Raw genomic sequence first — 110,228 nt, forward strand, 5'->3', positions numbered from 1 at the left:
CCTCAATTCCTGAGGGAAAGAGGGCTGGTTTTGTAAATTCCCTGCTTTGATACAATTCTGGTTTTTGCTCAAGACCACCTTGCTCCAATTCAATCTTTGCATCCTTTTCCTGCTTTTCCTTACACCCTAATATGAATAGTACTATACATAAGCCACTTATTTGACATTTAATAAAAGAACTTAATCTATATTTCATATGCATTTTAATAAATAATGGCTGCTATTATTAGTTGTTACTCTAGGCCTATAATCTTTTGCCCAAAGGATCAGATCTCTTGCCGGCCGCGATTTAAACAAACCATATAGATCTTAAGAAACTATTTTTAAATATACATATTAAATTTAGATCGTGCTTCACCTTATTTGACTTAAAAAAAGCTTAAGTAATATTTTGGATTTTCTGCTTAAGCCCTACCGCCATATTCAAAAACAGGAAGGTTGATGAGTTTTAAGTTTGTTTATTTGTGCTTATATTGTACCCTAAAGAACTAGTAGTATCCTCCTGGTAATTACGATAAAGATTTCTCAAATTCATAGGCCTAGACCAGTAGTTTTTAAACATCAATTGTGAGCAATGATCCTACGCACATGTGCAATCATTATGGCCAATTAAAAACCAATTATAACCTTAACATCACAAATGACTAACCATTAAATAATGACAAATAAAATACAAATACTGGCTTCCATAGTTATCTTATCCCTTGCAATTGGTTGCAGTAATAAAAAACCTAAAAAGAGTAATGCCCAAAACTTTGATATTGATAGGCAACTTTCTTATTGTGCGCAACAAGCTACCAAGACCTTGACTCTTATACCCAAAGATGGTAAGAGCCTTCCAAGAAACATAGCCCCCGATAGCCAGAAATGGCGATTTATCAATTACAAGGATTGGACCAGTGGATTTTGGCCAGGAATCCTGTGGTATCTCTTTGAAAATACCAATGATCAAAAATGGAAGGAACAAGCCGACGCATACAGTAGGTATCTCACCCCTCTTTCGGTTACACCGGCATTGGATCATGATCTTGGTTTTCAGGTCTTCAACAGTTTTGGAAATGGATATAGACTAACTGGAAATCCTGAATACAAGGAAATCATACTTAAAACCGCGGATACCTTAGCTACATTGTTCAATCCAAATGTAGGTACTATTCTCTCATGGCCACGAGAAGTTCCCAATATGGAATGGCCGCAGCACAATACAATTATGGATAACATGATCAACTTGGAACTTTTGTTCTGGGCTTCAAAAAATGGCGGTAAAAAATCCTTATATGATATTGCCGTAAGCCATGCCGATGTAACCATGAAAAATCATTTTAGACCAGATTATACTTCCTATCATGTAGTGGTCTACAACCGGGAAACCGGGGAAAAAATTAAAGGGGTTACCCATCAAGGATATGCCAACGATAGTATGTGGGCCCGTGGACAGGGTTGGGCCATTTATGGCTATACCATGGTGTACAGGGAAACAGGGGAGGAGCAGTATCTCGACCTTGCCCAAAAGACCGCAAAAGCTTATCTGGACCGCCTACCCAATGACCTGATCCCCTATTGGGATTTTGATGCTCCCAATATCCCCAATGAACCAAGGGATGCCTCGGCAGCGGCCTTGGTTTCATCAGCACTTATAGACCTTTCTACCTTCACCAAAGATTCAATTCTTGCCAAAAATTATTTGGACAAAGCCGAAAAAATGCTTGTAGAACTATCTAACAACTACCAAAGCAAAGATAAAAATTCAGCGTTTTTACTGCATTCCACTGGCCATAAACCCAATGGCAGCGAAATTGATTACTCCATTAACTACGCAGATTACTATTACGTGGAAGCATTGCTAAGGTTAAAAAAGCTTAAGGCCGGAATTCCTTTGACCGCATCCCTTGTAACCAAAACGAAATAAAAAAATTATAATCCAATCCAATAATTATGAATAGAAAACCATTATATACTGCCTTTGTGGTAGCCATGGCCGCGATTCTTATTGTGGGCTGTGCCCCCAAAAAAAACAAGACCCAAAAAAAACCCAACTTCCTCTTCGTATTGGTCGACGATCAATCGCCTTTTGATCTACAGACCTATGATCCCAATTCCATTCTTCAAACCCCAACCATAGTCAAACTGGCAAAGCAAGGGGTGGTCTTTGAAAGTGCCCGCCATATGGGTTCCATGAACGGGGCTGTGTGCACCCCTTCTAGACATATGATCATGACCGGTAGAACCTTATGGCATTTGCCCAAAAGTGCTGGGTACAAAGAAAGTTTGGCTCCCGATAGTTTAGAGCAGCAATCCATAGCTGCAGTTTTTAATAGGGCCGGGTACAAAACCATGCGAACCTGTAAAAAAGGGAACTCCTATGCCGCGGCCAATAAACAGTTTACCGTAGTGCATGATGCTACAAAGCGGGGAGGCACGGAAGAATCCGGGAGTGCCTGGCATGCTGATCAAGTATTAAACTATCTAAGTGATAGGGAACAAGCGCAGGAAAAAGATCCCTTTTTCATCTATTTTGGTTTCTCCCATCCCCATGATATCCGAGATGGTACCCCTGAACTACTTGAAAAATATGGCGCCACCAACCATACCGATCAAAATAGCCTACCTCCTGCCAACCCAAAACAGCCACCACTGCAGGAAAACTACCTAAACGCACATCCTTTTTTTCATGGCCACCCTGAACTTAGGGATGAAGAACGTGTAAGTGGGGTATGGAAAAACAGGGATGAACAAACGGTGCGCAATGAGTTGGGACGTGAATATGCCTGCTCCGAAAATATAGATATTCAATTGAACAAAGTGCTCGCCAAACTGGAGGCATCCGGTGAGTTGGACAATACTTATATTATCTACACTTCAGACCATGGTATGTCTATTGGACGACATGGATTAATGGGAAAGCAAAATTTATACGAGCACACCTGGCGCGTACCCTTGATTGTTAAAGGCCCCGGACTGGAAGCTGGCAAACGCGTTAAAGGAAACATCTATCTTTTGGACCTGCTCCCTACCCTTTGTGAACTGGCAGGGATAGACGCTCCGGAAACAGTTGAAGGAATAAGTTTTGTCCCGGTCCTTAAAGGCGAAAAAGAGGTGGTTAGAGAGGTCATGTACGGGGTTTACGCAGGAGGAACAAAACCTGGTATGCGTACGGTAAAAAAGGGGGACTGGAAACTGATCAAGTACGATGTTATGGATGGGGCCGTTAGGGAAACCCAACTTTTTAACCTTGCTGAAAACCCCCACGAATACTTACCGGAGCATCATAAATCTGAAGAAATGCAAACGAATCTGGCCAACAACCCCAAATACAGTGCTCAATTAAAGGAAATGGAAGCCCTTTTATTGGAACAAATGGTAACCCATGACGATCCCTATAGACTCTGGGATCAAAAAGCTAAATAGAACAATAAGCTTATTATGAGATTTAAAATTGCAGTTATTTTTTTATTACTGGCCAGTCAACTTACAGCCAAAGAAATATTTGTTCCCCCATCTGGGAGCGACCAAGGTAAGGGCTCTCAAGATAGTCCATTTGCAAGTTTTTCAAGGGCGCTGGAAGAGGTACAGAAATTTGCCGGAAAAGAAACGGTTACCGTCACCGCTGTAAGGGACTATTCTTCCAAAGAATTTCTGTTGAAAGTTCCAAAAATTATAAAATAAAAGCAAGAAGAAACCATTTAAAATAAAAACTACAATGAAAATCAATTTCATAAATCATATGAACAGGGAGATTTCCTTTATTAATAAAAGTCTCCTGTTCTCGGTCATTATCCTCTTTGTTTCCGGTTATGCTCTTGCCCAACAAAAAAACGTGCTCATTATCTGTATAGATGACCTTAGGCCAGAGCTTGCTTCATTTGGCGAGACCTACATACACTCACCCAACATCGACAGCCTTGCATCGGTAAGCCGGGCTTTTAGTCGACATTATGTGAATGCCCCTAGCTGCGGACCTTCTAGATATGCCTTTTTAACCGGGCTCTACGGAGTGGAGTACCGGGACAAAAGCAACCAGTCCTTGTTTGAACGTGCATCGGCCATCGAAAAAAAAGATCCCATTGTGCCAAGTATGCCCGAATGGTTTCGGAAAAATGGGTACACCACGGTTTCAGTGGGAAAGGTATCGCATCACCCCGGTGGCAGGGGAGGCGATGATTGGAACGAGGATGGGATACCCGAAATGCCCAACGCCTGGGACAGGCATTTGATGCCCGTTGCCGAATGGCAGCATCCCAGAGGGGCCATGCACGGATTGGCATATGGCAAGATTAGAACCGCTAAAGAACGTGATGTTATGGAAACGGTGGATGATGACGACAAAAGTTATCCGGATGGCCATATCGCTGAAGAAGGATTGCATCAGCTAAATGAATTGGCCAAAGGAAACAAACCTTTTTTCCTAGCCATTGGGCTAATAAAACCGCACCTCCCTTTTGGAATGCCGAAGCGCTATTTGGACCTTTATGAGAATGTAGACATTCCGCCAGTACCACATCCCGAGAAACCCTTGGGCACCACCACTTGGCACGGCTCAGGCGAATTTATGAACTATAACCGCCAAGGCAAGGATCCCAGGAAAGACGAAGCCTATGCACTTGAGCTCAAAAAATATTATGCCGCCTGTGTCAGCTATGCCGACAAGCATGTTGGCGACATCCTGAAAAAACTGAAGGAAACGGGAGCGGACAAGAACACCGTGGTAGTACTATGGGGCGACCACGGTTGGCATCTGGGAGAACATGCCATTTGGGGCAAGCACAGTCTATTTGAAGAATCGTTGCGATCCCCATTGATTATCCAAAACCCAGAAATGGAGCACAAAGGGCAGATGAGCGATGCCGTAGTTGAATCGGTAGATGTTTTTCCCACCCTTTGCGATTTAACCGGACTTCCGATTCCCGATTTTGCACAGGGTACTTCCTTGGCGCCCATTTTGGCAGATCCTCACGCTAAAGGTCACGAAGCCGTCGCCATTAAAAGTCACGCCACTACCATCCGTACCGACCAATATAGATTTACACAACACAGTAGCGGCGAAGTGGAGCTATATGACCACCACTCTTCTGCAAAAGAACAATTGAATATTGCGGAACAACATCCCGAATTGATAGCAGGGCTAAGAAAGAAGATTTTGAACAAAATGGGGGAAATTGCTTTTAAGGCGAACGAGAAATAATTGTAGCAGCCTTGGGCCAAGTACCCAATAATTAAACTACACCACATTAAATAGACAGCAGGTTGTTGGTGGTGAAGAAGAGCGGCACATTATGGCCCCAGCTCGGGTTATGTGCCCTCAAAAATGCAAGAACTGAAAAACAGAATACTTATGGGAAATAAAATCATTTTAACTGCAATAGTGTTGTGCATTGGTACAACCGTATTGGCGCAGGAAGCAAGGGAACGGATCAATGATACGCTGACGGTACAAAAAACCGGGATGTATTGTGATTCTTTTAAGGACGGACTTCAGAATTGGGTGGTTGAGCAGATGCCGGGCGGTACTGCAGAAACTGTGGACGGAAAATTGGAAATTACCGATGTTGCCGGCTGTACCATTTGGTTTAATAAAGAATTGGAAGGCCCCAATATGATCCAATATGATGCCTATGTCATAGATCAAGGGGGACCCCAAGACCGGGTTTCCGATCTCAATTGCTTTTGGATGGCAAAAGACCCCGAAAATCCGGATGATCTATTTGCCAATTCTGAAAAGCGCGGAGGTAAGTTCAGCAACTATGACAGCCTACGGCTTTACTATATGGGTGTTGGCGGACATGACAATAGCAAAACACGCTTTAGAAGATACCTGGGCAAAGGTGACCGGCCCTTGCTGCCAGAACATGACCTTTCGGAACCCGAATACCTCCTAAAACCGAATAAGGTCATAAAGATCAAGATCATAGCCTTTAACGGCATAATTCAATATTACCGCGATGGCCAATGTATCATCGATTTTTATGACCCCGAACCTTATAACAGCGGATATTTTGGTTTTAGAACGGTAAACAACCATATGACAGTGGATAATTTTCAGGTATACCGATTAACGACCAGGGAATAGTTCTTATTTTCCTGTACCAATGCTATTTCTCGCAATTGAAAAACTATTTTCAGGTGGTGCAACAGGTAGGGTTTCTTGAAAAGCCTGAAGCTTATAAGTTAATTCCTTAAGCTTTTCAGGGTTTTCAGCAGCCAAGTCCTTCTGTTCTGCCCAATCGTTAGCAATATTGTATAGTTCGGCCCTTCCCAATTTATCATTGGTCAAAAGTTTCCAATTGCCCTCCTGTACGGCGGCACTAGGCCAAAAATCGGGTCGGTCGTTGGAAAAACGCCAATCCCAATAGATGGGCTTTTGTCTATCAAAGGCTTTGCCCCTAATGGCAGACGCAATGCTTACTCCATCGGCTTGGTAATTCTCTGGTAAGGTTGCCCCAGCAAATTCCATAAATGTTGGCAGCAAATCTACAGTGGCCAATTCAGTAGTTTTATCAACCAGTCCAGCGGGCACAGTGCCAGGCCAACGAACCAAGAAAGGTATACGCACACCACCTGCAAAAAGGGCACGCTTACGACCTTTGAGTCCACCTGTTTCCCCTACCGAATAATAGGTTCCCAAACCTGGGCCGGTAGAATTATCCTCTGTTATTTTATTTTTTCCTGTTATTTCCGGCCCATTATCGGATGAGAAGACCACCAAGGTATTCCCATCGATCCCTAAATCTTTTAGAGTTGCAAACAATTCTCCAATACGGGCATCATATTCCGCCACTACGGCGGCATATACCTGTTCCTGTTCGTTTAAATTGGAAAATTGCTGCATGTATTCCTCCTTTGGATAATGCGGGGTATGGGTAGCGTGGATCCATGCATTAACAAAAAAGGGTTTGTCCTTATGGCGCTTTACAAAATCTATAGTTTTATACAAGGTAGAATCTACATGCATTTGATGTAATCTACTCGGTAAATTAAATGCCCCGTACTCATCATATCCATATTCCAAGGGTGAAGGGGCGTCCTCCACATGGGTGTTGGAAAGATGCCATTTACCAAAGTGGGCCGTAGAATATCCAGCCTCCCTTAACATTTTGGGAAGCAAGGGGGCCTGGGGGTTCAACCAATCTGGCATATTTCTTTGCATATGCGATTCTACGGAAGCAAAATGCCCGTGTACACTTTGCCGCGCCGGGTATTGCCCTGTCATTACCGCTGCCCTACTTGGGGAACAAACAGGATTGACAACTGAGAAGTTTTGAAAATCGATCCCCTCTGCAGCCATTTTGTCCAGATTGGGCGTTTTACAAAAAGTACTTCCATGAACGCCCAAATCGCCATATCCCCAATCATCGGCAAATACAAATATGATGTTCGGTTTGGATTTTTCCTGGGCTATAGCTTCCTTTTTAGATTCTTGCTTACCACCGCATGATAGCACAAGCAAGGTGCACAAGTAAAGCACTGTAGATCTTAGTTTCATTTTTTAAAAATTATTTTAAGGTATCCGTTTCAAAATCAGATCAGGAAATAGGTCTTTGCAGGTGCCAAAACCGCTCCCTGGACAAACCTAAGGCCAAAGCTCAAAATAGGATTTCTCATTTTGATCTTTTTCTTGCTTATTTCGATCAAGATAGAGAGAAGTCGAAATGTTTAGGATTTCACCCATGAGGGCAAATCCCAATTCTCCTTGACATATTCCTGAGGTATGCCGGGTGTTGTTCTTCCGTCCTTAATAATCTTGGTTATTTTTTTGGTAAGCCTTTTCACCACCTCGGGCTGTGCAAAATAGAGGTTGGTAGTTTCACTTGGATCTACATCCATATTATAAAGTTCAAATACGGCTTCCCCTTCTTTGAGCTGAATGAATCTTGGTTCCAAGGATCCCCCTGAACCACGGAGCATATTCAATTTCCATTTTCCATCACGAATGGCAAAATGACCCGTTACGGAATGATGGATTACCGGTCCCCTAACCGCTTTATCATAATCTTTTCCTTGTAAAATAGGCAGCAGACTGTAACTGTCCTCCCCGGCATTATCCGGAAGTCTAACTCCAATAATTTCTGCAATGGTCGCCAGATAATCGGTTTGGCAGACCGGCACATTGGTTTGCGAACCTGCTTGTATCAGTGCGGGCCAGCGCATTAGGAAAGGTACACGGTGACCGCCTTCGTATATGTCCCGTTTTCCGCCCTTAAAATTTAAACTGCTGTAGTGCCCATATACATCGCGTTGATATACGTAATTGGTCTCGGCACCATTATCTGAGGAAAAAATTACTAAAGTGTTATCATCAATGCCATTGGCTTTTAGGGCATCCAGCACCTGCCCCACCCTATAGTCGGTTTCTTCCATAAAATCCCCGTAATTGCCACAATTGCTACGGCCTTGAAAATCCGGATGCGTACAATGTGGTAAATGCGGACTGTTCAATGGTAGGTACAAAAAGAAAGGCTTGCCATTTTTTGCCTCCTGGGCAGATTCACCTATATACTCCACTGCCTTGTTGGCCAAGGTTTCGAGGACCAGTTCATCGTTGAAGGAGGGAGCCACCTCTACCCAACCAGTTCCGCCTTCCTTTTCATAAGGAGGGGTCATTCTATAGGGCTGAGGATTAATACTATCGCTATACGTTCTTGGGTTGGGATCCGCTTTCTTTTTTGTCCATAACACCGGAGGATCCAAAACCCTATCATTTTCCAAATAGGTAAGAATACCATAGTTCATAGAGGCGGGAATACCGAAAAAATAGTCGAACCCTTTTTCAATTGGGCCATCACTAAAGGGTTTGGACCAGTCACGATCCTTGCCCAAACTGCCTTCGAACTCCATTTGTAGATGCCACTTGCCGACCATGGCAGTTTTATAGCCATTATCCCTTAACAAAGAGGCAATTGACATCCTATCCTTCTCTATCAAACAGGGGCCATCGGCTACAAGAACTCCTTTTTTTAGGGAAGTCCTCCAACTATATCGCCCAGTCAACAAGGAGTATCTAGAAGGGGTACATACGGCATCACTACTATGTCCGTCCGTAAAAATTATACCCTCATTGGCCAATTTATCCATATTGGGAGTTCTAAATTGAGCATCAGGGTTTAGTGCGGCCACATCCCCATAACCTTGGTCATCGGTATAAATGATAACAATATTTGGTTTTTGAATACTCTGAGCTACTGTAGCTATTGAAAATAACAGCAATAAAACTCTAAGATTCAGTTTGAATAAATTCATGATCTCTTTTTAGATTAATTCTTATAATATTTATTCATCGGTAGGAATTTCATTATCCGTTCTAAAGGGATAGGCAGGCAAGTCCGCAGCATTGACCAAATTTACGTCGGGTTTTCCGGCAAAGGCATATCTAACATATACAGGATTCTTAATAGCATCATTGGACAGCACTACCGTTTCCCCAACAATTTTTGATTCTGCCTTATGCCATTGCATAGACTCGTCCGCAATCCAAAAACCTCTAGGGTCTTTTTGATCAATAGTCTTTAGACCTTGGGCATTATTAAAATGAATTACCAGCTCATTATCTTCTGCTTTTACCTGATCTAAAACTGGCCCTTCTGCAACAATGTCCTTATCAAGGGTATGTTTTTGGGCAAGTAATGCCAATCTTTTGCCAATGGGAAGTTTGTCCTTGGGGTGCACGTCTGTTTCATCACCAAGATCAATGGTATTGACAACACTGGTGTAAGGAAGGTCCAGCACTTTTTGTTGCGACTCCCGCATCCAAGCCCAAGACATAGCAGTAGGACTCTTGGAATCGATATCCGGGTTATTATTGGTTCCTTTTCCATAACCAGGAAGCATTACTACGGAGAAATGCATCTTCTTGTTTTTCCATTCCTTTCTATACCGCTTTACCCAAGATTGAAGCACATCGCCATATTCTTTCATCCCTATCACCCTATGGTACCAATTGTCCTCGTTTACCATAGGCACTCCGGAATAGTAACGTGTATTTCGTTCCCCTTGGTACCAAACCAAGCCTCTACACGCATAAGGAGCCAAAGGCTTCATCATGGCATTATAAAGTATATTGGGCTGCCTACGCATAAAAATATCCTCTTTCGTTGTCCTCTCTTCGCCACTGGAAAGGGCCTTGTTGATTCTATTGCGAGTTTCGGTATCCGCATCCAAGTCATTCATAATATCCTTAAAATAAGGAAACTCTTCGGCCATATCACGTGGCATCCAAGCTTCAAGGGAAGAACTGCCCCAGGAAGCATGTATTATTCCAATAGGAATGTCTTCTGCCTTTTCAAGGAAGTACGCAAAACCAAATGCCACCGCACTGCTCGGAGGTATATCTACCCATTTTCCGCTTACATTGTCTTCCTCCTTAAAGGAAACGGTCCTTTTTACTTCAAAACTTTTAATGTTTTTGGCGGAGGATAACAGCGCGTCAACTTCCGGTGCATTGGATACGGCAAATTGCATATTGGATTGTCCGGAGCATATCCATACTTCACCAACTACTACATTGGATAATACTATTTCCGTATTTCCGGTAATTGTCATTTCCCTGGGTGTTTTCGACGCCTCCAATGGTGCTAATACAACCATCCATTTACCATCTTTCCCAGTTCTTGTTGTGACACTTTGGCCAGCAAATTTCACCCTTATTTTTTCCTTAGGGGATGCAACTCCCCAAACAGGGACTTCCGTGCCACGTTGCAATACCATATTATCGCAGAATAAATTGGATAGCTTTAGTTCTTGGGAATATGTAATTGCTGCACAAAAAAATAGAAAAATAAATAGTAGGGCGATGCATGGCTTTTTCGTCATTCCGCTAAATTATTGGTTTTATTCCATACTTCCTTTTGGGGTCAATCGTATTTCTTTAAGGCTTGCACTTTTCCTATTTCCGTCTTCCAAAGTAACTGTTATGGTATGCTCTCCCGCTGTTTCAAATTTCAAAAGCCCCATTTCATAATAATTATAGACCTCTGAGGAGTTCTGCTGGTTCTGTACAAGGTTCCCTTCGTCTGAAGTAATTCTCCAAACCAAGCGGCCAGATCCCGTATAATTCAGTTCTGTTTGATAATAACCGGGCTCCTTAACCATTACCTTCCAGGTCACCTCTCCCTTGTCTGTCCAATCCTGGGCCTGTTCAATGTGTTTCCACTCCCCGAATTTTTCCATCCATCTTTTTTCGTTGATGGCTGCACCTTCCGCCGTGGCAAAATCCACTGGAAGTTCTGTAGCAAAAACAGGGTCCAAACTAAGTCTGGTGTCTACCTCAGGACTGCCCTCTACCTTAAGCTCGATTACAGAAATCAACTTTTCTGGACGTTTGGCCGGAAGGCTTAACACGGCCCAATCCCCATCCTCGGCTGTCTCCAGTGTTAAAGCTTGCCCATTTACCCAAAGCTTTGCGAAGATAATATTATTTTTTAGGCCTGGAAGCCACAATTTGCCATCCAAAGGCCATTCATAAACACAGAGGTTCAACTTGCCATCGGAGGCTATGGTGACATCTCCCCATGGCAACTTTCGGCCCCATGGCGAAGAACCGGTCTTATATACTACCTGCGGGTATTTGTTGATCCATTCCCCTGAAGCCCGTAAGGATTCCTGCGCCTCCGTTGGAATACTGCCATCCGGTGCCGGCCCAACATTCAACATATAGGTGCCTCCCCTGGCCACCGTAGAAATTATACTCTTCAATATCCGTTTGGGGCTCTTCCAATTCTGATCGTACCAGGCATAGCCCCAAGAGTCGTTGGTAACATCTACCGTTTCCCATAGCCCCCCTATATTGGCTACGGGAATATTCATATCGCCCAAGGATTTATAATCTCCCAATCCGTGGCCTGCCCTTCCTGAAATCATGGCGTCGGGTTGATGCTTACGGACCACATCTACCAATTCAGCTACATATTTCTTCTCCATATTCCCGGGAGTATCAAACCAGACCATGGCAATATCCCCATATTCTGTTACAATCTCCTTTACCTGAGGAAGACATTTTTTCCTAAAATAATAATCAAAGTCTACTTCTTTACCTTTTTCATTGACCTTGGGTCCGCCATTGCCCCCCGGAAAGGTCCAGTCCTGATTGTGGGAATAGTAAAATCCAAATCCCAGCCCTAGTTCTTTACAGGCCTTTGACAGTTCTTTCATAGGATCTCTGGCAAAGGGAGTGGCCTTTACAATATTGAAATCATTGCTTTTGGAATTGTACATGGCAAAACCGTCATGGTGCTTGCTGGTAACAACAACATATTTCATCCCGGCATCTTTTGCCAGTTGCGCAATGGCCTTGGCATCAAAATTTACCGGATTGAAATTTTTTGCCTCCGCCATATATTCATCTGCCGGAATATTGGCCCTCCTAGGATTCATGATCCACTCGCTAATGCCATAATAGGTACTGTCTTTCCATTTATTACCAATATTGGAGTAAATACCCCAATGGATGAACATGGCATAATTGCCATCATCAAATAGGGCAGTCCTTGAAGCGGGGGCATCTGCTCCCAGAGTGTTCTGTTCGCCCCACATTTCGTCCATTGACTTACCGTTTTGCTTTTCTTGTCCCAAAATAGTACCAACTTGCAATACCACTGCCGTCAATAGCAATATGAATTGCTTCTTCCCGATTTTTAAATTCATTGTTTGTTATTATTATATGTTTATTTAATTAGGTCCATTCTCTAATATATTCAAACTGGCTAATGGCTATTTTTCTTGACCATTCGCATAGGAGAACTATACATTAGCCCTTCGGAATCGATGATATTGACAAAATAGGCCTGTGTATTTTCCGGCAATTTTCCCGAAATTATTTTCTTGGAATCGGAAAAATGCATGGTGGTCTGCTCCCATGTATAATTATCCCTGCCCCAATCTGCTGTATCGGTAGTATAATAAAGAAAAGCTTCTGTTACTTTTCCATTGTAGCCATATACCAATTCGTTATTTCTCTTTAACTTCTGGAACTTAGGTATTAAGGGCCGCCTAGCCTTTTTCACAACATAATCTGCAAAGGCGTAAATTTCCTCGGGCTCCCAACCAGGGCTATGCCCGTGCTTCATATTATGTTCAACATAGAGATACTTTTCGTTTTTGGAAGTTTCAGACGTTTTTGTGAAGCTGTTCATAGTGAAATGAAAATCATTGGTACCATTCACGAACAAGGTAGGTTGCTCCTGCAGGGGGATGTACAAGGAAGGTTCCCAATTTTGAAGATAGAATTGTCGTTGTTCTTTGTTCAAATGGGTTAGGAGGCTACTATAATGTGGAGTTTCATGCAAAAATCCACAACCATATACCGGAATTGCGAAGGCATAGCGATCATCAATGCCCGTAATCACATTTGTAAGAATACCACCCCAAGAAATTCCACTGATACCGATGCTATTAACGTCCACTTCCGGAAAACTTTTTAACAAACTGGTGGCGAGCATCACGTCTGAAACGGCGTGATAAAACCATTGATCCTGCAGCTCTTTAGTAACAACATCCTCAAAAAATCCTATTCTTCGCGGACCGGAAAAACCATGATCTGGCCAGAGTTTTTCCCCATTGCTATGTTCAACTTTTTCTCCAGGAACCTGGCCTTCCAAAGCTACTGAAATAGCGATATATCCCCTATCTGTCCATTCTTTGACCCATTCCGGAAAAACGGTACCGCCACCCCCATGAACCAAAACCACAGCAGGCCTTTTTTCTCCTTGTGAAAGTCCATTGGGAACCCCATACCAACAAAACACCTTGGTCTGTTTTCCGTTGTAATCCAACCCATTAAAAAACAAGCCTTTTATATTTGAAAACTCTTGGTATGCCTCAAAATCATTGGTAAAACTAAAATCTGGTGTTTTCAACACCCCTGCTTTTACAAGTTCACCATTAACCCACCTTGGTCCGCTCGTCTCTTGAAGATTTATACTTGATTTATTTAAAGTATTTGTTTGGCCTTCTGCATTGCTGCAAATGGCCAAAAAAAATACAAGGAACAAATAATTTAAATATTGCATTATCGATCTAAAAGCTTTTGAAAACCGTGATCCAATAGATTTGGGATACGGTTCTTTATTAGGTCAAATTTAATTAGGGAAGTGGGAGAAAGCCTTCTCTTTTCGACCAATCCTTTGCTTATATCAACCAATCCACTTGAATTGGAAAGCCAGGATAATCCCATAACAAAAAGCAACCATTAAAAACTAGGTTATAGTTATAAATTATTGACGGCAATCATTTAATAGGGCCTTCAATTGGTTTTGGTAAATTCGGAAGGAGAAACCCCGTGGAGTTTCTTAAAAGCTGTGGAAAAATAGGAATTGGATTCGATACCAATTTGATACATCACCTCGGCCACATTAAAGCCTTCATTATGGCCCAAGAGTTCCGCTGCCCTTTGCAATCTAAAATTTCTTAAATAGACATTGGGGGCCTGACCGGTCAACTGTTTAAGTCGTCGGTAAAAGTGGGAGGTACTAAGTCCAATTTCTCGGGCGAGCGCTTCGACCCCAAAATTGGAATTGGTAATGTTTTTTTCCATTATGGCAATGGTATTGCTCAAAAATTCCTTGTCCCGGGTCGAAATACCGACGGCATTCTTGGGAAGCTTGCTATTCTTTGAAAAATATTCCCTTAAACGTTCTCTGGTCTCGATCAATTTTTCAATCCTTAATTCGAGGTGTCTCAAGGAAAAAGGTTTGCCTATGTACTCATCGGCACCAAATTCGAGCCCCTTGATCATATCTTCGTTCTCGTTCAATGCCGTTAAGAGTAAAACGTGGATATGGCTGAGATCTGGATCCGATTTTATTTTCTCGCACATTTCAAATCCGTCCATCCCCGGCATCATTACATCGCTAATGACCAGGTCCGGTTCTTTACTTTTTATTTTTTCCAGTCCTTCAATTCCATTGTTTGCGACTTCAATATTATATTTTTCGGACAAAGTACCCTTTAAAAAGGTCTGTACGTCCACTTCGTTTTCAACCAACAAAATTGAATACTTCTTTTTGGTACCATTATCCTTTGCCAAGGCTGTATTTCCATCAGTAATTTTGGAGGACAGGGGAATCCAATCATCCACAAAAGACTTTTGGGAAGAATCAATTTCGTCCTCCCTGTATTCCGCTAGGGATTTGGAAGGCAATACCACCGAAAAGCGGGTTTCTACACCAGGATTGCTCTTGGCAGAAATTGCGCCATCCAGTAAATTGACCAGGGATTTACAAAATGACAGGCCGATGCCACCACCACTTACCTTATCGGTCCTATTTCCCAATTGATAGAACCGTTCGAAGATATTTTCCAAATCCTCTTCTGGAATTCCCTTACCGCTGTCTACCACATCTATATATATCATTTTCTGCCCTGAGGTATAGTCGATTTTTGATTCGATACCAATAGTGCCAAAGGGAGGTGTATTCTTAAAGGAGTTGGAAAGTAGGTTAAAGATAATACGTTCGGTCTTTTCTACATCGATAATAATTTCTTCGTCAGGGGAATTAATTTTATAAGTAAAATTGATGTCCTTCTCAATAGCGTAATTTTCGAATGCCTCAATGGTAGGGTTAATAAAGGCACCTAGGGTCCCTTTCCTTAAATTTAATTTAAGTCTTCCTTGTTCCGCTTGTTGAAACGTAATCAATTGGTCTGCCAAGCTTAAAAGTCTTTTGGTATTTTTCTGGATTATAGCTAAATATTTGTTGTTTTCAGGATCTGCATTTCGGGTGAGCAAGCGCTCCAAAGGACCCGCAATCAATGTCAAGGGCGTTCTAAATTCATGGGACATATTGGTGAAATACTGAAATTTGCCCTGATTGATGGTATGCACTCGTTCCTTGTCCAGTTCTTCAAACTTTAACCGTTGTTTTAATTTCTCATGTTGCGAAAAATAGACGACTATTCCGATGCCAATTCCCACGGTGAGCAAGGTAAACAACAAATAGCTCCACCATGTCCGGTACCAAGGGGGCAATATTTTAAGGTTCAAGGACTTGGTATCCATAGTCCAGATACCGTCGCCATTGGCAGCCCTTACCTTGAATACATAACTCCTGGCGGGCAAATTGGTGTAAGTAACGGTAGTCTTGCCTTCGTTGACGGTTACCCAATCCTCATTAAAACCTTCCAATTTATAGGCTACCTTATTTTTGGAAGGTGTTGAAGTATGCTCCACGGCCAGATCAAAAGCAATAAATTGTTCTTTTTGACTTACGGCTATATCTGTAGTCTCTGAAATAGACCGCTCCAATATTACCCTGTTATTAAGTTTTTCCCCAATTCTTACACGCTCGTTGTTTACCAGGAGGTCGGTAATCAAAACCTTGGGAGGTTGATCATTAAGTTGAATATCCTCTGGCCTAAACATGGTTAGCCCATTTAAACCGCCAAAATAAAAATACCCGGACCTGCCCTTAAAAAAAGCCCCTTGCCTAAAGTTGTTCTGGGCTAGGCCATCACGCACATCAAATACATCTATAGTGTTGTCCTTTAAATGAAATCTCAATAGTCCCATATCGGAACTTAACCATAAATAGTTGTCCCCTTCCGGCAGAATACCGTAGATAGCGTCGTCCGGTAACACATCATTTTTCCGGAAGTACTCTATGTTGGAAGGTTCCCCCGAACTATCAATGGTCACTTTGTTCAGTCCTCCCCCAAAGGTCCCTACCCAGATATTCCCTGAACTATCATCATATAGGGAGAAAACATTCTCATAGCTTAATCTTATTTTGTCATTCTTGTTGTCCGAGTATTTATGAAGAATCTTAATTTCCTTACCATTATACGTTGCATGTATCAAGCCTTTTCTGGTACCGATCCAGAATGAACCATCCCTGGTCCTTAAGAAGGTATGGCCAATTTCATTTTCCAAGGAAATAGTGGCCTTAACCTTCAGTTCTGGGTCTTTATTATTGTCAAATACTGTCCATGGATTATGCACTACCGTGAGCTGGCTCCCCAATAGTAGAATGTCATTTTCCGAAATCTGGGAAATACTTCGAATTCCTTTATTGTAAATTTGAATTCCATCCTTGGTAAAGCTTAGCTTTTTAAATTGATCCTTTGAAGGGTTGTACACCACTACTGAATTGTCTGTGCCGAACCATAAATATCCTTTATCATCCTCATAAATACTGCGCACATAATCCATATCGGAAATCGGAAATCTTTTTTCCAGATTCTCAAACTGCAGCGAATTGGAAGCATTGGCATTGACGGTAGTGGTACCTCTAAAAAGTGGGGTGTTATACCCAGACAACCACAGTCTTCCATTGCTGTCTTCGAGTATAGCCGTCAATAGATTATCGGTCAAGGACTGCTTGTCATAGGGGTTGTTGGTATAACTAATAAAATGTTTCTGACTAAGGTCCAACTTATTTATACCTCCTTGGGCCGTACCCACCCACAACACATTAAAATCATCCTGAAAAAGGGCGTTTATATTTTGACTGCTTATACCAAAAGAATTTCGGGGGTCGAAAGCAAAGTGTTGAAAACTGTCCTCTTCTTCCGTATATCTGAAGAGACCGTTATCTGTTGTGCCGACCCAAACACTGCCGGAATGGTCTTCAAAAATAACGTCTACCATTATGGTAGAGCTCGTGGGATTTATGATTTTATCCTTACTAAAATTAGTGATAATATGTGCCTTATCCCCTTCCAGAGATACCTTGTACAAGCCTCTTTCAGTGCCGATCCAAAAGATATTATTCCTATTGATAAGGGTGGTAACAACCTCATTTTCCATAGCCTTAAATTGGGCCAAGGCCTTAATTTCCATATCCCCATCGGAGACCCCTGTTCCTAGGACTAAATTCCACAAGCCTTTGGAGGTAGCCAGGACCAAGGAATTTTTATCCCTAAAACTGAAATCGTTTAGGTAAGGAACTTCAGGATGTGGTTCAAGGACATTTTGGGAAACCTGGAATACGCCCTTGTGCACATCCGTAAGTTGGCAAACATATAATCTATTTTCACCGGAAAACCAGATTCTGCCATCCGGTCCGGAACCGATCCTGCTAATAATAAGCCTGCGATCAAGGGGAACCGTCAGGAATTTTTCGAGTGACGGAATATAAACGTTAAGCCCCAAGGTGGTACCGATCCATAATAATCCCTCACTATCAGTATATAATTGTTTAATATCGTTGCTAAGAATATTTCCGTTGCTATTGGATTGGGTAGTATAGGTTTTAAATTCGTAACCATCGTGCCTAATGAGCCCGTTAGGGGTGCCAAACCATAAAAATCCATACCGGTCCTGTACTATGGAATTAATGGTATTCTGGTTAAATCCCTGCTCGTTGGAAAACCTTTCAAACTTTTGGGAATATAGGGAGTATGGGGCGATAAGCGCAAAAATTGCGATTGCCCAGAAAAACAGTAAAGTAACATGCTTATAATATCTTCCCATTCCCATGCTTAAATCTTTGTAGCAGACTAGCCTACAATATCTTTTAGCAACTGATATAAGCAAATATAAATGTGTTGGGTCATTCCGCCTAATATATTCACAAGACCCGTATTTCAAATTCCAAGAAGTATTGATCCCTATTTGGCAATCAATGCCGAGTTTTAAGTCCAACTCCTTACAGTCTACCTGGATATTCCGCATTGCCCTTAATGTTTGTCTTATATAACTCAAATCGGGAATAATTGAAATTCTAATTTAAATGATTCCGATTCTTGATTCACTTCCAATTAGGAACTGACCACACCGTCAATTTAAATACAGGATTACCTATAATCCATAATTTATCGATACACAGGCATAAATTTTAACAGAAGCATTTTTTTAAGCTGCTTTTTAAAAAATGTATAGGTTTAAAAAAAGCTTGAAATATATTTTATTTCAAAGTGTCAAAAATTTTTCTTATCAAAATATTACTTGAATCTTAAAAACAATAAAGCAAATCTTATCATTTACCTATTCATCAGTTTGATCTTAAACGTCACAGTTTCTGAAATCAATAAAGTACCATCATATGATTCAGATGAAGTCGAAATTACAAATAGTGACAAACTGATCTATATATTGCTTGGGCCGTCTAGCCATACCTGAAAATCAAGTCATTTTAGATCACATTATATAATATACTTACTCCTCTCCATTTAGTTAAATTTATAATCTTCCAAGTATACAACATTACCCAATGTTAGTCCTTTCGATAATCATATGACAGAAAGTAAACTAATAGTGGTCCATTAAAACCTCCCTTGAATTTTTTTTAAATTATGCCATTTTACAATAGGCTTTCTTCTCTCTTGCTCATTGAAGGAGTTAATTAGTATAGAATCAATCTAAATAATAACACTTAGATAACATGCTTAACCTTGCTTTTTCCCAAGCACAATATTGATATAACCTTGTGTTAAAGACCCCTGGGTATCTTTAACCAAATTATTAACCTAAATAATTAATCATGAGAACATTAAAAAATGTATTACTTGGTAGCCTTTTGGTGGCATCTGCTTCCTCATGCTCTAAACTTGACGATTTTGTTGGTGGCCACGGAGGTGGTGACGACAATAAAAAGGAAGTAGCCCTTAAAAATCATTCTGATGTACCTGCCTATTTCAAATTGGATCCTGCGTTCAGTAGCGTGAAAGTTTATTCTCTATTGAGTTCTGGAGATGTACTTATGGGTTCTCCTGAGTTTGTATATGGTTCAATGGCCGATGGTGCCGGACTTATCAAAGAGGACGACGGAACCTTTACCTTAATCAATAACTTGGAGGCAGATTACTCGATTGCTCGAATCACCTTTGACGAAACCTTTAAACCAATGAAAGGGGAGTATATATTGAATGCAATTGCAACAGCCAGTACTGCTCAGTGTTCAGGAAGTTTGATTACTCCCGAGGAGCATGGTTTTGGGCCAATGTACCTGTCAGGCGGTGAATGGGGTGGGGCATCAAAAGGTGTATTCTCCACCGACCCGTATAAAAGTGTATCCAATGCAGCTGTTGCCACAATGCTGCCTGCGTTCGGACAATGGTCTACCGAAAATGCCGTTGTAATCGGAAAGGATGCCTTTCCAGGCAAAACAGTTGCCTTTATTGGCGATGACCATTCTGACGATGAAGTTCCCTCTGGTCAGTTGGGCATGTACGTTGGAAATCACGGAGATCTTAACGGGGGTAAATTATATACCTTAAAAGTAAGTGATGCTACGATTGCCTATGAAATGGATATGGAGGAAGGCGAAACTTACGAGGTTGAGTTTGTAGAGATGCAAGAAAGAACCATAGACCTATTGGATGCTGAGGCCAAGGAAAAGGGTGCGATGGGCTTCTCCAGATTAGAGGATATAGATTGGAGAAGAGGCATACCTGCCAACCAACGTGAAGTTTACATGGCCGTTACCGGAAGAAAGAAAGATGGTCTAGTTGGTAAAGGATCGCTTTATGGAAGAGTTTATAAACTTGTACTTAGTGAAAATGACCCCACTAAAGGTACTATTACCTGTGTGCTGGACGGCGATATGCTTGACGGTAAGGCAAAGGCATTCCACAGCCCTGATAACATTGTGGTAACTGAGAATTATGCTTACATTCAAGAGGATCCAAACGGATATCCTGACACCCCAGATAAGGCTCACTACGCACAACTTTATCAATATAACCTTAACAATGGTGAATTGAAGACCGTGTTGGAGTGTGATCAAGACGCTGCAGCTGCCAATGGTATCGGAACCACAGATAATAATTGGGAAATTACCGGAATGATCGATGTTTCAAAAGAACTAGGTATCGACAACACCTTTATAATGATCACCCAAAACCACGGTTGGGTACCAGCTGACGGGTCAGGTTTTACCGATCCTATGGCTAATTCTTCGGCAGATGCAACAAAAGAAGGTAGCCAATTATTCGTTCTTAAAGGATTGCCGAACTAAAGCTTATGAGATTCTTCAAAGAACAATTGAGTAACAAAGGGGTTTATGCTATCATAAGCCTCTTTGCTTTATATTATTCCTGTAAGACGGAGAACTCCAGAATTGGTGATTTAGGATCGGCTACTTCGAATATGGCATTGGAGGAGGATTATGTAGATAAGCTTGAATTGTGTGGAAAATACCTTGATAGCCTTACAAAGACGAATACCAGGGATGAGCTTGAGAAATTCTATTTGAAATCACGGGAAGTATTCAAAAGACTAGAGCCTCTTTTGGCATTTCAGGATTTGGAAAATTACAAGTTCTTTAATGCCCCGAATATTCTCAAGGTAGAAGAAGAGGATGCCACTGACATTAAGATTAGGCAACCCAGGAGTTTTCAAGTACTTGAAGAGTCAATTTTCACGGATACTTTGGATGTCGCCAGTATTCATATAACGGGAGATCTGTTAAAAAATAGGCTGGCACTTTTGGCAAAGAACACCGATTTTGGGTACTTAAGAGACCATCACTTACTGTGGATATTGCGAAACGGATTTTTAAGGGTCGCCCTTACGGGAATCACAGGGTTCGACTCTCCGGTTTTGGAGAATTCACTTTCCGAATCGGTAATGGTTTATGAAACATTGGCAGATATTTTACAAGTCAACAAATCTAAATTCGAAAAAACTGAACTTTATGAGGAATGGAGCACTGAAATCAGTACTTCCATCTCCACCCTATCCCAAGGGGATTTTAAAAATTTTGACCGATACGATTTCATTAAAGAACATACACAAAAACAATTGCGTCTTTTTAACAGAACAGTTGAAGATTGGGGAGTCTCCTTTCCTTTTTCCATGGCGATTACAAATGATGCGACATCGTTGTTTTCCGATGGCACATTCAATCAGGATTATTTTTCCGACAGGGGTTCAGCAACCATGACCGCAGAGCGGATAGGTTTGGGAAAAGAACTTTTTAATGACACTAGACTGTCCAGATCGGGAAAAATTAGTTGTGCCTCCTGCCATAATTCAGATTTAGCATTTACGGATAGGAAAAAAATATCTGACGGACAAATCCGTAATAGCCCCACCTTAACTTATTCCAGCCTACAGCAAAGCTTTTTTTACGATAGACGTGCTGGAAGCCTGGAGGGTCAAATTGTTTCTGTGGTTGAAAATGAATCCGAATTTCATTCAGACCTTGAAAATTTGACGGAAATGGTCAAGGCTAGGTCGGATTATAGCGATAAATTTCAAGAATTATACACCAAGGGAACTACTGACTACAATATTCGCAACGCAATTGCACAGTATATTCGTAGTCTCTCTTCTTTCGATTCAAAATTCGATAACAATATCAATGGTTACGAAAACTCCCTGACCCAAAGTGAAAAGAATGGTTTCAACCTGTTTATGGGGAAGGCAAAATGTGCTACCTGTCATTTCGCGCCTCTATTTAACGGCACCGTTCCCCCAAACTTTGCCGAAACTGAAATAGAGCTGCTTGGGGTACCGATGGCGAATGATACCTTAAATGCAACTATAGATGGTGACTTGGGGGCCTATAATCTCTTTGGTACCGAGCAGCGCAAGTTCTTCTTTAAGACGCCCACAATTCGTAATATAGAAAAAACGGCGCCGTATATGCATAATGGGGTCTACAACACCTTGGAAGAAGTAGTGGATTTCTACAATAGGGGCGGAGGAACCGGTATAGGAATAGATGCTGAGTATCAGACCTTGCCACCAGAACCTCTGGAACTTACCGAACAGGAACAACAAGAATTGATCGATTTTATGAAAACCTTGACCGATTTCCCAAAATCAGACAATATCGAAAAAGAAATTGCCCAATCGGCCATATAAGAGTCGATGGGCCAGTTGTTTAGGCCGGTAATAAAAGGGATATTCAACCAAGATCATTGGGATCTTGTTTTGTCAACTCTATCTTCCCTCATTTTGCGTGCAAATGAAAAAAGTATGGCCAATACCAATTCAAACCATAGTCCAAGATACATGGGATAATGGTCGATAAGCGACATAAAATTGATGACGGCCGACACAAGAAGTATGAATAGGATATATACGGAAACTAGAAAAAAGATCAGGTTCCTCCTATTGCCACCGATCCGATCGTTCAAAAAATCATTGGTGGCGTTCCGTACCCTGGCAAGTGCCCTACCGGCATTTTGGATGAATTTTTCCATTGAGATCCAATCTTCCTACCAATAAATATAATCAAAAGTGAAGAAATGGAACGGAAAATAAATGTTGTACCAATTTTTACCCAATGCCAACAAAAAAGCCCTCCCATCTGGGAAGGCTTGATTTTACTTGTGGTCCCACCTGGGCTCGAACCAGGGACCACCTGATTATGAGTCAGCCTAAACATGGTCTCTTATAACTTAATATGGCTTGAAATGCCCATTTTACGGGTATTTTTCATATCTTCAATATCACATTAAACCATCTGAAATCAAAAAAAGCACGCCGAAAGCACGCCGAAAAAAACACTCACTTTTTATGGCCACTATTAAGATAGCCCTTGATAAACGGGCAGACCACACTACCAAAGATAATAAACACCCGTTGGTTTTACGCATAGGGCACGCCGGAAAAACACGAGATATTCAATTCAATGTACACTTAAAAGAAAATCAATACAATTTTAACACTGGAAAAATAACAGGTATATTGAATGCCGTGCGCCATACCAAGCGAACCCATAAAATCTATTCGGATGTGGATTTATGGGTCCATGAAAACCAGGGCGAAATCAAGAAATGGGAAATGGATCGTTTAAAATCAGAAATTGAACAGCGCTTTTTTAATATTTCCCCATCTAGAACCATCTTAAACCATGGGGGGAAATATCTTTCTCGCTTGCGTCTGGAACAACGCTTTTCCACCGCCAGTTCTTACGAGGATGCATTAAAGTCCTTGATTAAATTTAGGAGACATTTAAAAGGAATGGCGGACACTAATATAAAAACTCTTTATGAAATCAAGGAAGACGAAATGGTGCCTCTTGATGAATTCAAGAATCTAGATATGGAAATAAAGGCCATAGACTATGGTTTTGCGAAGGACTTTAAAGCCTATTTAAGTAATCGCTATAAATCAAAAAATACGCCGGCAATATTCCTAAGAAGTTTACAGGCTATTATGAACGATGCAGGAAAGACATTTGAGGATCTAAGAGGCCATAAGCCATTATCGAACATCAAAAAGAAGAGCCATGCGAATGCTCCTGCCCCACTTGATTTGGAAGATATCCGTAAAATTAGAATGTTAGAATTAGAGCCTAAAACCCCGATTTGGGACAATCGCAATTATCTATTGTTCATGTTCAATAATATGGGAATGAATTTTTTTGATATGGCAATATTGAAACGTTTCCAGTTTGAGGATAATCGAATCAAGTATTTTCGAAAAAAAACTCATTATGAAGGGGATTATTTTAGTGTACTGCAAAGTGATGAATCATTAAAAATCATAAATCATTATTTAAACGGTCAAAAAGATAACGAATACCTATTTCCTATCATACCTGAAAATACTTCACCAGAACGCTTGCATAAAGTAAACAAAGCAAAAGCAAAAATTTTCAATGAGTATGCAGCGAGAATTGCCGCCTTGTTGGGAATAGAAAAAAAGATTACTACATACACGCTTCGGGACACCTGGACTAATATTGGTCTTGACATGGGAATAGACATCCGTAAAATATCTTCCGGACTTGGTCATTCGAGTGTTCAAGTGACCGAGAAGCACTATGGCAAAAGCGTTACGGCAAAAATACTCGATGAAATTAATGCCAAGATTACTGGAGCATAAAAAGCAATTTTATAATGACAGGTATTTGAGTCCTCTACGTCTACAATTCAATTTTGGAAAGCCAAGTAATAAACAAGTTAAAACTTAAGCATTCATCCAAAGTCCATAAATGAACCATCATCGAACAATGCCCCTGTTTTAATTCAAAAAATATAATTTGCGCCCATATTTCATCTTACGCACTCGAATTTTTTATATATTGCGCCTAAATTCTACTTTTTATGTCTTCTAGCCCTCATTTTTCAACTCATGCACCCATTTTTCAAGGAAGAAAAGTTCCTGAAGAAGGAGTCATTGTCGGATATGCTGCCATTATTCAAAAATTAGGGTTAAAAGTACCTATGCCAAATCAAATCGCATTGGTCTGCCAGCAAAACAAAAAATATCAATCCGAAGATTGGAACGTTTTACCAAAAAGTTACTTGCCGGATGACAATGCAAATCTCACAGAAATAGAAGCGCTTTACAAACACTTGGTATTTTCGTTAAAATATGAAGGCATCAATCTTTTGTTTTTTAGCTTTCTGGCCAAACACTATTACGAGGAACAACTATCAATTTTGGTAAGCATAGAACCAACCGGGCAGTACAGCAGACGTATTTGGTTCTTGCTAGAATGGATTATGCAGAAACCTTTGGCAGGAAAAGAAGATCTGACCAAGAAAAGTTATGTGCCATTATTGGATGAAAATCTGCAATACGCTATAGAAGGTATAAGGTCATCTCGGCATTTAATTATCAACAATCTACCAGGCACACCTGATTTCTGTCCTCTCATATTCAAGACTGAAAAGTTAGAGAATTACATTTCCTCTAAACTTTCAGAACGAGAAAACGAGTACTTAAAAGGAATCCGCAAAGACATTCTGCAACGTGCCGCGGCATTTCTACTATTGAAGGATTCCAAAGCATCGTTCACAATCGAAGGGGAGAGTCCTCGAAGTAAAAGGGCTGCCCGCTGGGGACAAGCCATAGGCCAAGCTGGCTATAGTGATCTTAGTAAAGAGGAATTCATCCGTCTTCAACAAATTGTAATAGAGAATCCAAGGTTTATAGATATTGGTTTTCGAAAAAAGGGAGGATTTGTGGGAGAGCATGACCGCACAACTGGGGAACCAATTCCAGATCATTTCTCTGCACGCTGGCAGGATATAGAAAAATTGATCAACGGTCTTTTGGAAACCAATCGACTGCTGTTGAGTACCAATATGGATGCGGTATTGATTGCAGCTTCGATTGCCTTTGGTTTTGTTTTTATCCACCCTTTACAGGATGGCAATGGCCGGATACACCGCTACCTTATTCATCATATCTTGGCAAAAAAACAATTTTCGCAACAAGGCATCATATTTCCAATATCCGCTTCTATTTTGGATCATATCACCGATTACAGAAAAGTACTGGAGGCCTATTCCCATCCGCTGTTGGATTTTATTGAATGGAAAGAGACACCTGACCATAATGTAGAGGTTATCAATGAAACTCTAGATTACTATCGTTACTATAATGCCACCAAACAGGCCGAGTTATTGTTTGATTGTGTGAACGACACCATAGAGAACGTTATTCCCAAGGAAGTGGTCTATTTAAGAAAGTTTGACGCCTACAAAAGGTTCTTGGAAGATGAATATGAAATGCCAGATAAGATGATAGCAATATTGGTTCGCTTTTTGGAACAAAACGAGGGCCAGCTTTCCCAAAGAGCACGGAAAAAAGAGTTTAATCAGCTAAAAGATGAAGAAATCCATCGTATTGAAAAAAAGTTCAATGAAATCTTCAAATAATTATTCGACAGTTATGTTTTGGATGTCGCTATTGACTTGTTACTGCTATAAGATGCTGTTGATCAATGATTATTCTTAAACAAATTCCTTATTGATAAAATTAAGTTGGAAACCTTTATAATATCCCTGATTGATCGATTTCCCTGCTTTAAATTCTTTCATTTTTTTACTTTACCTAAATCATCCTTAATTAACAAAATTATTGCTTTTCTTAAATACCTATATTCTTATTTAAGATTTCTGTATAAAAGCTTAAATATCCGGCTTCTTGTTTAAGCCTTTGAGGAAACATCGCCCCAACACCTAACTATCGTATCTCCAACAATTGAATTTCATTAACGTTTAGATAGATAGAACCCAATGGGACATCCAAAGTATTTTGACCACTTTATCCTCTTCCCCCTAACCACTAATAAAGCACCCATAGTGTGCAAATTCCAATAACGGAAATGTTTTTTTGAAGTCTACATCGAAAGCCCCCTGCCCTTGTACTTGGAATAATCCGTCAGCTCATCCTTAAAGCCGTTGAAAACTTCATCCTCTTTAAGACTTTTGCCTCCCAAAAGACTGCCCAGGGTATACATGCCCTGTCGCAGGAGACTGGCCCGTTTGGCAGCGATCCGTTGTTTGGAAACGGCAAACAGGGCTTCCTTCAGGCCATTTTCCATATGGTGTTCCAATATATCAATGGGGAGGTTTGGCCTTACCCCTTCCAACACGTACAAATAGGCTACTTTATTATATTGCCCTCTCTCCATCAGATACCCGGACCAGAGGTTTTTTAGATTATCTCGCCCGTTGGCTCCAATATCTTCCAAGATTTTTGTTTGACCCTCCAAGATATTGTCCAAGTTAATCGATGATTCCAGATAAGCTTGTGTTTTTGGTGCTATAGAAACTTTTACCGGGTACTTGGAATATATAGAACCGATGCATATTTTCTCTCCCCGTTTCTCAAAATAAAAGCCTTTGGCATTGAAAAACTGGATATAGTCGTTCGGGGATTTTTCAAAAGATACTTGTGTGCGCTCTGCATATTTGTAATAAGTCCTTAGGCTCAAGTTTTCAAATTTTTTCCTGTACGGCGAGGCCATGGCGCCGTAGAAGTTAGGGAATATCAACGGAAGGAATATCGCGGTCGGGCTAGGTTTGATTTCCTTTTCCGTTCTGTCGTTCAGTAATCCGTCCAATACCTTTTCGTTCTCCCCTATAAAGCCAGGGGAGGCATAAAATTCGATCTGGTCCGGTATTGTGACATCGGCCAGATCTAGCTTGACCTTATGTCGATCGGAGTTGACATAGGTCAGGTTGCCGTTGTCATATTTGGTGCCCAGGCTGCGAATAAATTCAAAAAGGACTTCCCTTTGCTTGGGTGGTTCAAACAGTTGTTTGTCGATTGCCTGTTTTATCAGTCCCGCTTTTGTTTGCAATGCCCGTTCCTCCCTTACCGATTCCGTACCATAAAGCTTGTCCTTTACAATTCCGAATTGCGCTTGTATCAGATCGCCCAGGTTTCGGTTGTCTGTATGCAGATATTTCCTGAGAAACCTGAAGCGTTCCGATTTGGCCATTTCCGTTACTATGGACTTTAGGGGCATCCTATCGATATGTTCCGAGAAAAGGGCCCTGCTCCTTGAATCTTGATAGGTGTTCCGATAGGCTTCCTTGATGCACCGCTGGAGCTCCAATTGCAGCTGACCGCTTTCCGCATACATCTGGGTATATTCACTTTCGAACAGTCCCGGGTTTTCTGGAATTCCTATATCCTTCTCCATTTCTTTGCTATTGAGGACATATCCCGATTTGTCATATATCGAGAAATCCACTGCTTTTCCCTGTCCGTCATAGTTTAGCCTACAATCCAATTTTTGATGGGATCTCAGGATATCGGGAAGGTGTTCGGGGCCGATGGTCCTGAAAAGTCCAAAAGTGGTACGCAGTTGTTTTTCCAGCCGTTTTTTGACCATGGGCAATAACTTGGATTTTTGGTTGAGCTCAAAGACCTTTTGCAGTTTTGGACCGCTCAATTGTGGGTGGACGGTATAACCGTTGATAAATCTCGACCTGTAGCCGTCCTTTACTTCGATGCCGAACGATACGCCTATCCTACCATTGTGATTTACGGTCCTTAGCTGAATGTGGTGGGGCCTCAGAAATTCGGAAAGTTCCTTAAAGCTTCGCACCTTGTACTTCTGCAAGGTGTTGTTTATAATATCTTGCATATAGAACCTTACTCCGCTGATGTCCTCGTTCTTGAATTGGGGCATTCCATATATCGGAAGTTCCTTTTCTTGCCGCATATCAGGAGATGGGGAGAGCCCGAACTGCTTTTCCAGGTATTTCTGGGTGGCCACGTTCCTTCTGAAATCGTTGTTAAGATTTATCTGCAGACAATCCTCCTTTATGGTGGTCGAAACGATATGGACATGTTCGTGCTTGGTATCACAGTGGCGTACTACAATAAAGGGCTGTTCCCCATAGCCCATATGTTCCATGTAAGCTTTGGAAAGTTCAAAAAAGTCCTTGTCGTCCAATTGTTCGCCACGGGGAAGATTGATAGTGGCATGTACATACCGTTTTTCTGAATCGTGCCGGTTGCCGAGATAGTAGAGGACCCTTCCAAAAAACTCCGTATTGGTGTCTGTATCAGAATAAGTGTTCTGGAAGCCGAGTATGGTGTTATCTGCCTTACCCAGGACATAGTTCAATACTCCCTGCACATTGTTCCGATAAAGTATCCTTGCTATCATATTTAATCCTTTGTATTGATGGTTTCTATCAGTTCGAGCATCAGTTCGTTGGCCTTTTGCATCTCCCCATCTAGGTTCGCATTTGGGCTCCGCCTGTTCTTGTAGTTGGCCACCTTGACCAGTTGATTGATGTTGGTGCCTATCTTGTTCAATTGGTAACTGAGGTTCGAAATACTATCGGGAACCCGTTTCCCCTTTATGGTTTCCCTGTTAAGGATAAGCTTTCTTAGGAAAGGGCCAACAGTTCCCCTTTTCCGAAAATCGAGGTTATAAGACTGCAGGATGGCCTTTACCTTTTCCAGTTCCCTGCCATTGAACCGAAGCGTTATGGCATGCTCCCGTTTCCTGTCTCCCAACTGTTTTCTGCCGCCTTTGTTTCCAACCATTTTTTAAATCGATTTTATCGTTTATCACTTCGTAAGAAGTAGGCGTTTTAAGATGCTTAAAACATAACTTGCTATCCGTCTACACGGATAAATATAAACAATCATATTTAAATATAACTACCTTATAGTCAATATATTAACTCATAAAATTATATCAATACATATGAGTTCAAATGGGTACAATTCATAGATTAGTCTGGTCTAATATGGTGTTGAAATAATGGATAGAAATACGGAAATGTTCAAATTTTTTGTGGGCAGGGGGAGAAAAGGGCTAGCGGCATTTCCGCCGCTTGTGCTTTTGAGAGGCTCCGAGGGTGTCGTGCAAAACTGAAACGGAAAGACTTCCCGAGCGGACCGGCAAAAGCGTGTCCGCATGGGGAGGATTGTAGTGGAAGGGTTGTGTGACTTCCGCAGGGGCTTTGGCATGTATGTCGAAAAATGATTTATTAAAAAAGGCATACATTCAATATGATTGTTTTAATACTCATTACAAGAGATATTGAAAAACTTGTCTATTTTAGTAAACTGAAAGAAATCATTCAATAAAATGAACAGGATTAAGGCTGTTTTAGAAGAAAAGGGCATCAAACAGAAGTGGTTGGCAGAGCAGATGGGAAAGAGCTACAACATGGTCAACTCCTATGCCCAAAACAGAAGGCAGCCAAGTATAGAAGATTTATACCGTATTGCAGAAATTTTAGATATTGAAGCCAAAGAGCTATTGGTTACCACTAAAGACAAGAAAGAATAAATGGCAAAAAAAACAACCACCAAAGAAAAGTCAATTGAAGAAAGCCTATGGGATGCCGCAAACAAACTTCGCGGATCCATTGAACCTTCCGAATATAAGCACGTAGTATTGGGTCTTATTTTCCTGAAATTTGCTAGCGACAAATTTGAAGATCGCCGAAAGGAACTGATTGCCGAAGGCAAAGAAAAGTATATAGAGATGATGGAATTCTATAACATGAAGAATGTCTTCTTCCTTGCCGAGACTTCCCGATGGAGCTATATAATTAAAAAAGCAAAACAGGATGATATTGCTTTACAGATAGATACCGCGCTCAACCAAATAGAAAAGAACAATCCTTCCCTTAAAGGAGCTTTGCCCGACAATTATTTCTCACGGTTAGGATTGGACAAAAGTAAACTGGCCTCCTTGTTGGATACCATTAATAAGATTGATACCCAAAAAGACAAAGCCCAGGATATCGTGGGCCGTGTCTATGAATATTTCCTGTCAAAATTCGCCTTGGCGGAAGGAAAAGGAAAAGGTGAATTCTATACCCCCAAGAGCATTGTCAACTTAATTGCGGAGATGATAGAACCTTACAAGGGCATTATCTATGACCCTGCCTGTGGTTCTGGCGGTATGTTCGTACAGTCCATCAAGTTTATAGAAAACCATCACGGCAATAAACAGGAGATTTCCATTTATGGACAGGAATATACCAATACCACCTATAAACTGGCTAAAATGAATTTGGCCATCCGTGGCATTTCAGCCAATTTGGGTGAAAGGGCAGCGGACACTTTTGGTAATGACCAGCACAAAGATTTAAAGGCCGATTATATCATGGCCAACCCGCCCTTTAACCAAAAGGACTGGCGGGGCGAAAATGAATTAGTGGACGACCCCCGTTGGCGCGGTTACGAGGTGCCGCCCAAAAGCAACGCCAATTACGGTTGGATCCTAAATATGGTGTCGAAACTTTCGGACGATGGCGTAGCAGGATTTATCTTGGCCAATGGTGCGCTTTCAGGTGGAGGGGAAGAGTATAAAATTAGAAGGAAGTTAGTAGAGAACAATTTGGTAGAGGCCATTGTGATTCTTCCCCAAAACATGTTTTATACCACAAACATTAGTGTTACTATCTGGATTCTCAATAAGAACAAGAAAACGCATACCCGAACCATAGGGGACGAAAAACGAAACTATCGCGATCGGGAAGAAGAAGTGTTGTTTTTAGATTTACGACAAATCGGCGAACCTTTCGAGAAAAAGTTTATCCAATTCGGCCCACAACATATTAGGGATATTGCAAAAACCTACCACGATTGGCAACAAACGGATTGCGATTATAAAGATGTACCGGAATATTGTTACAGTGCCACCAAGGCGGATATTGAAAAAAGAGATTTTTCGTTGGTCCCCAGCAAATATATCGAGTTTGTAAACCGGGATGAAAATATTGATTTTGACACCAAAATGACGGCCTTGCAAAGCGAACTTTCAGAACTGCTAAGAGCCGAGGAACAATCAAAAAAAGAACTGTTAGAGGTATTTAAAGACTTGGGCTATGAGATCGAATTATAGGCCCATAGGAGATTATATCCAACTTGTAGATGAACGCAATGTTGATCTAGGAATCAAAACCCTTTTGGGGCTGAGCATATCCAAACAATTCATCCCTTCGGTTGCCAATACTGTTGGTACCAATATGCGCACCTATAAAATTATTCGTAAAAACCAATTTGCATGTAGTACCATGCAAGTGCGTAGAGACCGGAAAATGCCGGTGGCCTTATTACAAGATTTTGAAGAGGCCATCATTTCACAAGCCTACCCAGTTTTTGAAATCAGTGACGAAAAAAAATTGCTTCCTGAATATTTAATGATGTGGTTTTCTCGGGAAGAATTCGATAGACAGGCGGAGTTTTTAGCCGTTGGTGGTGTACGGGGCACCTTGGAATGGGAAGATTTTTTAGAAATGGAGCTCCCTATCCCCTCCCTTGAAAAACAACAAGAGATTGTCAATGAATACAACATCATTGCCAATCGCATCAAGTTGAACGACCAACTGAACCAAAAGCTGGAGGAAACCGCACAGGCAATTTATAAACATTGGTTTGTTGATTTTGAGTTTCCGGCGCATTTAAGCGGTACCCTGAGTGGACACGAAGGGTACAAATCATCTGGGGGTGCTATGTTGTATAATGACGAGTTGGATAAGGAGATTCCGGCGGGATGGGAGGTTAAGAGTTATGAGGAAGTGTTTAATTTTAAAACGGGAAAGTTAAATTCAAATGCAGCAATTCCGAATGGTAAATATCCCTTTTTTACATGTTCATCAGAAACATTCTTAACCAATTCATTTTCATTTGATTGTGAGGCTTTATTACTTGCAGGAAATAATGCTAGTGCAGTTTATCCCTTTAAATATTATAAAGGAAAATTCGATGCTTATCAAAGGACTTATGTTATAACACCAAAATCCAAAGAAGTAAGTATCTTTCAGGGATATTATGAAGTATTGGGTCAACTTGAAGGCTTTAAGGGAACTTCTTCGGGAACTGCAACTAAGTTCTTAACGATGAAAATACTTAACCCATTACTATTAATAGTTCCACACATTAATATTTCCAATTACTTTAGAGATTTATGTTCTCCCCTATTTCTAAAAAAACTACAAATCGACGAGACGAATGAGAAAATTGTAGAAATGAAAACCCTTCTCCTATCCAAAATGGCAACGGTGGAAGCCGAAAAAGAAATCGAAATATGGAATTAATTTTAAACCGCCTTCAATATAAATGTGCATTTAATGATGTTAAAATCATTGTTTCTAAAGAAAGTGATGCTTTAACGTATTCCATTCAATGGAAATACTTCGTAGATGAATTCACTGAAAAGAGCCAACTACTTGCTTGGGCAAAACAGAATGAAGTAGATTCGGAAAGCAGAATTTCTTATGAATTTAGCAAAGAGGAGAGTACTCCTTACTTTTCTTTACCACTCATAACCAAGTTTAAATGGCGATATACCTTTTTTAAAATTGGGCAAAGTTTACTAAGCCAGGGAATGATTGTCGATTTTCACCCGAAAGCGCTTACACTTTCTTGTTATCTTAAAAAAGAAGAGTTTGACGAAGTATGGGGTATATATAAGCGCATAGATTTCATTCTAAATTACAATGAGAACAATGACATTGGCGAAGCTGTTTTTAATATTGGAAGCCATCAAACATTTATCAGTAATGCCGAAATTGAAATTTTAGATGAATACCAAAATGTAAAATGTGTAACGGATGGAAATAGGATCACTAGGTCCAGTAATTTAGAACAGAAAACATCGCGACTGATAGCAAATAGAGAAATATTAGATAAATACAATTTGCAGTCAGCACGACATCCAATAAATTATAGTCGACGATATAAAGAACTTCTAAATTTCTTTAATCATCATATTAAGGCAAAAGAATTTGATACTTTAAAATTCATTTCTACGGGGTTTGATAGCCGAAAGGCCCAAAATGTGTCATTCGATCGGAATAGAATGGTCTTTAAAAACGAAAACAAAGACATCAATCCAATAACCGGAATGCGAAATTATGGGGTTTACAAAGCGGCACCAAATGCTTCTGAAACTAAGTTTATATTTATTTTCCAACATAATGATGATGCAAATACGCTGTACAAGTACCTGAAAAATGGCTACAAAGGTTTTCCTGGTTTGGAACGTTACGTGGGTATTCCAATCGTACTTGCAGATTCGCTTACAGAGGGACATCAATATAAGCAACTGCAATTCAAATCATTGGAAACCCTGTTCGAGGAATATCAAGATTTTGAAAATATCGAATTATCTGATGATTATTATGAAAACCATTTTGCCATCGTTATTGGAGGCTTCAGCAAAGATGAGCCACAACAGGTATATTACGATCTTAAATTGGCACTCTTGGCTAAAGGAATTCCATCTCAATTTATCAATCAGTTGAACATTCGAAAATCATCCGTTTTTAATTACCACTTGCCAAATATTGCCATTGGCATACACGCAAAGCTTGGAGGCATCCCCTGGCGAATTGATTCAAATTTAAAAAAGGAACTGATCATTGGGTTTAATCAAGATTTTAATAGGGACAGAAAACGATATATAGCCGGTTCGGTGTTTTTTGACAACCATGGAAACTTAAAAAGAAACTTCGCCTTTCCAGAAGAAGAATTGTCAACCACAATTATCAAGGAATTAAGAAAGGCAGTAAACGCATTTCTCGAAGAGAACGAGGAAATAGAAAGAATTGTTATTCACTACCATAAAACCCTTTCTAAGAAGGAGAAAAGAAGTATTGAAAGGCTTTTTAGAGAGGAATTTGATATTACTGTTCCTTATGCCGTTGTCGAGATCAACGATACAAAATCGAGAATTGATTTGGCCTTCGACCCTATGCATAACAATCAAATGCCTGTTAGTGGTTCGTTCGTGAGGTTATCCCAGAAAGAATATCTCTTATTTAATAACAATAGGTTTAAGGCGGAAGCACCTGTAGGTGTTAAAGATGAATTGCCCTTGAAGATTAAAGTTCATTTTGCCGATGAATCTGGATTCTCGCATAAGGAGTTAATAGAGCAGGTTTATGAATTTTCCCGATTAATCTGGAAAGGGCTAAAGCAAAGAAGCCAGCCTGCAACGTGCTTTTATGCGCACGAAATTGCACGTTTTAGAGCTCATGTGAACGGGCCAATCCCTGAAAATGAAATTACACAAACAACTCCTTGGGTTATATAGGCATGGAACCAATAGACTTAAATACGGCGATACAAAAATCTGTTTTCCTTTTAGGAGCTGGTGCTTCCTATGGTACAAAAAAAACACGAACCGGCTGCAAAATGTCTGGGGAAATGTTCGATGCATTACAAAATTTACTCAACAAGCCTGAAAAAAATGAAATCACAGATGTTGAGGCAGAAGCGTTTCGGTTTTTGATTTCTACCTTACATTACCAAAATAATTGGCGTAGTCTGGAAAAGAATTCAAAATTTGAATTTAAGCCAAATATAGAAGAGTTGGCACTAGTAATCAGACGGATAAAGAATCGAGAAAATTATCTACCTTATCCGATTACAGGAAATTGGGCCGATAAACTTATTCAGTTAGAAAGCAAATTCAATAGTGAAAATAATGATGCCGATTCGTTATTTGAATCCCTTGAAAATAAGCTCAAAAGAAAATTATTGCTAAGTTGGCTTCAAATTAATCCTGATTCTTTGAGTTATTTGGAACCGTTGGCACAACTTATGAGTGCTCAATCTCTAGAATCCCCGATTGAATGCTTTTCGCTTAACTATGACCAAACCATAGAAATTTTTCTTAAGAACAAACACGAGGTTCACCCATATTGTGGTTTTGTATCGGGAGAATGGAAAGGGCCAAAAACAAAAGATATTGAAGGGTTTGATAGATTAAACTTGTATAAACTTCACGGGTCGCTTGATTGGGTTCGCTTGATGGATTCGGGAACCATTAAAATACGTGAAAATCTACAAGACGAAGAAGAAAAAGACATAGATCAGCGTCACGACCCATATCTAATTTTTGGTCACGGTTTGAAAACCTTTTCTTTTGAACCTTTTTCAAGTTTAATGTATCATTTTAAAGAATCACTATCAAAACGTCCTTATATTTTTGCCATAGGGTATAGTTTCTTTGACCCATACATCAACAATCTTATCATTGAAGCCCTAAATTATAATGAATTCAGCAAACTGATAATAGTAAATCCTGTTTTTGGACCAGAAGATATAAAAGATGATGAAAGTCGGGTTTTGTCGGAATACATAGAAGAAATTCAAAAAAATACATTTTATAGTGAAATGCCAGAATTTAATATGCAAAAAATTAAGGGTACTGATCGAATTCGGTATATTAATGTTGGGTTTGATACGTTTCTGTCAGAACATTTTTTAAATAATGGCAAAGGGTTAATTGACCTAATAAATGAATATGAAATCGATAGAGGAATGGAAGAAAATCCTTTTTAGTTAAAAACAATAGATCTGAAAATAAATAATTTAAAAAGCCAACATTCAAAATTCATAGTTATCAACTTAACATTAGCCATTAAAGACAATGCCAGAAACCAACCGCATAGAATTTAAATCAGAACTGACCAAAGACTTGGATTTGGAAAAAGAGGTGGTGGCCTTTTTAAACTATCACGAGGGCGGTCTGATTTATATCGGTATTGATAAAACGGAGACCATCCTTGGTGTGGCAGACCCAGATGGCGATATGCTAAAAATAAAAGACCGTATCAAACATAATATTTCGCCATCGGCCATGGGCTTGTTCGATGTGGTTTCGGAAGATAAAGACGGTAAAACTATCATTAAAATCATTGTAGCAAGTGGTAGTGAAAAACCGTACTTCAAGAAAAAATACGGGATGACCGAGAAAGGGTGTTACATACGTATTGGTACGGCTGCCGAGCCGATGCCCCAAAAAATAATCGAAACATTATTTGCTACCCGTACCCGCAATTCCATTGGCAAAATAAAATCCAATCGGCAGGATCTAAGCTTTGAACAGTTGCTTATTTATTATCAGGAGAAACGAAAACCACTGAATAAACAGTTTCAAAAAAACCTAGAACTCATCACCCCACAAGGTGATTTAAATTATGCAGCCTACCTCCTAGCCGATGTAAACAACATTTCGGTAAAAGTAGCCAAATACAAAGGGGATACGCGCGTAGATTTAACTGAGAGCAATGAGTATGGTTATGTTTCCTTGATCAAGGCTACTAAAAGTGTACTGGATAAAATTGATATTGAGAACCGTACAGGCACCCAAATAACCGCTAAGGAACGTAAGGAAAAACGCCTTTGGAACGCCATTGCCATTAGGGAAGCGATTATCAACGCTTTTGTGCACAACGACTACACTCGGGAAATAGCACCAAAGTTCGAAATTTTTAATGACCGAATCGAAATTACTTCTGCAGGTTCCTTGCCCGAAGGCCTGAGCGAAAGCGAATTCTTTGAAGGCTTTTCCATTCCGCGGAACAAAGAACTCATGCGTATTTTCAAAGATCTGGATCTGGTAGAACAACTGGGTTCGGGCATTCCAAGAATACTGGAATCGTACAGTAAATCATGTTTTCATTTCTCCGATAATTTCCTCAGAATGGTATTCCCTTCGGCAGTGCCTGTTTATGAAGAACCCGCACAAGAGAAGCCAAAAGATGGGTTGGTAGATGGGTTGGTAAAAGAGTTGGTAAAAGAGTTGGTAAAAGAACTTCCAGATACGCAGATAAAGATACTGAATCTGGTAAGTGAAGATAAACACATTACCATAAGTGCTATGGCAAAAAAGTTAGGAACCAGTACGACTACTATAGATAACCATATTGAGATATTAAAAAACAAAAATGTATTGAAACGTGTGGGTGGTAGAAAAACCGGATATTGGCAAATCGTTGAACAAGAATGAAAAAGTTTACCGAAGCACAATTAGAAACCGTATTTGCGACCCAACTGGAACAGGAAGGGTATCCGCACCATTTGGGCAATGCCATAACAAGGGACGAGGACGAAGTACTGATCGAGGAAGACCTGCGCCATTTCCTGCTACAACAGTATCATGAAGAAGGGATAACCGAGATGGAGGTGCAATCCATCATCCTTCGATTAAAAACCCTTCCATCTTCGGATCTTTATGAAAGCAACAAAACGTTTATGCGATGGCTTTCAGACGGTTTCTCTCTAAAGCGGGAAGATCATAAGCAAAAGGATATTTGGATTTACTTAATCGATTATTCCCCTAAAAATCAGAACACCTATAAATTTGTTAATCAACTGGAAATAATAGGTAATCAAAAACGAATTCCAGATGGAATCATCTATATCAATGGTATCCCTGTAGTTGTTTTTGAGTTTAAAACGGCCATTCAGGAAAACACGACCATCCACAATGCCTACGTTCAATTAACTGTACGCTATGAACGGGACATTCCCGAACTTTTTAAATACAACGCTTTTTGTGTTGTTAGCGATGGTGTAAACACCAAAGCAGGTTCATTATTTGCCCCTTATGAATTCTTTTATGCCTGGAGGCGCATTGCAGGATTGGCCAAAGATGTCGACGGTATAGACAGTATGTTTACCCTAATACAAGGGATGTTGCATCACAAAAGAATCCAGGACATAATCCGCAATTTTATCTTCTTACCGGATAGTTCCAAAAAGGATGAAAAAATAGTGTGTAGGTATCCACAGTACTACGCAGCCCGGGCTTTGTATGATAATATTATAAAAGCCCAAAAACCACAGGGAGACGGGAAGGGAGGCACCTATTTTGGCGCAACCGGCTGCGGTAAAAGCTTTACAATGTTGTTTCTTACCCGTTTATTGATGAAGAGCGAGCATTTTGAAAGTCCTACGATCATCTTAATTACAGACCGTACCGATTTGGACGATCAGCTTAGCGGGCAATTTACCAATGCCAAAACCTATGTTGGTGATAATACCATTGTAAGTGTAGAAAGCCGTGCAGATTTGAGGGACCGCATTCAGGGAAGAGAAAGTGGTGGCGTTTTTTTAACCACCATCCACAAATTCACGGAAGATACAGAGCTCCTTACTGAAAGAACCAATGTAATCTGTATCTCGGACGAGGCCCATCGTAGTCAAACCAACCTCGATCAAAAAATAAGAATTACAGAGAAAGGCGTTGAAAAATCCTTTGGCTTTGCCAAATACTTGCACGATTCCCTACCCAATGCCACCTATGTCGGCTTTACCGGAACACCCATAGACGCTACGCTTGATGTTTTTGGAAGAGTGGTAGATGAATATACGATGACCGAATCGGTCAAGGATGAAATCACGGTACGAATTGTTTACGAGGGTCGTGCAGCAAAAGTAGCACTACAAAATAGTGAGCTGCAAAAAATAGAGGAATATTACAAAGTGGCCGAAGAAGATGGTGCCAATGAATATCAAGTTCAGGAAAGTAAAAATCAATCGGCCAATATGAATGCCATACTTGGTGACCCTGACCGCCTCCAAGCCATTGCCGAAGATTTTGTGAAGCATTATGAAAAACGCGTCGATGAAGGAGCCACAGTTGAAGGTAAGGCAATGCTGGTATGCAGTAGCCGTGAAATAGCCTATGACATTTATAAAAACATTATAGCCCTTAGACCAGAATGGGCCGTTGTGAAAAAAGCAGCCTTAGGGACAAAACTTACGGATAGGGAAAAGCGTGAAATAAAACCTATTGAACGGATTAAATTGATAATGACTCGTGGAAAGGATGACCCTAAAGCGATGTATGACCTTTTGGGCACCAAGGAATATCGAAAAGAACTGGATCGGCAATTTAAAAGTGGAAAGTCCAACTTTAAAATCGCAATCGTGGTCGATATGTGGCTCACGGGCTTTGATGTGCCTTTTCTAGATAGCATTTATATAGATAAGCCCATACAACAGCACAACCTTATCCAGACCATATCCCGTGTCAACAGAAAATTTGCTGGCAAGAATAAAGGTCTGGTGATTGATTATATAGGCATAAAAAAACAAATGAACTTGGCCTTGGCCAAATACAACAAGGGCGATCAGCAGAATTTTGAAGACATTAGGGAATCATTGGTTGTGGTTAGGAACCATCTGGATCTTTTAGGTAAAATTCTTCATAAGTTTGACAGTACCCCCTATTTTGATGGCACTGCTTTACAACAACTCAACACTTTAAATCAAGCATCGGAATACGTGCAAACAACTAAAGAAACAGAGACCCGGTTTATGGGCTTGGTGAAGCGGTTGAAGGCTGCCTACGATATTTGTGCGGGAAGTGAAAAATTGACTCAGATAGAACGAGACTACACCCATTTTTATCTTGCGGTACGTTCCATCGTTTTTAAATTGACCAAAGGAAACGCTCCTGATACCGCACAAATGAACGCGAGGGTACGAGAGATGATAAAGGATGCTCTTGCCAGTGAAGGGGTTGAAGAGATATTTAAGATGGGAAATGAAGAGGAAAGCGAACAGGATATTTTTGATGAAGCTTACATGGCCAAGATCGATAAGATTAAATTACCCAACACCAAAATAAAATTACTTCAACAGTTGCTTGCCAAAGCCATTGGTGAAATGAGAAAAGTCAATAAAGTAAAGGGGGTTGATTTTTCAAAGAAAATGGAATCCCTGGTTGCCCGTTATAACGAACGCAAGGAAAATGATGTCCTACGCAGTGAAGTTTATGAGGAGATGGCGGAAGAATTGACCAAACTCATTTGGGAGGTACAAAAGGAATTTAAAGCTGGGGACGTTTTAGGAATCGATTTTGAGGAAAAGGCATTTTATGATATACTAAAGGAATTATGCAATAAGTATGATTTTAGATATCCCGAAGAAAAATTGATAGAGCTTGCCAAAGCAGTTAAGGATCTTGTGGATGGACAGGCAAAATTTCCTGATTGGAGTAAGCGAAACGACATTAAATCTGCCCTCAAAGTGGGCCTTATCTTATTACTGGATGAATACGGCTATCCACCAGTAGAAAGAGACGAAGTATATACTGAAATTTTTGAACAGGCCGAGAATTTTAAGAAGAACAGAGAGGTTTAACCAAAGAATAGGTCTATTTGCTCATTCAATTGCTCCCTCAATTGCTCCATCATTTGCTCCTACATCTGTTTCATCAGCGCCTCCAAGAATAGATCTAGGAATAATAGTCTTAAAAGTAGCTCCTTCAATAAATTGGACGTTATCTGGTACTGATGGTGGAATTGGCATAAAAATGAGAGCTATTAGAGCACTTTACAACCTAGCATTTGAACGCAACCTTGTTAAGGAAGAGTTCTACCCATTCAAAACATATAAGGTTTCCAAATTGAAGGGTAAGAGTCCTAAAAAGGCATTGACTATGGAGCAAGTCAAGAAAATAGTTGACCTTGACTTGAAGAAATATCCTTCTTTGGCCAATACCAGAAATTATTTTGTCTTTAGCTTATATACAAGAGGAATGAACTTTACCGACATGATGAAGCTGGAATGGAGTACAATTGATGACAACAAAATTTTCTATACCCGTTCAAAAACCAAAGGAAATTTTATGATCAAGATATTACCTCCTGTTCGGGAAATTTTAGATTATTATCAAGAATATTCCTTGGGAACGAAATATGTATTCCCCATTCTGTTAAAGGATGAATTAACCCCATTACAACTCGAAAATAGAAAGCACAAAACTCTTCAACGTTACAATAAGGAATTAAAAGAAACTGCAAAAATCTGTGGAATAGATAAACCTTTGAGCAGTTACGTTGCACGACATAGTTATGCCAACTGCTTAAAGCAAAAAGGAGTTGCTACCGATGTTATCAGTGAATCTATGGGGCATCAAAATTTGGCAGTTACACAGGCCTATTTAAAAGAATTGGATAGCGCTGTTTTGGATGAGGCGAGTGAGCTTCTTTTGTAGACATTCCAAACCAAGTATAATTTGCTAATTCTAGAATTTTCAAGTGTCATTCACCTGTCCTTACGAATCCTTTTGGTTCTCACGTTGATTTAATAAATATAATTTAAAAAGCCTCCTGTAATTTTATCATCATAATTAGTATAGTTGTCATATTTTTTAAGGGATTGAAGACTGAGATATACACTTTATCTTTTAGCATAAATACTTCAATTCAGCTTAGGTATTTTTTTTAATATACTAACTCGCCAAATTAAGCCACCTCTTTATTGGCTAAAATCGATAATAATTATTACGTCATTAACTAAAATTACACAGCATAAAAAGATCTACATACTTGGCATTGACCGACATCACTAAAAATAATAGTCAAACCATCTCCTAAAAAAAGCTCTTCAACTAAAATTTCTTTATTACAATTGCATAACGGGCCCAACCAAAATTTGATGGGCCCTTTATGCAATTCTACTGCGTACTTATTTGTAAAAGACTATAAGGGCAATTCCTTTTTTTTGAACAACTATATTCTAATCGAGGCCCCCACGGTTAGATAGGCTACGCCATAGCCTAGCTCTGCAAAGACTGCAAGGTTTTTGGAAAAATACCACCGCCCACCGGCGAAGGCCGTTGCACTTAAACCTCCACCATAACTCCCCGCGCCACTATAGGACAGAAAATTATACGTAGCCATAAGGCCGCCATAGACATCAAGATTGTCTACATTCAAGCCCGTATAGTGATAAGCCCCCCGAACCCCAATAATGGTGTAGGACCATTTGTCATTCCCCCCCAAATAATTGTACTTATAGGTTTTAGTACCTACATAGCCTCCTAAACTCACGACCCCAGGCCCTGGGACATCCCAAATACCTCTTTCATAACTGATGCTGAACCCCGGGCTTTGGGATGAGGTTGTGTAGTTTCCATAGCTACCTCCAAAACCAATACCCCCATTTACAACATTGGTGCCAACATTAAATTCTTGGGCCATGACCATTGGACCAGCCAATAAAGCGATGGCGATATATATAATTGATTTTCTCATTGTGGTTGTTTTTTTGTTTAAAGCTCTCATCTTATTTTTTTTTTAAATTGTTATTTGTTATTGTACTGTAATCTGCATCATAGATGCCCCGTGGCTTACTATTGAATTTAATTCCCCTGAATTTTCAACCTTTTCAGAAAAGTAATCGGAATCGTAAACAATCCTTCCCGTATTGTTCCCTATAAACACCCCTCCTTCATTTCCCTTATTATCCAGCATTACAAATGCCATTTGGACATTTTCAATTCCGCCCTCCACTATTCTTCCCGATAGGGAGATAGCAGAATCGGCCGTAAAGGAGCCAATGTCCGAGGTTGTTATCAGGAATACCGAAAATTTATCGTTCTCCCCGGATATAAATGAACCATAGCCTTCATCAATTTCTACGCCTTGATCCCCAAAATAATCAATGGTCAATTTTCCATTATCCTGATTGGAAAACGTAAGCTCGTAGTTATTAAATTGGGAGCCTACAACATCGCCTGGCACTGTGCTGGACTTAAGGAGCATAGGCTTTACATGATATGTCCCTTCTATTTTTGGCGGCTTATTGCCTAGGTTCATTTGGAACCCCAAAGAATCCAAAGCCCTTACCAATTCCGGTGTATAAAAATCTTCAATAGAGCTTAAAGATCCATCGAAACCCATATTCCCCAAATCGTCTTCCTTGGAGCAACTAACAAAAGCAAGAATTGCAGTGACGGCAACTAGCCTTAAAAAATTCGTTTTCATTGTTCTCTTCCTTTAATTATTACAAATTGATTTAATCTTCACAACTGGCTATAATTACATCTATGGCCTCTTGTATATCCCCATCTTCATCACCACAGGATTTCTTAAGACCCTGTAATGCCGACACCAATTCCGAACAGCTTAAATCATCTTCGTTTTCACTTAACTTGAGTAATTTGTTTAGACACTCCAAACTGTTAAAAGTCTCTGCTGAATCCCGTACCGTATCAGGTGTACAACTTGTAAATACCATTGTGGCCACCAGGGCCATAAATACCATTGATTTTTTCATAATTAATGTTTTAAATGTTATTGATAATCCAATATTATGTCTGTTTAAAGGAAAGGGCGGTTATTACTGTATGAAACAGGCATTTTGTTATAGGAAAGGGTCCCTCCTAAAAAAAGTAGGGGCCCTTTTACCCTTGTGCTTATTGCAGCCACTATCGTTTGCTTAAACATTCTTAAATAACAAAGCCCAACACTATTGATTTATAGTGTTGGGCCCATCCTGTTCCCTTGTTTTTTTAGTTTCCAATTGGCCAAACATAGTGGCCAAAGGTCATCCTCCGTTATTTAAAGAGAAATAATTTTTTTACAAAAGTTAATACGCTACTGGTTGTAGAAATATACCACTGCAAGGATAATTAAAATAACAAAGATCAGTTTATAGGTAATTCTTAAAATGAAACCTGAAATTAGGGCTGTTACCCCTATGGCAATCCAATTAGAGGTATACTGATAGGCCACAATCCCTCCAATAATAAATCCAAGCAGCATAAAAAAATCGTTCATGCTAAAATCGTTCCCGGATGTTTTTTTGGCGCTCGATGTCTTTGTGGAATTCGGTTTTACTGGAGCCGCCTTTGCAACCGATTTTTTTGCTACCTCCCGGTCCGGGCTATAGTCGTATATGACCCCGGCGCCCGAGCATACAATACATGGCCTATCGCCATAGGTAAAGCTATTTTTAGTTGACTCAATCCGTGTGTTATAATCGGTTTCTACCCCTCTTCCTTGACAGTTTGTACATGTTCTAGTTCTCATAATTAATTAGGTTTTAATTGTGAAATAAAGGTAGCTAGGCAAGCCAAGTCCAAAGAAAACCAATATATGAAAGCGCGGTTTTGATTCATAAAACCCTAATGAAGGTCTTTGGTTTGGTCAATTAAACTCATGTAGCCTGACGGCTCTTTTATAGGCAGATTCCAATTTCAAACCAATCTGGGAATCATCACCAGGCTTTACAATATCACATGAACCCTCCGGATCCCCTACAAAAGACGGGCTCGTTTTGATTATTTCCTTTAGCCTTAGCAAGCCAAGTTCTTTCTTTTGTGTACTTACCAAAATGTTATTCAATGGACTCTCAAAGGAGTGTTCGAGCTTCATAATGAAGTTATCGACATCTTTGGCCATACTTTCTTTGACAGTATGGGTCACCTCCCTAAATCCGCCCAGTTTATTACTTACTTCCTCTAGTACTTTAGTTAGATCGTTAGATCTTTTCCGATCCTCTTTAGGAATCAAGGCACTGGAAGGCAGCAGGGTGAAAAAATTATAGTATTGAATGCTCTCTACCATCATATCGTCCGGTTTTACGGTTTTCGGACCTGTGACCAATTTGGCCAATTCATATGATGCATTCACGCCATTCTGAAGTGTTAATTGCAGTTCATTGGTCAAATTTCTTGTCTCCATTGAATAAGGTTGTATTTTTAAGCTTTGCCTATAAATTTTTGCTAGCGTCTTGCCTAATTCCTTATAGTTCCCAACTGGCCTATCCAAGCGATAAAAACTCTCGGTATTCATTAAAAAAGTCAAGTCCTTTTTTGAGGTACAAGTAAATTGGAGCCATTGTTCGTAAAATCTAAATTCCGATTCATGGCTGTTTTGGAAAATGGCCAGTTGCCTTTCTATTAGATTGCTTTGTTTATAGGCTCCAAAACCAATTATTAGCAAACAGGTTCCCATAAGTATTAGAAATGGAATCTTCAATAGTATGTCTTTCATATTTACCATAATTTAAATGACCCTGGCCTAGTTTATAATTTATAGGATATCCCCATCAAAAAATCATCCAGATTCTCCCTGGGGCCCTATTAATTTTCTAGTATTACCTTGGGGCTATCGCTTTCTACCGGACAACTGTGTACCTTACGTCCAAATACCCTATACCATACCTGCTAAGTGAACGAATGATCCTTTTTTTAAAAAAGACTGGCATAAACAGGTGCCTCGCTAAAATTTGTTTGGCCAAGTTGCTGATAGATCTCCAAACCTACTTTGTCCTGTACCACGAAAAAGGGCAAGGCACCTTTAAGACTTTCCTTTTCTTGAAACGAGGCCAAAAGCTCATCTTCAGGATCCAATAAGAAATGTGAGGTATTGGTCTTGAGGTGTTCTTTGTAAAAATCAAAGGCGAATTGTCTACTTTGATGCTTTTTGGCCTTGCCAATGGTCCAACCGTCTATAAATATCAACTGATATTTTTTATCCAATTCGCGAAGATGGGGTTTCATATTTGCAATCTGCTCCAAACAGGGACCACAATTTTGCGAGCTATAGAAAAGTATCATTTTTGGTTTCTCTGTGGCCAGGGTTACCTTGCCAAAGGTGGTTTCCTCAACACCGTCTACCAAAACCGTAGAATTAAAAAAAGTACTCTTTGTTTTGTTCCCGGATATTGTTATTAATAGGATGCCGATAATGTAGATAAGTGATTTCATTTTGTCTGTATTTAGTGGTTTATGTTTTATTTCTGAGGTAAAAATACCTGGGATTTCCTATTTGGATTCCATTCACTGTATGAAACCTCGCTTTTGTTATATGAAGACCTGCAACCCGTATTGGAATTGCCGGGGATGATCGGAATAGCATCTTTCATTACAATGTTCATTATTTTAAAATCCAAATCATAAATCGCAGAGAATACCTGCCCTTCTATATTGACCAAGGCTTGTATTCTGGCCATATGCCCATCTTTGTAGATCACTCTTGGGACACTTACATTATTAGTTGAACAAGACGAGTTGAGATTATCATTTGAGAATAGTACATGTATTGGATCGTTGTCCAATTCTGCCATATGGGTCAGCATAGCCCAATATTCCAGCAGACCCTTATCGGTGCTAAGGTCTGGTTGGTTTTTTAAAAGGAATCCAGCAATCCTTTCGGAATCTGTTAGCAGTACCGATTGCATATTCGCATTAAGTACATATATCTTTTTTTGTGTTCCTCGGTCAAGAACGGAAAACTCATATAGCCACCCGTAGTCGTAAAATTCCAGATTGTGCCTTCTAAGCCCCGTAATTTCATAATCCTCGTTGACCTTTATACCGTAATTGTTCCATAACACCTTTTTAAAAGAATTTGAATAGTCATTCTCTACAATAGACCAACCGTTGGTAAAAAAGGATTCCGAATCGCTTTCCGAGCAGCCACAAGGCTTTGGACTTGCCCATACAATTTGGGCTATAAAAAAAATTGCTGTGGTGATGTTTTTAAAATACATGGTTTTGGTTTTTTAGATTTAAACCAAATGTATTTCCAATGGTCAGGAGAAAAAGTATTTAGTGTATGGAATAGGGATTTTGATATATTAAATGGATTTCAAAATGGTATCAACGCCCATTTGACCAAGGTGGCGAACATTATGAACTTCCTTTAATCCAAGAAAGGGGAACGACCAAAAAGTATCTTGAAAATCATTGCCCAACCTTTCTGCCGTTCTAATTGTATCCTTCCCTATTGACCCTTCAGATATTTCAAATAATTATCCAATAATCCCCTAATTTGCTCGGCAGCCACCGGATTTGCAGAGTGCACGTGATACCTTAATCCCCTTAAATCCAATCCAGATTCATAAACCAACCATTTTGAAGCGGCATAACCATCAGGAGCTACTTGACCTTCTTGGTCCAGCCCTAAATCATTATCAAAACTAATGAAAGGGGGTAGTCCGTTTCTTGTAATATAGGTCACAAAATCTTGGTAGTTCCGAACAATGTCCCAATCAGATTCTAAGTCATTTGGGTAAACCATCGATAAAGTTCTTACATCATCAAGAAATAATTTTTTCATTTTATTCTTTGTTATAGGTTGAGTACTAGTTTCACAATTATATTCGCCCCTTTTATGTATTAAACCAAGTTTGGATTACATCTCCTCCAATTAGTTGCACCAGGGTTTCTCAGATCCCGCACTTAGCGCTGCGTTAACAAACATTTTCAAGTGCCAACTTATTAAGTCTTAGCCACGCTTTCTTAGTCTCAGATTCTGGGTGATCCTTGCTCATCAGACTTCTGCAAAAAACTTCGTGTTCTTTTTGGTACATTTCAAAAAGCCTTTTATTGTATTCCTTGCTTTGTTGCATATTGGCAATCCTATCACAAATTTTTACAACGGTTGCTTTCCAGTTGCCTTGTATTTTAGGGTAAGTCTTGGCTTTTCTTTCTTCTCTATTTCTCCCAAGTTCGTCAGTAACACAAAAAACTATTTCGGCAACTTCTTCGCCAAAGGCCTTTTTCAAGTCATTGTATGAAAGTTCAGTATCTTCTAAAGTATCGTGCAAGGCAGAAGCTACTATAATACTTTCATCATATCCAAGTTCTTCCGCTATTTTCACCACTTGCCTAATGTGGTAACCATAGGGATAAATGTCATACGTTTGGCTAGCGTGTGCTTTGTCCGCAACCAATAAGGCTCTTTCTTTATTTGTCATAATTAACTTTTATAAATAATACATTTACCAAGCAATAGGATGGCTTCATATTCACCATGTGTAACCGTAAAGATTACTTTATTAGTTTTTACATTTAGTTCAACAAAGACCATGCACCATTATTTTAATTATTTCATGTTAAGACATCTAGTGTCCAAAAAATCCGTTTACTCAGCGAGATGTCCAATATTCTGAACCAAACTTAATTTCTTTTTTAAATAGAAAGGATTTAATTTCCTCAAAGGGGTCTTCCAATCGGTTTAAAAACAATTTCTTTAAACAAAGAATCATATTATCATTGATTTTATCATCTGTTAGATTTTCAGGAAACTTTAGTCCAAATCTTCTAGTTATAAAACCAAGAAAGTAGGTTTTTTTATTATTGATCCATGCCTCAAACAAAATAAAAAAAAAATCTTGCTTTTCCTCCTTAGGCACCCTAAGAAGATATGTTCCCGCCAGTTCCTCATTGCAAATTAAAACTTGGCCCGATTCAAAAAATTGGACCGAAGTAGTTGTGGAAGAATCTGAATATAGAATAATTGATTTCATTTAAATACAGGTTTGGGTTTTAATGGAAAACAAGGAATTGAATCTTAAATATTTAATTGCTCTATTCTGGTTCTTGTAGCAACCATGTTCTTCTTCAAAGCAATCAACTTCCTCTCTTTGTCGCCAAGAGCATACTTGGTGTTCTTAATTAACGCATCTACTTTTCCAATCTCCTTCTTTATGTTTTTTACATGGCTATCTGCCTGAACCAAAACGTCGGCTACCTCTGAAACCTCGGAGTAGTTTAAGATGGCGTAAATGGCACTGATCGCCGTTACCGCACCTGCTACATTCTTCACCTCCCTGGAGAACTCATTGGTGGTATCAAAAGAAACAGTGGCACCTCCCAAACCCCCAACTATACAGGCCACCGCCATTTTATGATCCATTAGGTAGGCCATAACCCTATTTTCGTAATCCGCTAACTTGGATTCCAATTGAAATTTAGAGCGACTATGGTCTGTTAATTTTGCCTGTTGATTGATCAACTCCGAATCCAATAAATTGCGATAAGATTGGTAATCCATAAGTTTGGATTGCAATATTCCTATTTCATAATTCTTTTGCCTGGCCAATTCTTTCTGCTTCTTGTTATCACAGCTAACGAATAGGATCGTAAATACTAATAAAAGGGCCAATGGGTTTTTAAAATTTTTCATGGTTTCAAGTTTTGGAATGTTGTTAATATTATTTGATGGCTCAAATATATTTTCAGTTGGCGCCTCCATACTTTTTTGTTGTATAAAACCAAGTATTTAGTATAGGAAACAAAAAAGAGCCCATAAATGTGGACTCTTTCTTTAAACCTGAGTTCGGTCTAAGTTTTTAATAAAATAAGGTCAGTTGTGATGTATTTTCTGTTTCAAATTTGATTCCTGGCTTCTTTTCTTGAAAGGAGTAGGCGATAAGGCTGGCCACCAAGTTGGTCAAGAAGTTTCCAAAGCTGGGGTGGCGTGAATGTTCAGCCTGGCATATATTCTTTAGCTGGTCGTTTATCGTTTCAATGACAGACCTTTTTCGCAGGAGGATCTTGTCCCTCATGTCCATCAGCATGTTTTTCATATTGTTCCTGATGCCGGTGACCAGGTGCAGGCCTTGGTCGAAGAGCATTTCCAGGAGGTCCTTCGAGATATACCCCTTGTCGGCATATAAACTGCCGAAGATTTTTTTGAGCACCTTGCCCTCCTTCAGCGGTGCCCTATCGTCCTCGTTTGCCTGGGTAATCACAAAGTCCAGCAGTTCCCCCTTATCGTTGATCACGATGTGCAGTTTAAAGCCGTAGAACCATCCCATTGTCGATCTGCCCACATTGGCGATACCCTTGAACACTTTGTTGGCATTGATGCGTTTGTTCTTGCATACCCGAAGTGGCGTGGAGTCCACAAAGGATATCCCCGTGCACTTGCCAAGGCAACATGTCTTCATATAGAGCACCAAGGGCAACATGTTGGACTGCATCAGTTCGGTGAACCGGTTATAGGAGACCGTAACAGGGAACTCGCTCCTTAGATGCTCCTTGACAAAGTGAAGATAAAAATGTTTGAAGGTCCGGTAACCGCTCATATGGAAAAGCACGGTAATGGTCAGGATTTCGCTCTGTGACATCTTAAAAGCACTGTTCCTTTGCTTTTTCCCATCGGAAATGAGCTTCTTCTGGAAGGCGGGCTCAAAAACTTTGCAAAATTCATCTATGGAACAGAAAATTTCAGTAATTTTATACTTGGAAATCATAAGCGGAAAGTTGGTTAAATATTTGAATTTCAGATACTTAAATATACTTAATTTTCCGCTATTTCTATTGTGAAAACATTACTTTCTTACGTCGAATTCAGGTTTTAAGGTATTCGATTAAGGTTGGGCTATTGTTCTACTGTAAAAAAGCACCCTTTTGCGCTTCTTATAGAATATATATGGCAATCTAAATAGTGTTATTCTTTATTTTTAAGAGTATTGCTTCTTTTTTCTCCCCCTCCAGTTGTAGTTCATAGCTTTTCGCTAAAATTATTCCAAATTCTTTGGATGGTCTTAACCCAAGCACGATCAAATCTTTTCCTTGGACCAAAGGTGCGATTTCCTCTTCACCAAATTTCTGAAACAATTGGAAACACATCTCAGAAGTTTCATGCTTATCACTTAATACGTTCCTACCTGTTCTTCCGGCAGAATCTGCCTTACTCTGCCACCCCAAAACATCAAGTCTACATTTGTTATGTAATCTTTTCCAAGCTGGTTCTTTAGCACCTGAATTGAATAATTGCCCCGGCCTCATATGAAGCCCAACAATAGTGATTACTTTTTTTATTAAACTTTTATTATTGGTCATGCGCTTCATAAAAGCCTCAGCAATTGGAACTCCTGCAGCATCGTGCCCGTATGCCCTTAAATCTGGAGTAGTTGTAGATGGTTTTCCCACATCGTGCAATAATGCCCCGAACATAAAAGCGAGACGCCAATCACTATTGGGCAATTGGTCCCTTAGTTTAGCTGCTTGGTCAATTACCATACAAGTATGTACCCATACATCTCCCTCCGGGTGCCAAATTGGATTTTGAGGGCATCCTATTAAATCATTGAGCTCCGGAAAGTGTTTTAACCAACCACAATCTCTCAAAAATTGCAATCCCATTGAAGGTTTATCCGCTTTCAACAATAATTTTTCCCACTCCGAAAATACGCGTTCTGCAGGAAGTTCATAAAATTCATCAGTCATTTTCTGGCACAACGCAATGGTCTCCTTTTCAACGCTAGTGCCTTTTCTGGGTAATAATTGCATTATTCGCAAAACGCGCAATGGATCTTCTACAAACGTATTATAATCTGTTGCCCTAAGTATACCGTTCTGCAGGTCATCCAAGCCATTAAATGGGTCTACCAATTCTCCATTATGCATGTTTAAGTACATACTATTTATAGTGAGATCCCTACGTCTACCTGCTTCTAGTGGGGTCATAGCCATATCCAATTCTACCTCAAAACCCTTATGCCCTATACCTACCTTATTTTCACGTCTGGGCACGGACAAATCTATTTCTATATCTTGAATCACTGTTTTTAAAACGCCAAAAGCCTTACCAACTATATTTGAAGATAAATTTAGCTGTGCCAGCAGCTTGTGGATTTCTTCGTACTGCAGGCCGTAAACCTCAATATCTACATCCTTAATTTCAATTTTATTAATACCATCTATTACAGCTCCACCTATGAGCATTGCCGTTCCATTATTTTGTTTTATAAGATCCAACAGAGGAATAAATGCTTCGTAATGTGCGATTATGTGTTTTAATTCTATTTTCACTAGTTCTATTTTAATTTAATTCCTGAAGTTTTTTTATTACAATAGCCGATTCCCTATGGCCTTTTTGTTCCGCCATGGTAAGATATTTATAACCAAGAGCCAGATCTTGTTCTATTCCCTGACCTTTGCACAACATTATCCCGGTATTATATAATGCTTCTATATGACCTTGCTCGGCAGCCTTTTTAAATAATTTAAAGGCACTTTTATAATCTGGCCGTCCTTTTTTAGGGTTATAGTTCTTTAGTCCCATATTATAATTCCATTCCGGAATATCATTTAGGTTTTTCCTGTCCGTAGTATCGTCCCCCAAGTTTTTAAAAAAGAGCAACAATCTCCAAAAAAGTAACGGTAAAATTAACCATCCCGAATAGCCAAAAGCATATTCCTTCCAAGGAATATCATACGCCGGCATTGGATTTGGCAATTGCCCTGCTTCTTGAAGTTGCGCAATACGTGTGGTATCCAGTGGATAATATGAATTATACTGGCCCCTTATACCAAGAACATAACCATGATCTTTAAAATAAAGACCTGCTATAAAAAACCTTCTAGAAGTTCTGTAAGCCAAATAAAGGTCTTCTCCCTTTGGGCCAGACACATCCAATTCCTGAATTTCCTCAATGGATTCCATTTTCCCAAAAACACCTTTTCTTGCCCAAATACTGTTCATGGCAATCATTGTTATCACCATGGTGATCAATACTGTTCTCATCATTTTTAAGTTTTATTTAATTGATTATTCATTAAAACTAAATCCACACAATCAATTAGCTTTTTAATTATATTTGAAATGGTTATTTTAGTATATATAAACATTCACAAACCCTTATTGTAATACAGAAGCATGAAGAACCTTCCTATTGAACTTTTAATTATCGTTGGTGCACTTATAGTCATTTTAGTGTATACCATGAAAAGAATATTGCATAAAAAAGGATATCATGTATATTGGTACAGAGGTAACCATTTAAAGGATTTTTCCAATTTTTCCAAACTACTTTCCCAAGAAGAAATCCAATCGAAAAAAATCAAATTTCAACTACTGTTTTTTACGCTAATTTTGCTAATACTAGCCTATATAAGCACTCTAGTTTATTTATTTACAAAGTCCTAAGCTACCGATGGGCCTGTCTGGCGGACAGGTAGTGCGAAGGCGGGAGACTTCACACTGCGCTTTACTGACTTTAATTAGTTTATAAAACCTAACTTTTGGTGTCAAAAAAAAGAACCAAAAAGGTTCTTTTTTTTAAAATTGAGATAACCTATCAATTACAATCTACTCCAATACCCAGATCACAAAGCTGTTCCTTATCGTCTTTTTGGGCCACCTCCCTTTGTGCCTTTTTAAGTACCGTTTCTTTTCGTTTCTCTAATTTAACTTCGGCATCTTGGTTCTTCTCAGAATTTTCACTGTTTTTATTCGTTTCAATTCCTTTCATTAGGCTTTGCGCTTCGGAATAGCAGCTAGAATTTTTACTAATTTGCTCCAGTAGCCCTCGGGCATAATCCAACTCACTTTTATTAATGGCAGTCTTGGCCTCCGTGATCAATGTTTTACACTTAAGGTCGCTGTAAACTACATAGGCTTCCACCAGCTTGGACTGGATCTTAGCATAGCAATCGCCGGATAGGCTATTGGGGACGGTCAATAACAGATTAATGGCATCTGCAACCAATCCATGGTTCAGCATAGCATCGGCTTCATTATATATTCTATTGCAATTGGACTGGTAGTAATCCATAATTTTTTGTTTTATAACCCCCATAAATTTTTCAATATCCTGTCCCCTGGTCTTTATTCGGCCTATACTTTTTGTAATGGCATCATCCCTGCTTCTTCTGGATTCTCCCTTAAGTTTTAAAGGAAAAGCCGCCGCCAGTAAGCTCTTTGTTTTTGCATCGACCACCAAAAGGGTCAGTTCTGCCTCTATGGAATGGATATCCCCGTACGTTCCGGGAATGATGTCCTGGGCATAAATTTCAAACTTGGGATAAATTACAAAGTCGTTGATATAGTCGGTCCCGGACATCCCAGAATTGGAGACCATACTTTGAATCTTGGTCTGAATTTTGGAAACATGGCTTAAGGTTAAATCTTCCAGTAGAAAATCAGGGGTTACTACAGCCAGTTTAATTTGGCCTAAATCATCGTTTTGGGAATATATTGTTGGCCCCAAAAACAATAAAGCCAAAACTATAAATTTCTTCATATCCATTTATTTAATACAGTTCCACATAAATGCTATTCCTACTTGTCTTCATCTTAAATTCCAATTCCAATTCATCCAAAAATCTAGAAAGTTGTCTTGCAACCTTACTTGGTCTAGAATTGCATTCATACTTGTAAACTTCCACAATTAGCTGGTTTTCACTATCGCTCTTTAATTTATAGTATCCATTTTTGGAAGTTTCCTCTACCCAATCTTCCAAGACGTACTTTAACCTAGTGTTATCCGCCTGCGGCAGTTTGCAATCCATATTACAATCCGAATCTTCATTTACAGTAAATCTAATGTCTGCAATAGCACCATCTTCTCTACATTTTTCCAAAGAATTAACTATTTCCTGCATAAAATTTTCTATATACGACATATCATTACCCTCCTTATCTTCATAAGCAATTTGATTAATGGCAGACTTTGTCAAGGCGGTAACATCTGTGGTATAATAGGGATTTGATTCACAAACCTCACTTGCCCAAAATAAAGATGATGAAAAATGGAATGCTTCTACGATTACTGACACTTTATTACCTCCTGGGGTTTCTACGTACTCTAGCTCCAATTCTACCAAAACATCGGCCACCGCATCTTCAAATAACATTTCTGTTCGGTCGCATTGACTACATTCATCCAACTTACCGTCTCTCATGAGTTTGTTGAATGCCGCTTCAAAGTCTTTAGTATCAAAACCGAAGTTTTTAAAAGCATCATTTACAGTAGCCATTCCCGCCTTTAAATTAAAGGGTATTTTGTTATCGATAATATTCTTATAGGCCTTCTCTCCTGGAGCAATCATTATACTTGGTAGCACCAATCGCTCATTGGGTTCTTGCGCCCGTACTACAAGAACAACCAATAATACTATAATGGTAAATTTGATCCTCATTATATTTTAAAATTATTAAAACATATTTTACATTCTATTTCTTCACAACTAAGCTCCACATTTGGATCATTGATCAATTGATCCAACTCGTCTACCATATTCTTTTTGATACCACCAACTGAAATACCCCCTTGGACTTCGTCTATGGAAAACTTAATGATTTCTTGTTTACGGGTAAGCCCTGCAATACTGGAAACCTTATAAATAGCAAACCTGTTTCCTTTTTCAACACCTTCATCAACTCCTACATTGATAAGAATATTGGCCCCTTTTTTGGTTTTTTCCAATTGAATTATCTCTACGGAAAATGGGGTGTTGGCAATAATGAAATTCCCTATTTTATTTCTTAAGAGGTTTATTTGGGTCGACATAGCGCTAATTTCGTCTATGCCATCCGCTGAAATGGCTATTGGCCCCGGGGTAAATGTTTCTGAAGCCATTAACTCACCTGTCTCAACACTGGAGATATTGATGCTAAAACTAAGCTTACAATCAATACCGTTTTTCATGTCCGCATATTCAACAGCCGTTAATTTACCGCCAATTAAATACTTTGCTCCCTTTTGTAGTCCTTGTTTGGCCACTACTCCATTGATAAAACTAACATTCTTTTGAACCTCTATTTCCTTATACTTGGCCGTTTCGGCATAGGTGGTCCTGTCTAGGGGAATATATCTTTTAGATTCTACAAAAAGTTCCTTTACCGTTTCTGTAAGCAGTTCTGCCTCCCTATAATTTTTTTCGTCCAATGCCTCAAAAGTGGTAAGACCAATGGTTGTTTTCTTATTTTTTAAATTTTGGGATATCCCAGGGGAAATACACAATATTAAAATAAGTAAAAGTACGGTATGCTGCATTTTTAAAATTTGTAATTTCATTTTCATTTGGTATTTTAATTTATGTTGCAATAATTTATCCAATTCAATTTACGAGTTCAAAATCCTCTACACGGTCATAGTTTTGCTCTATTATTTGTTTGTTATTTTTGTCTATATAAGTCCATTTGGAATTTAATTTTACCGGTGCAATCCCATTAACAAATTTCCCAGTATTTTCATACATAAAGTCAATTATTAGCTTTCCTTTTTTGTCAACAAACCCCCATTTATTTCCTTTTTTTACCGCTGCCATACCCTCCGAAAAAATTCCCACTTGTTCGAAAGTATCATTAAAAGCTAGGTTTTCAAATTTGTCAATAAATTGCCATTTTTTCTCGCCTATTAATACCCCCATTAATCCTTCAGAATAATTTTCTACCCCTAAGTAATTAAAATTAATTACTTGTTCTCCAGTTAAATCGATAAAGCCCCATTTTCCCTGTTTATTTACTCCTGCCAAACCATTGGAAAAAGAATGTACATTGTCATATATACCAGAAAATGCCCTCTTTCCATCTTGGCCCATAAAACCCCAACCTTCACTTATTCTTATGGGAGCAAGTCCATCACCAAAAAGCTTGGCAGCTTGATAAAATTGATCAAAGGCGTTATTTCCATTCTTATCAATAAAAAACCACCCTTCGTTATTTTTCACAAGTGCCAACCCATCGGAAAAGGGAGTAGCCAGATCAAAATCGCCCTTCACCGCAATATTTCCGTCAATGTCAATAAAATTCCACCCTTCTTCGGTAGCAATAGGGGCAACACCTTCCCTGAAGTTTAATCCCCCATTATAAGTTGGCTCAATTATTGAATTGCCTTGGGAATCAATATATCCTGTTTTGCCGTTCAATTGCACCATCGCGGAAAATTCAGGTTCCGTACTTCCTCCCAAAAACCGTGAAATCAGGAAGGCCGATAAACCGATACAAACCAAAACAATAGCTGCCAAGACCATCGGTTTCTTGGTCTTGTTTCCGGTGTTCCCAACGGGTTTGGGGCTTTCCTGTATGGGCCCCTCAGGGACTTCCTGATTTTTAAGGTTAACGACCGTTGGCATGTCATCATCCGCTACCTCATTTTTTAAAATTGTGGTACGCTCATCACCATTGTCCATAGGGCTATGTAATTCCTTCCTAGTGGATTTCAATGCGCTTTCTGCCCTTAGAAAGGAATCTCGCTCTAAGGAAAAGAATTTTTTCGGTAATTTTTTCAACAGTTCCCTACCGGTAGAAGGTCTTTTTTCCGGATCCCTTTCCAAGCAAAGCCTGGCAATGGGTTGCCAATCTTCCGGAAGCAATTTCAAATCTTCAAGTAAATCTTTCTTAAATATTTGTTGCATAATTGCACCTTGCTTCCCGGCACTCCTGGCACCAAATCCGTCTACCTCAAAAAGTGTGCGTCCGGTAAAAACCTCAAATATGATAATGCCAAAACTCCATAAATCCGTATTGAATTTTAGGGGGAGTCCCTTAAGTTGCTCAGGGGAGCTATACTCCACAGTACCCCCTGCAAAACTGTTCTGAAATTGTGAATAATCGTCCTGGATATCCGCTAGCTTACTCAGCCCAAAATCAGTTATTTTGGGAATTATTCCTACCTCAGGCCGGTTCACAACCAGGATATTTCCTGGTTTAATATCCCTATGTACCACCCTATTGTGATGTAGGTAAGCTATCCCTTGTAAAATCTGAACCAAAATTTTATTCCTTTCCCCCTTATCTATCTTATTGTTTTTTAAATAAGTTGAAAGGTTCCCCAAGGGATAAAACTGCATAATGGCATAATCATAAAGGCCCGGACCGTCCGCATACCTATATACACTTTCATAATTGGCAATATTTGGATGATCTTCCAATGCCTTTATGGAATCGTACTCCATCTGTAGGGAGAACTCTTTGCCCTCAATTTCCTGTATCTCCTGTACCTTTATAGCCACCTCCCTGTCCAAAGTGCAATCATACGCTTTATACACCGTACCAAAAGCGCCACCACCAATTTTATGGTCCTTGTTATTATATTTATATCTAATATGGAACTCTTGTCTGGTCACTTAACTGGTTATTAGTTGGTTATACTTGATTGGAAAGGAAACGTTGCGCTAATCCAATGGCGTCTTAAAAGAATCACTTACCGCTCTACTTTTTCCTCCTCCAATTCTAACGAAAAGACATTTGGATTTTTTATACGTTTCTTGTACGATAATTTAAACGATTTATCTGCGTTCATCACAATTGTTTTGGCCATACTTTCCCCCAAAATCGTAGATTTTTTACCATCCTTGGAAACTTTCGAATATGTAACAACCGTAATTTTGTGCGCTCCAGGGGTTAATCTTACCTTATTATTATATTTGACATTTTTTTTATTCATACCGTATTTATAAACCTTTTTACCGCTATCTATAAATAAGCCAAGGATTTGATAATCTTGGATTGATCCCAAAACACTTGATATGTTTAAAGTATACTTATCAGCTTCCGTAAATTTTGGCAACTGATAACTTTCATCCAACCGTGTAACATCTACCCATGAAAATCGTTTAAGGTCCTGTTTACCATATTTTACCCAGCCATAGCCCTCATGCCCCCATTTTATTCCCCAAGAGTTTTTTATGAGCCAAGCTTGTTTGGCATCGTCCCAGCCCGCCAGGACCACGGCATGACTCACCTTTCCTGTATTTTTATCCTGTAATATTCCAGATTTACTATTGTAGGACTGAAAAGCGGTACTACCGGCGTTTAAAGCTGCTATGACAGCCCCGTGTTTTACAATAGCCCTCTTAATTTCAGTTATGGAAGCATTATCATCCAATTGTCCCCAATTGGAAACTTTTACAGGTGAATTTTGGGCAATTGCACAATACCCTTTTTTATTTTGGTAAGGTATTTCCTTTTCACTTACTACTCCTTTATCACTTTTTAGTAGCTCTTGTAATGCCATTTCAGGGTAACCACCATTACAACCTTTGCTTTGTCCTATGCAATTGACCAATTGCTGTTCACTTAGATCTATTTGTTTTTGATTAATTAGCAGGTTGCTCGATTCCATTGCTGCCAAGGTGGAAAAAGCCCAGCAAGACCCACATTCGAATTGATCCTTAACTTCGGATATTCCGTTCACCGACCGCAAGTCAAAACGTTCTTGATTCTCATCCCCGTAGGAACTTGATAATTTGTCGTACAACAAATCCCCTGCTCCAATAAATTCACTGTGCACCTCCTGGATTTTTAACATTTCCTCAGGGGTCAAGGGAATTAAGCCAGTACCTTTGTTTTGGGATACTACAATTTGAAAGAACATTAAACTAAGTAAACCAATAATTACTTTTTTCATTTTATCTATTTCTTAATGTTGACTGTTATTTCTTTTAAGTGACCCTCTAAAATTAAATCGGGATCAAAACTTCTTATTTTTTTAAACTGTAAATTATATGAACCCGATTTAATACTTTTAAACACAAAAACTTTGGAATATTCAGAAAGGCCATTTTCCTTTTCCTTGTCTATTTTAAAAGTTTCGGTCAATACAATTTCCGGGTTTTCTACATATCGCCAAGAAAAGCCTCCATCACCCTCACCCTCCAATACAATTCTAAATTCTTCCCCAACGTCCAATTTCTTTGTGGATGTACATGAAATACAGGCCACCAACCCGCATAAAAAGATGAAGAACAATCTTTTCCAATCCATTGTTCTATGTAATATCTTCTCCATAATTATCTTCTTCCGTGTATGCTTCCCCGTCATTTAAACCCTCTATAATTTCTTCATCCGAACCAATTTCTTCCAGGCTTACTTCTTCATTTTCAAGACTTTTATTTCCGTCATCGCCTTCCTGTTCTTTTTCCTGGTTCCTATTGGGTTCCGGTTCGCTCCCACCGTGATCTGGAACTACGGTCTCTTCATTGGAGTTGTCATTTCCGTTTTCAAAGTCGGTATTCTCCTGGAACATTTTGAAAAATTCCTTTTTATCATCCTCAGAAAAGGAATCCCATTCCTCTTTATTATAGGTATTGTAATGTTGCCCCCTCCAAGTAAAAAAACCTCCTTGTCCCAATTCTTCCCTTGCCGTTTGAAAAGCTTGGTTAAAGGACATTTCATCCGTTACACTTTCCGAAAACTCAACAGAGGTGGGCACTTCATATTCGCATAGGTCATTGGAATCTACTTCAATAACGGCATCCTCAATATCGTCACTTTCGGGAGAATCATCCCTTTCCGCATATCTGGCGTTTGCATACTCAACCCCCTTGACACCTCCTATTCCCCCTAACAATCCTGCCAAGACTATCAAAGGCATTTTACCATTTTTCAATAACTGGGCTCCTTCAGGTGTAACTCTAAAAGTGAGTTTTTTCCGTTGGTTGGGGTTCACCTTTAATTTTATATTTTCTCTACTCATTGACTTATTTTGATTTAAAATTAGTAACACCAATGCTATACCCATTCAAATTTTACACGAAATGGGCTTTTTGATATATCAAAGACTAAAAGTCACTCTTCGAAAAACCTATTAAAGTATTCTGCCCTATTTTTACGATATCCGATATATCAATAAAAACCTGTTCCTGAGCCCCCAAGGTCTGAGGTTTTCCATCCCTCAACAAATGGGTTTTATGCAGGCTGTTTAAATCTTTGATCACAATTTTTGACCTGCCGTTAATAGCGCTGAATTTTAGTTCGAAATGTACTCGAGAGACTGCTGAATCAAATTCGGTAGGTATTATAATAGGCTCAGCGCTTTGATCCATCAATTTTATTTTTTGTACACTTCTGCCCACAATATAGGTCTTGTGGGTATAGATGTCCAATATGGCAAGAGTTGTATTCGTATTCCCATTGGTAATGGAAAGGCGGTAACTTGTATTTGTTTCCTTTTTGGAGGCTATAATAATGGTGCCTTTTGGGGTTTTACCCTTAGCCGTCGAAGCATTTTTTTTATCGACGAATTCCTTTATTTTGAGATTGACCCGATTACCGCATACCTGACATTTTATTCTTTGATCTAGTCCTATCAGGATCCATTCCTCCGGTATTTTAACTCTAGTTCCACAAGATTTACACGTATGCTGCATATCTAAAATTCTAGGTCCTCATTATCATCGTCGTAGGTGTCATCGTCATTATCGTCCATTCCCGCTACATTATCATCATTTATTTCATCATCATAAAGAGAATCTTCAACATCAGCATCCATCTGTACCTCCCCTTCAATCTCTTCGTCCAAATAACTATAGTCCAATTCAATGAAATTGTTTTCACTTACATGAAGCTCCTCAATAATAGAAGGTTCATCAACTTCTATTTCATAGATAAGATCTTTCATAATTACGATTTAATTTGCCAAGTGGCATTACATTGTTTATTTCTACAAGCTTTTTTCTCTTTCCAAAAAATACCTTCCTTGCCCGATAACTCGGAACCGCATTTAGGGCATACAAAATTTAGTTGAAACTCGGTTTTCAGTTCGTCCAAAAGTTCTTCTTTTTTTCTTTCTGAAATGCCCAAGGTTGAAATGGTACTTCCTAAAAATGTTGCGCCAATCATCAGTGGATACCTCAATTCCGATTTTATATTGGGGAAAAAGTAAATTACCACTACCACCAAAACCGTTATGACCAATCTTGGCAACATGGCAATGAGCCTATAATTTTTATTAAGGCTCCTTCGTTTGTTCTTATAGGCAGCTTCTATCTTAAGGAGCTGGCCAAACTCCTGGGTAAAATCCGTTCTTTGGGATTTTATATATTTTGTTAACTGATCGAATAAGTTCCCCTGGTCTGTTCTATGGCTGCCAAACCGGATTACATCCTTTGCCGTGATCTTTTTGGATACAATCTCTATTTCGTTAACGTAGGTACCATTTGTTGATTCAAGATCCACCAGGGTAAAGGTTTCAAAATCATCGGAAACAAGAATTTCAGCATGATCGCCACTTACAGTATCATTGTCAACTATATAATTGTTATCAGCATTTCTTCCTATAGTAAATTTCATATTAGTACCAATAAACAAATTTTCGGATTCTTTTTATATACTCCGGCCCTAGACTTACTATACGTGAAGGACAACCGTGGTTTGCCGTAAACCATACTTTTTCTGCATCGACCTTTAAAATTCTATTTCTATTGATCATATATGACCTACCAACTTTTTGAATACATGAAACATTGTTCAATCTTTTTTCAATAAACGCAATGGCTTTGCTTTCCAATCTTTTTTTCCCATTGGCCAAATGTATCTCTGTATAGTTTTGTGAAGCAACACAATAACAGATATCAGAAATGAATTCCAGATCAAAACTTCCTTTTGATTTTATTTTCATTTTCTCTATGGGAGCATTTTTATCAAAAGGATAGTACATTAACCTATTTACCAATTTCTTCATTACATCACTGGCATCTTTATCCAAATTGTAACAAAATGAAATATCCTCTTCCCATCCATAAAAGTTATAAAAAAGGGAAGCCTCCCTCACCGTAACTACTATTCTAGCATGATTATGTAAGTTTTTCTGTTTGTTAAGCTCCCTTTCATTATTTCTGTAATAACTTAAAAAACCCCTCAATTTAATCCTATCTTCCAACTGGTTATCTTCAAGATAAAAAAAGACCAGTTTTTCGCCATTATCCACAAAAGCATTTTTATTTAATGCCCATTGTCTTTTTATACTTTCTTCGGATTTTAAATCAGGAAAATTTTCAAATTCTAATATTGTTTCCTTGTTAACCACACCTAATAATTATTTTGCTAAGCAAAATAAAAAAAAATGGTTTTATAACTTAACTTGTGGCTAGATAATCTATTAAAGACCAATTTGTTGGATAATGAGAAAAAAAGTTTATGTCTTTTTTTTCAAATAATGCAATTATAGCCGAATGATTATCCCTGCTCTCCTTTTTGCACCTTTGCTGTATATGTACCAGTTTTTGATTCAAATTCAACTTTTCTTCGCTTAATAAACTTAAGAGCTCATAGTCAGAAAATGCCTCTAGTACCCCATCGGAGCATATAAAACAAATATCCCCTTCCTCAATATCTGAAATAAGATGAATCTCTGGTTCAATGGTGCTGTTTTCTGAGTTCCCAATAAATGCTCTATTAATTTGATTATTTAACGGATGTTTTCTAGCTTGTTCACGTGTAATTTCACCATTTTTAACCAAGGAAGACACTATAGAATGATCCCAGGTTTGCCAAAATTTTTTCTTTTTAGATTTTACAAAAAACACTCGACTATCACCGGCGTGCATTGTAAAAAGTCCTGTTTTTGTCAAAAAAATTGCCGCTATGGTTGTCGCCATACCTTCCAAACTAGGTTCCTTGGATACTAAGTTATTCAATCGACTTTGGGCCTTCCGGGCCAATGCTATCAACCTCAGTTCATTTAAGGGCTCATGGTCAAAGTTTTGAAGAATATAATTCGAAACTTCCTTACTTGCCAATTCCCCTTTTACTCCCCCTCCAACACCATCACATACCAAAAGGCACCATTTATTATATCGCAGAGCATCCTCATTATTGTTTTTTTTTCCAATATGGCTATAACTGTATACTATCACTATTTTGTTTTTAAGTATCTAATAAAATGTTAATAAATCTTTTAATACTAAAATAGAACTAATTAAAACCTATGCCTTCTCTTTTTGTACGAAATCGTGATTTTAATATATATAAAGGACTAGAATAATTGTTATTAATCGAAATTTCACTTTGTCATTAGAACAGTAAGTGAATCCGTTTAAAGGTTCAATATTCCCATTTTTACACTAACAAATATTATCCGAAATATCTATTACTAAAAAGGTTCAAATTTATATTTAAACCTAGATATTTTTTCAACATTTATTTTTCATTCTTAACATTAACCGATTGCCTATAATCAACCCTTTATTTCAATGGAGATCCTATTAACCACAAATCCTTACCTGCAAACTTTGCGCATGGATCCTAATTCGATTTTATAGTGTTCGGGAAGATAAGCGTAAAATAAAATCGGATTAGGGCGCACTTTCTTATGTCATTTTTTTATTTCGAATTTCATCCAAAGTAAATGACCGTGCGCTGGCGAAGATAAAAGCATGGGGCATTTTTTCTATGACCCATGTTTTCATGAGCGGTCTTGAGGAGGTTGAAAAACACTAAGGTTTTTCAACTTCCGCAGGGCTTGGACAACAATGGGCTCGCAGAACGTGTCAAAATGTACCTGTTTCACATCAGGGGAAAAATTTATCATTCTTTCTTACCACTAACCATAGTTAGCTTTATTGTATTTGCATTCATTAAAAAGGCCAAAACAGTTTTCTCTACTTCTTTGCCTGTGAAATCTTCAAACATAAAGGTTCTTGTGTTCACGATATTTTGAATATCAAGGTAGCTTAAAGCTTAAGTTTGTCATTTAAAACCTCTGTAAGATAGTACCCCCCTGTTTGAGGAGCATCTCCTCTAAATTCAATTAGACCAGCAGAACGTAATTGAGCATATATCTTTCTATTGAACTTTCGGCAAGTTTGGTCTTTTCTCTATAATCAGTAACTCTTTTGCCTTCATCATCGGCTATAGCGGTAAGAAGAATTACTAGTTTTTCTTTTACTACCTCAATTGCTCCTTCAATTGCTCCGTCATTTGCTCCGACGATTAACAATTTAAGGAATTGCAATTATAAAGGTAGCTTCTTTAAAGAGTAGAGCATTATTCTGGATCAATCCCAAAAGTTGGGTCTGAAGAGAAAAATAATTTTCTTTGTGCTTTAAATTACATTGATGAATAAAGGCACTGAGTTATCCTTGTTAAGTTTAATATTACCAGAAGGAATATTAGAGTATTTTGATATTGTTGGATTCGATAAGAAGCCTATAAAGCATGTTTTGTACGAGAACCGTCTAACGATATATTTGGAGGAGAAAAAACAAATACCATCCAAGTACAAGGATTGCAAGTATAAAGCCAGTGGCTTCATGGAGCCCCGAATAATCGAGGATTATCCCGTTCGAGACAATCTACTGTCCTTAAATCTTAAACGAAGGCGTTGGGACGTTCTACTTGATGAAAAGTGGATTAAAGTAAGTCGTGAATGGGATGAATTTATTGCACAGGGGACTCGAATATCAAAAGAGTTTGCTGCTTTTTTAAAAGAAATCGACGGATAATACTGCTCTGAGCAGCCAACAACTTGGGCACCAGTATGGTATGTCCGGGAAAAGGCTTCAAAGACATTATAAGGATCACTTAAGTGATTTTAAGCAATGGGAGCATAAGAGCCATGCCAAAGAGTGGCTTATATTCCCAGAGAATATAGGACCCTATCTGTCCATTGACGAAACGGCACTCTCCAAGGGGGAGCTCTATACCATCATTACCAATAAGAAGGCCAAAGGAAAGAAAGGGGCTTTGGTCGGGATATTCCACGGAACTAAAGTGGAGCCTATTATCGAACAACTCTTGAAGATCCCGGCAAAGAGGCGTGCTAAAGTGAAAGAGATCACCTTGGACATGGCAAACTCTATGAAAACGATCTCCACCAAATGTTTCCCGAAAGCCATCCAGGTAACGGACAGGTTCCATGTACAGAAGCTCGCTATAGAGGCGCTCCAAGATCTTCGTATCAAATACCGATGGGAAGCTTTGGATCAAGAAAATGAACGGATAAAGCTATCCAGAGCAGACGACAAAGAATTTAAACCTGTGACTTTTTCCAATGGCGATAGCTCAAAACAACTCCTGGCCAGGAGTAGATATCTACTGTATAAATCCCCGGATAAATGGACTCCAAATCAGAAAGAGAGGGGACGGATATTGTTTGACGAATACCCGGAATTAAAGAAAGCCTATGGACTTGTTCAAGGCTTGAGGAATATTTTCAACCAAGCCATAGATATTAAAATAGCTTACACCAAATTAGCCCACTGGTACAAAGATGTAGAGGAGTCGGGATTTAAGAGCTTCCAAACGGTAGCCAATAGTATTGCTTTAAATTACCGCTCCGTACTCAACTATTTTTTAAACAGAAGTACAAATGCTTCAGCAGAATCCTTTAATGCAAAAGTAAAGGCTTTTAGATCACAATTTAGGGGAGTCAGGAATACCGAATACTTCTTATATCGCTTGATTAAATTATATTCTTAAAATGGGAAAAACCCAGATTTTTGACTTGATCCATTATTCTTTAGGGAATGTGTTTTAATATACTTGCTTATGTTAAGTACGGGAGAAATGGTTTCCAAAAAAGCACGCCGAAAGCACGCCGAAAAACAAAAAAGACAGTTACAAATTTATGTAACTGTCTGATTTCTATGTGGTCCCACCTGGGCTCGAACCAGGGACCACCTGATTATGAGTCAGGTGCTCTAACCAACTGAGCTATAGGACCGTTTCCTTTTTTACTTCTTGTATCAAATACGCTTATTTGAAAAAGCAATCGGGAACCGCAAATTGCGGATGCAATATTACTACTTATTTTCCAACACTGCAAACAAAATTGGAAGCTTAATAATGCGTATTTATTCAATTGATTGCAAATATCATTCCTTCTTGCTTTCAAGTTTTGATAAAGGGTCTTCCTGACAGAGCTCTATCAACACCCCATTGGTCCCTTTGGGATGTAAAAAAGCCACCAATTTATTGTCCGCACCCCTTTTGGGAATTTTATTCAAGACCGTAAACCCTTCTTGGGTCAAACGCTCCATTTCGGCCACTATATCATCCACCGCAAAGGCAACATGATGTACCCCCTCTCCCCTCTTCGCCAAAAATTTGGCAACAGGGCTATTGTCATCCAAAGCCTGCAATAACTCAATCTTGTTGGGGCCTGCCTTAAAAAAGGAGGTCTTTACCCCTTCTGAAGTCACTTCCTCGATCTTATAATGGGGTACTCCCAAGATTTTTGCAAACAAGGTGTTAGAAGCCTCCAAATCATGTACCGCTATTCCCAGATGTTCAATTTTCTTCATATTTACCATATTAGGTCCAAGTCAATTTCCTTGTGTCCATCTTGTCCCAGCCACCACCCATCAAATAATTTGATTCCATAAAGGACTTAGCAACCCTTTCTTTCAAAAATACTACATTCCGAATAATCTGATGCTAATCCGTACCCAATCATAGAATCTATATAAATATATCGTATTTTTGTGCCATGGAGACACAAAGACAGAAGAAAATAGGCGGGGTCATACAAAAAGATATCGCGGATATTTTACAACGTGCTGCAACCGACGGTGGACTGAAAGGTACGCTAATTTCGGTATCCAAAGTGTCGGTCACCACAGACCTTTCCATCGCCAAGATCTATGTAAGCATTTTTCCTGCTACCAAGGGAAAGGAATTATTGGACGGAATTAAATCCAATCAGCCGCTGATAAAGCACGAACTAGCCCAGCGCACCAAAAATCAGCTAAGACGGGTACCTGAACTATTGTTCTTCTTGGACGATTCCTTGGAATATATAGACGGCATTGAAAAATCGCTTAAGGGCGAAGAAAACCCTGTTAAGAATCCTGATCTACTGGAAAAAAGGAAAAAATCATAAGATTGAACTTCCCTTTATACATAGCAAAGCGGTACTTGCGTTCCAAGAGTAGCCAAAATGCGGTAAACATTATCAATTTTATTACTTTTCTGGTCATCGTTATTGGATCGGCAGCGCTCTTTATTGTGCTTTCCGGTTTTGCGGGACTAAAAACCTTTAGCCTTGCCTATACGAATATGGTAGACCCTGACCTAAAGGCCTTACCGCTAACGGGGAAATTCTTTAGCGTATCGGAATCCCAGGACCAAGCACTTCAACAACTACAAGACGTAGTGGCCTATTCCAAGGAAATTGAAGAAAAAGTATACCTGACCCATGACCAAAAAGCCCATATTGCCTACATAAAAGGAATCGATTCTACCTTTATAAAAACTACACCTATTGATAGTAGCCTTTATTTTTATGGCGATTGGGCCATAAACGGCCTACAAGGGGTTGCTGGACAGGGAATTGTAAATCTATTGGGATTGAGCATCAACAATTTTAGAAGTCCGTTAATTATCCGAGTCCCTAAACCGGGCAAAGGCCTCTTGGGCCAACGGCTATTAAAGGACAGCTATAATGAGACCTCCTTGGTCATTAGTGGTATTTACCAAATTGAGGAGGAGTTGGACAGAAAATATATTTTTGCCGATCTACCCATGGTACAAGCCATGCTGGAGAAAGACAGTACCCAGATATCTGGTATAAATTTTAAATTGACGCAAGATGTCAATGTTCCTCAACTTAGGAACAAAATTGAAACTATTTTTCCGGGTCAGGTCGTTTTAAAGGACCGTAGAGAATTGAACAGTACCCTGTACCGAATGTTGAATACGGAAAACCTGGCCACCTATCTTATTTTTACCCTAGTGCTTATCATTGCCCTTTTTAATGTAGTTGGTGCCATTATCATGATGATCCTGGACAAACAGCAGAATTCCAAAACCTTGTTTAATTTGGGTACGACCATTAAGGCACTTCGAAAAATTTACTTTGTCCAAGGGATATTGGTCACGGGAATGGGCGGCTTGATCGGCGTATTTTTGGGCTCCTTGTTAATATGGTCCCAATTGGCCTTTGGATGGCTAAAAATAACTCCTAGCCTGTCCTATCCTGTAGAATACAGTTTGATCAACGTTTTGATAGTATTGGCCACCATCATTGTGCTGGGCATAATTGCCTCCTTCATTGCCAGCAGTAGGATCAACAAAAAATTAATAGCGCATTAGCCCACAAATTCGAAATCCCCGAATTTTTCCATTACCTCATCAAAAGCATCAAACACATCTGTAGAATGGTCACTGGTGACCATCTTCATTCTATACTCCTTAAAATTGGGTATTCCCTTGAAATAATTGGTATAGTGCCTCCGGGTTTCAAAAACGCCCAACTGCTCCCCTTTCCAGTCTATGGCCATTTGTAAATGACGGCGGGCAGCATCAACACGCTCCTCCATGGTAGGTGGTGTGGCATGGGTCCCTGTTTTAAAAAAGTGCTTCACTTCCTTAAAGAACCAAGGATAGCCTATACTGGCCCTGCCTATCATGGCTCCGTCCAAGCCATATTCGGCCCTCATTTTCATAGCCATTTCAGGGGAATCTACATCACCATTTCCAAAAATAGGAATATGCATCCGCTGGTTGTTCTTTACCTCCGCTATAGGTCTCCAATCGGCTTCCCCCTTGTACATCTGTACCCGTGTTCTCCCGTGAATGGAAATTGCCTTGCATCCAACATCTTGAAGGCGCTCCGCAACCTCAACAATTTTAATGGAATCGGAATCCCATCCCAGGCGGGTCTTTACCGTAACGGGTAGTTTGGTATGCTCTACCATGGCCTTGGTCAAAGAAACCATTAAGTCTATATCCTTAAGGATTCCGGCACCTGCACCTTTACTTACTACTTTTTTAACCGGACAACCAAAGTTGATATCAATAATATCGGGCCCGGACTTTTCCACTATCTCCACAGATTGAAGCATGGAGTCCAAGTTGGCACCAAAAATCTGTATCCCCACAGGACGTTCCTTTTCGTAAATATCCAACTTCATGACGCTTTTGGCGGCATCGCGAATTAGTCCTTCCGAGGAAATAAATTCAGTGTACACCACATCTGCTCCCTGCTCCTTGCACAAGGCGCGGAAGGGCGGGTCACTAACATCTTCCATTGGTGCAAGCAACAATGGGAAATCCGGTAATTGAATGTCTCCTATTTTAGGCACAACTGATATCCTTTAAATTTTGGGACTGCAAAATTACTGAAAAATTCTATAATCCTAAATTCCAAGGGATAAGAATAGTATAACAGCTAAACGAAACCAATAACAAAATTCAATTTTAGATATATTTCGATCTTAATATTGCATTGGGAAATTTAATTATAAAGTACATTAGCCCCTATGTTATCTCTTATCTCTCTGCCATACGAGCCAATTTTGTTCGGCATAAAAGTCAATGTGCATTTAGTGCTGGAATATTTGGCCTTTTTTCTAGGGTTTCGTTATTATCTCTATTTAAGAAAACGAACAACGGACACCATCTCTACCAATAACCGTTTGTCCATCATTATTGGAGCAGTTTTTGGTGCCCTTTTTTTTTCCCGATTAATTGCCTTTTTAGAAAATCCGCCCTTACATTACTCCCAAGGCATAATATCCCTCCTTAACAACAAAACTATTATGGGCGGACTCTTTGGCGGATTATTGGGTGTGGAGTTGGTAAAAAAAGTAATTGGGGAAAAGCAGTCTTCCGGAGATCTGTTCACCCTGCCCATAATTCTAGGAATCGCAATAGGTAGGATGGGTTGCTTTTTGGCTGGAACAAAGGAATTTACCTACGGAAAAGAAACTACTTTTTATTTTGGTATGGACTTAGGCGACGGACTTTCCAGGCATCCCATCGCTCTTTATGAAATATTTTTTTTAATAGGCCTGTTCTTCCTGATCCAACAACTTCAGAAATCCGCACAGCCCTTTAAAAATGGCAGCTATTTCAAAATTTTTATGATAAGTTACTTTTCATTTAGGTTTATACTGGAATTTTTAAAGCCGAATACCTATTTCCTAATTGGCCTGAGCAGCATTCAATATTTATGCTTACTTTGTTTGTTGTATTATTATAAATCCGTCGGAGAAGCCATTAAATATGCCTACAAGAAATTATACCTACTATGATTTTACCCTAAGTCTTTGCCCAGAATGCCTAAGACGGATAGATGCCAAGATCGTCTTTGAAGATGAAAAGGTCTATATGCTCAAAAATTGCAGGGAGCACGGAAAATCAAAAGTAATTATTGCCGACGATATTGCGTATTACAAAAATATACGCAATTACAACAAGGCTTCCGAATACCCTAAGACCTTTAACACCAAAACCCATTATGGCTGCCCATATGATTGTGGACTGTGTCCTGATCATGAGCAACACTCCTGCCTTACGGTGGTGGAAGTTACTGACCGCTGCAACCTTAGCTGCCCTACCTGTTATGCTTCCTCTTCTCCCCACAATGGTAGACATAGAACCCTGGAAGAAATAAAAAAGATGTTGGATGTAATCGTAAAAAACGAAGGCGAGCCGGATGTAGTCCAGATCAGTGGTGGTGAACCTACCATACATCCACAATTTTTTGAAATATTGGATTATGCCAAATCGTTGCCCATTAGGCACCTAATGGTAAATACCAACGGCATTCAAATTGCCAAGGATTTTGCCTTTGCGGAAAGACTGGCCACTTACGCCCCCGATTTTGAAATTTATCTACAGTTCGACTCCCTGGATGAACAGGTTTCACGCACACTGCGAGGTGCAGATTTAAAACAAACAAGGTTAAAGGCCTTAGAACATCTTAATACCTTAAACCTTTCCACAACTTTGGTAGTTACCTTGCAAAAAGGTCTTAACGACCATGAAATGGGCTCCACCATTGATTTTGCCCTTAAACAAAAATGCGTTCGGGGAGTTACTTTTCAGCCCACCCAAATTGCAGGAAGGCTTGAGAATTTTCAGGTTGACGAAAATAGGATTACCCTAACCGAGGTTAGACGTAAAATTTTGGAACAATCCCCAATTTTTGAACCGGACGATCTTATTCCCGTTCCCTGCAATCCTGATGCACTGGTCATGGGATATGCCTTAAAAATGGGGAACGAAGTAACACCATTAACTCGGTATATAAATCCCGACGACCTGCTTAATAGTGGTAAGAATACCATTATCTACGAGCAGGACGAACAACTACATGAAAAAATGATACAGCTTTTCAGCACGGGAAAATCGGTTGAAAAAGCTTCCGAAAATTTAAAATCCATCATGTGCTGCCTTCCGGAAATCGATGCTCCCAATATGGGCTACGACAATTTGTTCAGAATCATAATTATGCAATTTATTGATGCCTATAATTTTGACGTTCGGGCCATTAAGAAGTCCTGTGTTCACATCGTAAACAAGGATTATAAAATTATACCCTTCGAAACTATGAACCTCTTCTACCGGGACGATAAAATAAAACGTCTGAACGAACTAAAGGGGGAAGTGGAACACAACTAAGATCTGTCTTGTCATTTGAGCTTAAAACATTAAAAGCACATTGTATATTATGGTATATTTAATCTTCAATTTAGCTATGTACAATTTACACCTTCCTTTAGAAGTAGGCAACTTGGATGGCCTTTTCGTGATCTTGTTATTGATCATGTTTGGACCTGCAATCTTATTGATGGTGATAGGCTTTATATTGAGGTCCAAGCAAAAGAGAAAGGCCGGTAAGGTGTTGTTTATACTGGCAGGGGTGTATATGCTGATAAGCCTAGGGGTTTGTGGGGCCTTGTTGGGCGGTTTTTAGAGTCGGTCCCTTTCGTCCGTATCTTTGGATTTATAGTTGTCGCGAATCTTCATATTGCCAAAATTATATCTAAATCCAACTGAAAATATCCTCCCATTAGGCCTGTAAATAGATATATTATCCTGATTGCCGTACTTACGGGTATTTTTTAATTTAAACTGCTTAAAAATATCCGTCAAACCCATAGTAACGCTCGCTTTTTTTCCCCAAATATTCTTTTTAATGGAAATCCCCCATTCATTGTAATATTCCTGTCTCGAATTCCCAAGAACGATAGGGGATACATAGGTATAATTTAGGCTGGCCGTTAGCGATTTGTCTTCCAGCATGGTAAAATTATTATTGAATTGTAACAAGAGTGTCCACAATCCCTGGTCCAAGGTTTGCTGTGATAAAATATCTGTAAAACGCTCCGTCCCATAATAATAGGAAGAAAGGAAATAGGTGTCCCAGAAATTGGCGATGTCCTTCCTGTAAATAAAATCCAATCCATAGGCCAATTCACGATCTATATTATCCGATATAAATCTTAAAAATTTACTTTCATTGTCCTGAAAGGTCAACAACCTTATAATATTCCTATGATATCTATAAAAAAGCTCAAAGGTGTAATCTTTATTGTAGGTGTATGATAGGATTACCGAATTCTTAAAGGAAGGCTGAAGATTTACATTGCCCTCCACCACGGAATTATTACTTTGAAAAACTTGAAAAGGATTAATCTTATTATAACTTGGCCTTATGATACTTCTTTTATAGCTAGCCCCGAATCTATGTTTTCTATTAGGGTTATATTGGAAAAATAAGGTAGGGAACAATTCTAAATACCGATTTTTAATCTTGTCCGTACTATTACTAAAATCCCCCTTGGTTTCTGTATACTCAGCCCTAAGCCCAGATTTCATTGTCCAATTGTTCCATTTGGCATCAAAGCTGGCATAGCCCGAATAAATTTCTTCATCGTAAAAAAATGTACCATCTTCCGTTGGCTCAATGCCTTCCTGGTTTCGGTCAAAACCTTCTTGGGCTATATAACTTTCAGAATCTATTAGGGCATACTTTATTCCCGATTCAAAATTGGCATTATTCCCAAGAGGTGTAGAATAATCAGCTTGAACACTGTATAAATGGGTATGCTGTTTATTATAAGTGTTAAAATCGTTCTCTCCTACGGTAACCCCGTTCCCGTCATAAAAATCCGTTTCCAATGCCTGATTTTTATCATAGGCATAATGAGTATAATGCGAATTCAAGCCCAGTCTAGACCCCGAATCATTGAATTTGTGCACATAATCCAAATAAAACGCCGAGTTGACAGATTTAAACTTGGCATTGTTCTCTGTATAAAACCCAGAGGTTTCACTGCTATTGGCATCCTGTATTTTTGTATCAGAAAAATCCCTAGTTAAATAAGATGGTGTAAAGGTGGCAATTGATGAAAAACTAAGGGTATTATTGTCATTTATGACATAATCCAAAAAAGCGCTAGTATTGTGTTTCTTACTTCTATAAATAACCTCCAAATCGGAAGTCCAGATATCGATAATTTGGGAATCCTCAATAAAATTGGTGATATCTGTATAGGTAGTTAAGAATTTGTTCTGTGTAAAACTATAATTAAATGAGGCCTCCAACCGCCTCCCTTTAAAATAGTGACTGGTACCCAACATTTGCCGGGGAAAAACACCCTGACTATATCTGTTGTATATGGCGCCGTTATACCCGGCAATTAAATTCTTTTTCATTTTAATATTGATCAAGGTCCCACCTTCGGCATCATATTTCGCTGGGGGTGTTGTTATCACCTCGATAGACTGTACCCCTTTTGCCGAAGTACCACTTAATAGATTAAGAATATCTTCTGGCGGAAGGTTCACTTTCTTATCGTTGATCATTATTTGAACCCCGCTCTCCCCTTTCACCTTAATCTCATCGTTCATAACAAATACGGTTGGAGTACTCTTGAGAACATCCCATAAGTCCGAATCTGAAAGCGCCGTGTTCTCAATATTAAAGACCAAGCGATCTACCTTTTGTTCCAATGTTGGTTTTTGGGAGACTACGACCACCTCATTCAATTCCTGGCCTTTATCATCTATAAAGAGGGGCCCTATATCCAAATCGGAATTTACCTCTACCAATTTATAGTTGGAATAGCTTCCTATATAACTGGCACGCACTAAATATTGGTTGCCGATTATATTATCAAAAGAAAAAAAGCCTTTTTCATCGGATGCAGCACCTTTAAAAAAACTGGTATCGGATACTTTATAAAGTAGTATATTTGCAAAAGCTAACTCGGCACCATCTGTTTGCTTAACATGGCCTGAAACCTTGTATTCCTGCCCCACCAACGGGATGCAAACTAGGAGAAAGAATAGGGTCGAAACCTTTAACATTGTCACAAACAGTGGCATATCCGTTATAAAAATTTTTAAAGTTAACTTTTTCTTAACTACTAGCAATATTTTCTTTGCTTTTTGTAGTAAAAAACCGCAATTTTAACTTCTGCCCAATTTAAATACCACCATTAATTTTAATTTTTGTAATATACTTTTGGATGGAATAGGCCCAAGAGATTTTTACATTAATAATCGTGGATAAAGCCTATCTTTGCATTTGGTTTGATTTGCATTAGCATTAAATAGAATGCCGATCATGGGAAAAGGAATACTGAAGCGCCTTGGTGTGGAACAAATACTCCTAGGTTAAACTCAGTACACGTAAATCTAAGCATAGATGAATAACATAAGGAATTTCTGCATTATAGCACATATTGATCACGGCAAGAGTACTTTGGCCGATAGGTTGTTGGACTTTACCGGTTCGGTAACGGAAAGGGAAAAGCAGGACCAGCTATTGGACAGTATGGATCTTGAACGCGAGCGTGGTATCACCATTAAGAGCCATGCCATACAAATGGATTATGAGCATGAGGGCGAAAAATATGTACTCAATCTTATAGATACTCCGGGACACGTAGATTTTTCCTATGAAGTATCCCGTTCCATAGCGGCCTGTGAGGGTGCCTTATTGGTCGTGGATGCGGCACAAAGCATACAGGCGCAAACCATTTCAAACCTTTATTTGGCTTTGGAGAACGATCTGGAGATAATTCCCGTATTAAACAAGGTAGACTTACCCAGTGCGAACCCAGAAGAGGTTACCGATGATATAGTTGACTTATTGGGTTGTAAGCCAGAGGATGTTATTCCGGCGAGCGCCAAATCGGGTCTTGGCATCCAGGAAATTTTGACTGCCATTATAGAACGTATACCAGCCCCCAAGGGCAATCCGGATGAATCCCTCCAGGCCTTGGTATTTGATTCGGTATATAATCCGTTCAGAGGGGTAGAAACCTATTTTAGGGTTATTAATGGGGAAATAAAGAAAGGTCAAAAAATTAAATTTGTAGCCACTGACAAAAACTATTTCGCTGATGAGGTGGGTACCCTAAAGCTGGTACAGCACCCCAAACAAAGTATAAAGGCCGGGGATGTAGGTTATCTAATTACCGGAATAAAAGATGCCCGGGAAGTAAAAGTAGGGGATACCATTACAGACGCTGCCAATCCTACCAAAAACCCAATTGGTGGTTTTGAAGATGTTAAACCTATGGTATTTGCCGGTATTTATCCGGTTGATACGGAAGATTATGAAGAACTGCGCTCCTCTATGGAGAAGTTACAGTTAAACGATGCTTCCTTGGTATTTACACCAGAAAGCAGTGCTGCCCTTGGCTTTGGGTTTCGTTGCGGTTTCTTGGGAATGCTTCACATGGAGATTATCCAAGAACGTTTGGAGCGCGAATTCGACATGACGGTAATCACCACCGTGCCCAACGTAAGCTACCATGCCTTTACGCGTAAGAATCCAGAGGTACCCATTATAGTTAATAATCCATCGGATCTGCCAGACCCATCAACTTTGGATCACGTAGAGGAACCATATATTAAGGCTACGATTATTACCAAAGCCGATTTTGTGGGTAATGTTATGTCTTTATGTATCGACAAAAGAGGGCAGATTACCAACCAAACCTATTTGACCACAGAAAGGGTAGAATTAAATTTTGATATGCCATTGGCAGAAATTGTATTCGACTTTTACGACAGGCTAAAAACCGTTTCCAAAGGATATGCCTCCTTCGATTATGCACCTATAGGCATGCGCACCTCTAAGTTGGTAAGGGTAGATATTCTGCTCAATGCACAACCTGTAGATGCCTTGTCCGCCCTAATACATGCGGACAATGCGGCCAATATCGGAAAAAAAATGTGCGAAAAGCTTCGCGAACTGATTCCAAGGCAACAATTTGATATTCCCATACAAGCCGCAATCGGGGCCAAAATTATTTCCAGGGAAACCATTAAAGCTCTAAGAAAGGATGTAACCGCCAAATGTTATGGAGGTGATATCTCGCGAAAGCGAAAATTGCTGGAAAAACAAAAAAAGGGTAAAAAACGTATGCGCCAGGTGGGTAATGTAGAAATACCACAGCAGGCCTTTATGGCGGTACTTAAGCTCAACGATTAAAGAAAGTAAACTACCTCGGGGCAAGACTGCCCGACCGACATAGGCTGGCCCGAGTAGCATTGAAAGAACCCTTATTTTAAATTTCGACGCCCGCCTGAATGGATACGGGCAAGCAGGTTTTAAACTAGATTATCAAGTAAAACCCTATGACGACTTAACGGTTTCCCCTTTTCGCTTTACCAATAACAACCCTAAAATAGTGAGTCCGGCATTGACCGCTATATTGATAAAGCCAAAGTCGAAATTAAAGTTTTGCGCAAAGTAGATACTCAGTACATAGGTAAGTACCGGAGCCAATACACAAATAAGAGGCACCCATTTATCCTTAACGGCAATCTTGGTAAACATACCCAACATATATAGGCCCAACAGTGGACCGTAGGTATAACCTGCAACCATGAAAATAAGGGATACCACATCTCCCCTACTATTGGCAAATAACATAATTATTAGAAACAGTACACCCGAAAAGCCAAGTAAAACCCAGTTCTTAAGTCTTTTTTTATTAGCACTGGATTTATGTGAAATATCCAGAAAATCATAGGTAAAAGAGGTGGTTAGCGCGGTAAGGGAGGAATCGACACTGGAGAATGATGCAGCAATGATTCCCAATAAAAAACTAATCCCAGCAAAAATGCCAAGGTGGTTCAACGCTAAATCCGGAAACAGATTATCCGTGTCCAATAAGGCCCCATTTTCTCCCACTGCCAAAGTTATTCCATTATTCTCCGCATAGCTATATAACAAAATCCCCAGTCCCAAAAACAAGAATTGGGTCAAAGCCAAAATTAGGCTATAGGTCAAGGTGTTCTTTTGTGCATCCCATTGATTCTTACAGGTCAACGTTTTTTGCATCATATTCTGATCCAGCCCGATCATGGCAATGGCCACAAGAATACCCGCAATAAACTGTTTGAAAAAATTATTACTGGATTTGCTTTCCCAATTGAAAACCTCAAAATACGTATGCTCCGTAACATGCTTAATGGCCCCTGAAAACGACAGATTTAAGGAGGTGGTAATAGTATAGATGGTAATTATGGCGCCCAAAACAAGAAAGGTCGTCTGTAAAGTATCTGTCCAAACAATGGTCTTTATACCCGATTTATTGGTATACAACCAAACCAAAACCAAAATGATGATTACCGTAATGGGAAAGGGGATATTAAGCTTATCAAAAAGGGCGAATTGTAGAATTTTTGAGGCCAATAATAGCCTAAGTGCAGCACCAAATGATTGTGATACCAAAAAAAACAATGATCCTGTCTTATAGGTCTTAACACCATACCTTTGATCTAAGTATCCATAAATGGACACTAACCTTAATCTATAGTATAACGGGATCAAGACAAAGGTTATGAACAAATAGCCCACTACATTCCCAAGAATAAATTGGTAGAAATAGAAATTGTTATTGCCTACCATTCCGGGCAGGGAAACAAAAGTTACTCCAGAAAGTCCGGCGCCCACCATTCCAAAGGCAACCAAAAACCAAGGAGATTGCCGGTCTCCAGTAAAATAGGACTCATCACTTCTATTTCTTGAGGTGAAATAAGAAATGGTCATCAACAGGACGAAATAAATGGAAATGATGGCTAAAACTAAAAGTGGATTCAAGGCAGATATATTTTATTTTAACTTTAAGTACTGGGTCTATTGATACTATTTTAGGCCAATATTTAGATAGGCTTCAACATAATGCTCATACAATTGTCGACTGGGAAAACCTTTATTTAGTTTTTTTATTAGGCCTATCCGCCTCCAACAACTTTCCAAGATACACCAACTTACAACCTTCTTTAATATCTTCAAAATTCTTGCTAAATGATGAAATTATTTTTAGATCTCCATCCATAGTCTTTACAAAAATGGGAACAATATCCTTATCAGCCTTGGTAATTTCTATGAGTGCCTCATAGTGTTCTTTGCTCTTTAAATCTATTTCATGAATAACAGGATTATTTCTGGCAGCTTCGGTAAGTGTAATAAAATCGTCAGTATGAGAAAAAAGACCTTCCTGCGGACTATTGTTCGGGTCGTTCATCTCCTCAGAATTAACAAGTCGAAATGAACCCTGTTCGCCAAATTGTTTCTTGAAGGTATCAATTGCGTATTCGTTAATATCGGAGTTGCCCGTCAATGCCATTAGGTAACCAACGTCGTTAAGTTCTATATTGTCCGTAAGGGTGTCAGAATATATATTGGCAACAAAGGCCTCCAGACCAAGGTTTTTGGCCTTTTCAATATTGTTTTGGTTATTGTCTATCAAAACTACGTGCCTATTGTTCTTTTTTAAATAACTGGCAATTAGTCTAGGCACCTTTGAAGCCCCCACAATTAGAATGCCTTCGGACTTTTCCAAGAACACCCCAAGTAATTTAGCCATAAACCTGGCGGTAGATGCGTTGAGTAGCACTGTCCCCAAAACAATCATAAAAACCAAAGGTGTAATATACTCTGCTCCCGGTTCTCCTCTTAAAATTAATTTGGAACCAAAAAGTGAAGCGATACCAGCGGCAACTATACCCCTTGGCCCTACCCAACTAATAAATAATTTTTCCCTAAAGTTAAGATTGGAGCGCATGGTACTCAAAAACACCCCCAAGGGTCTTACCACAAAAACTACTATGGCAAAAAGTATTAATGTATTGGGACTGTAAAGCAATTCCAGTTCCGGTATATTCATACTTGCCGCAAGTAAAATGAAAAGCATAGAAATTAAAAGTATGCTAAGGGACTCTTTAAAGTAGAGCAACTCCTTTATATTGGGCAACTGGGTATTTCCCATGACCATACCCATTACCACCACGGCCAATAAACCCGATTCATGGGCAAAAAGTTCGGAGATGACAAAAACCGAAAGTACTACCGACAAGGATACCACATTTAATAAATAATGTGGCACATAATTTCTTTTTATTGCCTGAGTCAAAGCATGGGCAAAGCTAAAACCAAAAGTAAAACCCAACAACAAGACCTTTACAAACTCCAAGAGTCCAGTTTGGGTATACCCCTGTCCTTCCCCTATACTTATGAACTCAAAAACCAATACCGCTACAAGTGCACCAATAGGATCTATCAATATACCCTCCCATTTCAATACCGCCGATAAATCTTTTTTCAAGGGAATATTCCTAAGAATAGGGGTAATAACCGTTGGCCCTGTCACGATGATGAGAGCTGAAAACAAAAAGGAAATTTGCCAGGATAGTCCAAAAATAAAATGTGCTGCAGCACCCGCTAAAAAAAAGGTAACTGCACTGCCCACGGTAATCAATTTGGTAATTACAGGACCTACTCTAGTTACTTCGGAACGTTTCAAGGTAAGTCCACCTTCAAATAGGATGACACCAATGGCCAAGGAAACAAAATGGTAAAGGCTTTCCCCTAAAAATAAGCCCTCTTTCTCATTCCAGATAGGTCTTATCAATTTAGTGCCGTCTTCTGTCAACAATGTGGATATAGGTCCTACCAATAGTCCTATAAGGATCAGGGGCAAAATGGCTGGTAATTTAAAGCGCCACGCCACCCACTGTGCAATGATCCCAAGAACGATTATTCCCGCTAGTTCTACCATAAAAAAATTTGAAGCAAGATAACTTTTAATATAGAAAAAAGCCATCTATCACAAAAAAACCTCGGACTCGGCTTAAAAAATTTTATATTTTGTCCATTGCCCACAAATTTAATTAATCACACTATTCATAGGCTACCCTAGGTTTTTATGTTGCAAAATATTTATAGGTCCCTCTTGCCGCATATCGAATAATTAGGTAATTTCTCATCATATTTCGAACCCACAATTTAATCCTATGGTAGAATTGAATATAGTTAACTTGTTGCTGGTAATGGCCGCTGCTTGGCTTGGGGGGGTTTTGGCCAAACGCATGGGCTTTCCCGCCATTTTAGGCGAGCTTTTGATTGGAATAATTTTGGGTCCTGCTTTATTGGCCGTACTGGAAAATTCAGACGACCTACACATTTTGGCGGAAGTAGGTATACTATTCCTAATGGCCTATATTGGCATGGAAATCAACTTTAAGGATTTGGGCAAAGCCTCGTGGGCAGGCCTACTTGCCGCCATAGGGGGATTCGTAGTGCCTTTTGCCCTTGGTTATTATACCATACTGCATTTTGGGGGTACCCATATAGCCGGATTATTCGTGGGTATTGCCGTTGGGGTAACTTCCTTGGCCACAAAGAGTAGAATTCTTGTAGACCTTAAACTTCTTGATACCCGAATAGCCTATGTACTAATGGCCGGAGCACTAATATCCGACACCTTGGCGCTTATTATTTTTGCTGGAATTATTGGCTATGTAGAAGCTGGAAGTATTGATACGGCAGGGCTCGTCTGGGTCGCAGGGAAAGCAATTCTATTTTTCTCCTTTGCACTGCTAATCGGCATTTATCTATTTCCTCTTTTGGGAAAATTACTAACAAAGGCCAAGCTAACAAGCCGGACACTGCTCTTTACCATTTTGATAATAATGGTGCTTGGTTTTTCAGAATTGGCCGAACTTGCCGGATTACATGGTATTTTGGGAAGCTTTTTGGCCGGACTTTTTATAAAGGATAACGTGTTTTCCAGACAAATACTCAAAGATATTTCAGCGGTCTTTCACGATATCTCCATCGGTTTTCTAGCCCCCATTTTTTTTGTTACCGCCGGCTTTCATGTTACTTTGGATATCTTTCAAACAGACCTGGCCCTTTTGATATGTGTCATTACAGGTGCCGTGGTAGGAAAAATACTAGGAACCACACTCTTCTACTTGCCCAGTGGTAACGGTTGGCGAGAAGGGTTCACGATTGGCACTGGTATGAACGGAAGAGGAGCCGTAGAGATAATTATCGCAGGAATAGGCCTTCAGATGAACATTATTTCACAGGAAATTTTTTCAATCTTGGTATTTATGGCCATTTCTACCACCCTTACGGTGCCCGTGTTCCTAACGTGGACCACCAATTGGCTCAAAAAGCGCGGGGAACTGGTAAAACAAGACGCTCGAAATGGTTACCTTATACTTGGTGCAAACCCATTGGGGCTGTACATCGCCAAACAACTGGCCGAACAAAACGAAGTAATACTTATTGACTACAATAAGGACTTAGTGAACGAAGCCAATGCGCAAGGAGTAAAAGCAATCTATGGGAACGGACTGAGGGAAGACGCGTTTGAAGCGGCGAACGCCATAAATAAAAATACCTTTATAGCACTAACGGGCAATAGTGAAATTAATCTTCTTTCAGCACAATTGGCCTACAACTCATTCTATATCCCCAACAGGATAGTTCTTGTTTCCCCAGTTGAAAATGGGGTAGGTCTAAACCTATTGGAGCATATGGATGCCTCTTCCTTGTTTGCAAACAAAACCGATATGGTACCATGGTCTTACAAAATTACCACCAATAATTTTGAGCAACGGACAGAAAAAATAGCTAAGGAAATTTCCACCAGAAATTGGTTTAAAAACAATGCCAAAAATAAGGACATACTACCCATATTAATTCTAGATGAAAATGGCCAAAAGCGACCATTTCATTATAAGGACATCATAAATCCTAAAGAAAGTGTTGTATACCTTGAATAGTAAACTACCTCGAGGCAAGCCTGTCTGCCATCAAAGGCAGGCCCACGGGGCCTTGAAAGGAAATTTAAGTTTGATTCCGACGCCCGCCTGAATGGATACTGACAGGCAGGTTTTAATCTCGATTATCGAATAAAATTATTGACAAAGTGTTAAAAAACCTCTAATAAACAAGGGTTTCAAGAAATAAACTTAGTGCTTTTGTTAATTTGCACCTTCTTTACACTAGGCTATCTATGAAATTATACCCTATTGAATCTGGAAATTTTAAATTGGATGGAGGGGCCATGTTCGGTGTGGTACCAAAATCGATATGGAACAGGACCAATCCTGCAGATTCGAATAATATGATCGATATGGCGGCCAGATGTCTCCTGGTAGAAAATGGCGATCGGCTTACCCTAATAGATACTGGGATGGGCAATAAACAATCCGATAAATTCTTTGGGTATTATTACAGATGGGGAGACCATTCATTGGACAAATCATTAAAAAAATACGGCTTTCACAGAGATGATATTACAGATGTTTTCCTGACCCATTTACATTTTGACCACTGCGGAGGAAGCATACAATGGAACAAAGATAGAACCGGTTATGAACCAGCTTTTAAAAATGCCGTTTTTTGGACCAATGAGGCCCATTGGAAATGGGCTACGGAACCCAATCCAAGGGAAAAGGCTTCCTTTCTAACGGAAAACTTATTGCCCATGCAAGAAAGTGGTCAGTTGCGATTTATTACCAGAAATGGCGGATCATTCTTGGACAAAACAGAATTGGACTTTGGAATTTTGTTTGTGGACGGACATACCGAAAAACAAATGATACCCCATATTCGATATAAAGACAAAACCCTTGTCTTTGCTGCAGACCTACTCCCCACTGCTGGGCATATTCCACTGCCATATGTTATGGGCTATGATACCAGGCCATTATTAACACTTTCAGAAAAAGCCCTGTTCTTGGAAATGGCCGTAAAAGACAATTACTATCTATTTTTGGAACACGATGCCCACAACCAAATCTGTACCCTACAAACAACGGAAAAGGGAATACGTTTAAAAGAAATACATACCTTTGCCCAGCTTTTTGAATAATATGATCAATAGTAGACTCCTTTACATGGCAGACCAAGGCTGCATAAAAAGCTTTTTAGCTAAATATCCACTTAATAAGACATTCTAATTAAACACTATAAATAAATGACACTAACATTGAATAGAACTATTTTGGCCGTATCGGCCTCTATTTTACTTTATGGCTGTGGTAGCACTGCCCTAGTTTCCACACCCATTGAAAATATTGATACCCTACCTCTAAAAATATCGGAATTAACCGAAGCGGAAAAAAAGAATTGGGGACATACAGACCTACTTACCGATACTATTCCAGGGATGAGCGTAGATAAGGCATACGCCGAAATAATCGGGAATAAAAAAGGGGAAAAGGTAATAGTCGCTGTGCTGGATTCAGGGATGGACCTTACCCATGAGGATTTGGTAGATGTCCTTTGGGTAAATAAGGCAGAAATTGCAGGAAACAATAAGGACGATGACAATAATGGCTATGTAGACGACATACACGGCTACAACTTTCTGGGTGAGTCCTACAACGAACAATTGGAAATGGCCAGAATTGTGGGCAAAAAATTAGGGGATGCAACCCTTCAGGCCAAGGCCAAAAGCGACCTGGACAAGGATTATCAAAAAGCCCTTCAAAACAAAGGGCAGTACGAACAAATACTGCAAGCAGTACAAAATGCGGATGAAGAGGTAAAAGAGCTTCTTGGAAAGGATAGCTATACCAAAAAAGACTTGACAGAAATTAAATCTGAAGACGAGACCATGCAGAGAAACGTTAGTATTTTAATGCAAATGTTGAGCATAAAGGATACTATTCCAGAGGTACTTTCAGAACTTAAAGATGGCATTAAACATTTTACCGATCAGCTAAACTATAATCTCAATGTAGATTTTGATGGTAGAAAAATGGTAGGGGATGATCCTTATAATTATGACGATAGGGGCTACGGCAACGGAAATCCCAAAAACAGGGTTGATGATGAAAGTCATGGAACCCACGTTGCCGGTATTATTGCAGCAAAAAGAAATAATGGCCTTGGTGCCAACGGGGTGGCGAACAATGTTGAAATTATGAGTATCAGGGCCGTTCCCAATGGTGATGAATACGATAAGGATATTGCTTTGGGAATACGTTATGCCGTGGATAACGGAGCCAAAATTATTAACGGAAGTTTTGGAAAAGCCTATTCCCCAAATGCTGAATGGGTATATGACGCCATAAAATACGCAGCTGACAATGATGTCCTTTTTGTACATGCGGCAGGAAATTCAGGCGACGATCTTGATGACCCAAATAACCCAAATTTCCCCAACGACCAAATCAATAACGGACCTGAAATGGCAGATAATGTGATTACTGTAGGTGCTTTAACAAGCAAATATGGTTCAGAAATGGTAGCCACATTTTCTAATTATGGCATTATAAACGTAGATGTCTTTGCCCCTGGTGATGATATATATTCTACCATGCCCAACGATGAATACGATTTTCAGGGAGGTACTTCAATGGCCGCACCAGCGGTTGCAGGAGTTGCTGCCCTGGTTAGATCTTATTATCCAAAATTAACAGCATCCCAAGTAAAGGCAATTTTGCTAAATTCAGGACTTACAACAAAATCCAAAGTAGTGGTTTCAGGAGATACCTCCATGGCCATGGATTTTCAAAAAATCTCCAAATCAGGTAAAATGGTCAACGCATACAATGCCTTAATAATGGCAGATGCGGTGTCTAGAGGGAAAGTAAAACTTTAATGGATAAATGATATTTAAGGGACAGCTTAAAACCATTGGCCGTCTTTGACCCATTACAAACTATATAGATTGAATGTATGAGACATAACAAAGGACTTTTTATTGGTTTAGTTGTTGCCGTTCTATGGGTAACAGCAACCCTTGAGGCACAAAACAATACCTCCTATTGGCAACAAAATGTAGATTATTCCATGGATGTAAACGTGGACGTTGAAAATTATCAATATAAAGGAACCCAAAAATTGGTCTATACCAATAACTCTCCCGATGCGCTAAGCCGGGTGTATTATCACCTTTTTTTCAATGCCTTTCAACCTGGCAGCGAAATGGACATGCGTTTACAAAGTATTGCTGATCCAGATGGTAGAATGATGACAGACGGAAAAAGCAGAATTGCAAGCCTTAGCCCAGAAGAAATTGGCTTTCTCCGTGTTACTTCCCTGAAACAGGACAACCAAGCGGTTTCCTATGTGGAAGAAGGTACAATATTAGTTGTTGAGTTAAATAAGCCTATTCCTGCTGGTGGACAAACTACTTTTGAAATGACCTTCAACGGGCAAATACCTTTGCAAATAAGGCGGAGTGGTAGAAACAGTAGTGAAGGCGTGGCGTTGTCCATGAGCCAATGGTACCCAAAAATAGCAGAATACGATTTTGAAGGCTGGCATGCAGATCCCTATATAGCCCGTGAATTTCATGGGGTATGGGGCAATTTTGATGTAAAGCTTACCTTGGATAAAAAATATGTGGTAGGGGGTACCGGTTATTTACAAAACCCTGAAGAAATAGGGCATGGTTATGAAACTCCGGGATCAAAAATAAAAAAGACCAAGGGCAAAACACTTACTTGGCATTTTAAGGCCCCCATGGTGCACGATTTTATGTGGGCCGCAGATCCAGACTATATACACGATACCCTTCAAGTGGAAAATGGTCCAATGCTACATTTTTTCTATAGGAACGATAAGGAAATTATAGAAAATTGGAAAAAACTTCAGCCAAAAACAGCGGAGGCCATGCAGTTCTTCAATAAAAATATTGGGGAGTATCCCTATGAACAATATTCGGTGATACATGGAGGTGATGGTGGCATGGAATACGCCATGAGTACCCTTATCACCGGAGGTCGAAATTTTGGAAGCCTGGTAGGTGTTATGGTGCATGAAATGGCCCATTCCTGGTTTCAACACCTTTTGGCCACCAATGAATCCAAACACGAATGGATGGATGAAGGTTTTACCACCTTTATTTCGAGTTTATGTATGGACCAAATCATGAACCAAAAAAAGGATAATCCCTTTGCAAGTTCCTATCAAGGATATTATAATTTGGTGGCATCCGGCAAGGAACAACCCCAAACGACACATGCCGATAGATACGCATTAAATTTTGCCTACGGGGTTGCTGCCTACAGTAAAGGAGCTATCTTCTTATCGCAATTGGGCTATATCATAGGCCAGGATAAACTTATGGAAACCTTGAGAAAATATTATCAAGACTTTAAATTTAAACACCCCACCCCAAACGATATAAAAAGAACCGCCGAAAAGGTCTCCGGAATGGAGTTGGACTGGTACCTGACAGATTGGACCCAAACGACCAACACCATAGATTATGGCATTAAGGCGGTGGAGGCAGATGGACAAAAAACCAAGGTTAGCATGGAGCGTATAGGCCTTATGCCCATGCCCATAGACATTTTGGTATTGTACAATGATGGTACGCAAGAAACATTTTATGCCCCCTTGCGTATGATGTATGGAGAAAAAGAGAATCCATACCCCAATTTAAAACGAACCCTTTTACCAGATTGGCCCTGGGCATATTCCAACTACGACTTTATTGTGGATAAACAGCTTAGCAACGTAAAGGCTATCGTATTGGATCCATCCCAGTTAATGGCGGATGTGAATGAAGAAAACAATGTTTGGCAAGCCCAAGAGTAAGAAATAGAAAATTATTAAATCCGTTTAAGATGGCATTTAAAATCCATTTTCAACGGATTTTTTATTTCGATACCACCACTTTCCACTATACATGGCGTTCTTAGCTGTAGCTTCCCTACTGGTCATTAAAATTTCACTTTTATTAATTACCCTATTACGATAACCCAACAGGTGGAAAAGAGGTTTTGCCATAAATCTGGCAGTCCTTTCATTCACCAATAAGGTGCCTTTTTTCTTGTCTGCCCAGGAAACCCCCGGTAAAAGGGGTAACAAAGCGGGCATTCTTATTTTTCGCAATCCGGCAGATAACCATAAGGCAAGTGTAGGTATCTTCCTTATCAGAAAAAACCCATCCTCTCCCTGACTTTGGTACAATGGCATAAAAATCCCGGATTCTTGTAGTGCCAATACCGCTTTTTTGTTGTGCTCTGCCAATACTTTTCCTTTAGGTACAGTTTCAAAACTCTGGAATCCGGGCAACATATGAAATTCATCCCCGGAACCGAGGGGATGTCTGTAAATTATCTCAAAAAAGCTGGCATTCTTCATGGCCGAATTTTGTAGTTGAAGGTAATATTCTTCAAAACCATTAATATCCGATCTTTTAATTGCCTCACCATAAACCAGCGCCAACCACATAAAAGCTATACTATTGTCGATCGCTTCCTGAGCCGTGTGCTGACCAGATTCAAAACCAACGGACAAGTAGCCCTGTTGATTGATATAGCTTAGTAGAGGGCCCTCTAAATACTCTTCTATCCCCAAAATGATAGGCACAGGAAAAAGCTTGGAAAACTTCCGATTGATCATGGCATCATTAATGGTAATAAATGGCAGGGTCTTACTGGAGGTGGTATGGAAATCAATAAAATAAAATGGCCCCGATTCTGTGTCAAGAATAACCGACAGGACCTTATGGATGGATAACAACTCCTTGTCCTCATTAAGGAGTTTATCTTTGGCTTTGCTATTAATTTTCTCTATTTTTTCGTCGGTCCATAATCTGTTAAGGTCAAGATCCAAAAATCTTTTCCCAGCCAATAATGCAGAAACGTTACCGCGTATGCCATAAATACTACCATTTACAGAAATCCCTTCTTCCTTTATCCTAATAAAAACCTCTTGTATTGCCTTCTCCCCTGAAGGCTCGTTGCCATGAATACCCCCAAAGAATATCATGGTAGGTCCTTCTTCACTACCTTTTACATGACCAATGATACGACTATTGCCTAGATGCTGGTCCATTCCAATCATAAGTCCTTAGTTGTAATAATCCCGATCAATTTTTTGCCGTTTACCACAGGCAGGCAATTTATACCTTTAGATTCCATTAGGGTCTTTGCCCTGTTCATGCTTTCCTCCTCGGTTATAGTAATAAGTTCTGTTTTCATAAAATCCTTTATAGGCCCTTCAAATTTGTCCGGATGCTTCAAATACTCTTGAAGGTCGGTCCAAGTCAACAATCCAACCAAATTTAAATCATCATTTAGAATAGGTACGTGGTGAATATTTTTCCACTGCATCATTTTCAACACCAATTCCGAACTATCACTATCCTGTGCCGTAATGGTTCGTACGTTCATAATCTGGTATACTTTCCTTTCCTTTTTGTTTATTGTAAATTCATCCCCTCTTGGCAATTGCCAAGCATCCACGGAATATCCCTTTTGTTGGCCTTGGTACATTTTCGCCGTTAATACGCTCAGGGCGTCCGGAACCTTAAATGCCTTTCTAAGTTTTCTATAGCTATTAATCGTCCATCTAGAACCATTGGAAGTCGCAATCCTATTTTCTATAATTTTTAAATAATGCTCGGCATCTTTAGGGGCCACACCCATACTGTAAAGTCCCTTATATGCCATTGGCAAAAAGTGATCCAGCAGTAACTGCTGACTGGAAAGCAGTTGTCCATCCCAATAAAATTGGGCGGCCATACCATATCTGGCGGCATTGAAAAAATTACTTTTTGCATCCTTAAAATCCATCTTGGTATGAATGGCATTAAATTTCCTGGGCCTTCCCATCATTACTCCTACCCATAGCATCATATTCGCAATTTCGTCCTCTGTAGTAGGTCCGGATGGGATATACCTGTTCTCAATTCTAATATGGGGTCTGTCATTGGAAAGACCATAGCAGACACGATTCCAGGTATATACTGTTCCGTTATGCAGTGAAAGTGCCTTCAATTTTGGTATTTTTCCCTGTTTCAATTCGTTCAAACTATCCACAACGGCATTGGAAGTTAGTAGACTTCTAAAGCCAGTAATGGATTCTTTAAAATAATCCACAACCGTTCCCTTTGCCCAGTTATTTCCAAAGTTAACCCTGGGCTCACTTTCATTCAATAAAAAGTTACTGGCCCTGGTATCCACACTTTGCGTAAATAGGGCAATTCTAGTCTCCTCCCACAATTCCCGCCCAAAGAGCATAGGGGAGTTGGTACAAATGGACAGGATGGGCCCGGCTATGGCCTGGGACCAATTATAGGTATCCTCAAAATCATATGGATCAATTTGAAGATGCAATTGAAAACTGGTATTACACCCTTCGTACAATACGGAATCGTGGCGAATATTCAACTCATCAACTCCCTTTATATGAATTTCTATATCATTATTTCTTATTTCCTTTATTACCTCGTTCAAAATCTTATATCGTGGTATAGGAGTCAAATATTCAATATTCAGATGCTTATTGGAAATAGTGGGTAAAATTCCGCACAGAATAATTTTGTTGGCATATTCCTCGGCCACCTTATTCGCTTTTGCCAATAAATGGTCTAACTGTAAGTGCATTTCCGAAAAGCAGTTCCCCGATAATGGAATTGGATCTAAATTAATTTCGAGGTTATATAATGCCAATTCGGTGGTGAAATGGGGATCATCTATTTTTCCCAGAACTTCCAATGCCTTATTGGACGGTTGCCATGATTCATCTACCAAACAAAATTCCTGTTCTGCCCCAATCCTAATCGGACTGAGCTCGAACATCTTATTATCAAGAATTTGCCCCAAGGCTTCTATATCCGCCAACAACTGTTTAATATATTTTGCCTTGTGCGGGTTGTTCCTCAATTTATCAACATGCAATTCTCCCATAAATCCCTTATTAATAGTTTTGTAAAAAATATGACCTAAGATAAGGTCTAAGTGGATTTTGAACTATGATGATTGTCATATCCGATAACTGTGGTTTTTATTTTACATTTACGCCAGCATGTCATTTAGGTTCCCAAAAAAAGAAAAACTAAAGAGCAAAAAACTAATTGAACAGTTGTTTGCAGAAGGAATTGGTATTACCAGTTACCCTATTAAACTTGTTTATCTTAAAACCAGACATGAAGATGATTCCAAATGCAAGGTTGGGGTAACCGCGTCCAAAAGAAATTTTAAAAGTGCCGTAAAAAGAAATCGTATCAAAAGACTGTTGCGGGAAAGCTATAGGTTAAACAAACACTTAATTTTTAACAACATAGAGGGCGAGTTTGCGTTTATGTTTTTATACCTTGGTAAGGAGATGCCCTCGCAATCCAGAATAACAGATGCCATGATTCCTTTGATGCGGAAATTTGTAAATGAAATTGCAAAGGGTAGCAAATAACTTATGAACTGATGAAAGAGATATTAAAAAAGCGGGTACTTATTCCCATTATAGCTATAGCCTTATTGATTGCAGGTAGTAGTTTTAAGGGCGATTTTTTTGAGATTGCCAAACAGATCGAAATTTTTACAACCCTGTTCAAAGAATTGAACATGAACTACGTGGATGAAACCAATCCTGCGGAATTAATGGATACGGCCATAAAGAATATGTTGGAAGATCTGGATCCCTATACCAAGTTCCTCAACGAGCAAGACGTAGAGTCGTTTAAAATAAACAATGCAGGCGAATATTCCGGTATAGGGGCCGTAGTACGAAGTTACAAAGATAAAGTAGTTATTATTGAACCTTACAAAGGTTATCCAGCAGACAAGGCAGGGTTAAAGGCCGGGGATGAAATCATTAAGATAGGTGATATTGCCATAGCCGACATTAAGGATGACGCCGACGAGCTTTTAAAAGGAGCCAACAACACCAGTGTAGGCATCACCTACCTTAGGCAGGGAGAAACCAAGTCTACCACCGTGAACAGGGAATCTATAGAAGTAGATGCGGTACCCTATTATAAGATGATTAAGGAAAACACTGGTTATATTGTTTTGTCAAAATTTAATAAAAAGGCTTCAGAACAAACAAAGGAAGCTCTTCTTAACCTAAAAAACGATGGTGCCCAAAAAATTATTCTGGACCTTAGGGATAATCCTGGGGGCCTTTTGACTGAAGCCATTAATGTAACCAATCTTTTTATTCCAAAAGGCGAACTTGTAGTAACCACCAAATCCAAGGTCAAGAAATTCAATAGGGAGTACAAAACTACAAACCAACCCGTGGATACAGAAATACCATTGGTTGTCTTGGTCAATGGCAGAAGTGCCTCGGCCAGTGAAATTGTCTCCGGAAGTCTACAGGATTTGGACCGTGCCGTTATAGTAGGTGCAAGAAGTTTTGGCAAAGGATTGGTACAACGCCCTTTAAAACTTACTTATGGTACACAGCTAAAGGTAACCATCTCTAGATATTACACGGCATCCGGCAGATGTATTCAGTCTTTGGATTATTGGAATAGGGATGAGAAAGGAAATGCGGTGAAAAACACCCAGTTTAGGGATTTCAAAACCAAAAATGGGCGAAAAGTCCAAGATGGGGGCGGTGTTTTGCCAGATATAGAAATTGCCGCAGCCAAAACAAATACCCTAACCCAAGCCCTACTATCCGGCAATGTTATTTTCGACTACGCTACGGATTTCTATTATAGCAACAAGGTGGAAAATGTATTGGACTTCAGTTATAAGGATAGTGATTTTGAGTCTTTTAAAAATTATGTTTCCAAAAGTAATTTTGATTTTGAAACCAAGGCCGAAAAGGCCCTGAAAGAGGCCATGTCCGGCGAGGAAAGCGCCTTATTTGGCAATGGGGTTACGGAACAGTATAAGGCACTGTTATTGGAGATGGATAAAAGCAAACTAATGGCATTGGATAAATACAAAGAGGAAATCCAAAAGAATTTGGAAGATGAAATTCTTAAACGCTATTTCTACAGGGAAGGTCTTTATGACTACCATTTACAAAATGACGAGGCTATTATGACCGCTACCGTCCTATTAAATGACAATGGCAAATACATGAATATTCTAAAATAAGAAGATCTATGTCCAATAATACCAAGGATATTGAACCTTTAAATCTTAAAGTAAACCTTCTTTTGATCCAAAAAGTAGGTGATATACCAAAACATAAAGAGGACAAACAAGGAATTTATTACCAATATTAAACCTTCCTCCACGCCCATGGGAGCCAATATTCCTTCGGTAAAAATAAGCCCAAAACTCCTAAACCACTGAGCCCCTACGGTTTCAGCGAACAAATAAATAAATATGGAGTTGGTCCCTACCACAGAAAAAATCTTCAGCCATTTGTTCTTATGGTCCTTAATGTCTATCCACCAATAAAACAAGGCCAAGGCCAACAAGGCCCAACCCCCGGAAGCCAAGGTAAAAGAGGTGGTGGCTATTCTTTTAATAATGGGCGTTATTCCCAACAGATCCATCCCGTAGCCCAATAAAAGTAAAGCCGATCCCCACATTAATAAAGGATTTAATTTCTCCTTGGCAGATTTATTGAAAAGTAACAATTGACCACAAATTACCCCCATTACCGTATGGACCGCAGTAGGTAAAAAGTTTATGAAAACCCAGCCCCCGCCGTTAATTTTTCCCATCACCAACATATCTACCCAAGACCCAAAACTCTGCCCTTGATTGTATGGGTCCTGTGGATTATAGACGCGATATAGAATTTCGGTAAGTACCAAAATTCCAAGGCATATAAAAATCTGGGTTCGGTGCGGAAGATTCATGATTGCGTAAGCTATAAGAATAGTAAAGGCCAATTGCACCAAAACGTTCCATAATTCCCAAACCAATGCATGACTATACACACAGTGCAACAATACCCCAAAACCAAAAAGTAAAAAACATCTTCTCAAAATATGTTGGGTAGCGGCCTTACGGGTTCCGCTGGCCAGACGCTTTCTTAGTGAAAATGGCATAGCCACACCCACAATAAACATAAAAAAAGGCTGAATAAGATCCCAAAACCGCAAACCGTTCCAAGGATGGTGGTGCAACTGTTCCGCCAACGGGTGCAAAACGGCATTATTCTCCGTATAGTCCCCAAAGCTCCCATGAAACCCAGCAGCTTCTGCAATTAGTAAAAACATGGTTAATCCGCGAAATACGTCCAGGGAAAATAACCTCTTGGAAAGGTTGGTCGATTCGATTGTCATTTTGTATGTGGTTGATTATTTGGCAACAACAATGTAGTGATTTTCTATTGACATTCATAAAATATTATTAATATGCTACAAATTCAACCGTTTATTTCCATTAAATTGAAGAAAAAAAGCAGTAGGAAAAATTACTATCGCCCAACAATTAAATCCACGCTGTGTCTATCAAAAATTACAAAAAGCTTTATTTGTATAAAACGTAAACTACCTCGGGGCAAGCCTGCCTTTATCGGCAGGCAGGCCTGCCAAGCATTGAAAAAACCCTTATTGTAGATTTCGAAACGCACCTGAATGGATTCGGGCAGGCAGGTTTTAATCCCGATTATCGAGTATAAGTTTTGGCTTTCTCCGACAGCATGAATGCCCTATCTGGATTTTTTAATTACTTTTCGTTTTAAAAAGAATAAAAGCATGAAAAACAAGTTTTTACTCCTATTGTCCATTAGTATTTTTCTGTGTCTGGGATACCAACCAAAAGAGCCTAAAATATTGATCATAGGCGACTCCATTTCCATCGGTTATTTCTCAAAGGTTAAGGAAGCACTGGCCACAAAGGCAATTGTAGTGCACAATCCGGGAAATGCCCAACATACTGGAACCGGGCTGGAGAAAATAAAAGATTGGATAGGTCAGGAAGAATGGGATATAATACAATTTAATTGGGGATTATGGGATTTGTGTTACCGCCACCCAGATTCCAAAGTGTATGGAAATCGGGATAAAATTAAGGGTAGCGTAACCCACGATCTACAAACCTATGGACAAAACTTGGAAAAGTTGGTCGGTTTCCTTAAATCCAATACCTCAGCTAAATTGATATTTGTAACAACAACTTATGTTCCAGATAATGAATCAGGTAGATTTTCCGATGATGTGGTCAAGTACAATGCAGTCGCGAAATCGGTAATGAAAAAAAATGGCGTTATTATCAATGATATCTACAAAAAATCCATCGCCATACATCGTAAAAATGGTTTGGGTGATAATGATGTTCATTATAACAAAGAAGGATATAAAGATCTTAGTGAACTAATAGTTCCTTTGCTCAACAAAAACATAAAGAAATTATAGTCTACGAAAAAACCAGAAGCCATCCCATGAGGAATCGGGAGGATCTACTGACAACATTTCGATGCCCGGCTACCCCTTCCGTTCAGTCAAGCGTAAGAACATTTAAATTATCGAAACAAGCTTATAAGGTTTAGACCTATTTATCCCGATTTTCCGCGGGAATAGCTATACAAACTTGTTTAAATTCGTTGCAAAGCAACTTTTTAAAATATAGTTTCACTATTAAAGTATTTGGTAGATTAAAGAAATAATATCAATGTTCTTTAAAAATTAATTAATTTAAGCGATAAAACCACCACCTATGTCGCTTAGTATCGCCAAACATTTGTTGCTCTTGACCACAGCGGCAATTTGTTCAATAAGTTGCCTGGATGAAACTACCTCACAAACCGATTCCAAAAAGTATACTAAATGGGCCTCCTATTTAGGTGGACCAGATCGCAACCATTATTCCACCCTGTCACAAATTAACTTGGACAATGTAACCCAGCTTAAAGTGGCGTGGTCCTACTCGGCTCCCGATAGTGGTCAAATGCAAATGAACCCTATTGTAATCGACACCATTTTGTACGGGGTTACAGCGGCACTAAGGGTAGTGGCATTAGATGCTCGGAACGGAACGGAATTATGGCGTTTTGGGGATTCCTTAAACCTTAAGAATGCTACCAGCCGAGGAGTGGCCTATTGGGAAAAGGATGATGATAAACGTATTCTATTTACCCAAGGAACACATCTTTTTGCCTTGAACGCCATAACAGGTGAGGCTATTTCATCCTTTGGGGAAAATGGTAAAATTGACCTTCACTCAGGATTACCCTCCAGCGCAAAAGATAAGTATGTAGGTTCCAACACACCTGGAACGGTTTATAAGGATTTAATTGTAATGCCGATTCGGCTCTCTGAAGGTCGCGGAGCGGCTCCAGGAGATATTATGGCATTTAATGTTTTGACGGGCCAATTGGAATGGTCCTTCCATACCATACCACATCCCGGTGAGCCTGGTAACGAAACATGGGAAGACCCGGACAGTTATAAGAGCGATATTGTAGGCGCCGCTAACAATTGGGCCGGTATGGCCTTGGATGAAGAAACTGGAATCCTATACGTACCAACAGGATCCGCAGCTCCCGATTTTTATGGTGGCGATAGAAAAGGTAGTAACCTTTATGCCAATAGTTTATTGGCTCTGAACGCACAAACAGGAAAACTCCTTTGGCATTATCAATTCACCCACCATGACCTTTGGGATAGAGATCCACCTGCTCCCCCCAACCTTTTAACCATAAATAGAGCTGGGCAAAAAATTCCTGCAGTAGCTCAAGTAACCAAGCAGGGATATGTATTTCTTTTCAACAGGGATAAAGGAGAGCCTTTGTTCCAAATTGAAGAGATATCGGTACCGCAATCAACCTTGGAAGGAGAAAAAACATGGGCAACCCAACCCTTTCCCTCTAAACCGAAACCTTTTGCAAGGCAATCAAATTTATTGACCGAAAAAGACCTTAGTCCGTACGCCGAAAACAAAGAAGAATTATTGGCCCAGTTCAATAATGCGGACAAAAGAATCTATGCCCCACCTAGTTTAGATCCAGTACTTCTTCTACCTGGATATGACGGTGCTGCAGAATGGGGCGGGGCTGCCGCCGATCCACAAGAAGGCATTTTGTACGTGAATTCCAATGAAATGGCCTGGTTCCTTCAAATGAAAAAAGATACCCTGGATACCAGCATGCCTTTAGGGAAATATACCTATAACAAATATTGTGTTGTATGCCATCAAAAAAATCGTAAAGGCAATGTGGCAAGTGGATATCCATCCCTTGTAAACTTAAAATCGACCCATGGGAAGGAAGCCGTTGCGCTGACCATAAAAATGGGCAAAGGAATGATGACCGGTTTTCCACAAATTAAAGAAGCCGAAATGGACGCTTTGCTGAAGTTTTTGTACGGAGAAGAGCCGTTAGAAGATCACAATAAAAATGAGGCAAAATCAATTGAAACTTCTTTTAAACACACCGGATATAAGAAATTCTTGGACAGCAACGGACTACCTGCCATATCCCCACCATGGGGTACATTACATGCTATAGACCTAAATTCAGGAGATTACCTTTGGTCCATTCCGTTTGGGGAAACTATGACCCTGAAAGAAAAGGGATTTCCACAGACAGGTTCGGAAAATTACGGAGGAGCCATAGTTACCGAAAATGGACTTTTATTTATAGGTGCCACAAAAGATGGCTATTTTAGAGCGTTTAATAAAAAGAATGGGAAATTACTTTGGCAATACCAACTCCCTGCCGCGGCCTTTGCCACTCCCGCCATGTATGAAGTAGAAGGCAAACAGTATATTACCATTGCCTGTGGTGGGGAGAAATTAGGAACCGATAAAGGAAACAAGATTATCGCCTTTTCACTTGAATAAACAATAAAGAAACCTTATAAACTAGGAAAATGAACAAACTAAAAACCCTTGTCGTAGGCTGTGGAAATATGGGTGTTTCCCATGCCAGAGCCTATCATCAACTTCCCGAATTTGAAATAGTTGGACTGGTAAGCCGTAAACCTGAAAGTAGGGAAAAGTTATCCAATGAATTGGGAGGATTAACTACCTATGATAATTTTGATACCGCCCTTAAGGAATCAAAACCAGACGTAGTATCCATAAACACTTATCCGGACACCCATGCCGATTATATTAGAAAAAGTTTAAACGCGGGAGCACATGTATTCGTGGAAAAACCCCTTGCCCTAACCGTAAAGGAAGCTGAGGAACTAGTGGCCATGGCCATGGCAAAAAACAAAAAAATGGTAGTCGGATATATCCTAAGGGTACATCCTTCTTGGACAAAGTTTGTAGAGGTTGCCCGTACCCTTGGCAAGCCCTTGGTAATGAGAATGAACCTAAACCAACAAAGTTCTGGTGATAAATGGTATACCCATAAGCAACTAATGAATTCCATGTCCCCTATAGTAGATTGCGGTGTTCATTATGTGGATATTATGTGTTTAATGACCCAATCTACCCCAATTAGTGTCAGTGCCATTGGCGCTAATTTGTCCAATGAAATTGATGCCAAAATGTACAATTATGGGCAATTACAAGTGCGTTTTAAGGATGGGTCCATTGGCTGGTACGAGGCCGGTTGGGGACCTATGATGAGCGAAACCGCTGTATTTATTAAGGATGTTATAGGCCCAAAAGGAGCTGTTTCCATTTCGGACAAAGCTAAAGATAGTTCACAGGATATAGAGGGACATACAAAAACGGGCAGTTTACAACTTCATCACAGCGAATTAAACAAAGAAGGGAATTTTGTAAAAAAGGACGACTTTATAATAACCGAAGATGAGCCCGATCACGACGGACTTTGTCTACTGGAACAAGAGTTTTTGTTGAATGCAATTATAAATGACCATGATCTTTCATCCCATTTAACGGATGCCATCAACAGTCTAAAAATTGTTCTTGCTGCCGATGAATCCGTACGAACTGGACAAACTGTTATTCTTTAGTATTAAATGTTTAAAAATTTCAAAATTCCATATATTCATAACATTTAGTTATATTTATTTCCTTAAGGTCAGTCCCTAGGGAAAAGACTTTGATCAATCTTAATACCAACCAAAAGAAAAAATATTTTGAATACCCTGTATTGGACCAAAGAATTTTTAAAAGCATTATGAAGGAACAACTTATTATTGAAAAAATTGAACTTTTTAAAGTCCCACCAAGGTGGCTATTTCTTAAGGTAACCACTAAGGAAGGAATCATTGGCTGGGGCGAACCGGTTGTGGAAGGCAAGGCAGATACGGTGGCCGCCTGCGTGAAAGAACTACAACAGTACATCATTGGAAAGTCGGCCACAAATATTGAAGACATATGGCAAATACTTTATCGTGGAGGGTTTTACCGCGGTGGTCCCATCCTAATGAGTGCCATTTCCGGTATTGATCAGGCTCTTTGGGATATAAAGGGAAAATTTCTTGGTGTTCCTGTCTACGATTTATTGGGAGGTGCAGTGCGCCATAAAATGAAAATGTACTGCTGGATCGGAGGAGATCATCCGGAAGTGTTATTGGAACAGGCCCACGAAAAGGTAAAGGCCGGTTTCCAAGCTGTAAAAATGAACGCTACCGGTGGTATGGACTGGATTTCGACCTTGAAAGATGTAAAACAGGTATCCAACAACATTAGATTGTTAAGAGAGGAATTTGGGACCGATTTAGACATAGGGTTGGATTTTCATGGGCGTGTACACAAAGGCATGGTAAAGCGACTTATAGATGAACTTGCTCCCTTTGAACCCATGTTTATTGAAGAACCGGTCCTTAGCGAAAATAATGATTCCCTAAAACATATCTACCCCTACACCAGTATACCCATCGCCACTGGGGAGCGTATGTTCTCTCGTTGGGATTTTAAGAAAATTTTGGAAGAAGGCGTGGTAGATATTATTCAACCCGATCTTAGTCACGCCGGAGGAATATCCGAGGTAAGGCGAATTGCAACTTTGGCGGAAGCCTATGATGTTGCCTTGGCCCCCCATTGCCCATTAGGGCCCATATCTTTGGCCTCAGCATTACATGTAGATTTTGTTTCCGCCAATGCCTTTATTCAGGAAAATAGTATAGGTATCCATTATAATCAAGGGTATGATCTCTTGGATTACGTGCTGAACCCTGAAATTTTTGATATCAAGGATGGATATATAAAGCTTTTTCAAAAGCCTGGCCTAGGTGTTGACATGAATGAAGAAAAATTAAGGGAAGGTCAAAAAATTGGCCATAACTGGTCCAATCCCATTTGGCGGGGACCCGATGGAAACTTTACCGAATGGTAAGTTTATATGTCTAAAAATTACCAATAACCAACCAAATTTAAATAAAACCAACAACCAAAAAGACCATGAGTTACCTTATCGCTTTAGTACTTTCCCTTGCCCTATTAATTGTAGGTATCATTAAATTTAAAGTACATCCCTTTTTTGTACTCCTTTTTTCAGCCATCACCTACGGGTTTATGACGGGAATGGGCATAGAAGCCATAATTGACTCCATAAACAACGGATTTGGGGATATTATGGGCAAAATAGGGCTAATTATTTTGTTCGGTGTTACCATAGGTAAAGTTTTGGAAAAATCAGGCGGAGCTTTTGTAATAGCCTCCAGAATACTAAAGCTTATTGGAGCGAAATCTATTCATTTGGCTATGCTGTTAACTGGGTATATCCTATCCATACCCGTATTTGCGGATAGCGCCCTGCTCATCATGAACCCTTTGAACAAGGTACTCTCCCATAAAGCTGGGGTATCCTTTGCTGGTACCACCGCGGCCCTGGCATTGGGATTAACCGCCTCACATACCATGGTACCACCAACGCCCGGACCTATTGCAGCGGCAGGTATTTTAGGAGCAGATTTGGGAAGTGTTATGATATGGGGATTATTGATCAGTAGTATTTCCCTTGTTGCCTGTTATTTCTTTGCCACCAAATTGGCATCGCGTATCAATGTCCCTATAACACTCGAAGCCGTGACAACACAACAGGAACAACCCGCACTATGGAAATCCCTATTGGCAATTTTAATACCCATTTTACTCATCATATCCAAATCCGTAATGGATTACCCAGAATTCACCTTTCAACCTTCACCTTTTAAGACAATAATATCCTTTTTGGGTACACCTGTAATTGCCCTTTTGGTTGGGGTACTGCTATCACTCGTTTTACCCAAAAAATTGGACGAAAAGATTTTCTCTTCCACAGGTTGGTTTGGAGAATCGCTAAGGGAGGCGGCCCCTATAATTTTTATAACCGGTGCAGGCGGCATTTTTGGAAAGATGTTGCAAAATTCGGGCATTGCAGATACCATTACCTCAGAATTCACGGGGATGGAATTAGGTCTGTTCCTACCCTTTCTATTAGCAGCCTGTCTTAAAACTACCCAGGGTTCATCAACGGTGGCTTTGGTAACCACAGCCTCCATCATAGCCCCGTTAATGCCCGCATTGGGTCTTAGCGATCCCTTTATGGCTACTATGACCGTTTTGTCTATAGGTGCAGGAGCTTCTGTAGTTTCGCACGTAAACGACAGTTTCTTTTGGGTACTTACCCAACTCACTGGAATGAATGTAAAACAAGGTTATCAGATCCAATCGGCAGGAACGTTTGTACTCGGAGGTACTGCCATGGCCGTCATCACTATTATCGTTAAAATAATGCACTAAAATGAAAAAAATAACATCCATTATAATTGGCTCTGCTCTTCTTCTGGGCGCATGCAGGGAATCAAATAAGAAATCAATCCCAGCTGAAACTATATCTTCTCCCTTGTCCATTGAGATTTTGGATGATGAGGCACTGCAGGTTATTGATCCAAAATCTAAAATTGAAATTCTTGCGAGCGGATTTACTTGGACCGAGGGACCCCTATGGATAAAAGACGGCAATTATTTGTTGTTTTCAGACATCCCCAACAATAGAGTATATAAATTGGATCCCAAAAATAACGATACGCTTACCTACTTGCATCCCTCTGGCTTTTCAGGAACCGACTTTACGGGAGAAGAACCAGGATCCAATGGTCTTTTGCTCAATAAAGAAGGGGAATTGGTACTCATGCAACACGGCAATCGCCAGGTTGCTAAAATGAATACCCCTATTAGCTCGCCCAAAGCTGACTTTACTACCTTGGTTTCTTCCTATTTAGGGAAGAAATTGAACAGTCCCAATGACGGTACCTTTGATAATAACGACAACCTCTATTTTACCGATCCTCCCTATGGATTGCCAAAAAGAATGGATGATGAGACCAAGGAATTGGATTTTCAAGGAATTTATTGCCTTAAGGCTAATGGGGAATTAATAATGCTCGACTCCCTTTCACGCCCTAACGGAATAGGAATATCTCCGGATGGTAATGTCCTTTACGTAGCAAATTCAGATCCGGAACATGCTGCTTGGTACCAGTATAAGATTTCGGAACCTGGAAAGGTAACCGATAAAAAACTTTTTTATGAGGTAACAGAACTAATTGGTAAAGAAGGTCAACAAGGTTTGCCCGATGGCCTAAAAATAAATAGTAAGGGTACCTTATTTGCCACAGGACCAGGCGGGGTATGGATCTTTAATCCCAAAGGAAAAGCCTTGGCCAGAATCCATACGGGACAGGCTACGGCCAATTGTGCATTTGATACCGAAGAAAAAAGGCTATATATCACTGCGGATGACTATATAATGGCTGTGGATCTAAAATAAGCTTTGGTCAGTCCTTAAAAACAGGGGTTTTGGCAAGTTCTATCAATCCGTCCTTAGGTTCCTTAAGGTAGCGATTGGAGCGCAAATATCTATTTAGGTTATACTCATCATAGTTAGGGGCATCTTTGTCCATACTGCTTATATGAACCCGTCCGGCAGAGTGGATAAATTCATTGTTGCCGATCCACATCCCCACATGTATGACTCTTTCCTTAGTGGTATCTGTCGCCGGTTTCCCAAAAAACAACAAATCTCCCGGCTCCAACTTATCAAAATCCTTAACCGCATCTATCTCTTTCCCTGTATGTATTTGCTGGGAAGCATCCCTTGGCAAGACAATCCCATTTAGAAAATAAATGGTTTTAGTAAATCCACTACAGTCTACTCCTTTAGTCGATGTACCGCCCCATAGATAAGGGACGCCCATTAAAGTTTTGGAAGTACTTACCAAAGATTCCTGGCTAGGGTCCAATGCAGCCAACCAAGAGTCATAATCCATTGCCTCAGTTTTGTGGACATAAGCCTTTCTGCCATCGGGAAAGGACACATAATAGAACTCCTTTTCCACCCCTAATCGCTCCAAAACTCCTCCTGCAACCATATCGGAAACGACTTGTGTCCCTTTATTGGAATCAGTATAAGAATGCCCTATAGTATTAGTGTAAATTACCTTTGGAGATGATTTCCACTCCGAATATTCTCCTACCGTCAAAGGCATTATACCTCCCCTATCTACCCAGGATAAATATTTGTCCGGCGTCTGGATCAAATACCAATTATCCTCCTCCTTTAAAATTTTAACAGGGGTACCCAAGGTAGCCTGGGTAACCAATTCTGAGGAATGTGATGGTTTGCTGCGCAAGTTGGCCACAGATATTGTAATGAGACCTTGGGTATAACCATTTAAATTCGATGAAGGCAATAATTGAATACTATCTATATAGTTAATATTTTCTTTTGCCAGTTTTTGCTTAAAACTGGCTACGGCATCAGGAAGGTTCGACTCTCCCTTTATTATGGTTTCATTACCTTCTTTTGCAAATTCCATATTAAAAAGAGCAACCCGCTTATCCGGAGCAAATTCCTGTTTTATATCTTCCACCATCACTTTGATGGTTAGCTCATTTTGGTCAACTTTTTGGTCACAGGAAAGGAATAGAAAAATTCCTGTAATCAATAGAAAAATTATTCCATTTCGGCCGTAATTCATGTCAACTAATTTAGGGTTGTAAAACGAAAATTCATTAGGAATCTGGAAAATTATAAAAATTTAAGGATTGCGAGGTAATCCAATTCCTAAAAAATAATTTATAAGCCAAAATTTTGCCCCATTTTAAGCGAGGTAAGAGTATTATCTACCCGATCCGATGAAACTACAAAATACATCATAATTTAGTCCAACCAAGGGGAGTTATATGCAAAATCACCATATACGTTTAATTGCCATTATGGTCATCTAAATTAGAATAGTTTCCCCAACATCAGTTAATCTGTTAAAATCTATTTAAATAACTGTTAATCAGCGTATTTATTTGCTTTTAATCGAATTTTTTCTTAAATTACGATTATGATAAAAATTGAAAAATCAGCAAACGAGGAGTTCATAAAGAAGTCCATTTCCCACTTGGAAGCGCACGGTTTTGAAAAAATCAAGGCGGATATTGAAGGTTATGATTGTCCAAAATCCTATTTAAAAAGAGGTAGCGACACCAAAATTACCCCGGATATTGTGGCCTTAAAGAATGGCAAAAAATACTATTTCGAGATTAGTTTAAAATCGGATAGGCCATTATTATTGAAATCCAAATGGTTGTTTTTGGATACACTAAGCCGAATGAATTCCAATCGTTTTAAAATAATCACCACTAAAGGTCACTATAAGTTTACCGATAATATGTTGGAGGATATTAATTTAAGTGATAAAACACCTATTAAAATATAAATTGGAACAACAATATCTTATACATTGGGAGCTGTAGTTTACAGCTCTTTTTTTATGGAATGAATTTCAACAAGGCTATTCCCTGATCATACCAACATGGGGAATACCATCCTCCAAATACTCCTCACCAACAATATTAAAACCAAGGGAAGTGTAGAACTTTGTCAAATATTTCTGAGCAGAAATATATATAGGTGTAGGACCAAAATTTATATGTATTGTTTCGATGGAAACCTTCATTATTTCCAATCCATAGCCATACTGACGTTCAGATTTCCGAACCACTACCCTACCAATACTTGCTTCCTTAAAATAATATCCCGGTTTAAATACTCGGGTGTAAGCAACAATTCTTTTTTTCTTATAACCAATTATATGAAGGGCCAGCTGATCTTTATAATCCATATCCTGGTATACACAATCTTGTTCAACTACGAATACTTCGCTTCGCAATTGCAAAATATCATACAATTCCTGTGCATCAAGTTCTTGGAAGTTCTTTATTTCTACGTTCATAATTTAGCCCAGTGCAATAATTAAAATAGTTTTCAACTTGTCAAAATACCACAGACTGGATACTTTTAAAAAATCAAGATTACATAAGAAAGCTACATCAACTGATAAATAAATTATGGTAAACTCCTCGGGGCTAGCCTGTCTGGCCGACATAGGCAGGCCCTCCTGAATGGATACGGGCAGGCAGGTTTTAATCTCGATAATCGAGTAAAAACAGGATCTTATTTGATATTCCCGGAAACCATTGGTTTTTAAGCAATTATTTTATTTACAGGGTATTTTCTCTATTCTTCTTTCATGACGGCCACCTTCAAAAGAAGTATCCAAAAATGTTTTCACCATTTCCAAGGCCTGTGGTAAAGAAATAAATCTGGCTGGTAAACTTAATATGTTGGCATCATTGTGTTCCTTGGCCAGTTGTACAATTTCGGTTGTCCAGCATAAAGCAGCCCTTATTTTTTGATATTTGTTGGCCGTCATTGAAACTCCATTGCCACTCCCACAAATAATAATACCCAAATCCACATTTCCGTACTCTACTTCCTTGGCTACAGGATGAACAAAATCAGCATAATCAACACTATCGGACCCGTCGGTACCATGATTCATTACTTCTATACCCCTAGATTTCAGCAATCCAATAATGGCAAGTTTATATTCTGTACCTGCATGATCATTACCTATAGCTATTTTCATTTTTTAAGGATAATTATTATTGAATAAAATAAATTAAAATTTAATAATCTCAGTAATCGTATTCACACAAATGTACAAATACCAATGGTTTCACCACAGAAACTAGGTTATTAACAACAAAAATTTAATAAAAACAGAAAACCATTGTTATTTAGTCGTTTAATAATAATAACTCATTGTTAACAAACTCCTCATAAAAAGTAAATATTAAATTTTTATTTTCCACCTTAATTTTGCTTTACAAAATGTTATCGTAAATGAATAATTTACTTCTTAGATTCTTATAGAAAGATATTAAATAAATAAGAGTAGTAATTAACATTCCCGTAACATTAACTTTTCAATAATTTTATGTTCATATGGGTTGTAAACAAATATTGATAACCCATTTAAAAGCTTGATTTATAATATTTACTAGCTGTATAAATTGTCAATAAACTTATTTAATGGTTTAAAACAAGTTAAAAGGTAAATTTTTATATCCACTATAAACAAGCCATCATAATCACCATTTTATTTAAAATTTTAGAAAAAAGAAAACATATATATAATATAAATGTTGATAACAAGATTTATTTAAGAAGAAGGAAACTTAAAATTAGAATCAAAGGACAATGGATTATAATTCGTAATTTTCCAAAAATAAAAGTATTAATGTCAAAGAAGAATAAGAGAAACAAAAATCAAAGAAAAAACGAAATAACCAGAGGTATTTTCACCGTTCTTGAAAAGGAACCGGAGAAATCTTTTAATTATAAACAAATTGCTGCCAAGATTGGTGTTGTAGATTCCAATGATAGGAACACCCTAATCAAAAGATTGGTTGAACTAAAGGAAAAAAAACGAATTTTGGAAGAGGAAAGGGGTTCATACAAAGCTGTGGCTTCTACCAAAACGTACCATACAGGAACCGTTGATATAACTGGAAGGGGAAATGCCTATATCGTAGTTGAAGGGTTGGATGATGATGTTTTTGTTCCGTTCAATAAGTTAAAAAAAGCTTTTCATAGAGATGTTGTAGAAGTATATATTTTTCCTAGAAGAAAAGGAAAAAAATTGGAGGGGGAAATTACCAAAGTAGTTTCCAGGGATAAGACATCTTTTGTTGGTATCGTTGATATGCAAAAGGATTTTGCTTTTGTACGCCCAACAGATTATAGAATGTATACAGATATTTTTGTTCCTAAGAATAATATTTCCTCAGCCGAGGATGGTGACAAGGTAATTGTAGAAATAAATGAATGGCCAGATAATGTAGATTCCCCTTTTGGAACCATTACTCAAGTATTGGGGAAACCTGGGGAACATAATACCGAAATTCATTCCATTTTGGCCCAATATGGTTTACCGTACGAGTTTCCGGTGGAGGTAGATATGTTTGCCAATACATTGGATACCAGTATAAAAGAGGATGAAATAGCAAAAAGAAGGGACCTAAGGGAAACTTTGACTTTTACCATAGATCCCAAGGATGCCAAAGATTTCGATGATGCCCTATCTTTTAAGATATTAGAAAATGGCAATTATGAGATAGGAGTCCACATTGCAGATGTATCCCATTATTTAATTCCTGATACCATCTTGGATGATGAGGCCTATGATAGGGCAACTTCTGTTTATTTGGTGGACCGGGTGGTGCCTATGTTACCGGAGGTATTATCAAATAATGCCTGTTCCCTTCGTCCTAATGAAGAAAAATATACCTTTTCTGCAATTTTTGAAATTGATGGGAATGCTGTTATAAAGAATGAATGGTTTGGGCGTACCGTAATTAATTCCGATCAAAGATTTGCCTATGAAGAGGCACAACATATTATAGAGACCGGGAAGGGATCAATTCCTATGGAAATATCCATAAGGGATGGTGCTTATACAGTTGGAAATGAGGTAGTTGATGCTACCTTGACAATGGACCGACTTGCCAAGATTATGCGTAGTCAACGTATGCAAGAAGGGGCAATTTCTTTTGATAAATTAGAGGTTCGTTTTAACCTCAACGAAAAAATGGAACCTGAAGGGGTTTATTTTAAGGAATCCAAGGATGCCAATAAGCTAATAGAGGAATTTATGTTGTTGGCCAATAGAAGGGTTGCCCAGTTTATTGGAAAGCAAAAGCCCGTTAAAACTTTTGTCTATAGGGTCCATGATGAACCTGACGAGGATAAATTAATGGCTCTTAATGGTATTATATCACGATTCGGGCACAAGCTAAATTTTAAGGATAAAAAATCTATAAGTAATTCCTTGAATCAACTTTTGGAAAATGTAAAAGGGAAAAAGGAACAGAACTTGGTAGACACTTTGGCCATAAGAAGTATGAGCAAGGCAATTTATACTGTGGATAATATTGGACATTATGGGTTGGCTTTTGATTACTATACACATTTTACCTCTCCTATTAGAAGGTATCCGGATGTAATGGTACACCGTTTATTACAACATTATCTGGATGGTGGGGATACTCCAAAGACAGAACCCTACGAAGTAAAATGTAAGCATTCCTCGGATATGGAAAGTTTGGCGGCAAATGCTGAGCGCGATTCCATAAAATATATGCAGATCAAATTTATGGAAGATCACCAAGATCAAGAGTTTGTGGGTGTAATTTCTGGGGTTACAGAATGGGGTCTCTATGTAGAGATTATCGAGAATAAGTGCGAAGGAATGGTGAGAATTAGGGATATAAGGGATGATTATTATACCTTTGACGAAAAGGAGTACGCTATAGTGGGTGAAAAAACCAAGAAAACCTATCAATTGGGTGATGAAGTTGTAGTGATGGTAAAGAGTACAGATTTGATTAAGCGCCATTTGGATTTTTCCTTAATCGGAAAAAACAACTAAATTTTTGTTTTGGAACGGAATTTGTTTAATTCAATGGGGTAACTCCATAAAGTTAAAGGAATTGTTGCCATTGCATAAATATGTGTTACGGAATTTGTCCGGAAAAAATGTTTTTTGGTTAATTATAATTAGCCTAAAAACTATAGCTCTAAGATAATGGATCAAAAATTAATAGTGATATTTTTGTTACTGCTTGCCACCCAAACATTAAGGTCGCAAAACGAAAAGGTAACTCAGAATTTACAGCCGTTCAAAGAGATTAAGGCTTTTGATGGATTATCCGTGAACCTGATAAAATCCGATGTCAACAAGGCTATAATTACCGGTGCCAATACTAGCAATGTTGCTATTGTTAATAACGATGGCGTTCTTAAGATTAGAATGGAAGTGACTAAGTTATTTAGTGGCTATAGAACTTTTATAGACCTCCATTACACGGAAAAACTTGTTGTTATAGATACCAATGAGGATGCCAGGATTTCATCCAAAGAGTCTATAAAGCAAGATATTTTGGAATTGAAGGCCCAGGAGGGTGGAGAATTGATTATTAGTGCGCAAGTAGATCAAATGCTTATAAAAAGTGTAACTGGAGGTATTATTTCTGCCTCAGGTACTTCCAACATACAAGATGTTCAAATAAATACCGGAGGCGTTTATAAGGGAAAGGATTTTAAAACTAAATTCAGCACCATCAATGTAAATGCCGGATCTAGGGCAGAGGTGTTTGCAAGTGATTATGTAAAGGCGGCAGTAAAGGCTGGTGGGGAGGTTATGGTTTATGGTAATCCGGCCAAAATGGAGGAAAAAACGGTCTTTGGAGGAAAAATTACGAGAATGTAAGTAATAGAATTTTATGATGGAGGATATACAGGCAGCAATTCCATTGGGCTTTTTATTAAGCTTTATGATAGGGCCTGTTTTTTTTGTACTTCTTGAAACCAGTGCCATTAAAGGGTTTAGAGCTGCACTATGTTTTGATATTGGTGTTATTGTTGCCGATGTTATTTTTATTTCCTTAGCCTATTTTAGTAGTTTTCAGTTGTTGGAAAACCTGAGCAATCATCCAGGCCTCTATGTATTTGGAGGGACCATTTTATTGGTTTATGGGCTCACCAATGTATTTAAGAAAGAGTCCGTTAAACAAGAAAACAAAATAAGGATTACCAAGGGAGATTATTTTAGTTTGTGCGTCAAAGGTTTTTTATTGAATTTTATCAATATTGGTGTTTTGGTTTTTTGGCTGGGTATTATTATTGTCGTAGGACCTAGTTTGGATAATGATTCCAATAGAATAATCCTTTTCTTCTCCGCTATGATCGGGGCCTATTTTGTTACTGATATCTTTAAAATATTATTGGCCAAACAATTGCGCAAAAAATTGACCAAACGACGAATTCTTATGGTTAAAAAAGGCATTGGGATAGTCCTTGTTATTTGTGGATTGGTTCTAATAATAAAAGGTTTTCTCCCTAAAGATCAATTGAATATAGAAAAGGGAATTGAACTTATAAAGTAGTGAAAAAAAAGTATTTAGCAGTAAGATATGAGTATCTAGGGTCTGAAACATAGAAAGTTCCACAATAAATTGGTCCTTTGTATTAGTGCAGATAGCCTATAAAAAATCATAGAAATTTGTTTACATAGACGCTACGTTAAGATAAACTGTTTTTTGTCAAGCAAATGTAAATTGCTCTCATAACCTATAAAAAAAGTTATGAAAATCATGTACTGGCAAATTTTTATAATCTTATTATTACTTGGTATTGTTTATCTCCTTTACCGTGTTTTAATGAAATGGTTTAAGTAACCCAAAGTATTGCTACTTTGTACAGTCCTTTTTTTCTCGATGTTTTGATGCAGTGGGGCTACCATTGACGTCTTTATTAATAGTCTCAATATGAATAATATGAATTGGTAACGATAGTCACTTCGACAGAGTCCCTTTTCGGGACGACGAGAAGTCACACATACTGGCCTAGAGCTGGATGTGCGATTTCTCATATGCATTCGAAATGACGATCTGGAAACCTTCAGTTTATAACTCATACCTTTAACTGTCTCTCTACCTGTATC

General features: G+C 39.2%; 89 protein-coding genes and 1 tRNA gene (1 of these 90 cut by a window edge). 41 read left to right on the top strand and 49 right to left on the bottom strand.

Features of this window, described 5'->3' with window-relative positions:
- Nucleotides 1-196: the 5' end (the start) of an SMP-30/gluconolactonase/LRE family protein gene (locus MWU84_RS06715; protein WP_246899796.1), read on the bottom strand. 770 nt of this gene lie to the left of the window's left edge; only the first 196 of its 966 coding nucleotides appear in the window; the start codon lies at nucleotides 194-196; its stop codon lies beyond the left edge, outside the window.
- Between the two features lie 462 nt (nucleotides 197-658).
- Between MWU84_RS06715 and MWU84_RS06720 the strand changes: the two genes are divergently transcribed.
- The 5 genes from MWU84_RS06720 to MWU84_RS06740 all read left to right on the top strand — a co-directional run bounded on the left by MWU84_RS06720 (nucleotide 659) and on the right by MWU84_RS06740 (nucleotide 6,067).
- Nucleotides 659-1,909, top strand: coding sequence for a glycoside hydrolase family 88 protein (locus tag MWU84_RS06720; protein WP_246899798.1), 1,251 nt, complete (start codon nucleotides 659-661; stop codon nucleotides 1,907-1,909).
- A gap of 26 nt (nucleotides 1,910-1,935) precedes the next feature.
- Nucleotides 1,936-3,408, top strand: coding sequence for a sulfatase-like hydrolase/transferase (locus MWU84_RS06725; protein ID WP_246899800.1), 1,473 nt, complete (start codon nucleotides 1,936-1,938; stop codon nucleotides 3,406-3,408).
- 15 nt (nucleotides 3,409-3,423) lie between these two features.
- A complete protein-coding gene (locus MWU84_RS06730) occupies nucleotides 3,424-3,666 on the top strand; it encodes a hypothetical protein (RefSeq protein ID WP_246899802.1) in 243 nt (80 codons plus the stop codon).
- Nucleotides 3,667-3,700: 34 nt separating this feature from the next.
- Nucleotides 3,701-5,182 (top strand): sulfatase, encoded by a 1,482-nt coding sequence (locus tag MWU84_RS06735; RefSeq protein WP_246899804.1) that lies wholly within the window; start codon nucleotides 3,701-3,703, stop codon nucleotides 5,180-5,182.
- A 150-nt stretch (nucleotides 5,183-5,332) separates the two neighbouring features.
- Complete coding sequence (locus tag MWU84_RS06740; RefSeq protein WP_246899806.1) at nucleotides 5,333-6,067, top strand: DUF6250 domain-containing protein; 735 nt, start codon at nucleotides 5,333-5,335, stop codon at nucleotides 6,065-6,067.
- A 3-nt stretch (nucleotides 6,068-6,070) separates the two neighbouring features.
- On the opposite strand, the gene MWU84_RS06745 is transcribed toward MWU84_RS06740, so the two are convergent.
- From MWU84_RS06745 to MWU84_RS06770, 6 genes are all read right to left on the bottom strand, one after another.
- Nucleotides 6,071-7,480 carry a sulfatase-like hydrolase/transferase gene (locus tag MWU84_RS06745; RefSeq protein ID WP_246899808.1) on the bottom strand — a complete coding sequence of 470 codons (1,410 nt, stop codon included), beginning with the start codon at nucleotides 7,478-7,480 and terminating at the stop codon, nucleotides 6,071-6,073.
- Between the two features lie 170 nt (nucleotides 7,481-7,650).
- Complete coding sequence (locus tag MWU84_RS06750) at nucleotides 7,651-9,234, bottom strand: arylsulfatase (RefSeq protein WP_246899810.1); 1,584 nt, start codon at nucleotides 9,232-9,234, stop codon at nucleotides 7,651-7,653.
- A 30-nt stretch (nucleotides 9,235-9,264) separates the two neighbouring features.
- Nucleotides 9,265-10,803, bottom strand: coding sequence for a sialate O-acetylesterase (locus MWU84_RS06755; protein WP_246899814.1), 1,539 nt, complete (start codon nucleotides 10,801-10,803; stop codon nucleotides 9,265-9,267).
- An 18-nt stretch (nucleotides 10,804-10,821) separates the two neighbouring features.
- On the bottom strand, nucleotides 10,822-12,633 hold the full coding sequence (locus tag MWU84_RS06760; protein ID WP_246899815.1) for an alpha-L-fucosidase: 1,812 nt from the start codon (nucleotides 12,631-12,633) through the stop codon (nucleotides 10,822-10,824).
- Nucleotides 12,634-12,692: 59 nt separating this feature from the next.
- The gene (locus MWU84_RS06765; RefSeq protein WP_246899818.1) at nucleotides 12,693-13,844 is read right to left on the bottom strand and encodes a prolyl oligopeptidase family serine peptidase; all 1,152 of its coding nucleotides are present in this window, start codon (nucleotides 13,842-13,844) and stop codon (nucleotides 12,693-12,695) included.
- A gap of 386 nt (nucleotides 13,845-14,230) precedes the next feature.
- Nucleotides 14,231-18,397, bottom strand: coding sequence for a two-component regulator propeller domain-containing protein (locus MWU84_RS06770; protein WP_246899820.1), 4,167 nt, complete (start codon nucleotides 18,395-18,397; stop codon nucleotides 14,231-14,233).
- A gap of 1,009 nt (nucleotides 18,398-19,406) precedes the next feature.
- Between MWU84_RS06770 and MWU84_RS06775 the strand changes: the two genes are divergently transcribed.
- Nucleotides 19,407-20,882 (top strand): alkaline phosphatase PhoX, encoded by a 1,476-nt coding sequence (locus tag MWU84_RS06775; RefSeq protein WP_246899822.1) that lies wholly within the window; start codon nucleotides 19,407-19,409, stop codon nucleotides 20,880-20,882.
- A gap of 5 nt (nucleotides 20,883-20,887) precedes the next feature.
- Nucleotides 20,888-22,735 (top strand): cytochrome c peroxidase, encoded by a 1,848-nt coding sequence (locus MWU84_RS06780; protein WP_246899824.1) that lies wholly within the window; start codon nucleotides 20,888-20,890, stop codon nucleotides 22,733-22,735.
- Nucleotides 22,736-22,788: 53 nt separating this feature from the next.
- Here MWU84_RS06780 and MWU84_RS06785 read toward each other — a convergent pair whose 3' ends face one another.
- Nucleotides 22,789-23,076 carry a hypothetical protein gene (locus MWU84_RS06785; RefSeq protein ID WP_246899826.1) on the bottom strand — a complete coding sequence of 96 codons (288 nt, stop codon included), beginning with the start codon at nucleotides 23,074-23,076 and terminating at the stop codon, nucleotides 22,789-22,791.
- A gap of 316 nt (nucleotides 23,077-23,392) precedes the next feature.
- On the opposite strand from MWU84_RS06785, the gene MWU84_RS06790 reads away from it, so the two are divergent.
- Nucleotides 23,393-24,706, top strand: coding sequence for a phage integrase SAM-like domain-containing protein (locus MWU84_RS06790; protein ID WP_093977712.1), 1,314 nt, complete (start codon nucleotides 23,393-23,395; stop codon nucleotides 24,704-24,706).
- 221 nt (nucleotides 24,707-24,927) lie between these two features.
- Entirely contained in the window at nucleotides 24,928-26,490 is a 1,563-nt protein-coding gene (locus tag MWU84_RS06795) for a Fic family protein (RefSeq protein ID WP_246899828.1), read from the top strand.
- A 464-nt stretch (nucleotides 26,491-26,954) separates the two neighbouring features.
- Here the strand turns inward: MWU84_RS06795 and MWU84_RS06800 are convergent, their stop codons facing one another.
- Together MWU84_RS06800 and mobC are read right to left on the bottom strand one after the other, a co-directional pair.
- On the bottom strand, nucleotides 26,955-29,240 hold the full coding sequence (locus MWU84_RS06800; RefSeq protein WP_246899830.1) for a relaxase/mobilization nuclease domain-containing protein: 2,286 nt from the start codon (nucleotides 29,238-29,240) through the stop codon (nucleotides 26,955-26,957).
- Between the two features lie 2 nt (nucleotides 29,241-29,242).
- On the bottom strand, nucleotides 29,243-29,626 hold the full coding sequence (mobC, locus tag MWU84_RS06805; RefSeq protein WP_246899833.1) for a plasmid mobilization relaxosome protein MobC: 384 nt from the start codon (nucleotides 29,624-29,626) through the stop codon (nucleotides 29,243-29,245).
- Nucleotides 29,627-30,176: 550 nt separating this feature from the next.
- Here mobC and MWU84_RS06810 point away from each other — a divergent pair.
- The 8 genes from MWU84_RS06810 to MWU84_RS06845 all read left to right on the top strand — a co-directional run bounded on the left by MWU84_RS06810 (nucleotide 30,177) and on the right by MWU84_RS06845 (nucleotide 41,843).
- Nucleotides 30,177-30,380 (top strand): helix-turn-helix transcriptional regulator, encoded by a 204-nt coding sequence (locus MWU84_RS06810; protein ID WP_093977717.1) that lies wholly within the window; start codon nucleotides 30,177-30,179, stop codon nucleotides 30,378-30,380.
- Nucleotides 30,381-31,946: a class I SAM-dependent DNA methyltransferase gene (locus MWU84_RS06815; protein ID WP_246899835.1), complete on the top strand. Its 1,566-nt coding sequence runs from the start codon at nucleotides 30,381-30,383 to the stop codon at nucleotides 31,944-31,946.
- Nucleotides 31,930-33,141 carry a restriction endonuclease subunit S gene (locus tag MWU84_RS06820; protein WP_246899837.1) on the top strand — a complete coding sequence of 404 codons (1,212 nt, stop codon included), beginning with the start codon at nucleotides 31,930-31,932 and terminating at the stop codon, nucleotides 33,139-33,141. Before MWU84_RS06815 ends, MWU84_RS06820 begins: the two co-directional genes overlap by 17 nt.
- Nucleotides 33,132-35,141 carry a Piwi domain-containing protein gene (locus MWU84_RS06825; protein WP_246899839.1) on the top strand — a complete coding sequence of 670 codons (2,010 nt, stop codon included), beginning with the start codon at nucleotides 33,132-33,134 and terminating at the stop codon, nucleotides 35,139-35,141. The genes MWU84_RS06820 and MWU84_RS06825 overlap by 10 nt, the downstream gene beginning before the upstream one ends.
- A 2-nt stretch (nucleotides 35,142-35,143) precedes the next feature.
- A complete protein-coding gene (locus tag MWU84_RS06830) occupies nucleotides 35,144-36,394 on the top strand; it encodes an SIR2 family protein (RefSeq protein ID WP_246899842.1) in 1,251 nt (416 codons plus the stop codon).
- Between the two features lie 88 nt (nucleotides 36,395-36,482).
- Nucleotides 36,483-37,844, top strand: coding sequence for an RNA-binding domain-containing protein (locus MWU84_RS06835; protein WP_246899844.1), 1,362 nt, complete (start codon nucleotides 36,483-36,485; stop codon nucleotides 37,842-37,844).
- Nucleotides 37,841-40,987, top strand: a complete 3,147-nt coding sequence (locus MWU84_RS06840; protein ID WP_246899846.1) for an HsdR family type I site-specific deoxyribonuclease — start codon at nucleotides 37,841-37,843, stop codon at nucleotides 40,985-40,987. The genes MWU84_RS06835 and MWU84_RS06840 overlap by 4 nt, the downstream gene beginning before the upstream one ends.
- A 172-nt stretch (nucleotides 40,988-41,159) precedes the next feature.
- Nucleotides 41,160-41,843 carry a site-specific integrase gene (locus tag MWU84_RS06845; protein WP_246899848.1) on the top strand — a complete coding sequence of 228 codons (684 nt, stop codon included), beginning with the start codon at nucleotides 41,160-41,162 and terminating at the stop codon, nucleotides 41,841-41,843.
- A 517-nt stretch (nucleotides 41,844-42,360) separates the two neighbouring features.
- On the opposite strand, the gene MWU84_RS06850 is transcribed toward MWU84_RS06845, so the two are convergent.
- The 27 genes from MWU84_RS06850 to MWU84_RS06980 all read right to left on the bottom strand — a co-directional run bounded on the left by MWU84_RS06850 (nucleotide 42,361) and on the right by MWU84_RS06980 (nucleotide 64,822).
- Complete coding sequence (locus MWU84_RS06850) at nucleotides 42,361-42,885, bottom strand: hypothetical protein (RefSeq protein WP_246899851.1); 525 nt, start codon at nucleotides 42,883-42,885, stop codon at nucleotides 42,361-42,363.
- Between the two features lie 57 nt (nucleotides 42,886-42,942).
- The gene (locus MWU84_RS06855; protein WP_246899853.1) at nucleotides 42,943-43,617 is read right to left on the bottom strand and encodes a hypothetical protein; all 675 of its coding nucleotides are present in this window, start codon (nucleotides 43,615-43,617) and stop codon (nucleotides 42,943-42,945) included.
- 31 nt (nucleotides 43,618-43,648) lie between these two features.
- On the bottom strand, nucleotides 43,649-43,909 hold the full coding sequence (locus MWU84_RS06860; RefSeq protein WP_246899855.1) for a hypothetical protein: 261 nt from the start codon (nucleotides 43,907-43,909) through the stop codon (nucleotides 43,649-43,651).
- 320 nt (nucleotides 43,910-44,229) lie between these two features.
- Nucleotides 44,230-44,664, bottom strand: coding sequence for a hypothetical protein (locus MWU84_RS06865; protein WP_246899857.1), 435 nt, complete (start codon nucleotides 44,662-44,664; stop codon nucleotides 44,230-44,232).
- Nucleotides 44,665-44,781: 117 nt separating this feature from the next.
- A complete protein-coding gene (locus MWU84_RS06870; RefSeq protein WP_246899860.1) occupies nucleotides 44,782-45,630 on the bottom strand; it encodes a hypothetical protein in 849 nt (282 codons plus the stop codon).
- Nucleotides 45,631-45,827: 197 nt separating this feature from the next.
- The gene (locus MWU84_RS06875; protein ID WP_246899862.1) at nucleotides 45,828-46,346 is read right to left on the bottom strand and encodes a hypothetical protein; all 519 of its coding nucleotides are present in this window, start codon (nucleotides 46,344-46,346) and stop codon (nucleotides 45,828-45,830) included.
- Between the two features lie 26 nt (nucleotides 46,347-46,372).
- A complete protein-coding gene (locus tag MWU84_RS06880) occupies nucleotides 46,373-47,131 on the bottom strand; it encodes a hypothetical protein (protein ID WP_246899864.1) in 759 nt (252 codons plus the stop codon).
- A gap of 233 nt (nucleotides 47,132-47,364) precedes the next feature.
- Complete coding sequence (locus MWU84_RS06885; RefSeq protein ID WP_246899866.1) at nucleotides 47,365-47,700, bottom strand: cyclic-phosphate processing receiver domain-containing protein; 336 nt, start codon at nucleotides 47,698-47,700, stop codon at nucleotides 47,365-47,367.
- Nucleotides 47,701-47,833: 133 nt separating this feature from the next.
- Complete coding sequence (locus MWU84_RS06890; RefSeq protein ID WP_246899868.1) at nucleotides 47,834-48,340, bottom strand: HD domain-containing protein; 507 nt, start codon at nucleotides 48,338-48,340, stop codon at nucleotides 47,834-47,836.
- A gap of 171 nt (nucleotides 48,341-48,511) precedes the next feature.
- Nucleotides 48,512-48,892, bottom strand: a complete 381-nt coding sequence (locus tag MWU84_RS06895) for a hypothetical protein (protein WP_246899870.1) — start codon at nucleotides 48,890-48,892, stop codon at nucleotides 48,512-48,514.
- A 44-nt stretch (nucleotides 48,893-48,936) separates the two neighbouring features.
- Complete coding sequence (locus MWU84_RS06900) at nucleotides 48,937-49,551, bottom strand: hypothetical protein (RefSeq protein ID WP_246899872.1); 615 nt, start codon at nucleotides 49,549-49,551, stop codon at nucleotides 48,937-48,939.
- 166 nt (nucleotides 49,552-49,717) lie between these two features.
- Nucleotides 49,718-50,623, bottom strand: a complete 906-nt coding sequence (locus tag MWU84_RS06905; RefSeq protein WP_246899874.1) for an IS982 family transposase — start codon at nucleotides 50,621-50,623, stop codon at nucleotides 49,718-49,720.
- A gap of 187 nt (nucleotides 50,624-50,810) precedes the next feature.
- Nucleotides 50,811-52,187, bottom strand: a complete 1,377-nt coding sequence (locus tag MWU84_RS06910) for an HD domain-containing protein (RefSeq protein WP_246899877.1) — start codon at nucleotides 52,185-52,187, stop codon at nucleotides 50,811-50,813.
- A 10-nt stretch (nucleotides 52,188-52,197) separates the two neighbouring features.
- Nucleotides 52,198-52,905 carry a hypothetical protein gene (locus MWU84_RS06915; RefSeq protein ID WP_246899880.1) on the bottom strand — a complete coding sequence of 236 codons (708 nt, stop codon included), beginning with the start codon at nucleotides 52,903-52,905 and terminating at the stop codon, nucleotides 52,198-52,200.
- Nucleotides 52,906-53,455: 550 nt separating this feature from the next.
- Nucleotides 53,456-54,400, bottom strand: a complete 945-nt coding sequence (locus tag MWU84_RS06920; protein ID WP_246899882.1) for a hypothetical protein — start codon at nucleotides 54,398-54,400, stop codon at nucleotides 53,456-53,458.
- A gap of 10 nt (nucleotides 54,401-54,410) precedes the next feature.
- Nucleotides 54,411-55,298: a DUF6175 family protein gene (locus MWU84_RS06925; protein WP_246899884.1), complete on the bottom strand. Its 888-nt coding sequence runs from the start codon at nucleotides 55,296-55,298 to the stop codon at nucleotides 54,411-54,413.
- Entirely contained in the window at nucleotides 55,298-56,176 is an 879-nt protein-coding gene (locus MWU84_RS06930) for a hypothetical protein (protein WP_246899886.1), read from the bottom strand. The genes MWU84_RS06925 and MWU84_RS06930 overlap by 1 nt, the downstream gene beginning before the upstream one ends.
- A gap of 43 nt (nucleotides 56,177-56,219) precedes the next feature.
- Nucleotides 56,220-58,229 carry a WG repeat-containing protein gene (locus MWU84_RS24410; RefSeq protein ID WP_246899887.1) on the bottom strand — a complete coding sequence of 670 codons (2,010 nt, stop codon included), beginning with the start codon at nucleotides 58,227-58,229 and terminating at the stop codon, nucleotides 56,220-56,222.
- Nucleotides 58,230-58,306: 77 nt separating this feature from the next.
- Complete coding sequence (locus MWU84_RS06940) at nucleotides 58,307-59,512, bottom strand: C1 family peptidase (RefSeq protein WP_246899889.1); 1,206 nt, start codon at nucleotides 59,510-59,512, stop codon at nucleotides 58,307-58,309.
- A 5-nt stretch (nucleotides 59,513-59,517) separates the two neighbouring features.
- A complete protein-coding gene (locus MWU84_RS06945) occupies nucleotides 59,518-59,892 on the bottom strand; it encodes a protease inhibitor I42 family protein (RefSeq protein ID WP_246899892.1) in 375 nt (124 codons plus the stop codon).
- A complete protein-coding gene (locus MWU84_RS06950) occupies nucleotides 59,873-60,580 on the bottom strand; it encodes a hypothetical protein (protein WP_246899894.1) in 708 nt (235 codons plus the stop codon). Before MWU84_RS06950 ends, MWU84_RS06945 begins: the two co-directional genes overlap by 20 nt.
- 85 nt (nucleotides 60,581-60,665) lie before the next feature.
- Nucleotides 60,666-61,253 carry an FHA domain-containing protein gene (locus tag MWU84_RS06955; RefSeq protein ID WP_246899896.1) on the bottom strand — a complete coding sequence of 196 codons (588 nt, stop codon included), beginning with the start codon at nucleotides 61,251-61,253 and terminating at the stop codon, nucleotides 60,666-60,668.
- A 2-nt stretch (nucleotides 61,254-61,255) separates the two neighbouring features.
- Nucleotides 61,256-61,504 carry a hypothetical protein gene (locus tag MWU84_RS06960; protein ID WP_246899899.1) on the bottom strand — a complete coding sequence of 83 codons (249 nt, stop codon included), beginning with the start codon at nucleotides 61,502-61,504 and terminating at the stop codon, nucleotides 61,256-61,258.
- Between the two features lie 2 nt (nucleotides 61,505-61,506).
- Nucleotides 61,507-62,175, bottom strand: a complete 669-nt coding sequence (locus MWU84_RS06965; protein WP_246899901.1) for an FHA domain-containing protein — start codon at nucleotides 62,173-62,175, stop codon at nucleotides 61,507-61,509.
- 1 nt (nucleotide 62,176) lies between these two features.
- Nucleotides 62,177-62,911 (bottom strand): LytTR family transcriptional regulator DNA-binding domain-containing protein, encoded by a 735-nt coding sequence (locus tag MWU84_RS24415; RefSeq protein ID WP_246899904.1) that lies wholly within the window; start codon nucleotides 62,909-62,911, stop codon nucleotides 62,177-62,179.
- 49 nt (nucleotides 62,912-62,960) lie between these two features.
- Nucleotides 62,961-63,740, bottom strand: coding sequence for a protein phosphatase 2C domain-containing protein (locus tag MWU84_RS06975; RefSeq protein WP_246899906.1), 780 nt, complete (start codon nucleotides 63,738-63,740; stop codon nucleotides 62,961-62,963).
- Nucleotides 63,741-64,633: 893 nt separating this feature from the next.
- Complete coding sequence (locus MWU84_RS06980) at nucleotides 64,634-64,822, bottom strand: hypothetical protein (protein ID WP_246899908.1); 189 nt, start codon at nucleotides 64,820-64,822, stop codon at nucleotides 64,634-64,636.
- Nucleotides 64,823-64,940: 118 nt separating this feature from the next.
- Between MWU84_RS06980 and MWU84_RS06985 the strand changes: the two genes are divergently transcribed.
- Entirely contained in the window at nucleotides 64,941-65,327 is a 387-nt protein-coding gene (locus tag MWU84_RS06985) for a hypothetical protein (protein ID WP_246899910.1), read from the top strand.
- Nucleotides 65,328-65,367: 40 nt separating this feature from the next.
- Complete coding sequence (locus MWU84_RS06990) at nucleotides 65,368-66,303, top strand: transposase (protein ID WP_246899913.1); 936 nt, start codon at nucleotides 65,368-65,370, stop codon at nucleotides 66,301-66,303.
- A 170-nt stretch (nucleotides 66,304-66,473) separates the two neighbouring features.
- On the opposite strand, the gene MWU84_RS06995 is transcribed toward MWU84_RS06990, so the two are convergent.
- Together MWU84_RS06995 and mce are read right to left on the bottom strand one after the other, a co-directional pair.
- Nucleotides 66,474-66,547 (bottom strand) — tRNA-Ile (locus MWU84_RS06995).
- Between the two features lie 151 nt (nucleotides 66,548-66,698).
- Nucleotides 66,699-67,127: a methylmalonyl-CoA epimerase gene (gene mce, locus MWU84_RS07000; RefSeq protein WP_246899915.1), complete on the bottom strand. Its 429-nt coding sequence runs from the start codon at nucleotides 67,125-67,127 to the stop codon at nucleotides 66,699-66,701.
- A 185-nt stretch (nucleotides 67,128-67,312) separates the two neighbouring features.
- Between mce and rbfA the strand changes: the two genes are divergently transcribed.
- A complete protein-coding gene (gene rbfA, locus MWU84_RS07005; RefSeq protein WP_117021108.1) occupies nucleotides 67,313-67,705 on the top strand; it encodes a 30S ribosome-binding factor RbfA in 393 nt (130 codons plus the stop codon).
- A gap of 2 nt (nucleotides 67,706-67,707) precedes the next feature.
- The gene (locus MWU84_RS07010; RefSeq protein ID WP_246899918.1) at nucleotides 67,708-68,916 is read left to right on the top strand and encodes an FtsX-like permease family protein; all 1,209 of its coding nucleotides are present in this window, start codon (nucleotides 67,708-67,710) and stop codon (nucleotides 68,914-68,916) included.
- Here MWU84_RS07010 and dusB read toward each other — a convergent pair.
- Entirely contained in the window at nucleotides 68,913-69,908 is a 996-nt protein-coding gene (gene dusB, locus MWU84_RS07015) for a tRNA dihydrouridine synthase DusB (RefSeq protein ID WP_246899920.1), read from the bottom strand. The genes MWU84_RS07010 and dusB overlap by 4 nt on opposite strands.
- Nucleotides 69,909-70,085: 177 nt before the next feature.
- On the opposite strand from dusB, the gene MWU84_RS07020 reads away from it, so the two are divergent.
- The 3 genes from MWU84_RS07020 (at nucleotide 70,086) to MWU84_RS07030 (ending at nucleotide 72,526) form a co-directional block, all read left to right on the top strand.
- Nucleotides 70,086-70,859, top strand: coding sequence for a prolipoprotein diacylglyceryl transferase family protein (locus tag MWU84_RS07020; protein ID WP_246899921.1), 774 nt, complete (start codon nucleotides 70,086-70,088; stop codon nucleotides 70,857-70,859).
- Nucleotides 70,831-72,231, top strand: coding sequence for a radical SAM protein (locus MWU84_RS07025; RefSeq protein ID WP_246899923.1), 1,401 nt, complete (start codon nucleotides 70,831-70,833; stop codon nucleotides 72,229-72,231). The genes MWU84_RS07020 and MWU84_RS07025 overlap by 29 nt, the downstream gene beginning before the upstream one ends.
- A gap of 76 nt (nucleotides 72,232-72,307) precedes the next feature.
- Entirely contained in the window at nucleotides 72,308-72,526 is a 219-nt protein-coding gene (locus tag MWU84_RS07030) for a hypothetical protein (RefSeq protein WP_246899925.1), read from the top strand.
- Here MWU84_RS07030 and MWU84_RS07035 read toward each other — a convergent pair.
- Nucleotides 72,523-74,943, bottom strand: a complete 2,421-nt coding sequence (locus MWU84_RS07035; protein ID WP_246899929.1) for an outer membrane beta-barrel family protein — start codon at nucleotides 74,941-74,943, stop codon at nucleotides 72,523-72,525. The genes MWU84_RS07030 and MWU84_RS07035 overlap by 4 nt on opposite strands.
- Before the next feature lie 322 nt (nucleotides 74,944-75,265).
- Between MWU84_RS07035 and lepA the strand changes: the two genes are divergently transcribed.
- The gene (gene lepA, locus MWU84_RS07040) at nucleotides 75,266-77,062 is read left to right on the top strand and encodes a translation elongation factor 4 (RefSeq protein WP_246899932.1); all 1,797 of its coding nucleotides are present in this window, start codon (nucleotides 75,266-75,268) and stop codon (nucleotides 77,060-77,062) included.
- Between the two features lie 144 nt (nucleotides 77,063-77,206).
- Here lepA and MWU84_RS07045 read toward each other — a convergent pair whose 3' ends face one another.
- Both MWU84_RS07045 and MWU84_RS07050 read right to left on the bottom strand, forming a co-directional pair.
- Nucleotides 77,207-78,679, bottom strand: a complete 1,473-nt coding sequence (locus MWU84_RS07045) for a sodium:solute symporter (RefSeq protein ID WP_246899935.1) — start codon at nucleotides 78,677-78,679, stop codon at nucleotides 77,207-77,209.
- A gap of 112 nt (nucleotides 78,680-78,791) precedes the next feature.
- Entirely contained in the window at nucleotides 78,792-80,639 is a 1,848-nt protein-coding gene (locus MWU84_RS07050; protein WP_246899939.1) for a sodium:proton antiporter, read from the bottom strand.
- A gap of 235 nt (nucleotides 80,640-80,874) precedes the next feature.
- Between MWU84_RS07050 and MWU84_RS07055 the strand changes: the two genes are divergently transcribed.
- The 4 genes from MWU84_RS07055 (at nucleotide 80,875) to MWU84_RS07070 (ending at nucleotide 87,433) form a co-directional block, all read left to right on the top strand.
- A complete protein-coding gene (locus MWU84_RS07055) occupies nucleotides 80,875-82,656 on the top strand; it encodes a cation:proton antiporter (protein WP_246899941.1) in 1,782 nt (593 codons plus the stop codon).
- 233 nt (nucleotides 82,657-82,889) lie between these two features.
- Nucleotides 82,890-83,750 (top strand): MBL fold metallo-hydrolase, encoded by an 861-nt coding sequence (locus tag MWU84_RS07060; protein ID WP_246899943.1) that lies wholly within the window; start codon nucleotides 82,890-82,892, stop codon nucleotides 83,748-83,750.
- Between the two features lie 105 nt (nucleotides 83,751-83,855).
- Nucleotides 83,856-85,487 (top strand): S8 family peptidase, encoded by a 1,632-nt coding sequence (locus MWU84_RS07065; RefSeq protein ID WP_246899945.1) that lies wholly within the window; start codon nucleotides 83,856-83,858, stop codon nucleotides 85,485-85,487.
- A 77-nt stretch (nucleotides 85,488-85,564) separates the two neighbouring features.
- Complete coding sequence (locus MWU84_RS07070) at nucleotides 85,565-87,433, top strand: M1 family metallopeptidase (RefSeq protein ID WP_246899947.1); 1,869 nt, start codon at nucleotides 85,565-85,567, stop codon at nucleotides 87,431-87,433.
- A gap of 36 nt (nucleotides 87,434-87,469) precedes the next feature.
- Here MWU84_RS07070 and MWU84_RS07075 read toward each other — a convergent pair whose 3' ends face one another.
- Together MWU84_RS07075 and MWU84_RS07080 are read right to left on the bottom strand one after the other, a co-directional pair.
- Entirely contained in the window at nucleotides 87,470-88,687 is a 1,218-nt protein-coding gene (locus MWU84_RS07075) for a succinylglutamate desuccinylase/aspartoacylase family protein (protein ID WP_246899948.1), read from the bottom strand.
- The gene (locus MWU84_RS07080) at nucleotides 88,684-90,534 is read right to left on the bottom strand and encodes a CBS domain-containing protein (protein WP_246899950.1); all 1,851 of its coding nucleotides are present in this window, start codon (nucleotides 90,532-90,534) and stop codon (nucleotides 88,684-88,686) included. The genes MWU84_RS07075 and MWU84_RS07080 overlap by 4 nt, the downstream gene beginning before the upstream one ends.
- Nucleotides 90,535-90,652: 118 nt before the next feature.
- Between MWU84_RS07080 and rnpA the strand changes: the two genes are divergently transcribed.
- Together rnpA and MWU84_RS07090 are read left to right on the top strand one after the other, a co-directional pair.
- Nucleotides 90,653-91,036: a ribonuclease P protein component gene (gene rnpA / locus MWU84_RS07085; RefSeq protein WP_246899952.1), complete on the top strand. Its 384-nt coding sequence runs from the start codon at nucleotides 90,653-90,655 to the stop codon at nucleotides 91,034-91,036.
- Nucleotides 91,037-91,047: 11 nt separating this feature from the next.
- Nucleotides 91,048-92,676, top strand: coding sequence for a S41 family peptidase (locus MWU84_RS07090; RefSeq protein ID WP_246899955.1), 1,629 nt, complete (start codon nucleotides 91,048-91,050; stop codon nucleotides 92,674-92,676).
- A gap of 38 nt (nucleotides 92,677-92,714) precedes the next feature.
- Here MWU84_RS07090 and MWU84_RS07095 read toward each other — a convergent pair whose 3' ends face one another.
- On the bottom strand, nucleotides 92,715-93,821 hold the full coding sequence (locus MWU84_RS07095) for a DUF5009 domain-containing protein (protein ID WP_246899960.1): 1,107 nt from the start codon (nucleotides 93,819-93,821) through the stop codon (nucleotides 92,715-92,717).
- A gap of 414 nt (nucleotides 93,822-94,235) precedes the next feature.
- On the opposite strand from MWU84_RS07095, the gene MWU84_RS07100 reads away from it, so the two are divergent.
- The 6 genes from MWU84_RS07100 (at nucleotide 94,236) to MWU84_RS07125 (ending at nucleotide 102,157) form a co-directional block, all read left to right on the top strand.
- On the top strand, nucleotides 94,236-94,895 hold the full coding sequence (locus MWU84_RS07100; RefSeq protein ID WP_246899963.1) for an SGNH/GDSL hydrolase family protein: 660 nt from the start codon (nucleotides 94,236-94,238) through the stop codon (nucleotides 94,893-94,895).
- A 301-nt stretch (nucleotides 94,896-95,196) separates the two neighbouring features.
- Nucleotides 95,197-97,320, top strand: a complete 2,124-nt coding sequence (locus tag MWU84_RS07105; RefSeq protein WP_246899965.1) for a PQQ-binding-like beta-propeller repeat protein — start codon at nucleotides 95,197-95,199, stop codon at nucleotides 97,318-97,320.
- Nucleotides 97,321-97,349: 29 nt separating this feature from the next.
- A complete protein-coding gene (locus MWU84_RS07110) occupies nucleotides 97,350-98,411 on the top strand; it encodes a Gfo/Idh/MocA family oxidoreductase (RefSeq protein ID WP_246899968.1) in 1,062 nt (353 codons plus the stop codon).
- 167 nt (nucleotides 98,412-98,578) lie between these two features.
- Entirely contained in the window at nucleotides 98,579-99,739 is a 1,161-nt protein-coding gene (gene dgoD, locus MWU84_RS07115) for a galactonate dehydratase (RefSeq protein WP_246899971.1), read from the top strand.
- Nucleotides 99,740-99,804: 65 nt separating this feature from the next.
- Complete coding sequence (locus MWU84_RS07120; RefSeq protein WP_246899975.1) at nucleotides 99,805-101,127, top strand: GntP family permease; 1,323 nt, start codon at nucleotides 99,805-99,807, stop codon at nucleotides 101,125-101,127.
- Nucleotide 101,128: 1 nt separating this feature from the next.
- Complete coding sequence (locus MWU84_RS07125) at nucleotides 101,129-102,157, top strand: SMP-30/gluconolactonase/LRE family protein (RefSeq protein ID WP_246899978.1); 1,029 nt, start codon at nucleotides 101,129-101,131, stop codon at nucleotides 102,155-102,157.
- Between the two features lie 7 nt (nucleotides 102,158-102,164).
- On the opposite strand, the gene MWU84_RS07130 is transcribed toward MWU84_RS07125, so the two are convergent.
- Nucleotides 102,165-103,367, bottom strand: coding sequence for an SH3 domain-containing C40 family peptidase (locus tag MWU84_RS07130; protein ID WP_246899982.1), 1,203 nt, complete (start codon nucleotides 103,365-103,367; stop codon nucleotides 102,165-102,167).
- 357 nt (nucleotides 103,368-103,724) lie between these two features.
- Here MWU84_RS07130 and MWU84_RS07135 point away from each other — a divergent pair, with 357 nt between their 5' ends.
- Complete coding sequence (locus tag MWU84_RS07135) at nucleotides 103,725-104,099, top strand: hypothetical protein (protein WP_246899984.1); 375 nt, start codon at nucleotides 103,725-103,727, stop codon at nucleotides 104,097-104,099.
- A 75-nt stretch (nucleotides 104,100-104,174) separates the two neighbouring features.
- Here MWU84_RS07135 and MWU84_RS07140 read toward each other — a convergent pair whose 3' ends face one another.
- Both MWU84_RS07140 and rpiB read right to left on the bottom strand, forming a co-directional pair.
- On the bottom strand, nucleotides 104,175-104,618 hold the full coding sequence (locus MWU84_RS07140) for a GNAT family N-acetyltransferase (RefSeq protein ID WP_246899999.1): 444 nt from the start codon (nucleotides 104,616-104,618) through the stop codon (nucleotides 104,175-104,177).
- Between the two features lie 261 nt (nucleotides 104,619-104,879).
- Nucleotides 104,880-105,311 (bottom strand): ribose 5-phosphate isomerase B, encoded by a 432-nt coding sequence (rpiB, locus tag MWU84_RS07145; RefSeq protein ID WP_246899988.1) that lies wholly within the window; start codon nucleotides 105,309-105,311, stop codon nucleotides 104,880-104,882.
- A gap of 654 nt (nucleotides 105,312-105,965) precedes the next feature.
- Here rpiB and rnr point away from each other — a divergent pair.
- The 3 genes from rnr to MWU84_RS07160 all read left to right on the top strand — a co-directional run bounded on the left by rnr (nucleotide 105,966) and on the right by MWU84_RS07160 (nucleotide 109,671).
- Entirely contained in the window at nucleotides 105,966-108,155 is a 2,190-nt protein-coding gene (rnr, locus tag MWU84_RS07150; RefSeq protein ID WP_246899991.1) for a ribonuclease R, read from the top strand.
- A gap of 156 nt (nucleotides 108,156-108,311) precedes the next feature.
- On the top strand, nucleotides 108,312-108,995 hold the full coding sequence (locus MWU84_RS07155; RefSeq protein WP_246899994.1) for a head GIN domain-containing protein: 684 nt from the start codon (nucleotides 108,312-108,314) through the stop codon (nucleotides 108,993-108,995).
- 13 nt (nucleotides 108,996-109,008) lie between these two features.
- Entirely contained in the window at nucleotides 109,009-109,671 is a 663-nt protein-coding gene (locus MWU84_RS07160; RefSeq protein WP_246899996.1) for a LysE family transporter, read from the top strand.
- Nucleotides 109,672-110,228: the final 557 nt, after the last annotated feature.

The sequence above is a fragment of the Arenibacter sp. F20364 genome, from assembly GCF_023015905.1.
Taxonomy (GTDB): domain Bacteria; phylum Bacteroidota; class Bacteroidia; order Flavobacteriales; family Flavobacteriaceae; genus Arenibacter.

Bases quoted from the DNA above. Each gene is read 5' to 3' on its own strand.
- MWU84_RS06720 (WP_246899798.1), top strand. From the start codon at position 659: ATGACAAATAAAATACAAATACTGGCTTCCATAGTTATCTTATCCCTT.
- MWU84_RS06725 (WP_246899800.1), top strand. From the start codon at position 1,936: ATGAATAGAAAACCATTATATACTGCCTTTGTGGTAGCCATGGCCGCG.
- MWU84_RS06730 (WP_246899802.1), top strand. From the start codon at position 3,424: ATGAGATTTAAAATTGCAGTTATTTTTTTATTACTGGCCAGTCAACTT.
- MWU84_RS06735 (WP_246899804.1), top strand. From the start codon at position 3,701: ATGAAAATCAATTTCATAAATCATATGAACAGGGAGATTTCCTTTATT.
- MWU84_RS06740 (WP_246899806.1), top strand. From the start codon at position 5,333: ATGGGAAATAAAATCATTTTAACTGCAATAGTGTTGTGCATTGGTACA.
- MWU84_RS06745 (WP_246899808.1), bottom strand. From the start codon at position 7,480: ATGAAACTAAGATCTACAGTGCTTTACTTGTGCACCTTGCTTGTGCTA.
- MWU84_RS06750 (WP_246899810.1), bottom strand. From the start codon at position 9,234: ATGAATTTATTCAAACTGAATCTTAGAGTTTTATTGCTGTTATTTTCA.
- MWU84_RS06755 (WP_246899814.1), bottom strand. From the start codon at position 10,803: ATGACGAAAAAGCCATGCATCGCCCTACTATTTATTTTTCTATTTTTT.
- MWU84_RS06760 (WP_246899815.1), bottom strand. From the start codon at position 12,633: ATGAATTTAAAAATCGGGAAGAAGCAATTCATATTGCTATTGACGGCA.
- MWU84_RS06770 (WP_246899820.1), bottom strand. From the start codon at position 18,397: ATGGGAAGATATTATAAGCATGTTACTTTACTGTTTTTCTGGGCAATC.
- MWU84_RS06775 (WP_246899822.1), top strand. From the start codon at position 19,407: ATGAGAACATTAAAAAATGTATTACTTGGTAGCCTTTTGGTGGCATCT.
- MWU84_RS06780 (WP_246899824.1), top strand. From the start codon at position 20,888: ATGAGATTCTTCAAAGAACAATTGAGTAACAAAGGGGTTTATGCTATC.
- MWU84_RS06785 (WP_246899826.1), bottom strand. From the start codon at position 23,076: ATGGAAAAATTCATCCAAAATGCCGGTAGGGCACTTGCCAGGGTACGG.
- MWU84_RS06790 (WP_093977712.1), top strand. From the start codon at position 23,393: ATGGCCACTATTAAGATAGCCCTTGATAAACGGGCAGACCACACTACC.
- MWU84_RS06795 (WP_246899828.1), top strand. From the start codon at position 24,928: ATGTCTTCTAGCCCTCATTTTTCAACTCATGCACCCATTTTTCAAGGA.
- MWU84_RS06800 (WP_246899830.1), bottom strand. From the start codon at position 29,240: ATGATAGCAAGGATACTTTATCGGAACAATGTGCAGGGAGTATTGAAC.
- mobC (WP_246899833.1), bottom strand. From the start codon at position 29,626: ATGGTTGGAAACAAAGGCGGCAGAAAACAGTTGGGAGACAGGAAACGG.
- MWU84_RS06810 (WP_093977717.1), top strand. From the start codon at position 30,177: ATGAACAGGATTAAGGCTGTTTTAGAAGAAAAGGGCATCAAACAGAAG.
- MWU84_RS06815 (WP_246899835.1), top strand. From the start codon at position 30,381: ATGGCAAAAAAAACAACCACCAAAGAAAAGTCAATTGAAGAAAGCCTA.
- MWU84_RS06820 (WP_246899837.1), top strand. From the start codon at position 31,930: ATGAGATCGAATTATAGGCCCATAGGAGATTATATCCAACTTGTAGAT.
- MWU84_RS06825 (WP_246899839.1), top strand. From the start codon at position 33,132: ATGGAATTAATTTTAAACCGCCTTCAATATAAATGTGCATTTAATGAT.
- MWU84_RS06830 (WP_246899842.1), top strand. From the start codon at position 35,144: ATGGAACCAATAGACTTAAATACGGCGATACAAAAATCTGTTTTCCTT.
- MWU84_RS06835 (WP_246899844.1), top strand. From the start codon at position 36,483: ATGCCAGAAACCAACCGCATAGAATTTAAATCAGAACTGACCAAAGAC.
- MWU84_RS06840 (WP_246899846.1), top strand. From the start codon at position 37,841: ATGAAAAAGTTTACCGAAGCACAATTAGAAACCGTATTTGCGACCCAA.
- MWU84_RS06845 (WP_246899848.1), top strand. From the start codon at position 41,160: ATGAGAGCTATTAGAGCACTTTACAACCTAGCATTTGAACGCAACCTT.
- MWU84_RS06850 (WP_246899851.1), bottom strand. From the start codon at position 42,885: ATGAGAAAATCAATTATATATATCGCCATCGCTTTATTGGCTGGTCCA.
- MWU84_RS06855 (WP_246899853.1), bottom strand. From the start codon at position 43,617: ATGAAAACGAATTTTTTAAGGCTAGTTGCCGTCACTGCAATTCTTGCT.
- MWU84_RS06860 (WP_246899855.1), bottom strand. From the start codon at position 43,909: ATGAAAAAATCAATGGTATTTATGGCCCTGGTGGCCACAATGGTATTT.
- MWU84_RS06865 (WP_246899857.1), bottom strand. From the start codon at position 44,664: ATGAGAACTAGAACATGTACAAACTGTCAAGGAAGAGGGGTAGAAACC.
- MWU84_RS06870 (WP_246899860.1), bottom strand. From the start codon at position 45,630: ATGAAAGACATACTATTGAAGATTCCATTTCTAATACTTATGGGAACC.
- MWU84_RS06875 (WP_246899862.1), bottom strand. From the start codon at position 46,346: ATGAAATCACTTATCTACATTATCGGCATCCTATTAATAACAATATCC.
- MWU84_RS06880 (WP_246899864.1), bottom strand. From the start codon at position 47,131: ATGTATTTTAAAAACATCACCACAGCAATTTTTTTTATAGCCCAAATT.
- MWU84_RS06885 (WP_246899866.1), bottom strand. From the start codon at position 47,700: ATGAAAAAATTATTTCTTGATGATGTAAGAACTTTATCGATGGTTTAC.
- MWU84_RS06890 (WP_246899868.1), bottom strand. From the start codon at position 48,340: ATGACAAATAAAGAAAGAGCCTTATTGGTTGCGGACAAAGCACACGCT.
- MWU84_RS06895 (WP_246899870.1), bottom strand. From the start codon at position 48,892: ATGAAATCAATTATTCTATATTCAGATTCTTCCACAACTACTTCGGTC.
- MWU84_RS06900 (WP_246899872.1), bottom strand. From the start codon at position 49,551: ATGAAAAATTTTAAAAACCCATTGGCCCTTTTATTAGTATTTACGATC.
- MWU84_RS06905 (WP_246899874.1), bottom strand. From the start codon at position 50,623: ATGATTTCCAAGTATAAAATTACTGAAATTTTCTGTTCCATAGATGAA.
- MWU84_RS06915 (WP_246899880.1), bottom strand. From the start codon at position 52,905: ATGATGAGAACAGTATTGATCACCATGGTGATAACAATGATTGCCATG.
- MWU84_RS06920 (WP_246899882.1), bottom strand. From the start codon at position 54,400: ATGAAGAAATTTATAGTTTTGGCTTTATTGTTTTTGGGGCCAACAATA.
- MWU84_RS06925 (WP_246899884.1), bottom strand. From the start codon at position 55,298: ATGAGGATCAAATTTACCATTATAGTATTATTGGTTGTTCTTGTAGTA.
- MWU84_RS06930 (WP_246899886.1), bottom strand. From the start codon at position 56,176: ATGAAATTACAAATTTTAAAAATGCAGCATACCGTACTTTTACTTATT.
- MWU84_RS06940 (WP_246899889.1), bottom strand. From the start codon at position 59,512: ATGAAAAAAGTAATTATTGGTTTACTTAGTTTAATGTTCTTTCAAATT.
- MWU84_RS06945 (WP_246899892.1), bottom strand. From the start codon at position 59,892: ATGGAGAAGATATTACATAGAACAATGGATTGGAAAAGATTGTTCTTC.
- MWU84_RS06950 (WP_246899894.1), bottom strand. From the start codon at position 60,580: ATGAGTAGAGAAAATATAAAATTAAAGGTGAACCCCAACCAACGGAAA.
- MWU84_RS06955 (WP_246899896.1), bottom strand. From the start codon at position 61,253: ATGCAGCATACGTGTAAATCTTGTGGAACTAGAGTTAAAATACCGGAG.
- MWU84_RS06960 (WP_246899899.1), bottom strand. From the start codon at position 61,504: ATGAAAGATCTTATCTATGAAATAGAAGTTGATGAACCTTCTATTATT.
- MWU84_RS06965 (WP_246899901.1), bottom strand. From the start codon at position 62,175: ATGAAATTTACTATAGGAAGAAATGCTGATAACAATTATATAGTTGAC.
- MWU84_RS06985 (WP_246899910.1), top strand. From the start codon at position 64,941: ATGAATAAAGGCACTGAGTTATCCTTGTTAAGTTTAATATTACCAGAA.
- MWU84_RS06990 (WP_246899913.1), top strand. From the start codon at position 65,368: ATGTCCGGGAAAAGGCTTCAAAGACATTATAAGGATCACTTAAGTGAT.
- mce (WP_246899915.1), bottom strand. From the start codon at position 67,127: ATGAAGAAAATTGAACATCTGGGAATAGCGGTACATGATTTGGAGGCT.
- rbfA (WP_117021108.1), top strand. From the start codon at position 67,313: ATGGAGACACAAAGACAGAAGAAAATAGGCGGGGTCATACAAAAAGAT.
- MWU84_RS07020 (WP_246899921.1), top strand. From the start codon at position 70,086: ATGTTATCTCTTATCTCTCTGCCATACGAGCCAATTTTGTTCGGCATA.
- MWU84_RS07025 (WP_246899923.1), top strand. From the start codon at position 70,831: ATGCCTACAAGAAATTATACCTACTATGATTTTACCCTAAGTCTTTGC.
- MWU84_RS07030 (WP_246899925.1), top strand. From the start codon at position 72,308: ATGTACAATTTACACCTTCCTTTAGAAGTAGGCAACTTGGATGGCCTT.
- MWU84_RS07035 (WP_246899929.1), bottom strand. From the start codon at position 74,943: ATGCCACTGTTTGTGACAATGTTAAAGGTTTCGACCCTATTCTTTCTC.
- lepA (WP_246899932.1), top strand. From the start codon at position 75,266: ATGAATAACATAAGGAATTTCTGCATTATAGCACATATTGATCACGGC.
- MWU84_RS07050 (WP_246899939.1), bottom strand. From the start codon at position 80,639: ATGGTAGAACTAGCGGGAATAATCGTTCTTGGGATCATTGCACAGTGG.
- MWU84_RS07055 (WP_246899941.1), top strand. From the start codon at position 80,875: ATGGTAGAATTGAATATAGTTAACTTGTTGCTGGTAATGGCCGCTGCT.
- MWU84_RS07060 (WP_246899943.1), top strand. From the start codon at position 82,890: ATGAAATTATACCCTATTGAATCTGGAAATTTTAAATTGGATGGAGGG.
- MWU84_RS07065 (WP_246899945.1), top strand. From the start codon at position 83,856: ATGACACTAACATTGAATAGAACTATTTTGGCCGTATCGGCCTCTATT.
- MWU84_RS07070 (WP_246899947.1), top strand. From the start codon at position 85,565: ATGAGACATAACAAAGGACTTTTTATTGGTTTAGTTGTTGCCGTTCTA.
- MWU84_RS07075 (WP_246899948.1), bottom strand. From the start codon at position 88,687: ATGATTGGAATGGACCAGCATCTAGGCAATAGTCGTATCATTGGTCAT.
- MWU84_RS07080 (WP_246899950.1), bottom strand. From the start codon at position 90,534: ATGGGAGAATTGCATGTTGATAAATTGAGGAACAACCCGCACAAGGCA.
- rnpA (WP_246899952.1), top strand. From the start codon at position 90,653: ATGTCATTTAGGTTCCCAAAAAAAGAAAAACTAAAGAGCAAAAAACTA.
- MWU84_RS07090 (WP_246899955.1), top strand. From the start codon at position 91,048: ATGAAAGAGATATTAAAAAAGCGGGTACTTATTCCCATTATAGCTATA.
- MWU84_RS07095 (WP_246899960.1), bottom strand. From the start codon at position 93,821: ATGACAATCGAATCGACCAACCTTTCCAAGAGGTTATTTTCCCTGGAC.
- MWU84_RS07100 (WP_246899963.1), top strand. From the start codon at position 94,236: ATGAAAAACAAGTTTTTACTCCTATTGTCCATTAGTATTTTTCTGTGT.
- MWU84_RS07105 (WP_246899965.1), top strand. From the start codon at position 95,197: ATGTCGCTTAGTATCGCCAAACATTTGTTGCTCTTGACCACAGCGGCA.
- MWU84_RS07110 (WP_246899968.1), top strand. From the start codon at position 97,350: ATGAACAAACTAAAAACCCTTGTCGTAGGCTGTGGAAATATGGGTGTT.
- dgoD (WP_246899971.1), top strand. From the start codon at position 98,579: ATGAAGGAACAACTTATTATTGAAAAAATTGAACTTTTTAAAGTCCCA.
- MWU84_RS07120 (WP_246899975.1), top strand. From the start codon at position 99,805: ATGAGTTACCTTATCGCTTTAGTACTTTCCCTTGCCCTATTAATTGTA.
- MWU84_RS07125 (WP_246899978.1), top strand. From the start codon at position 101,129: ATGAAAAAAATAACATCCATTATAATTGGCTCTGCTCTTCTTCTGGGC.
- MWU84_RS07130 (WP_246899982.1), bottom strand. From the start codon at position 103,367: ATGAATTACGGCCGAAATGGAATAATTTTTCTATTGATTACAGGAATT.
- MWU84_RS07135 (WP_246899984.1), top strand. From the start codon at position 103,725: ATGATAAAAATTGAAAAATCAGCAAACGAGGAGTTCATAAAGAAGTCC.
- rpiB (WP_246899988.1), bottom strand. From the start codon at position 105,311: ATGAAAATAGCTATAGGTAATGATCATGCAGGTACAGAATATAAACTT.
- rnr (WP_246899991.1), top strand. From the start codon at position 105,966: ATGTCAAAGAAGAATAAGAGAAACAAAAATCAAAGAAAAAACGAAATA.
- MWU84_RS07155 (WP_246899994.1), top strand. From the start codon at position 108,312: ATGGATCAAAAATTAATAGTGATATTTTTGTTACTGCTTGCCACCCAA.
- MWU84_RS07160 (WP_246899996.1), top strand. From the start codon at position 109,009: ATGATGGAGGATATACAGGCAGCAATTCCATTGGGCTTTTTATTAAGC.